Raw genomic sequence first — 84,386 nt, forward strand, 5'->3', positions numbered from 1 at the left:
GCCCTCGTACTGGACGTACTTGGGCTTGTGCCCGGTGCGGCGGTGGGGGCCCCTCCCGCTCGAGCGAAGTCGAGAGTGGGGGAGCGTGCCGGGCGCCGCGACGAGGCGAACGTTGCCTGCCGAGGCACCTAGGTGACTTCGATACCGCCGAGGCGGCCGTGGTCCAGATGCGGACCTACCCCGTCATGGGCCACCAGGCGGGTGAGGAGCGTCTGGGCGAGGCCTGGCTCCAAGCCGCCCGCGGACACCTGCCCCAAGCCCGGGACACACTGGCCACCGCGGCCGCGGACGCCCGTGACACCGGGCAACTCACCTCGGAGATGCTGCTGCTGACGGACATCGCCCGGCTGGGCGGCGCCAAGGAGGTCGCCGGACGTCTCCCCACCCGCACAACCTTCACGCTCGATGGAGCGCAAGGTAACAGGGGGCCGTCCTGCGCCGACCGGGAGGGCAGCCGGTCAGGCCCGACCGGTCCGCATGAGGGACCTCGGGCAGGAGGACTCGGCGAAAGCACAGCGGGGGCCGGGGCCTCGCACCGGGATGACGGCGCGTGCTTCCCGGCCTCGCCGAGGTGGTCGGCGCGCACTCCGGCGGCGCCGGTATCGGGATCGGTGAGGAGCGCGTCAGTGAGGTACGGCGGGCGCAGGCGGGAGTCGCCGCCCCGGTGCACGGACAGGTGCACGTCCTCGGGGAGTACGGGGAGTCGTTGGCCACGAAGTGCTTCAGGCAGGCGCCCACGCCCCGGCTCTGCAGACCGCGTACGAGGGCGGCGGTCAGGGTGCCGGTGAGCAGCGGGTCCTCGGAGAAGTACTCGAAGTGCCGCTCGACGAGCTCGGTGTCCCAGGTGGCCGCCACCGCGCGGGGAGCGGGGGCCGGCAGCCCGGTGGCGGCCGGGTCGTCACCGGTCCCGCTCACTCCCTGCGGGCCGTCGGAACGGGCCCCTGGGCAAGGGATGCGGTAGGTGCCGCCGACGGCCCGGAGGGGGCGCGGGAGGCGTGGGAGCGGTCGACCGGTCACGGGGGCCTGCAGCAGTGCGTGAGCATGGCAATCCGGGCCGTGGTCGAGCCGGACAGGCGCCGAGGGGCGGAAGGCGCCGTCGAAGGTCTCGCGGCCGGGGGGGCTGGCGGCGGTGGCCTGGGGACCGGCACGTCCAGGGGGAAGCCCTGAGTCTGGCGTAGCAGTATGGACGTACCAGGCCGGACCGGAAGCCCACCCGAGGCGGAGGAACCCAGCGTCGATCCGTGAGACACCGGCAGAGGCGGGACGATGACCGAGCAGCGACACACACATGGCGCCAGGCCGCATGACCTGTCCGGCAGCGTGATCGACGAAGCTCTCACGGCCAGGGCCGTCGTCGATGAGCACGGCATCGTCACCGAGTGGAGTGAGGGCGCCCGGCGCCTGCTGGGATACACGCCGCAGGAGATCGTCGGACTGTCGGCCGCCTGCCTGCTCGATGAAGAGGCCTCCGCAGAAGCACTCCATCGGATTCCTACCCTGCCGAGATGGAAGGGCAGAGTGGGGCTGCGGCATCGGGACGGGCACCGGGTGGAGGCCCGGCTGCTCGCCCACCACCAGTCGGGGAGAGCATCGGGTCCTCACTGGTTCATCGTCTCGGCCCTCACCGGGACGGCTCCCGCTCCGGAGGACGGCAGACTTGCCGCGCGGGGCTTCGAGCAGGCGGCCTGCTGCTCGATGGAGGTGTACGACACGCGTCTGCGCCTGCGCCTGGCCAACCACTTCGCGGAGCGTGCCCTGGATCTCACCGAGGCCGAGATGCGAGGGCTCCGGCACTCGGAGATCATGGCCCACCCGGAGTTCGAGCGGGTAGAGCGGCGCATGGAAGAAGTGCTGGCCACCGGTGAGCCGCAGTACGTGGACGCGCAGGTGCAGGTCACCGGTGAGACCCGCAAGCAGGCCTGGTCGCTCGTCCTCTCTCCGCTGCGCGACGAGCACGGCGAAGTGTGCGGCGTGGGTCTGTCCGCTCACGACATGACCGGGCAGTACTGGGCGCACAAACGACTGCAACTGCTCAACGACGCCAGCGCCCGCATCGGGAGCACCCTGGACGTGGTGCGTACGGCCCAGGAGCTGGCGGACGTGGCCGTCCCCGGATTCGCCGACTTCGCCACCGTGGACCTCCTTCCCGACGCACAGGCTCCCCAGGAGACGCGTCTGCCGGACACCAGCCCGAGACCGACCGCGGCAGCACTGCGCCGCGTCGCCCATCAGTCCGTGCTTCCGGGCGTCCCCGAGGCCGCGGTCTCCCCCGGCGAGATCGACAACTACGTCGTCGACTCCCCGACCGCCGAATGCCTGGACACAGGCCGCGCCGTACTGCACAACGAGAACGACCTGCACTCCGCCGACTGGTCGGTCGCGAACCCTCGGCGGGCGGAGGTGATCCGTGCCTTCGGCATCCACTCCGTCCTGGCCGTGCCGTTGCGGGCCCGCGGCACCACACTGGGCGTCGTCGTCTTCCTCCGCCACCGGCGGCCGGAGCCGTTCGGAGAGGACGACCTGGTGCTCGCCGAGGAGATCACGGCCCGCGCCGCGATCTCCATCGACAACGCGCGCCAGTACACCCGTGAGCGGGACATCGCGGTGGGGCTCCAGCGGACCCTGCTGCCGCAACGACTGCCTCGGCAGACCGCGGTGGAAGTGGCCTGCCGCTACCTGCCTGCGGGCACCCTGGCCAGGGTGGGCGGCGACTGGTTCGACGTGATCCCGCTGTCCGGCGCCCGGGTCGCCCTGGTCGTCGGCGACGTGGTCGGGCACGGCGTCCAGGCCTCGGCGTTCATGGGACGGCTGCGGACTGCCGTCCGCACCCTCGCCGACATCGACCTGCCGCCCGACGAACTGCTCACCCACCTCGACGACCTGGTCGCCCGCCTCTCAGCCGACGCGGACGCGGACGTGGACGCGAACGGAGCCGCGCCGCCCGACCAGGCCGCCGAGATCGTCGGCGGCCTGGGCGCCACCTGCCTGTACGCCGTCTACGACCCGGTTTCCCGGGCCTGCACGGTGGCCCGGGCCGGCCATCCCATGCCCGTGGTGGTCAGCCCGGGAGGCGCCGTGGACATCCTGGACGTACCTGCGGGCCCTCCGCTGGGTCTGGGCGGCCTGCCGTTCGAAGCAGCCCAGGTCATCCTTCCCGAAGGCAGTCTTCTGGCCCTCTACACCGACGGCCTGGTCGAGTCCCGTGACCGGGACATCGACGAAGGGATCGCTCGTCTGCGCAGGGCGCTCGACCATCCCGCCGCCTCCCTGGACGACGTCTGCGACACCGTGCTCGGCATCCTCCCCGCCGAACGTCCCGCCGACGACGTCGCGCTGCTCATCGCGCGCACCCGCACGCTCGGCACCCAGCACGTCTCCACCTGGGACCTGCCGGCCGACCCTGTCATCGTCGCCCAGGCCCGGGGGCTCGTCGCCACACAACTCGGCGCGTGGCACCTGGAGGAGGCGTGCTTCGTCACCGAGCTCGTGGTGAGTGAACTGGTCACCAATGCGATCCGCTACGCCGACGCGCCCATCCAGTTGCGCCTGATCCGCGACCGCCACCTCATCTGTGAGGTCTCCGACGCCAGCAGCACCGCTCCTCACCTACGCCGCGCCCGCACCTACGACGAGGGCGGCCGCGGTCTGCTCCTGGTGGCCCAGCTGACCCGCAGCTGGGGCACACGTCACATAGGTGACGGCAAGACGATCTGGGCGGAACTGGCGTTGGATACGGCCCACGCCGCTCACTGACGGGCGCCCGGGGGCCCAGGGCCCATGGGGTGGGCTGGGCTTCACCCCCCGGTTCGGGCGAGGACGTGTCGGGCGGTCTCCGCGGATCGGAGAAGCCGGAACCGGACGTTTCCGTCGGCATCGATGCGCACGCCGTGGACAGCCGGGTCGGGAAGGCTGTTGTAGTGGAAGGGTGTGGAGGCAGATAGGTCGGGTCGGTCGGTCCGCCGGCTCAGACGGCGTTGGTGTCGGACAGGCGCTCTCGGGCAGCACGACGGCCAGGACCAGCCCGACGGCGAAGAGCGGGACCATGTAGCGGAAGACCGGGGGCAGCGCGTGCTGGTAGGAGAGGACGACCGCGTCTTCGAGCTTGGCCGGCAGGGCGCGTGGACCGCGGCCGGGGTGAGGGAGTCGGTCTTGCCGACGGCCTTGGCGGCGGTGGCCGGGAGCCGGGCGGCGAGCTGGTCGGTGAGGCGGTGGGTGAAGATGGCGCCGGCCGCCGCGATGCCGAGTGTGGCGCGGCCGGACCGCCGTCCGCTCCGTGTCCGTCACGTCCGACGGACACCGCTCGGACTCACACACCAAAACACATAGTATGTCCGTTTCCTTGCGCTGCGGTCGGCCGGGCCGCACCGAGGCCGGCGCCTGGGACCGGCCGCCGAGCCCGGGCCGCCACCATGGCCGGCCGTACCGGCCCGGTGACAACCAGCCCCTCATGGGATGGCTGAGCCGGGTCACCGGCCTGCTGAGACGCAACGGTCCGGGCGACGAGCCAGCGTCGTCGCCTCCCGTCTCCGACGGGAAGCGACGGCTCGCCCTGTGAGATCCGTCCGTTCCGGCTCGCCGGCGCGGCGGTTACGACGATCACCGGGAGAGAATGATGTGCGAGGGGAATGTAAGGACAAGGGGGCAAATGTGGGAGCGGACGGGGTGGTTGGGGACGAGGGGAACAGGGCTCCGTTGCTGGGCCGCTCCGTCGAACTGGCCCGGTTCGACGCGCTGCTCGACCGTGCGGCGGACGGCACGCGCGGCACGGCGAGGGGCGAGGAGTTCCATGACAGCGGCCGTTCCCGGCTCGTCGACATCACCGGTGAGGCCGGCATGGGCAAGAGTCGGCTGCTCGGCGAGGTCTGCGCCCGGGCGAGCCGACGCGGAATGACGGTCCTGCGCGGCAGAGCCACGGAGTACGAGCGGCAGGTGCCGTTCCAGGTGTTCACCGACGCGCTCGCCCACCTCGACCCGCACGCCCTGGACGGCTTCCAGGAGACCGACGCGGTGGCGCCCCTCCTTCAGCGGGGCGGCACGGTCGACCGTTTCGGACTGCACCGGTCCACGGCCGTCATGCTCGCCCGGCTCGCCGCCCCGTCCGGGCTGCTGCTGGCCCTCGACGACCTGCACTGGGCGGACCCGGCGTCACTGGAGCTGCTGGACCATCTCGTACGCCATCCCGTGCACGCCCCCGTCGTCCTGGCCGTGACCCGCCGTGACCGCCAGAGTCCCGAGTCCCTCGCCGCCAGGCTCACCCGAGGACTCGACACCGGCACGGTCGTCAGACTCGGCCTGCGACCACTGAGCGCCCGCGACTGCGCCGAACTGGCCGGCCCCGGCCTGCCGCCCGCCGAGACCGCCGCGCTGTACGCCGCGAGCGAGGGCAACCCGTTCTACTTCCTGACCCTCCTTCAGGCCCACCGCGGCGGTACGACGCCCGAGTCCTCGGCGCCGCCCGGGCTCGGCACCCTGCTGCTGGACGAACTGACCGTGCTCGCCCCCTCCCGGCGCGGCATCGTCGAGGCCGTGGCGGTACTGGGCGAGCACGCCACCCCGGCGATGGTGAGCCGGGTGACCGGCCGCGCCGGCACCGCGTTCACCGCCGACGTCCACGCTCTCACCCGCCGCGACCTGCTGCGATTCGCCCCGCAGGGCCTGCTGACCCTGCGGCATCCGGTCGTGCGGACCCTCGTCCACGAAAGCACGCCCTTCTTGAGGCGCGTCGAGATCCACCGGCTCGCCGCGCAGGAACTGGCCCGCGCAGGCGCCTCCGCCGCCGAGCGGGCCCACCATGTGGAACAGTCGCTGACGGCCTGGGACCCAGCAGCGGTGGCCGTGCTCGACGAGGCCGCCGCACGGACCGCCCGAACGGCCCCGGCGAGCTGCGCCCACTGGCTCGATGTGGCACTCCGCCACCTTCCGCACACTCCCGAACACGCCGCCCGGCGGCGTGAGCTGGTTCTGCGACGGGCCCGCGCCCTGGCCGCGTGCGGTGGCCTGCGCGAGAGCCGCGACCTGCTCCAGGAGCTGATCGCCACCCCGCAGCGGTCACCCGATGGCCCGGCCACCGGCGAGGACCAAGGCCTCAGAGTGCGCGCGGTCGTCCTGTGCGCGCTGGTGGAGCGTCATCTGGGGCGCTGCACCGAGGCCGTCGCGCTGTTGCGCCGCGAGCTGGCCCGCGGCCCCGCACCGGCCGACGTCGTCCGGCTCGGCCTGGAGCTCGGCTCGGCCGCGCCCCAGGACAGCGCCACCTCGTACACCCAGGTGCGCGCCGAGGTCGAGGCGGCGCTCGCGGCGGCCCGGTCCACGAAGGACGAGATCGGGGAGGCGGGCGTCCTCGCCGTCGCCGCCCTGGGAGAGGCGTACGAGGGCGACATGACCGCGGCGCACGGACTCGCCCGGCAGGCCGCCGCCCTGGTCGACTCCCTGCCCGACAACGACCTCACCGCGCTGTGCGAACCCCTGGCCCGGCTCGGCTGGGCGGAGGCCTTCCTGGAGCACTACCCGGACGCGGAGCGGCACGCGGAGCGCGGCCTCGACATCGCCCGCCGCAGCGGCCAGCTCTATGTCGTGCCCCATCTGCTGCTGTGCCTGTCCCATGTCCGGGTCCAGACCTGCCGGATCTCCTCGGCGCTGGAACTCGCCGACCAGGCCGAGGACATCGCCCGCGGGATCGGCAGCGACCAGTTGCTCGCGTTCGTACTGGCGAGCAAGGCCTCGGCCCTCGTCGCCGCCTGCCCGCCGGACGATCCGCGTCCTCTCGCCGTCGCCGAGGAGGCGGTGGCCGCGGCCGGCACCGGGGTCGACTGGTGGGCCTCCACGGCCTGGTGCATCTTCGGCTGGGCGGCGCTCATGGCCGGCGACCCGGTCCGCGCCCGGGACGCGATGCTCCAGGCGGGCGGCCCCGAACTGCAGCGGATCCAGCCCTCGATGCGGCCGCTCTACCTGGAGATCCTGGTCACGTCCGCACTGGTGACGGGCAGGTTCGACGAGGCCCGCGGGTGGGCCGAACGGGCGCGAAAGGAGGCGGAACAACTGGGGCTGCCGATGCAGCGGGCGTCCGCGCTGCGCAGCACCGCCCATCTGCCGCTGGCGCAGGGGGACACGGCAGCGGCGGCGGACCTGTTCGCGGAGGCTGCGGCGGAGAGCGCCCGCTGCGGCGCGGTCTTCTGGGAGGCCCACTCCCTGCTGCTCGGCGCCCCGCTGGAAGCGGCGGCGGGCCGCGGCCGGGACGGCACGCACGCCTGGCTCAGGGGACGCCGGCTCGCCGAGGCGGGCGGCAGCGGAATGCTGGTCGGCCTCGCCGACGCCACCCGTCCGCCCGGCAGCGGCTCCGAGGCTCCGAACGGTTCCCCGGACCGCGCCGGACTCACCGAGCGGCTGGCCACCCTGACCGCCCGGGAGCTGGAGATAGCCGAGCTGGTGGCGCAGGGGCTCACCAGCCAGGCCATCGCCGACCGGCTCTACGTCAGCCGGCGTACCGTCGAGACCCATGTCTCCCGCACCTTCCGCAAGACCGGGGTCTCCTCGCGTACCGCCCTGGCCACGCTGATGGCCCGCCGCCGCACCGGGAGCCGTTACGGGAACGCCCGCGCGGAGCAGGACTGAGCGTGGTCCAGGTGCTCTCGGCGGTGACCGGTGAGCCTCTGCGAACCGGCCACCGCGGTCCCGGCCGGGAAGCCGCCTACCTGACGTCGACGAAGTCGCCGGGCGCCGTCGCGGAGCCGGTCGTGGCGGTGCCGGCGAAGACGAAGCGGTAGTAGCCGTCGGAGCCCGCCTTGGTGGTCGTGCTCACGGTGCCGGTGCTGCTGGTCTTGACCGTCTTGAGGGTGGTGTAGGTGCTGCTGCCCTTCTTGCGGAACTGCAACTGCACCGGCTGGGTCGCGTATCCCGCGTACTTGCCCGTGGTCCAGTTGGCGCGACTCAGCTTGCCGGTGACCGTGATGGTCCTGCCCTTCTTCACCGGCTCCGGGGAGGCGTTGGCGGTCAGCTTGGCGGCACGCTTGATCTTGGCCCTGGCGACGTCGTCGTCGTAACTGGCGTTCGCGTAGAGGTCGTAGGCGCCCAGGAAGAGTTTCCAGGTCCCCGCGGTGCCGTTGCCGTCCTTGAAGGCGACCGCGGGGTCGATGGTGAAGACCGTCTTGCAGCTGTAGCTGTAGCCGTTCTGGACCGTCGTCTCCGTGCAGGTGGGGTAGGCGTCCGACTCCAGGCCGCCCGTGATGGTGTCCGTGCTCGAACTGTCGGTGCCCTGCCACAGGAAGGCCTGGGTGATGGCTACGCCTTCCTCGTCGAAGGCGGTGAAGGTGACGGGAACGGCCTTCTTGCCCGTTACGCCGAGAACGATGTCCTTGCCGTTGTTGACGACGCCGTTCTTGAAGGTGGTGCCGCCCAGCGAGTCCCGCGGCTGGACGCTCTCCGAGGCGAAGGCTGTGAGATCCGTCGCCGTCCCAGGGTGCTCCGCGGCCTGGGCGGCACCCGGAAGAACGAGCGCCGAGAGGACGACGGCGCCGGAAAGGACGGTGGCCGCAGTGTGTATACGCATGCGATTCCCCCAAAGACGAGGTCGGGCGGTCCTGCCGAACTGTCCTTGTGGCAGGGCCGGAAAAAGTCGTTGATGTCGACGCTCTAGTCGGACGTCGGGCGTCGGCGTCGGACGTCGGGCAGAGGTCATCGGGCAGAGGTCATCGGCTGGGATCCGGGTGTGGCCAGATCGGCCGGGATTCCTCGGCCGTCCACCCCTCGTTGTCGTGGCAGCCTGCCGCCCCGGTCGGACACGGGGAGCAGGAGCGCCCCCGCGATCAGCAGCGACAACACCGCCACGAACCGGAGCAGCCCGGACCCCTCGTCCTGACCGTGGTCCGCCGCGTCGTTCACCACGGCCGGCAACAGGGCGCCGGCCGCCAGGTTCAGCACGGCTTGGACCCATACCCCCGCCATCGCCGGCCTGACATTCCTCGGCATCCGCGCCTTCACGCCCGGTGTCGTCATGAACGCAAGGAAACGGCAAAGGTGTCAGGGGCACGTCGGTAGGAGTACGTATTCCAGGTACGTATGTGCCATGGCCGCCTGCCCGCCGCGACCTCGTACGACCGTTGGCACAAGTCGCGCCCGAAGCCCGGACGTGGCCCGCCGGCACGAGCCCCGTGGCACCTTGTAGCACCAGATCATGGACGCCGTCCAGAGCGGCCGGCCCTTCACCGTCACCCGCACGGGTTTCCGACATCTGGTCCCGAGCAATGGGAGGGCATCGACCCCGACGGGGCACTGTCGGCCGTCGCCTGTCAGAGGGCCGACGGCCTTGTGCGGGCGGCAGACAACTCGTCGGGGTGTCAGGCGTGGAGCAGGTCGGTTGAGACCGCCCAGAGGTGACTGGCGGTGGCGGGGTCGAGGGCCCATTGCTTGACCCCGTGCGGGTGCTGCGCGAGGGCGGCGTCGTTCGGCACGGTGTAGGCCTCTTGTGCATCGTCGAGGTAGTGGCCTCCGGAGTGAGCGAACTCGGGGGCGACGGCGGCGACGATGCTGGTGGCAGCCCCCTGCTCGACCGTTTTGTACGTGAAGATTCCGGCGGCCTCGGCCGCGTCGAGCGACTCCTTCTGTTCCGGTGTGAAGTTCCGCTGCAGTCCGGTTGCGACACCGCCCGGGTTCACCGCGTTGGCGATGATGCCGTCGGACGCCCAGAGGCGGGTCGCCTCGACGGCGAAGAGGGAGTTCGCCGTCTTCGACTGGGCGTAGGCGATCTGCGGGTCGTAGCCGCGGCGTTCGAAGTGGAGGTCGTCGAAGTCGATGCCGGACCGCATGTGCGCCGTCGAACTGACCGAGACGATCCGTGCTCCGTCGCGGTCCGCCGCTCCCCGGGCCAGGGCGTGGTGAAGACCGGTGGCCAGCGCGAAGTGGCCGAGATGGTTCGTCGCGAATTGCAACTCCCAGCCCTCATGCGTTCGTTCGAGGCCACCGGTGACCACGCCCGCGTTGTTGATCAGCAGGTGAAGCGGACCGTCCCATGCGTCGACGAATCGTGTGACGGAGGTCCTGTCGGCAAGGTCGAGCCGGACGACTCGGGGTCGGATCCCTCCGGTCGACTTTGCGATCGCTTCGGCGACGGCGTTGCCCGCAGTCGTGCTCCGGACGGCGAGCGTCACTTCCGCCCCGGCGGCGGTCAGCGCACGAGCCGTCTCGGTCCCGAGTCCGGAGGAGGCTCCCGTCACGATCGCGCGGACGCCGGTGAGGTCGATGTCCTGCAGCACCTCGTCCGCGGTGCTGGAGGAGGTGAAGGGCGTGCGGATGAGTTCACGAGCATTCATGGCGCAACTATACGTACTAGACTTGATTTGTATAGTGCGGTTCTCGCTCATATGCTCCTTCCATGAGCAGTCCCGACGCCGGCCACCTGCCGTCGACAGTCGCCGACACCGACCGTCGGACCATGGTTCTGGAGTCCGCCATGGTCACGTTCGCGCGATTCGGCTACAGGAAGACCTCGATGGAGGAGGTGGCGCGGGCGGCGCACATCTCCCGGCCCGGGCTCTACTTCCTCTTCTCCTCGAAAGAGACTCTGTTCCGTGCCGCGGTCACCCAGGCTCTGGAGCGGGACATCGCAGCGGTCGAACACGTCCTGTCCGACACCGGCCGACCCCTTCGAGAGCGCCTCGTCGAAGCGTTCGACCAGTGGGCGGGCCGCTACATCGGTCCACTGGCGCGCGATGTCACGGCGGTCATCGAGGACAATCCCGACCTCCTCGGAGAGATCGTCGAGACCACACCCCGACGTTTCGAGGAACTGATCACAGACGCAATCGCCGTCGAGTCAGGACGAGAGACGGCCCTCGCTGTCGCCCGGACGATGATCAGCACATCGATCGGCCTCAAGTACCAAGCCGCGTCACGGGAGTTCTACCTCGAACGGATGGAGGTCGCCATCGGTCTCCTGGTGCGCTGAAGCGCTCACGGCCCCTACAGGACCGCCCGCATGGGGCCGCCCGCGGTCTCGGCCGGCGACGGGGCGGGCCGTGAGGGCGGGCGCCGCGACACGGGCGACGTCGAAGGTGTCGCCGCGACGGGTTGACACCCCGATTTCGCGCGCCCATCATCGGTGGAACTTTGGCGAGGCTCCTCGTACATCCAACTGTCCGATCGCTCACCAGGTGTCGTGGGCCATGATTTTGAATCGTTTCATACGTCACATTCCGGTCTTCCCTCACCCGCCCCGGGAGATTTCCATGCGTCGTCGTTCCCCACTGAGCAGATCGCCAGGTCGGTACCACCTGCTCAGCCTCGCCATGGTCGCGGCCGCCGTTCTGACGGCAGGTCCCGCGGCGTCGGCCGACCCCGCACCGACCGCAACGGACGCCCGCGAAGCGGCCCTTGACGCCCTGAACTACTCGCCGACCTCCCGCACCCTGAAGCCGGCCGCCGTGTACTCCACGTCCGGCAGCGTCGCGAACCCGCAGAACGTCCTCAGTGGACAGCCGACGCGGATCTCCGGCTCGCAGTCGGCCGTCACCCTCGACTTCGGCAAAGAGGTCGGTGGTCTGACAACGTTATCCTTCGGCAGCACCAGTGACAGCGGCCAGCGAGTCGGCCTGGCCTTCAGCGAGTCGTCCCTGTACGTGGGCAACAACAGCGACCGGAGCAGCGGCCGCGACGGCGAGGACGGGGCCCTCTACACCACGGCCTCCGCCAACGGCACCTACACGATGCCCACGGCCAGACTGCGGGGCGGCTTCCGCTACCTCACCGTCTTCCTCGGCACCTCGGGCTGGGTGGACCTCAAAGGCGTCAGCCTCGACTTCACCGCGGCTCCCGGGAAGAGCAACCCGGCCGACTACGCCAACTACTTCCACTCCAGCGACGACCTGCTCAACCGCATCTGGTACGCCGGGGCGTACACCGTGCAACTCAACACGATCGCCTCCGGCCAGGGCCGCGCCTGGCCCCCGCCCGCCTCGGAGTGGGACAACGGCGCCACCGTCGGCGTGGGCGACTCCGTCCTGGTCGACGGGGCCAAGCGCGACCGTACGGTGTGGCCCGGCGACCTGGGCATCGCCGTACCCACGCAGTACGCCTACTCGAGCGACCTCACCTCGACCCGCAACGCGCTCACCACGATGTACGACGCGCAGTCGACGGAGGGCGAAATCCCCTGGTCGGGCCCGCCGTTCAACCTCACCGGCTCGGACACCTACCACACCTGGACGCTGCTGGGCACGGCCACGTACTACACCTACACCGGCGACCGGGCGTGGCTGGACTCCGAATGGGCCGACTACAAGCGCGGGATGGCCTTCATCATCAACAAGATCGACGGCAACAACCTGCTCAACGTGACCCGCACCCAGGACTGGGCCCGGGTCGGCCAGGGTGGCGAGAACATCTCCGCCAACGCCCTGCTGTACGCCGCGCTGAGGGGCGGCGTCACCCTGGCCACGGTCGAGGGCGACAGCGCGCTCGCCGCGAGCTGGGCCGACAAGGCGACCGCAGTCAAAGCCGCGGCCAACTCCCGTCTGTGGGACGCCTCGAAGGGCATGTACAAAGACAACCCGACCAGCGGCCTGTACCCGCAGGACGGCAACTCGCTCGCGGTCTGGTACGGGCTCGCCGACTCCACCGCGAAGTCGCGCAGCATCGTCGGCCAACTCGCCACCCGGTGGGGCGCCTACGGCCCCACGACTCCCGAATGGGGCGGCAACGTCTCGCCCTTCGCCGGCGGAATGGAACTGAACGCCCACTTCGCCGCCAACGACGACTTCACCGCCCTGGCGCAGATCCGCCGCACCTGGGGCCACATGCTGAGCAGCGACATCGGCACCAAGAGCACCTTCTGGGAGGGCATCAAGGCGGACGGTGGCCTCGCCTATGGCGGTTCGTTCATGAGCCTGGCGCACGGCTGGTCCTCCGCGCCCACCTCCACGCTCACCTTCGACGTGCTCGGCACCGCACCGGAGTCGGCGGCCGGCGCGTACCGCTTCGTCCCGCACCCCGGCGACCTGACCAGCGCCGAGGGCAACATCACCATGCCCCAGGGCGCCATCAGCGCCTCCTGGTCCCGCGTCCCCGCCGCCGGCACGTACGCGGCGCAGCTCACCAGCCCGGCCGGGACCACCGGCCGTATCGGAATCCCGAAGTTCGGCGGCTCCGGCATCTCGGTGTCCGTGAACGGCAACGTCGTCTGGAGCAACGGAACCTTCACGCCCACCTCGGGAATCACCGGCGCAAGCCAGGACGACACCTACGTCTACCTGACCGGCGTCGCTCCGGGCAGCTACAGCGTGACCGCCACCGGGCTGGGCAATCCGCCGGCACCCGCCGAACCCGGTACCGGTGCGCTGAGGGCGGGCTTCACCCGGTGCGCCGGCGAGGGAGGTACGTGCTCCTTCAGCGGCACCCGCGCGGTGGCCTATGGGGCGGGGTCGTACACGTACAAGACGGCGACCGGCAGCACCGCCTGCACCAACGCCTCTTTCGGCGGCGACCCCGCGTCGGATCTCCTCAAGTCCTGCTACGTCGCCGACGCGGGCGGTCCGCCCGGATACACCGTCTGCGCCGCCGAAGCCGGTACCTGTGCCGTGCCCGGCTACAACCGTGACGTCGCCTACGGCGGCAACGGCAACTTCGCCCACCAGGTCACCAACGGGTCCGTCGCCTGCACCAACGCCCACTTCGGCGATCCCATCGACGGAGTCGCCAAGTCCTGCTACCTGCCGCCCGACGGAGCCCCGGCCGGCGGCTGGACCAAGTGCGCGTCCCAGAACGGCACTTGCCCGGCCGTTGCGGGGCAGCCGGTGATGTACGGCGCCTTCGGAGCGTTCACCACTCTCGAGGCCACCGGCGACACCCCGTGCACCGACGCCACCTTCGGCGACCCGATCCCCGGCGAGTCGAAGGCCTGCTACACCGCCACCGGCGGCCCGGCCGGCTATGCCACGGCCTGCTCGGACGAAGCCGGGACGTGCGCCTTCAGCGGACAGCGGACCGTCGCCTACGGCGCCCGGGGCAGCTTCCTGTACAGGTCGTTCACCGGCGGCACCGGCTGCACGACGGCGGCATTCGGCGGCACCGATCCGCTGCCGGGCGTACGGAAGAGCTGCTACCTCACCTCCTGAGGAGCGCCAGGACCACCGGCCTTCGCCTTGTGCGGTCAGGGCGAAGGCCGGCGGTGCCGTCATGGTGAAGTCCAGCGCGGGCTCCGCCCTCTGCCGGGCGCCCACTTCGCCCAACGGGTGCGCCGCAGCCGGGCCACGCCGGACGGACCGGAGGACGCCGCGCCTCGGCGACCGGCCCTTGACCGGCTTCACCCAGCCGGTGACCGACGCCGCGCACCGTCCCGGTCGGATCGGGCGGCCCGAGCCGCCGTCGCAGCCGGCCGATCAGGACGTCCACCACGTCGGACATCGGCTCGCTCGCCTCGCCCAGCAGTTCTCGATCAGTTCGGCGCGCGTCACTACCTCGCCCGCGCACAGCGCCAGGCGTTCTTCGGAACCGGAGAGAGCAGGAAGAGCGCACCCGGGGTGCGAACAGGTGCCACAGATCACAAACAGGCCGCGCCCTGCCGATCGTGAACTTCAGGTCCCCGTTGTCGGAGGCGGGGTTCGGGCGGCGATTCGGTGGTGTTCCTGATCGGCCAATTCGGACAGGGCGACGGCCCCGCAGCTGACGGAAAGGTCCTTCGCCTGTTCCAACTGAGCGAGTCCTTCGGCCTGACGGCCGGAGGCAGACAGTGCCACACCGGCTGTCAGCCGGGCCGTGGCCTCGTTGAGGGGCATTCGGGCCGCGCGAAACTCGGCAGCGGCCCGGCACGCGGTCGGACCCGCTGCCGGGTTCTGCCGGGCGAGTTGTGTCTCGGCACGGGCCAGCAACGCGAACCCGCGCCGACCGGGCGGCCCGTCAGGGGCTGCGCAGGCAGCGGCTGCGCGGTCGGCCCACATTTCGGCAGCTGTCACGTCGCCCAGGGCCAGTTCCGCGACAGTCAGCAGCCGGAACCACATCGGACGGACCGGGGCTTCGAACCCGAACAGGTGCGGACCGCCGCCCGCTTCGAGCACCTTGCCGACACAACCATGGGGATCGCCGTTGAGCAGCAGCGTCTGGCCGAGCATCCCGACGATCGCCGACCGGCGCGCGCCCGGTGCGGGGCCGGCCAGAGCGAGTGACTGCTCACAGATCTTCAGTGCTCCGGCGAAGTCTCCCCGCCACATCAAGACCGCCGCGCTCACCACCTCGGCCAACGAGCGCGGCTCGCTGCTGCCGACGAGCGATGCCGCCTCCAGGGCGTCATCGGCGTACATCGCCGCCTCGTCCAGGCGACCGAGCCACATGAAGGCGTAGGCGGAGGCGGCGAACAGATCGGCGAGCAAGAGGCTCTGGCCGGTGCGGCGGGACACTTCCAGGCCTCGGCCGAGATGGCGCAGAGCGGAGTCGTAGCGTTCGTGGAGCATTTCCGTCCAGCCGACCATGACAAGTGTGTCCATTTGACCGGCCAGTTGCCGGTCGTCGGCGTCGTCGAGTGCTTCCAGCACCAGGTCGAGGTAGTCGGTCGACCGGGCGTCGCCGGCGAAGGTATGCGCCAGTGCCAGGAGAGCGCGGACCGCGGTGGTCTGCAGCGGGTCGCCGATGTGTTCCGCCGAGCGCAACGCGCGTTCGCCCCAGTCGACGGCCGTGGAGAAGTCGTTCGTACGAAGCGCGACCACCGCGACCCCCAACTCCAGGGTGGCGGTTTCCGGCCTCACCTGGCCGTCGTGGTCCGCCAGCTCCCGCAGCAGCAGAGCCGTGGCCGCTTCGTACCGGCCGAGCGCCCACTCCATGGTGGCTCGGAGGGCGATCACCTGGGCCCGTCGGCCCTGTGCTCGCGCGGGCAGGAGGGATGCGGCCGTGCACAGGATGTCGCGGCTTTCCAGCAGTCGTCCTGCCATGCCCAGCGCATTGGCCTGCTGGAGCCACAGTTCGGGCCGCAGTCGGCTCTGCTCGCCGAGCAGTCGCAAGGCTTCCTGTGTCCAATGCGCGGCCGTGGCCGGTGCGATCGTCATCACCTGACGGGCGGCCCGTACCAGCACGTCGACGGCGTGCTCGTCTCCTACCCGCGCCGAACGCAGAACGTGCGACGCCTGAGCGGTCAGCGGCGCGCCGTGCAACGCCAGGCCGTCCGCGGCCCGGGTGTGCGCCTCGATCCGCCAACCGGCGCCGGCCCCCTGGTACACCGCTGCCCGCACCAGCGGATGGCGGAATCGGAATTGGCGCGTGGAGCCGATCTGGCGTACCAGGTCCCGCTCCGCGACCTCGTCCAGGGCGGCGAGAGCCTGTGCCTCACCGGTCTGGGCCACGACCGCCACCATGTCGGCTTCGAAAGAGTCGCCGAGCACCGCGGCCGCCTGTGTACAGACCCTCGCGGTGGCCGAGAGACCTCCGAACTCCTCCAGCAGTGCGGCACGCACCGATTGCGGCAGACCGTCGGCGACAGGCACCGAGCCGGCCGGGACCGCCTGGGCCACCGGGACCGCCAGGAGGTTTTCGTCTCCGGTGCTCCCGGTCAGCGCCTCCAGGTAGAACGGGTTGCCGCCGCTGGCCTCGTACAGCCGCCGGAAACGCCAGTGATCGGGCCTGGCCCCGCACAGCTCGGCTCCCTCGGCCGGGGACAGCGGACCCAGCTCGATCCTGGCGAGCCTTCCCTCCGTGCCCGCCCGGGCCAGTGCGGCGGCCAGTCGCTGCGGGGCCTGCCGGGGACGGTAGGCGAGGGCGAGGAGCAGCGGTGTCCTCGGCGGGTGCCGTACCAGATGGTCGATCAGCTCGGCTGTACCGTCGTCCGTCCACTGCAGGTCGTCCAGGCTGAGCACGAGCCCGCCGTCGGCACTCAGCGTCTCCAGCAGCATCCGCACCGCCCGGTGGAACCAGTACCGTTCGACCGTCACCGGCTCCGGCCCGGTCGGGAAGCGGTCGCAGAGCGCGGGAAAGACCGTACTCAGCAGGGTGAACGCGCCGGGCGGTGATCCATCATGCCGGAGCGGGAGGAGGTCCACAGTGCCGAGGTGGTCGTCCAGGGCGTCCACGAACGCACCGTAGGGAGCCCGGTCGAACTCCACGCTGCGGCCGGCCAAGGACAGGAAACCGCGCTGTCGCGCACGTTCGCCGAGTTCGCCGAGCAGCCGTGTCTTTCCGATACCCGGTTCCCCGATCACCTCGACCACCCCTGGCGCACCGGCCAGGGCATCCTCGATCGCGCCGTCGAGGAGCCTCAACTCCGCTGTCCGCCCGATCAGGTGACTTCCCGTCCGGGGGCGCTGCGGTGTCGCCGGGCCGGGCAGGTCGGCGCCCCGTGGGGTGCGCACCGGCGGGGGCGTGGGTAACGGGCGCGGCACGAGAGCGGGTGCGGATCCCGGAGCGCGCCCGGCGGCGAGGCCGGTGGCCGGGACGTTCAGTGCGGGGTCGGTGGTGAGGATCTGCTGGTGCAGTTGCCGCAGCGGGAGGCTGGGGTCACAGCCGAGTTCTTCGGCCAGCAGGAGCCGGGTTCGCTCGTAGTGGTTGAGGGCGTCGGCCGGGCGGCCGCAGCGGTACAGGGCGAGGATGTACTGGCCGACCAGTCGTTCGTCCAGTGGGTGCGCCTCGGCCCGGGCGGACAATTCGGCCAGCAGTCCGGCGTGGTGACCGCAGCGGAGCCGAACGTCGGTGTGGTCCAGTTCGGCGGCGGTGCGTTCCTGGTCCACGGCGTCACGGAGGGCGTTGATCCAAGGGGTGTCCAGACCCGCGAAGGCAACCCCCCGCCAGAGGCCGAGTGCCTGCCCGAACAAGGCCGCAGCCTGCTCGTCCTGCTCGTCGCGCGCGGCCGCGCGGGCCCGTGCGGCGAGGTCGTGGAATCGGTGCAGATCCACTGCGCCCGCCTCGACGTCGAGGACATAGCCACCGGATCGCCGGACGATGTCCACCCCCTCGGAGACGGCCAGGGCGCGCCGCAGACGGGAGAGGTAGCCGTAGAGCGTGTTGCGGACCCGCTGCGGCTGACGGTCGGCCCAGACGCGCTCGACGAGTTGGTCCACCGAAACCACCCGGTTGGCGTCCACGAGCAGCACGGCGAGGACACACCGCTGCCGGGCATGACCCAGATCGATGATCCGGCCGTCCACACGCGCCTCGACACTGCCGAGCAGATCGAACTCAACCGTCACAGCACGCCCCCGAGTCTCACGTCGCCACCCTGGCATAGCACCTTCGACCAGCGCATTCAACGTTTGTCCAAGGTTCACCGACGGTCGGCCGCGCACCTTGGTCCCGTCCACGCAACTGGGCCGACGAACCTAGGAGACACCATGCGCAATCGCACAGGAGCCGACGAAGTGACAAGCGCGAAAGCGACAAGCGCGAAGTGGGCCGTACGGACGGGCGCACTCATCTCCGGCGTGGCCCTGGCCGCCTCGCTGGGCGGCATCAGCCAGGCCCAGGCGGCAACGCCCAAGGCCTCCGCCGGCATCCAGTCCATCGACTACATCTCCGGCAAGGACGTCACGGTCGGAAGCTGCAAGGGCTGGATGAACCGCAGGTCCACCGACGGCTACGTCCAGGGACTCGTGCAGTCCTGGAACGGTGCGGACTGCGTCATGTGGCTGGAGCGCAAGGTCATCGGCTCGTACGACTTCACGGCCGTGTCCGACGGCTACGAGGTGGTCAACACCAGCGCCTCGACCGGCTTCCACTGGAACGGCACCAACGCGGGCTCGCGGGTCTGCGTCCACAACAACAGCACCGGGACCGGCGGCTGCGGCGAGACCGCCTGGTGAGCTCCCGTCACGTCGTCGCACACCACGGGGCGGTTTCTGCGGCGACGTGATCGCGAGCGGTGTCGGAGCCGGGCAGGCATCTGCGGCAGCCCGCCCGGCTCGCCGCCGAGCTCGGGTGCCGGGACCGGCACGCGATGCGGGCAGCACTGCACCTTGAGCTGAACCGTTCCGGGCGGGCCGGGGCCTCGAGCCTCCCGGAGATCCCGGAGCGGTTCGCAGAGATACACGTCGGCGGGCGGCGACGCCTTCCACCGTGTGCCGCGAGAGCCCCTGCGAGCCGTTCCCGGTGGTCGTGCGTCGCCGCCCGCTTCATGACGTCACATCGCTGCCGGCGTGCCGCCGTGACGGCGGTAGCGCAGATACACTAGTCCGCCGACGGCGCTGATGACCGCGGTGAAGACGATGGCGCCCCACTGGAAGTACCAGTGGTCGTCGCCGTAGACGGCGGCGCGCGGCCACGCCAGGTTGACGGTCATCGCCACGCCGTAGAGCACGGCCACCAGGTTCACCACGAAGCCCCAGCGGCCCAGGCTGAAGTACGGCCCGTGGTCCGGGCGCGGCCACTCGCCGCGCAGGCGGCGCAGCAGCATCGGGCCGGTGACCATCAGGTAGGGGATGTAGAAGAGGATGATGCCGACCGAGGTCAGGACGTAGAAGACCCGCTGGTTGCCGATGTTGACCAGCAGCAGGGCGATGGTCAGCGCGCCGGTGACGAGGGCGGGCAGGACCGGGGTGCCGGACTTGGGCGAGACCTTGGCCATGGCCGCGCCGAAGGGCAGGCGCCCGTCCCGTGCCATGGCGAAGATCAGCCGGATCGCCGCGGTCTGCACGGCGAGACAGCAGACCGTGACGGTGATCGCGGAGCAGATCAGGAAGGCGTCGCCCAGAGTGGTGCCGAGGGTGCTCTTGACGACGTAGGGCATGCCCAGCGTGCTGACCTCGGAGGCGCTGAGGTTGCCGACGGCCATCATGCCCACGAGCATGACGAGCCCGCCGGCGACGAAGGCGGCGAGCAGCGCGCGGAGGATGGCGCGAGGAGCGTGGCGGCGCGGTTCCTTGGTCTCCTCGGCCAGCGATCCGGCCGTGTCGAATCCGTAGAAGACGTACGCGCTCATGAAGGCGGCCACCAGGAAGGCACCGAAGTAGCCCCACGAGTGGCCGGCTCCGGTGCCGTGGGTCTGCATGACGACCTGGGGTCCGCGCTTGATGTGGATGGCCAGCATGACGATGAGCAGGACCACGCCCACCAGTTCGACCGCGACGCCGATGTTGTTGATCTTCGCCATCAGGCGTACGCCCGCGATGTTGACGATCGTGGTGAACAGGACGAGGCCGAGGGCGAGCAGGATCGCGTTCTTGGCACCGTTCGGCGTCGAGGTGAGACCGGCGTCCGAGGAGCCGCCGATGACCTGGAAGGCCAGCGACACCTGGGGAAGGATGATCTGGTAGGCGACGGCGACCGCGGCGGCGGTGACGATCGCGCCGATGGCCATGATCCATCCGGAGAGCCATGAGGTCGCCCGTCCGGCTATCTGCTTGGACCACTGGTAGACGGAGCCGGCCAGCGGGAACTGGCCCGCCATCTCCGCGAAGCAGAGGGCGACCGCGCCCTGGCCGATGAAGACCATCGGCCAGGTCCAGATGAAGGCGGGGCCGCCGGAGGCGAAGCCGAAGCCGAACAGCTGGAAGACGCCCGTCATGATCGACAGGTAGCTGAAGCCGGCGGCGAAGCTGGAGAAGGAGCCGAGCGAGCGTTCCAGCTCCTGCTTGTAGCCGAAGTGGGCGAGGTCGCTGGTGTCGTCGGCCGGCGGGGGCGCGGTGTCGGTTCTGACGGTTCCCGGGTTGCTCATGATCGCTCCAGGGGGCTGGCGAGGGAGTCGTGGAGATGCCGTGTGGACCCGTGCGGGTGAGGAAGAACGTGAAGGTCCTGAAGGGGACGACCGGTGTGGCGGTCGGGGCCAACGGCATGCGGCGGAGAGACAGGCGCGTCGGACTCGGATGTTCCGCAGTCCGAGATGAGGCGAAACGCTAAGTGACGAAACCTTTCGTCACAAGCGGTCGGCAGAATTGGTTCGCCACGCCGACGCCGCGGCACCCTCCCTCGGGCCGCCGCGGCGTTCGGTGTCGGTGGATCACGGCGTGAAGGGTCTGCCGCCGGGGTGTTCCGTGGGTTCGGGGACCCGGGTCGCGGAGAGCACCCTGCGCACCATGGGCTCGAAGAACTCCAGCGGCTCCCACTCGTAGTCCGGGTCGAAGCAGTTCTGGTCGTAGTCGGCGCAGAAGTCCACGGTGGCCTGGTAGTTGGGGTGGTCGCGGTACTCGTCGCGGGCGTGGGGGTCGCCCCCGATGTGATGGAAGTAGTAGACCCCCTGGAACAGTCCGTGGTGCCGGACGATCCAGTAGTTCTTCTCGGACACGTACGGCCGCAGCAGCGCGGCGGCCACCTCGGAGTGGTTGGCGGGAGCCAGCACGTCACCGATGTCGTGCAGGAGCGCGCACACGACCGTCTCCTCGTCCTGCCCCGCCCGGTGGGCGCGGGTGGCGGACTGGAGGCAGTGTTCCAGGCGGGTGATCCGGTAGCCGCTGTCCACGTCCATCGACCGCAGCCACCCGAGCACCTTCTCCGGGAACCGTTCCAGCTCGGCCGCCTCGATCTCGGAGAGCAGCGCGTAGTCCTCGGCCGTCCCGTCGGACATCCGGGTGAAACTCACCGTCCTCACGCGGACACCTCCAGGGCCGGCACGGCGGCGGACAGGGGCTTGTGCTCGCCGCGCAGGACGCGACGGCGGGCCATCAGGTCGTCCCACTCCATGTAGACGTCCTGGAGGTGGCGGGCGCCGCTCGCCGGATCGTAGGAGAGCCGGCCGTGCAGCACCCGGTGTCCGTGGACGGTGAGCAGATCGCCGTCCTCCGCCTTGAACGCCAGCTTGTAGCGGTCGCTGTCGATCATCCTGCCGAGCTTGCGGTAGGCCGCGTAGAAGGGCTCGACCTGGCCGAAGGGGATGTCCAGGGGCAGGGCGAGCTGGTTGGAGAACCGGAAGGTGCGGACCGTGCCCTCGGTGTCGAGCTGGATCATCGGCGCGACGGCCCGGGTGTCCTCGGTGTCGCTGAACAACTGGTACGGGACGGCCACCTGGGTCAGGACGCGGAACGCCTCGGGGTCCTCGGCGCGGAGGTCGGCGAGGACCTTCCAGCCGTCGACGAGGGTGCTCTCGCCGCCGGTCGCCTGGTTGACCAGGAAGTGCAGGAGCTGGATGCTCGGCGGCCAGGTGTAGCTGGGCAGGTCGGTGTGCGGCTTGAGCTCGCCGGGGGTGTGGGCGACGTTGTAGCCCTTCGGGTCGTGCCGCACATCGTGAATGCGGGCGAAGGCGACCTCGCGGACATGACCGAAGGCCTCCGCGAACCGCTCCACCTCTCCGTCGACACTCGGCACCCCGTGCACGATCGCCGCCCCGTAGTCGCGCAGCGCGTCGAGGTAGGCGAGCTGACCCTTCTCGTCCGCGCCCACCACGTCCTCGTAGACGAAGGACGGCAGCTCGCCGATTCCCGCGTCCCACAGCTTCGGGGCGTGCCGCCGACCGGCCCGCGCCTCCTCGGAGTAGTCGTGGTGCTTGAGCCAGTGCGTGGCGTAGGTGGCGTGGTGGCCGTCGTTCCATTCGATCCGCAGCCCCTCGACGGGATCGAACCAGGCGCTGACCGGCGCGATGTCCTCGGAGATGGCGGCGGTGAACAGCTGGCGCTCCCCGCTCTGGATCACCCGGGAGTCTCCGGACCAGCTGTTGTCGCGCAGCCATACGTAGTGGAAGTGGCTGGTACGGCCGTCCAGCGTGAGCGCCAGACTGCGCTCGCCGAGCTCGACCGGACCGGTGACCATCGGGCGTGTTCCGCTCATATCGACCTCCTGGTTGCGGTGCGCACCAGTGTCGAGGCCGCCCTGAGCCTCGGACAAACGACACTAACGGAGCCTGAGACCACAGGATTGTGTTGCTCGGGTTTTACGTATACGGTCCACGGCCATGCGCCAGCAGATCCCACCGCTGCCCGGCCTGCACGCCTTCGAGGCCGCCGCCCGTCTCGGCAGCTTCGCGGCGGCGGCCGACGAGCTGCACCTGTCTCCCGCGGCCGTCAGCCAGCGCATCCGCTCACTGGAGAACTGGCTGGGCGTCGCCCTCTTCGAGCGCCGTGCACGCAGTGTCGAGCTCACCGAGATGGGCGTGGCGTACGTGTCGACCGTCCGTGACCTGTTCGACGAGCTCTCGCTGACCACCGCGGGTCTGTTCGGCTCCACGAGTCGGCGGCGGCTGACCGTGCGCGTGCAGGTGTCCTACGCGACGACCTGGCTGATGCCCAGGCTGCAGGACTTCTGCGAATCCGTGCCGCACGTCGACCTGCGCGTCGTCTGCTCGATCTGGGCGGACGCGCTGCCCCCGGACGAGGTCGATCTGGAGATCCGGCAGGGCAACGGTTCGTGGGCGGGGTTCACCGCCGAGCTGCTCCACGAGGACAAGGCCGCCCTCGTGTGCAGCCCGCGGCATCTGGAGCGCTACGGCCCGGTGCTCAGTGCGGACGACCTGGTGGCGCGGCCACGGGTGCACGTCCTCGGATACGACGACATGTGGCCGCGGCTGTTCCGGGATCTGCCCGCCGACGACGAACGGGCGGAGCACACCGGCGGCGTCATCACCGTGGACACGTCGATCGCGGCCACCGAGTTCGCCGCCGCCGGCCTGCACTGCGCCCTGGTGCCGGAACGCTTCGCGCGTGCCGCGGTCCGCGGCGGACGGCTGGTCCTCGCGCATCACCGGCTCGCCCCGATGCGTCAGGCCCACTACCTCCTGCGCAGCGAGGACACACCTCAACTGTCCCCGGAAGCACGTGCGTTCACTCAATGGCTGATCAGGAAGGACATCGAAGACGGACCGCTCGGTCCCGCCTGAGCCGCGGCTTCACGGCCGACCGCACGCCTTCAGAATCCGCTCGGCGGCCGGCGTGGCCGTCAATTCGCCGTCCCTGATTCGCTGTTCGAGCCCGGGGGCGAGGGCTCGTACGGCCGGGTCGGGGTGCAGGCGGCCCAGGAGTCCGCGACGACCGTCGCGCAGCCCCTCTTCGAGGGGCGTGGACAGGGCTTTCTCGGCCGCCGTGCCCTCGACGTCCTTGCCCGCCTTGCGCAGTACGCCCGCAACGAGCCCTTGCCACTGCGGGGACCTCGGGTGGCGGCTCAGGGCTGCTGCCACCCGAGGTCGGTTCGGTGGGGGCGTGGTGGTGCTACTGCCTGCCGAGGCCGGGCTCGGCGGCGCCGACGAGGACCGACACGTTGCCGAACACGTCTTCGCCGCGGCCCATGGCGGCGTGGACCCGCCCGATCGCGTCGAACGGCTCGACCCGGCCGAGGCAGGGGTCGACCTTCCCGGCGACGACGAGGTCGTTGTAGGCGCGGGCCTGCTCGTCGTTGGTGCCGTGGGAGCCCTGCAGGCGCTTCTGCCGGGTCCAGTGGTAGCGCAGGTCGACCATCGCGTCGTAGCCGGTGGTGCCGGCGCAGACGACGACCATTCCGCCGGCCTCGCAGACGAAGATGCTGGTGGGGATGGTGGAGGCGCCGGGGTGCTCGAAGACGATCGCCGGGTCCTTGCGCTCCCCCACGATGTCCCAGATCCGCTTGCCGAAGGCCCGCGCGCTCTGCGTCCACGCCTTCTGTCCGGTGGCGTCGTCGACGAGCGGCGGGATGCCCCAGTGGTCGAAGTCGCGCCGGTTGATCCAGCCCACGGCCCCGTACTTCTCCGCGAACGCGCCCCGTTCGGGGTCGGAGACCACGGCGACGGGCAGTGCGCCCGCCAGCCGGGCCAGCTGGCAGGCCTGGGTGCCGAGACCGCCCGAGCCGCCCCAGACGAGGACGACGTCGCCCTCGGAGAGGGTGTTGCCCGACCAGCCGTGCAGCATGCGGTAGGCGGTGGTCCCGACGAGGGTCGGGGCGGCGGCCTGCTCCCAGGTCAGGTGGGGCGCCTTGGGCAGGACCTGGTGGGCCTGGACGCGGGTGAACTGGCCGAAGGAACCGTAGTTGGTGTCGTAGCCGTAGATGCGGGCCGACGGCGCGATCATCGGGTCCTTGCCACGCGCGATCCAGGGGTCGTCGGCGTTCCAGACACCGGGGTGGGTGATGACGTGGTCCCCGATGGTGATCCCGGTGACGTTCTCGCCGACCGCGTAGACGATGCCGGAGGCGTCGGATCCGCCGATGTGGAAGTCCTCGGTCTCGCCGCGCTTCTGCCGGACGGCGACCTGGTCCACCGGGTAGCCGCGGGCCGCCCACACGTTGTTGTAGTTGATGCCGGCGGCCATCACACCGATGAGTACCTCGTCCGGGCCCAGCTGCGGTGTGGGAACGGTCTCCGGCTGGAAGGCGGTCAGCGGGTCGCCGTATCGGCTCGGCCGGATGACCTGGGCCTGCATCGTGGCGGGGACCTGTCCGACCGGCGGCAGCTGGCCGATCGGCGTGGGCTCGGCGCCGGAGGTGACCACGGGGCGCCGTTCGTCGGCGGTGGGTGACATGGTTGTGTCCCTCTCTCGGGTGTCGGTGACGGGTTCTTGCGGAGTCAGCGGTGGGCGCCGTAGCGGGAATCGCGCCACTTCAGGGCCGCCTTGAGGCCCTCGACGGCGGCGATCCTGTCGAACTCCTGCTGTTCCGGGGTGTTGGCGCCGTTGATCAGCGCCGAGATGTCGACGTTGGCGTCGACCGCGGTACGCAGGCCCTTCGCCTCATAGGCCCGGTTGAGGGCCTGCTTGGTCAGGCGCAGGATCGGCAGCGGTGTCGGGGCGATGCGCAGCGCCAGGTCGCGTGCGGTGGAGCGGAGCTCGTCACCCGCGACGACCTTGTTGACCAGTCCGTGGGCGAGGGCCTGCTCGGCGTTGATCCGGTCGCCGGTGAAGAGCAGCTCGTTGGTCTTCTTCTGCCCGAGCAGGAAGGGCATGAGGAGGGTGACCGGTCCCGATCCGTACTGGATCTCGGGTTCGCCGAACCGGGCGTCCTCGGCGGCGATGATCATGTCGCAGGCCATGGCGAGTTCGCAGCCGCCGCCGAGGCAGTATCCCTGCACGACGGCGATGGTCGGCTTGGGGAACTCCCATATCCGCATGGTGAGTTCGTGATCCCGGCGCAGCACGGGGAGCCATTCGAGGGGCGTCTCGGTGCCTTCCTCGATCTCGTCGTTCATGTCGAAGCCTGCGCAGAAGGCACGCCCGTTCGCGGCCACCAGGAGGACCTTCACCGAGTCGTCGACGGCCGCTTGTGCGAGGCGCCGGTCGAGTTCGCCGATGACGTCGGCGTTGAGCGCGTTGAGCTTGTCGGGCCGGTTCAGGGTGATCGTGGCGATCGGCCCGTCGGTGTCGTAGAGCACCGGGTCTGACATCGGATGTCCCGCTCTCGTCAGGGATGGCTGGTCGATGGCTGGTGGAGGGCTGGTCGATGGCTGGCGGATTGCTGGTTCAGGAGCGCGGGGCGAGGATGATCCGGGCGTCCAGGGCGACGGCGGTGGTCGGGGTGACCGCGATGGGGTTGCACTCGATCTCGCCGATCTCGGGGTGCTCGGCGGCGAAGACCGACAGGGTCGCCACGAGGCGGGCGGCGGCGTCCACGTCGACGGGCGGCTTGCCACGGAAGCCGGTGAGCAGGGCCGATCCGCGCAGTGACAGCAGCAGGTCGCGTGCCTGGTCCGCGGAGACCGGGCCCAGGGCGCAGCGCGTGTCCTTCAGGAGTTCGGTGTAGACCCCGCCGATGCCGACGAGGGCGATCGGGCCGAAGGTCGGATCGCGGCGCACCCCGATGATCAGTTCGACGGAGTCCGTCAGGTCGGCCATCTCCTCGATCGAGCACACCGGCGGGGCCAGCCGTCGCTGTACGTCGTTCCAGGCGGAGATGAGTGTGTCGTGGTCGGCGATGTTCAGGACGACACCGCCGTTGTCGGACTTGTGCTCGTCGCCGAGGGCCTTGAGAACCAGGGGGTACCGCAGATCCGTGACCGCCGCCTCCAGCTCTTCGACGGTCGTCACCTCCGCCGCGGGGACGAAGGGGATGCCCGCCGCGAACAGGGCCCGACGGGCCGGCCAGTACCCGGTCTCGGCGAGCGGCGCCGCGGGGATGGGGAGGGCCGGCAACGGATGTGAGGCCGTGCGTGCCCTGCGCGCCAGTCGGCTGAGTGCCCAGGTGGCGTGCTCCACGTCGCGGTAGACGGCGACGCCGCTCTCGCGCAGCGCGGCAGCGGGCCTGGAGTCCGCGAACATGGTCTGGGCGACGAAGCTGGCCCCGGAGGCGGCCACCAGGGCGCCGATGTCGTGGCCCGCCTGGATCTCGCGGGGAGCGACGGCCGGGTCGTACTCGCCGTAGCCGCCGAAGTAGCCGGTCATCAGGACGGCGTCGGTCTCCGCGCTCTCGATCAGCCGCCGCGCTACCCGCTCGAAGGACGTGATGTCCTGTTCGCCGCCGCCGGCGAGGTCGATGGGGTTGGAGACGCCGGCGGTCGGCGGCAGTTCGGCGGCGACCCGGGACGACAGGTCGGCGGTGAACTCGTCGACGCGCAGGCCGGCTTCCTCCAGGCTGTCGCTGGCGAGCGAGGCGTGGCCGCCGCCGTCGGCGAGGACGGCGATCCGTGATCCGGCGGGCGGGCGGGTGCGTACCAGCGCCTGCAGCAGGTTGGCCATCTCGAAGGGGCTGGAGACGAGTTCGGTGCCGGTGGCCTCGCAGACGGCTTCGAGGACGACTCCGGAGGTGACGAGCGAGCCGGTGTGCGAGGCGGCACCCCGGGTCGACGCGGCACCACGGCCGACCGACAGCAGTACGACCGGCTTTCCGGCGTCCGCGGCGCGGGCGGCGGCACGGGCGAACTTGCGGCCGTCCTTGAAGCCCTCGCAGTACACCGCGATGGCGGAGGTGCCGTCGTGGTCGACGCAGCTGTCGATCAGGTCGGCGACGTCGAGGTCCGCGCAGTTGCCCAGGCTCGCGAAACGGGCGACGCCGAGGCCCTGCTCGGTGAAGTGCTCGGCGAGGTCGATGGCGACGTTGCCGCTCTGCGAGAGGACCGACACGCTGCCCGGACGGAACTCGTTGACCGTGGCGTCGAGTCCGGTGGTGTTGTCGAGGACACCGAGACAGTTCGGTCCGAGCATCGGGATACCCGCCTCCCGCAGCCGCGCCACCAGGGCGTTCTGCCGGGCCAGCCCATCGGCGCCGGTCTCGCCGAGTCCGGCGGTGATCGCGACGATCGCGCCCACCCGTGCGGCGATGGCGTCATCGACGGCGTCGTCGAATCCGGCGGCGGGTACGGCGATGACGGCCAGGTCGACCGGCTCGCCGAGGGCGCTGAGCGACGGAGCCGCGGGGTGGCCGAGGATCGTGGAGCGGGTCTTGTTGATCAGGTGGGCGGGTCGCCGGTGCCCGTCCCGCAGCGCCCGCACGGCGAGCCAGTTGCCGTACTTGGCAGGGTCGTTGCTCGCCCCGACGACGGCGATCGAGGAGGGGGCGAAGAGGGCGGAGAGGTCTCTGCGGGTGTCCGCCAGGGCGGAGAGGACGTACGTCATCGGGGGATCTCCAGATGAGAAGCGAGGAGTTGGGGAAGGCGCGGGCCGCCGCTCCGGTGGCCGCCTGCTCGTCAGGGGATCAGGACGATCTTCCCTTGGGCGTCGCCGTGGGCGAGTTTCTTCAGGCCCTCCCGGGCGTCGGCGAGCGGCATGGTCGAGTCGATCCGCGGACGCAGTCCGGTGGTGTCGAGCAGGGCCAGCAGCTGTTCGAGTTCGGCGCGGGTGCCCATCGAGGAGCCGCGCACGTTCAGTTCGCGGTAGAACACCCGCCTGAGGTCCGCGGGCGGGTGGGGGCCGGTGGTCGCGCCGCAGGTCACGAGGGTTCCGCCCGGCCGGAGCGACTTGAGCGAGTGAGCCCAGGTCGCCTGGCCGACGTCGTCGAGGACGACGTCGACACGTTCCGGCAGGCGCTCTCCGGCGGTGAAGACCCGGTCGGCTCCGAGGGTGAGTGCGGCCTCCCGGCCGGCGTCGCCGCGGCTGGTCACCCACACGCGCAGACCGGTCGCGGCGGCCAGGGCGACGGCGGCGGTGGCCACTCCTCCCCCGGCTCCCTGGACGAGGACCGTCGAACCCGGCAGGGGGTTCGCCTTGACGAACAGCATGCGGTACGCGGTCAGCCATGCCGTGGGCAGGCACGCGGCCTGCTCGAAGGACAACGACGTCGGCTTGGCCACCAGATTGCGGCGGGGCACGAGGACCCGCTCGGCGAGGGTGCCGTCGTGCACCTCGGAGAGCAGGGACCGGTCGGGGTCGAGCATGTCGTCCCCGGTCCAGCCGGGCGAGGTGACGACCGAGTGGACGACGACCTCGTTGCCGTCCTCGTCGACGCCTGCGGCGTCGCAGCCGAGGATCAGGGGCAGCCGCTCGGGGCGGATGCCGACGCCGCGCAGGGTCCACAGGTCGTGGTGGTTGAGCGCGGCAGCCCTGACCGTCACCACGGTCCACCCGTCACGGGGGCGGGGTTCGGGTCGGTCGTCGACGCCGAGTGCGGCGAGAGGGACGTCCGCGTCGATGGACTTGGCGAATGCCGCGAGCATGGCGAAACCTTTCGTGAGACGCGGTGGGGGCTGCCGGCCGTCAATGCCTCAAGCGGGTCAGGACAGGCCGCGATCCGCGCCGGAGAGGGTGCGGGCCGAAGTCGCCGCGGTGCCCTCCGGATCGAGTGCGGGAGCCATACCGTCGACACCGAACTCGTCTATGTCCGCGTCGAGTTGAGCGATCAGGCGGCGCTCCTCGGTGAGGTTCAGGTTGCGGCAGACCGCGAGATAGAACACCGAGGCGACGATCAGGCCGGGAAGCATCGCGATGTCGGCTCCGTCGAGCATCTCGGCGACCGGGCCGGTCCACCACACGGTGACGAAGAAGGGCGTCATCGCGAGGAAGCCGACGAAGTAGGCCGAGATGCCCCGCCAGTCCCAACGGCCGTACATTCCACGCGGGTTGAAGATCTCCCGGATCGAGTACCGGCTCTTGCGGACGAAGTAGAAGTCGACCAGGTTCACGGCCGTCCACGGCGTGAACAGGTACAGCATGATCGCCAGGAAGCTGCCGAACTCGGTCATGAAGTTGTCGTCGGCGTTCGCCGCGATGAACACGGCGACCACGCCGGCGACGACCAGCGCGACGAACCGCTTGGTCAGCGTGGCCTTGATCGGCCGTACGGAGTCGACGGCGCTGAGGATCGTCAGCGACGAGCCGTAGAAGTTCTGGGCCGCGCTGGTGATCAGGCCGATCACCGCCAGGACGGTGATCACGACGCCGAACCCGCCGAAGACCCGGTCGCCGGTCCTGAAGAGGGCCATGGCCACGTTGAGGTCGGGGAACAGGGCGGACGAGGCCGCGCCGATCAGCATCATCCACGCGCCGCCGATCGTGGCGCCGAGGTACGTCCACCAGAACGTGGCCCGGGTGTTGACCGTCTTCGGCAGGTAGCGCGAGTAGTCGGAGACGTAGATCGCCCAGCTCAGCTGGTAGGCGGCGGCGGTGAAGAACTGCGCGAGGAACGGGTTGAGCTGGAATCCGGCGAACGAGAGCTGCCCCTGGGGGAAGGTCTGGAAGAGCAGGACGTGCACGGTGAAGACGAGCATCGCCGCGATCAGGGCGTAGGACAGGTACCGCTGCAGCTTGTGGAACCACGAGTAGCCGAGGAAGGCCATCACCATCGCGAGCAGGGTGAAACAGATCTCGGTGCCCGAGGCGCTGACCCCGAGAGCGTCGTGGAAGGTCTGCCCGGCCAGGATCTGGTTGAAGGCGTTGTACCCGACGTACGTCGCGAGCGCGACGACGAAGACGAGCAGCGCGCCGACGTACCCGAACTGGGGCCGGGACTGGATGAGTTGCGGCAGGCCCATGTGCGGGCCCTGGGCGGAGTGCCCGGCCATGAAGAGCGTGCCGAACAGGCAGCCGCTGACGATGGCGACCGACGCCCACAGGAGGTTGGTGCCCATGCTGACGCCGATGACACCCACGGCCAGGGTCGTCAGGTGTGCGTCACCGCAGAACCAGACCGGCCACAGGTGCCAGGCCTTGCCGTGGCGTTCCGAGCCGGGGACGTAGTCGATCGACCGGCGCTCGATGCCGCCCGGAGTTCGGGAGGACGGGGGGTCCTCCGGGCCGGGGAGACTTGGGGACGTTGACACGGATTTTCCTCCGGGAGGGTCAGGACGGGGGCGTCCAGGTGCGCCTCCTCCCTGGTCGACGGCGTGGCGACACTGGAGGCGGGGCGGGTTGCGGGTGCCGACGGGGTGCGGGAGTGCCGCGGCCCGCGTCGCTGGAGGGGTGGCGTGCGGTGAAGCAAGCGTTAAGCACATGTTTCGGCCAGGGGAACTGTTACGTAGTCTGAATCGGAGGGCCGCGGCTGTGCTGTGGACGGAGAGACGACGATGCCGTGGTCCGTGCACGGCTCCGTGGGCGCCGAGCGGGCCCGCCTCCTCTGACCGGCCCTTGCGCGCGGACGGAAGGTATACGACCCTCACGACACCGCGATCCGCCGCGGCGGTCCCGCGTCCCGCGCCTCCTCGCCGGACACGGCGAAGCACATTGACGACAGCTGTCAGAACGGGAGACGCCCGTGTCCATCACCTTGCGTGAGCTGCTGCAGATTCCACAGATAGGCAACGACGTGGTCGCCGGGAAGAGCGGTCTGGACAAGCCCGTGGTCTGGGCGCACGCGTGCGAGATGGACGCCCCGTGGGACTGGCTGGGCCCCGACGAGCTGTTCATGACCATCGGTTACTGCGTGCCGAAGACCGCCGCCGCCCAGGTCCGGTTCGTCGAGCAGCTGGCGGCGGCCGGTATCGCCGGAATGGCGGTCGGCGACGAGCGTCCGGCGCCCCGGCTCTCGAAGGCCATGCTCAAGACCGCCGACGATCTGCGCTTCCCGATTCTCGTGACCGGCCACACCACACCGTTCTCCGTCATCGCGCGAGCGGTCGCGAGCGCCAACCAGCACGAGCAGCTCAGCCGTCTGACCAGGCTGTCCCGTCTGAGCACGGCTCTGGGCATGCCGGCCCGCCCCGACGAAGAGCCCGTGCTCGCCCGTATCGCCGCCGAGCTCGGGCACCGGATCCACGTGGTGGACGCGACGTACGGCACGGAGATCCTCGAAGCACCGCTCGCCCTGGACGCCCGGGTGGGGGAGGCGATCGTGGCGCAGGTCGGTGAGAACACCGGACGCCTTCCGGCGCGGCTCCACCTCGACCTGGGGGACCGCTCGGCGACCTGTTTCCCGGTGCCGAGCAGCCGCAGGCCGGCCCTGCTCGTCGTACCCGACAGCGCGGGGCATCGCATCGATCCGTTCGCCGTCCTGCACGTGGCCAACCTCATCGCCATCGAGCTGGAGCGGCGCGGTGCCGCCTACGAGGGCCGCAGGCACCGGGCGTCCGGTCTGCTGTGCCGGCTCGTCGACGGGCGCCTGGACAGTCACTCCGCCGCCGAACAGCTCCAGCAGTTCGACCTGTCCGGCAGATCGCTCATCGCGGTCGCGGTCGCCGAGGACTGCCGCGTTCCCGTCGACCTCCTCTTCGACCGGGGCGTGCCCCACCTGATGACCGACGAGCGGGGCGGGATCCTGCTCCTGACGCCCAGCGAGTGCGTCTCGGACCTGATCGGCGTCCTCCCGGACCCGGTTCCCGTCGGCACGTCCGACGTCATCCGTTCGCTCACCCGCGTCGGCGACGCTGTGCGCGAGGCGAGGTGGGCCTTTGAGACCGCCCAGTCCCAGGGTGGCGGTCACGTCGACTACGCGAGCGCCCATCCGCTCTTTCTTCCGCGCACGGTCACCGAAGCGATGAACGCCGCTCGCACGGTTCTCGGGGCCCTGCTCGACTACGACGCGGAGAACGGCACCGATCTCGTGCGGTCGCTGGAGGTCTATCTGGCCTGCGACCGGTCCTGGAAGCAGGCCGCGAACGTCCTGCAGATCCACAAACAGACCCTCGGATACCGGCTCGCGCAGGTCGAGCAGCTGACCGGCCGGCGAGTGAACCGCACCGGCGACGTCGCCGAGCTGTGGCTGGCCCTCCTCGCGGTGCGGGCGGTCAGCGAACCCGGCGGAATCCGCCACGGCCTGCGCCGCGGAGACCGCTGACCGACCGCCGAAAGAAAAAACTTCGCCGCGCACCCCTGTTGTGACGAAACGTTTCGGCACCTAGCGTTCCACTCCTCGGCGTCGCTCGACGCTTTGAGGCGTCGTACGTGTCTCACGACCTGCCACGGCACAAGCGATCACCAGGCCTCCGGGCTCCCTTCGTGACGCGCTCGCCACCGCCCCTCAGCCCCTGTGTGAGAGGAAAAGATGGTTACCTACGAGACGATCTTCATCGACGGCGAGTGGGTCCACCCCGTCGGAACCGACTCGGTCGACGTCGTCGATCCCGCCACCGACGAGATCTCCGGCCATGTCCCCAGCTGCAACGAGCAGGACGTCGACGCGGCCGTCGCGGCGGCGAAGAAGGCGTTCCCCGCCTGGTCGCGGACCCCGGTGTCCGACCGCGTCGAGTTCCTCCGTCGCCTCGCGGATCTGGTCCGCAAGGACGCGGACGAACTCGCCCGCCTGGTGTCCGTCGAGATGGGCGCCCCGCTGGACTTCGCCCTGTCCGAGCACGTCGGCACCCCCATCGCCATGATCGAGAGCTTCGCCGACGCGCTCGCGTCCGAGGAAGACGAAGTGCGCGTGGGCAACTCCCTGATCGTGCGGGAGCCGGTCGGTGTCGTCGCCGCCATCACACCGTGGAACTACCCGCTGTACCAGCTGGTCGCGAAGGCGGTTCCCGCGGTGGCGGCGGGCTGCACGGTCGTGGTGAAGCCCTCCGAACTGGCACCGCTGTCCACGTTCCGGTTCACCGAGCTCGTCGAGCAGGCGGGCCTGCCCGCCGGGGTGTACAACCTGGTGCCCGGCCGTGGAGCGGTCGTCGGCGACGCCATGTCCCGGCACGAGGACGTCGACATGGTGTCCTTCACCGGCTCGACCCGAGCGGGGCAGAGCGTCGCCGCCGCGGCGTCGCACACGATCAAGCGCGTGGCCCTGGAGCTCGGCGGAAAGTCGGCGAGCGTCGTCCTCGACGGGGCCGATCTCGGGCAGGCGGTGCCCTACTCCGTCGAGTACTGCATGGCCAACGCCGGTCAGTCCTGCAGCGCCTGGACCCGTCTCATCGTGCCTCGCACGGCCCTTGCGGAGGTCGAGGCCCTCGCCGTGACCGCCGCTGCCGCCGTCGAGGGCACTCTCGGGCCCGCCGTCTCGCGTTCCCAGTACGAACAGGTCCAGGAGTACATCCGGGTCGGCCTGGCCGAGGGCGCCCGCCTGATCGCCGGCGGACCCGGCAACCCCGGGGGCGGAGACGAGGGCAACTTCAACCGCGTCACGGTGTTCACCGACGTCACCCCCGACATGCGGATCGCGCAGGAGGAGATCTTCGGTCCGGTCCTGGTGATCCAGGCGTACGACGACGTCGACGAGGCCGCCGACATCGCGAACGGCACGCCGTACGGACTCCACGGCGGGGTGTGGGCCGGCACCGACGCCGAGGCCCTCGCCTTCGCCCGCCGCCTTCGTACCGGCCAGGTCGACGTCAACGGCGGGGCGTTCAACGTCCGCGCGCCCTTCGGCGGATACAAGCAGTCCGGCATCGGGCGGGAACTCGGCGGCTTCGGCCTCGAGGAGTTCTACGAGACCAAGTCCATCCAGCTGCCCGAGTAGACCGAGCGCCCCGGTAGGCCAAGGGCCGCAGCGGACCACTGGCCACCCCGCTCCCCCAGCGCTCCAGCTTCCCCGCACAAGAGGAGAAACCACCCATGAAGGTCACAGCCGCCGTCTTCGAAGAAGCCGCCAGGGATCTCGTCGTCCAGGAGCTCGAGCTCGACGACCCGAAGGAGGGCGAGGTCCTCGTCCGGCTCGCCGCCAGCGGCGTGTGTCACAGCGACTACCACGTCGTCAAGGGCGAGTGGGGCGCTCCGGCTCCGCTGGTGCTCGGCCACGAGGGTGCCGGCGTGGTCGAGGCCGTGGGCCCCGGGGTGAAAGGCGTCACCGTCGGCGACCACGTCGTGCTCTCGTGGGTGCCCTACTGCGGGCGCTGCAAGTACTGCCACACGGGCCGCCCGGCGCTGTGCCCGCAGGTCCAGGAGAGCGCGTACCAGAGCGTGATGCTGGACGGCACCAGCCGCCTCAGCCGCGACGGCGAGACGGTCTACAGCTACTGCGCGACCGGTTCCTTCGCCGACCGCGTCGTGGTTCCGGAGACCGGCGCGATCCCGATCCGCAAGGACGCGCCGCTGGAGAAGGTGGCGCTGATCGGCTGCGCCGTCGCGACCGGTGTCGGGGCCGTCATCAACACCGCGAAGGTGCAGGCAGGCGACAGCGTGCTCGTCATCGGCTGCGGCGGCGTCGGACTGTCCGTCGTCATGGGCGCGGCCCTCGTCTCGGCCGGCAAGATCATCGCGGTCGACATCAACGACGACTCGCTGGCCCGAGCCGAGTCGCTCGGCGCGACGACGACGATCAACTCTTCCACCACCGACCTCGCCGCCGCACTGCACGATCTGGTAGGGCCGGACGGTGTCGACTGGGCCTTCGAGGCGATCGGCCTCAAGCCCACCATCGAGACCGCCTTCCGCTCGATCCGTCCCGGCGGCACCGCGGTCATCGTCGGACAGGCCGCCGACGGCGTCACCGTCGAGATCGACCCCCTCGTGATGTCCGACCGCGAGAAGTCGATGATCGGCAGCAGCTACGGCACCTGCCACCCGGCCGTGGACTTCCCGCGCCTGGTGGATCTCTTCATGGAGGGCAAGCTGGACCTCGACGTCCTGATCGCCCGCACGGGCGGCATCCACGACATCAACGAGGCTTTCGCGGCCATGGGCCGCGGTGAGGCCGCACGCACGGTGATCGTGTACTGACCCGCCACCGGTCGGCGATCACGAAGGACACGCTGAAGTAGGGTGCGAAAATGGGCGGCGACGCTGAGTACTACCGGGAACAGTTCGCGGGCATTCTCGCGGCCCGCGGTGGGAGGCGTCGCCGTCCAGGCGTGAAGGACGTCGCGGCCATCGCCGACGTGGGAGTGGGTACCGCGTCCGACGCACTGAACGGCAAAGGCCGGATGAACCCCGCGACCCGCGACCGCATCAGGCAGGTCGCCGACGCGATCGGTTACTACCCCAGCGCCCTGGCGAGATCCCTCCAGAGCAACAAGAGCGGCATCATCGGCCTCTCCATCCGCCCCTTCGGGGGTGCACCACTGCAGTATCTCGAGGTCAGCTACTACGCCCGGTTCCTCAACGCCGCCACAGTGGCCGCTCTCGAACACGGATACGCCCTGGTGGTCCTCCCCCCGTCGGTTCCCACGCTGCTGCGCAACATCCCGATCGACGGCGTCATCGTGACGGACCCGCCGCCGGGCGACCCCCTCGTCACGGAGCTGAAAGCGCGCGGCCTCGCCCATGTGACCGACCTCGGAGAGGCCGACGACCCGAAGGCACTCTGCGTGGGCAACGACCAGGCGAAGGCCGTCATCGGCGTATGCGATCACTTCAAGCGGCAGGGCGCGACGACAGTCGGGCTCCTCGTCGCCGACGCGGACGAGGACTACACGGTGCGCAGCCTCGCCGGGTTCCGGCAGTGGGCCGAAGCCAACGGACAGATTCCACGCATCGAACGCACGAGCATCACCGATCCGGTATCCATGATGGCCGCCGCTCGTCGGCTCCTGGCAGCCCCGGGACGGCCCGACGCGGTCTACACGACCGAGGCACCCGCCGGGAGTTACCTCGTCAAGGCGGTCGGCGAGCAGAACCTCCGCATGCCGGAGGACGTACTGGTCGCCTACTGCGCGGAGCACGCGCCCGATGCGGGTCTCTCCGAGGTCACCAGGCTCAGCCTGAACGCCGAGCGGGTGGCCGAAGAAGCCGTCGACCTCCTCACCTCCGTTCTGTCCGGCAGCGACCCCACACCCCGGCACAGGATCGTGGACACCGAACTGCACGTGCACGCCTCCTCGCTCAGGAACAGGAACGCCGAGCCGCGGAAAGCACGTTGATGTCAACGCCGTTGGCCGGCGAGCCGCTGGTGCGGGGGCCGTTCGGACGCTGCCTGTGGGGGGCCTCAGCCGAGCTGCCGCACCTGCGTGATGAGAGACTCCAGGTCATCGACGGCCGGGACGCCGAGAGTGCCGGAATACTTGCGGACCATCTTGCCCAGCGCGTCGTACGCCTCGGTGTGGTCGCGGCCCACGGTCCTCACCGCGGCCAGTGCCATACGCCAGTACCCGTCGAGCACTCCGTCGAGGGGCATGCGGAATGTGGAGAGTACGTTCTTGACCCGCTCCAGGTCCCCGCTCGTGGGAGTGGCCCTGCGCAGCGCGTCCTCCACCAGCCGGGAGTAGAAGGCGAAGTGCCGGGCCTCGTCCCGGGAGAGCCGCCGCAGCAGGTCCGCGAGGAACGGCTCCTGTACCGCCTGCTCGTAGTGCCGGTAGAACAACTGCGTCGCCTTCTCCTGGAGGAAGGTGTAGATGAACAGCTCGAGCGGTTCCTCGTACGGCAGGACCACCGGCTTCCGCCCGGCCGCGGCCAACTCCTCGTCCAGGCCGCGGCGGTCGGAGATCTCCGCGGCCAGTTGGTAGCGGATCAGTACCGAGGCGTGCTTGTCCTCGTCGTTCGCCCATTGGATCAGGAACCGGAAGTACTCGCGGTTGCGCAGATACGTCTCGCGGTCCAGGTCACCGGTCGTCGGGAACCTCGAGAGCGTGAACCCCAGGTAGTCCGGTATGTGATCCTCCACCAGCGTGAGCAATTTGACGATCTGCCGATCGTCGTCGGTGAGCAGCTCGGGGCGAAGGTCGCCCCAACTCAGCTCATCCGGCGTCCAGTTCTGCCGGTCGGCGGCGCGGAGTGTCTGAGCCGTGGCCTGCCGGACGGTGTCAGCGGTCGGACCCGACCGGATCACTCGACGCCCTCCAGGCGCCCCATCCTGCTCTTCTCGGCCGCGAACGCGTAGTGTTTCGTCGTGAAACCGAAGCCGACGGAACCGATCTTGAAATAGCGCAGCAGCCTGTCGGCCGTGCCGGGAATGAGGGCGTCGATCTGGTTTCGCCGGTCGCGTACCCTTTCTTCCCAGTCGGCAAGCGTCCGCGGATAGTGGGTCGTGAGGTCGGTGAGTTTGACGATACTGAAGCCGGCCTCTTCGGCCGCTGCGATGAGATCGGAGAGCGGCACCATCTCACCGAACCCGAAGATCTCACCTCCGACGAACTCGAATCCCGGACTTCGCCGGTACGCATCGAAGATCTTCCGGTTCCGGAAGCAGCTCTCGGACAGGTAGAGGCGTCCTTTGGGGCCCAGCAACTCGTAGGCGCGCAGCAGCACTTCGGCTCGATCGGGCATGTGCACGATAGAGCCGATCATGGCCACGCCGTCGAAGCGCCGCCCGGAGAGGTCTGACTCGGTGAACCCGCCGAGGCGCACCTCGACCAGGTCCGCCACGCCCAACTCCGCGGCGCGGCGCAGGATGTGCTCGCGCTGGGGTCGGGAGGGAGTCACCCCGACCACCTCGATCCCGCGTCGCGCGGCGAACAGGACGAGGCTCCCCCAGCCACACCCCACGTCCAGCAGGCGCTGCCCCGGCCGCAGACGCAGGTTGGCGTCCACCACCCAGGCCAGCTTGGCCTCCTGGGCCTGGTCCAGCGTGCTCTCCGGCCCCGAGTAGAGCCCGCAGCTGTACTTCATGCTCGTGCCCAGGAAAGCCGCGAAGACCTCGGGCGGCAGCTCGTAGTGCGAGTTGGTCCTGGCCACGGCCTCGTTCGGCGTGACACTCGGCAGGACGCCGGGGGCAGACGCCGTCACCGTGCCTCCGCCTCCGCCAGCGCCTGCTCGACAAGATCGACGAGGTCGCCCACGGCCTTCGCCCCGAAGAGCAGTTGGTCGTTGAACTCGACGGCGAACTTCCGTTCCAACTGTGCGGCCACAGTGAGCAGATGCACCGAATCGGCGTTCGGCAGCGAGATGAGGGGATCCGATTCCTCCAGGTGGTGGTCGGCAAGCGGCAGTTCACCGCGGAGCTGCTCGAACACGGCCTCTCGGATGTCTTCTCGGTTCATCTCTCTCCTCCCCCGCCCAGGAAGGGGCGGATCAGCCGGTGCTCCTGGTCGTTCAGCGCGAGCAGAGACCGGACGTTGTCGTCCCGTATGGGCTTGTAGGTCCCCGTCACCAGGGCGTGCAGGTCGCCCGTCTCCCCCGTCACCTCGGCCTCGACGCCGAACATGCCGCCCAGGACGGACGTCGTACGGGCCGTGATCCGGTACGCGGCGCCCGCCCTGACCACGGACAGGAAACGGGTCCGCAGCGTCGTCGAGAATGTCAGCGTGTGATGACCGAGCAGTACTGCGTGGGCCATGACGTCGTCCGCGGCCGTGCTCACGATGCCGCCGTGCACGACTCCCGGATACGAGCACAGATCCTCGTCGAAGACGACGTCCGCGACCACCAGCCCATCGTCTGACCGGTGGATGGACAGCCCCAGTCCACGTGCGTTTCGGGGCGAACAGCCGAAGCAGTGAAACCAGGAGGCATCACGTATGGACGAAAGTCCCGACGGCATCCCCGACGGCAGTCCTTCGGCTCTCATATGGTTTGCTCAATCATTTTCCTCGCCGCGTTCCGCTGCCATTTCCCACTGGTCGTACGCGGTAGCGAGCCCGGAGGCATGACCCGCACCCGCACCGAACTCAGCCCGAATTCCCTGGCGATGCCCACCCTGATCCGCTCGGCGAACTCTTCCGTTGTGCCCGGCTTGGCCTCCACCAGCACCGTCACGTGCTCGTCCCGGTCCTCTACGGGCATGGAGAAGGCGACGCACCGTCGGCGATGCACGCCGGGAAGGTCGCGTACGGCGGCCTCGATGTCCTCGGGGAAGAAGTTCTGTCCGTTCACGATGACCATGTCCTTGGACCTCCCCGCCACGAACAGTTCGCCGTCGTGCAGGAAGCCGAGGTCGCCCGTGCGGAGCCACTCGCCCTGGAACGCGGCGCGCGTCGCCTCCGGATCCCGGTGGTACCGGCGGGTGACGGCAGCGCCCCGGATCTGTATCTCGCCCAGCGTCGGGCCGGTCGTCTCGTTCCCCGCCGCGTCGACCAGCCGCAGATCCAGCCCTTCCACGGGCCGGCCGACGCTCACAACCGCTTTGGCGTCGGCAGCCGCCCGGGCGACGGTCCGGATCTCGCCCGTGCTCGTCAGCGGACCCCGGTCGACGTGGTGGATCCTCGGCGGGTCGCCGGGCCTCGGGAACGCGACCGCGAGGGTGGCCTCGGCCATCCCGTACACCGGGTACATCACCTCCGGCCGCACCCCGGCCGGGGCGAACCGCTCGGCGAACGCGGACACGGTCGCGGCGGACACCGGTTCCGCTCCGTTGAACGCCAGGCGCCACCGGTGCAGGTCCAGTTCCGCCGACAGCGCGCCGTCGGCGGCGTCGATCATCAGGTCGTACCCGAAGTTGGGACCCGACGAGATGGTTCCGCCCTGCTCGGCGAAGTACCGCAGGAAAGCGGCCGGCCGGCGGATGAAGCCGAAGGGGCTGAACGTATGGGTGGGTACGCCCACGAGCAGGGTGGCCAGCCACCCGAAGAGTCCCATGTCGTGATACTGCGGAACCCAGTGGATGAGAACGTCGTCGGAGGTGATGGCGGCGGACGCGGAGATCGCGCGCAGCCCGGCCAGGAGGGAACGGTGGCTGAGCACGACTCCCTTGGGGCGCGAGACGCTCCCGGACGTGTACTGGATCACGGCGGTGTCATCGGGGTCGATGCGGGCAGGCTCGCCGGCCCGCGCCTTCCGCGCCGGGTCTTCCCCTGCCAGGTCGACATCGGACCAGTCCAGTACGGTCAGTTCGGGACACAGACCGCTCAGCAGCCGGCTGAGGCGCTGTTGGGACCCGTCGACGACGAGGAAGCGCATCCCGGCGGAATCGATCATGCGGGCGAGCCGGTGTGCGACGGATTCCAGGTCCTGCACCATCTGCTGGACCGGCAGGATGCTCACGGCGGCTCCGGTGGCGGTGCCGCCCACCGTGCCGACGAGGGTCTGCGGGCCGGTGGACATGAGCAGGCCGACGACGTCGCCCCGACCCGCTCCCGCGGCGTGCAGACCGGCCGCGAACCGGCACGAACGGTCGTACACGTCTCTGACCGTCGTACGCAGTCCCAGCTCCGGAAAGGCGACGAGGGTATCCGGACGGGATTGGGCGACCGCCGCAAAAGCAGCAGGCAGAGAACCGGCCAAGGGAAATTCCATGCGATTCCTCCAGCGCGGCCTACAAGGAGGCCTGCGCTCCCTCTTCTCTGATCAGGGCGGCGAGCGACTCGACGTCGCGGAAGAAATGGTCCTCGTGCGGAAGAAACCTGTGGCGGGCAGCGGGAATGAGCGCCTTCAGCAGATGTACGCTCTCGGTGTATCGCCGGTCACTCAGACCCGATTCGATCAACGCCACCGGAGGGTCGGGGGCGGAATCCAGCCAGGTATCGACTTTCAGGTCCCCGATCGTCATGCTCGTCACGCATTCCAGATCGGATATGAGTCCCGGTGCCAGCGCACGCATTTTCCAGGCGAGTTGTCTCGTGGCGGCCTCGCACTGCGCCGGAGACGCTCCGCCCAGGGCGAGGGACAGCCGCACGGCTTCCTCCGGCCGGCCCGCTTCGACCATGCTGCGGCATCTCTCCAGGAGGTCGACGAGTTCTCCGCCCAGCATCGCCACCGGGGGTTCGTACAGGACCAGGCTCTTCATCGCATGCCCGGCCGATGGCCTGGCGGCCAGTGCGACGACCCCGCCGAAGGAATGGCCGAAGACGATGGCCGTCTCGTCCAGCAACGCGAGAACCGCGACGAGGTCCTGAACCTGAAAATCCGTCCGGCATGGGCCGACACCCACGCAGCTCTTCCCGTAACCGCGGCGTTCGACCAAAACCACCTGATGATCGGCGGACAGAATCCGCGCCAGCGCCTCATACCGCACCGATGGGGCCAGCGTGCCCGGAACGACAACCAATGGTGGACCGGATCCGATGCGACGTAAGTTTATTCGCGTACCGTCAAAGGATTTCACGCACTGACTTTCCAAATGCGACACCCTCTGACTTCGGATTGAAAAGCCCAGGAACCGATCATGTGTCAGCCCAACATAGAATCAGCGAACATCGGCAGTCAATCCCTTGCGACGGCCGCCCCCGCGATGATAAAAGCACGTCGTTCGACCGGCCCTGCGGCCACGGGCGGTCGACCATCACGGCGGCCGCGCCGTTCAGCATCCCGGGCCCCCACCCGTGACGGAACGCAGACATGATCGCTGACGGCTCGTGACTCACTGCGCGATACAAATGAGCGCGCACCACAGCATCACCCAGACCACACAGACCACACCGCATCCCCGGGGGGAATCATGCTGCACACCCGCAAGGCCGTCGCCGCCGTCATCGGCCTCGTGGCCGCACTCTCGCTCACCGCCTGCAACGGCGACGACATCGCGTCGGGCGACGTGCAGTCCAGCCCCACCGCGTCGGCGGACAATGCGGGCGGCACCGGCGGGGCGGACCAGGCGGGCCAGAGCACCGCCACCGGGACCGGCGGGAGCGACCAGGGCACCGACACCGGCACCGGTGACAACAGCGGCGGCAAGGTCGGCATCTGCCGCACCGACGCGCTCGAGGTCGTCGCCGAGGACAACACCACGGACAAGAAGGAAGGCGTCGTCACCGTCTCCTTCAAGAACGGCGGCGGCACCGACTGCAGCATCAACGGCTTCGCGGGTGTCGACCTGACGACGTCCCAGGGCGACACCCTCTCCGTGTCCCGCAACGGCGAGCAGCCCCTGCCGGGCATCCTCAAGGACGGCGAGTCCGCCGCCTTCAACATCACGTTCCCGTACAACAACAGCGGCGGCTCCGGCGTGCAGCTGACCAAACTCGTGGTGACGCCCCCCAACGAGACCAAGAGCGTCACCCTGAAGTGGCCGGCAGGCACCCTCCCCGTCTCCGACGGCGGGAGCAGCGTGAAGCTGGAGATCAACCCGGTGGGCAAGGTCAGCGACTCCCCGGGACCGAACGGCTGACCCCCGCTCAGGAACCGCCGCGGGGCACCAGCAAGCCGGGCCGGTCTCGTTCGCAGCGATTCACCTTCCCATGGGCGCAAATGCGGCCCTGAGCCCGGGCCGGAAAGCCGGCCCGGGCTCAGGAGCACGACGTACGTGATCAGGCGTACGCGTTGAACTCTGCGATCGACCACCAGTTGCCGGCGCTACCGGTGTTGACCACCTTGACGTAGCGCGCCGTCTGCGTCGCGAACGAGGCCACTTCGACCGGGCGGCCCGACGCTATGGAAGCGACCTTTGTCCAGTCACTCCCGTCGGACGACACGTACACGTCCGCACTTCGCGCATAGTCGTCGACGCTGCTGCCCGCATCCAGCTCGACCGTGTCGAATTTCTCGGCTCGGCCCATGTCCACTTCCACCCACTGGCCGGATTCCTGCCCGGCACCCGAGGTGTAGCGGGTGTCGATGTCGCCGTCGAGCATGTGCGTGAGCACATCGTTGGGCCACGGGCTCGTGTTCGACGCCGTCGCCGTCCAGTCGGTTCTCGACAGTTGGGTGCCGGAGACGGGGCCCGCGTAGACGTTGAACTCGCCGATCGACCACCAGTTGCCGGCGCTGCCGGTGTTGACCACCTTGACGTAGCGCGCCGTCTGCGTCGCGAAGGTCACCGCCTCGACCGGTTGACCAGAGGCGATGGAGGCAACCTTCGTCCAGTCGCTTCCGTCGGACGACACATACACATCAGCGCTTCGCGCATAGTCGTTCACGCTGTTGCCCGCGTCCATCACGAGCGTGTCGAAGTTCTCGGCCTTCCCCATGTCCACTTCCACCCACTGGCCGGATTCCTGCCCGGCACCCGAGGTGTAGCGGGTGGTGAGGTCGCCGTCGAGCATGTGCGGGAGCACATCGTTGGGCCACGGGCTCGTGTTCGACGCGGTCGCCGTCCAGCCGGCCCTCGACAGCGGAATGCCGTAGACCGGGGTCGCGGATCCGCCTGCGTACACGTTGAACTCGGCGATGGACCACCAGTTGCCGGCGCTACCGGTGTTGACCACCTTGACGTAACGCGCCGTCTGCGTCGCGAAGGTCACGGCCTCGATCTGCTGGCCGTCCGAGCCGATGGCGGCAACCTTCTTCCAGTCGGTCCCATCGGATGACACGTATACGTCCGCGCCTCGCGCATAGTCACCGGTGCTGCTGCCCGCATCCAGGGCGATGGTGTCGAAGGTCTGCGCCTCGCCCATGTCCACTTCCACCCACTGGCCGGATTCCTGCCCTGCCCCGGAGCTGTAGCGGGTGTCGGTGTCATTGTCGATCATGTTGGCGAGCACGTCGGTGGCGTAAGGGCTCACCTTCGAGGCTTTCGCGGTCCAGCCGGTCTTCGAGAGCGCGGTGCCCAGGCCGTTGACGGTGAAGGTGGATCCGCCCGCGGGCTGTCCGCCGGCGCCGTTCACCGACACCTTGTAGGTCCCCGACGGGAGTCCGCCCGGAACATAGGCGCTGATGCTGGTGTCGGACCAGCTGGCGATGTCGGCGTGGGTACCTCCGAAGTACACGGTGCCCAGGCCCTGGGTCGCACCGAAGTGGGAGCCGGTGATCGTGAACTCGGAGCCCGGAATGCCGGTGGTGGGCGTCATGCTTCCGAAGTCGGGGGTCGCATAGCTCGTCAGGCTCTTGGTCGTGAACATCGCCGATGTCCCGCCGGGCAGCGTGTATGTGGATGTGCCGTCGAGGGATATCGGGAAGCTCTGGCCGCGCCCGGTTCCGTTGTAGACGACGGAGACGTTCGTTCCGTCCGGTGCGGTCCAGTTCTGCAGCTGAAGTCCGTGCGGCACCGCGGTCGGGGCTTGGATCGAGCCGGTTTCGCCAGGGGTGCCGTACACCTTGATCTCACCGATGGACCAGTGGAAGAAGAACGACGGTGCGGTGCTGACGATGCGGATGTACCGCGCCTTCTGCGGTGGCAGGGTGATGGTCGTCCTGCCGAGGGCGCCGTTTCCGTTGGCGACCGCGCTGCCCCAGTGCTCTCCGTCGTCCGATACGTACACCTGGTACTGGAAGACGGAGTCGAAGGCGTTCTTCGCCGTGTTGTCGAGCGTGATCTGGTCGAAGCTGGTCGGGCTGCCGAGGTCGACCTGGAACCAGTCGCCGCTCTTCATCTTGATGGCGGTGCGCCATCGTGTGCCGAGGTCGCCGTCGACGGCGTCCGCTGCCGGATCACCCGACCGGCTCGACGAGGACGTGACCTTCCATCCGCTGCGGTTGAGCGCCGTTCCCGGAGTCCTGATGGCCGCTCCGACCGGGAGGGAGTACGTGGTCAGCTTGGAGCCGGTGGTGACGGAGTTCTGAATGGGCAGCAGTTGCGGGTCGTACGTGATGGTCTGCTGACCGGTCGCCGACTTGAAGGTGAAGTCGTGCGTGGGGTCCCCGACGTCGCCGGCCGCGGGCGTGCTGCCGCTCTGCGTGGGTCCCGAGTAGGTGAAGGTGGCGGCATTGCCCGCGTTCAGTGTGTAGTTGAACGACTGCGTCCCGTCCGCGACGCTGATGGTCTTCGCGGCCTTCGAGTCGTTGTACGCGACGAGGACCTTCGATCCGTCGGGATTCTGGAAGGCGACGTCGTTGACGCTGCCGGCTCCGAAGGTGTTCGAGTAGATCCGGTGGGCTCCGGGCTTGACGAACTTGGTGACCTGGGCGAGTGCGTAGTAGTCCGGGTTGTACGTGACGTCGCCGCTCGCCGGGTCGATGGTCACCAGTCCGCGGCATTCGCCGATGCCGTTCGTGTCGCTGTTGAGCGGACCCATGGCGGGATCGAGTGCGATGTTCCAGAGCATCGCGCCGTTCGCGTAGTTGCGCGTGGTGTCGATCATCCAGGTGTCGAGGGCGTCATGGAAGGCCACCTGCTTGTCGGCCTGCCACACGCCGCCGGTGGCCTCCGTGAGGTACAGCTGTTTGCTCGGATAGTCGTTGTGGGCCAGCGTCTGGTAGATCGGGGTGCCGCTGTAGATGTGGAACCCGGCCCCCACGGCGTACTTGGCGGTCGTCGGATCGTTGTAGACCGACTCGGGGTACGAAGGCACATCCCAGTTGTGGTCCCACGCGAGGATCTTCGTGGACAGATCCTCGGCGGCGAACGCCTGGCCCATCTCCTGGACCAGTTTGGTCTCCTGACTGGGAGTCAGATAGGTGCCGGGCCAGGTCGGAGCGTTCAACGGCTCGTTCTGCGGCGTGACGTAGGAGATCGGCACCCCGGCCTTGCCGTAGGCCTGTACGTACTTGACGAAGTAGTTGGCGAGCGCCGAGTAGTCCGTGTCGAGGAGCGTTCCTCCGATCATGGAACCGGAGGTCTTCATCCAGCCCGGGGGGCTCCAGGGGGTCGATGTGACCTTGATGCCCGGGTTCAGGGCGAGTGCCTGCTTCAACTCCGGGATGATGTAGGCGGCATCGTGCTTGATGGAGAAGTGTGCCAGCGTCGGATCCGTCTGCCCCGCCGGCATGTCGTCGTAGGAGTAGTTCCCGGTCGCCGTGAAGTCCGTGGCGCCCATGGGTGAGCGGACCATGCTGAGGCCGATGCCCGCGGAGGGGCTGAAGAGCTTCTGCATCAGGGCGTTGCGGCCGCTCGTCGGCAGTTTGTCGATGAGGTAGGCCGAGGAGTCGGTGAGCGCCGCTCCGAAGCCGGTGATCTTCTGGTACTTGACGGTGTCGTCGACCTTGATCGTGAGCGGATTGGTCGTCTGCTGCGTCTGGAACGCCACGGCTTTCTGCTTGGCGACCCACTGGTTGGATCCGACGTCCGTGAGCCAGACCTGCACGGAACTGCCGCCCGCCGGCGTTGCCGCCTGTGCCGGTGGGAAGGCGGATCCGGCTGCGAGGCCCACACTCAACGCGGTGAGCCGTAGCAGCATGCGTTTGATTCTTCGCATGCTCATCCTCCGAAGGAGCTTGTGTGCGGGGATTTTGTTGTGCCGACGCGGTGGCACTCGCTTCGGGCAGCCGACGACGGATGACGGTTCACCCACGGGACTGACAGCGATTGCGCGACTCGATGCGGTGTCGGCCTGCCTGATCGACGCGACACAACGACGTCGCGACACAACGACGACGCGGCACAACGACGTTCCGGTCTCGACACGCGCTCCTGGCGGCTGACCCAGCGGCGGCAGTCACCGTCGCTCCGCTCCATGGCGTATCCAACCCGCCGAGACCTCAGGTACTAATTCGGGTTAGCGAGCAAACCGTAGGCTCGGCATGATCCCGCGTCAAGGGGATGATTCCGGGAAGTTCTCGGTGAATTCGGGGGGCGCCTGAGGCGTGGACCGGTTCAGGATCCGGTGCGACCGCGGTCCGCCGGGGCCGCCGTGGAGTCGCGCATGACGAGGGGGCAGTGCACCAAGGTGCGGCCCGTCGGGGCAGCGGGCCGGCCGTCGGCCAGCCGCTCCGCCGCCTGCCGTCCCATCGCGTCATAGGGCAGTCGTACGGTGCTCAGGGCCGGGCGGATCTCCGCCGCGAGCTGGAACTGGTCGTCGTAGCCCATCACCGACACATCCTCGGGCACACGGATGCCCGCCTCCAGCAGGCCCAGCAGCGCGCCGACGGCCATCCGGTCGTTTCCGCACATGATCGCGGTCGGCAGGGGGCCGCGCCGCAGCAGCGTACGCACCAGGTCGTGGCCGGAGTCGGCGTGGTAGTTGCCGGAGAGCACGGTGCGCTCGCGTGGGTCGAGTCCCGCGACGCGCAGCGCGTCGCGGAAGCCGCGGAGCCGTGCCTTGGTGGCCCACTGGCCGGGGTTGCCGGTGAGGTAGGCGATGTCGCGGTGCCCGAGGTCGAGCAGCGCCTGGGTGGCCTCCCGTCCGCCGCGTTCCTCGTCGGGCACGATCGCCGGGACGGGGTCGTGCGGTGCGAAGCAGTTCAGCAGGATCGTCGGAACCCGGGCGGCGGCGTCCGGGAGGATCACCGGCCTGGTGCCGACCGCGGCGAAGATCAAGGCGTCGACCTGCCGGTCGAGGAGGTCGGTGATCAGCTGTCGTGCCTGGCGGTTCGAACCGCCGGTGTTGACCAGGAGCAGCAGGTTGCCCTGGCGGGTGCACGCTTCGTGCGCGCCCTTGATCGCGGCGGCGGCGAACTCGCCGAAGTCGACGTCGTGGCTGACGAAGCCGACGGTCGCACTGCGCCCCTGCCGCAGCCCTTGGGCGGCACGGTTGGGGCGGTAGCCGAGCTCCGCGACCGCTTGCAGGACCCGTTGTCGGGTCTCGTCGCTGATGGTCTGCCCGGCCGTCCGGTTGAGCACGAAGGAGACCGTCGCGGGTGAGACGCCGGCCAGACGAGCGACGTCCACCCGTCGCGCTCGGCTCGCCGGTGGTTGGCCAGGTGCGTGGGCTGACACGCCCGTAAGGCTAACCCCGCACGGCACCGGACCTGGTCCGGCGGGATACGGGTGTCCCGCACGCGCATGTCCTCCGTGCCGCCCGCCAGGCGCTGCCCCGCCTTCAAGGAGCTCCGTCCCGGCGTCGTCCTCAGCCGTGAAGGTGACGCCGCACCGGCAAAGTGCCCTGCTCGGCGGGGCTTCGGGAACACCACCACCCGACCCGGTGACGGAATCTCCGATTCCTCCCGGTGGCGGACCAGGCCGTCGCACGCGGACATACCGGGGCCACGAGTCCGTAACGAGCCATTGACAGGAGCTGTGGCCGAAGGCACTCTCATCTCCACACGGATGGCAAAACGATTGGCCAACCGGAATCCACCAGTTTGAGCACCGGACTTAGGCAGGGGCGATGGCGCGCCGGATCGGGATCAAGGACGTGGCCGCGGCGGCAGGTGTGTCCGTCACGACCGTGTCGCACATCCTCAACGGCGTCCAGGGCAAGCGGGCCAGCGCCGAGACCCGGCAGCGCGTCCTGCGGATCGCCGAGGAGCTCGGATACGCGCCGAACGGCCTGGCCCGGGGGCTGCGGCTGCAGCGGTCGCAGACCATCGGTTTCATCAGCGACGAAATCGCCACCACCCCCCACGCGGGCGGGATGGTCCTCGGAGCCCAGGAGGCCGCGGCGGCTCACGGCATGCTGCTGCTCCTGGTCAACACGGGCGGCGATGCCGAGCTCGAACGTCGCAGCATCGAGATGCTGCTCCAGCGTCAGGTCGACGGCGTGCTGTACGCGGCCATGTTCCACCGGGTCGTGAGCCTGCCGGAGAGTCTGCGCGCCACGCCCACGGTCCTGCTGGACGCGCGCTGCGACGACCCCGCGATCCCCTATGTGGTGCCCGACGAGGTGCAGGGCGGCTACACGGCGGTGCGCGAGCTGATCGACCACGGGCACCGCCGGATCGGCATGGTCGTGCCGACCGAGGACATCCCCGCTCTGGGCCTGCGCATCGAGGGCTACCGCAAGGCGCTGGCCGATGCCGGGATCTCCTACGATCCCTCCCTGGTCGTCGCCGAGCCGACGGTGCCCACCGAGACCACCGCCGGTCACGCGGCCGCCGGCTACCGGGCGGCGCGGCGCCTGCTTGCGGCGGAGGAGCGGCCGACGGCGTTGTTCTGCTTCAACGACCGGATTTCCGCGGGCGCCTACCGGGCCGCCGCGGAGCTGGGACTGTCCGTCCCCGGCGACCTGTCGGTCATCGGGTTCGACAATCAGGAGCTGATCTGCGAGGCACTCCACCCCGCGCTGAGCACGGTCCAGCTCCCGCACTACGAGATGGGGGCAGCGGCGGTCACGAAGTTGCTCGCACTCACCGAAACGCCGGGTCCGCCACCGCGCCCGGTCACGCAGGAAATGCTGTCTTGCCCGCTGGTGGCGCGGGCATCGGTCGCTTCGCCGCCCCGACTCTGACCCCGGGACGGCGAAGCATTCGCACTACGACAGGCGACCGTTACGACCGGTCGTCATCCCTGTCAGTACTTGGTACACACAGTGAGGGTACACGCATGTCCTCTGGCCTTTTCAAGGAGCCGTTGAGCCGTCGCGGCCTGCTGAGAGCGGGCGCCGCCTCCGCCGCCCTGGCGGGCGTGGGCGGACTGGCCTCCGCCTGCTCGTCCGGCTCCTCCTCATCCGGTTCCTCCGGTTCGAAGGTGCTGAAGGTCGCCGTGTTCGCCGCCCAGACGCAGGCGGACAAGATGGCCGAGGCCGCCAAGGCGTTCGAGGCCGCCCACCCCGGCGTGAAGGTGAAGTTCACCGGCACCACGGGCACGGACTGGAACGACTTCTTCAGCAAGCTGCTCACCCAGATCGCGGCCGGCAACGCACCGGACATCGCGGCGGTGGCCACCGAGGGCCTGCAGCTGTTCGCGGCCAAGGGACTGGCCCAGCCGCTGGACGACTACGTCAAGCGCGACGCGGCCGCGCTCAAGCCCTACTTCGCCGACGTCCACCCGGCTCTCGTCGAGGCGATGATGTACCAGGGGCATCTGTACGAACTCCCGACCGACTTCAACGCCGGGAACATGTTCTACAGCACCTCCCTGTTCAGCAGCGTCGGCGTGGACCGCCCCGCCGACGACTGGACCAAGGACGACTTCTACGACATCGCCAAGAAGATCTCCGCCAAGGGCGGCAACACGGTCGGCTACGACTGGGTCGTACGGCTGTGGGGCAGCTGGACGTCCTGGATGTACGCCAACGGCGGCAACCTGCTCACCGAGAGCAAGTGGGACGGCGGCGACTGGCTGTGGAACACCTTCTACCCGAACAACCCCCTCGCGGCCGGCCGCAAGGGCGGCTGGCGCTGGGGCGACCCCACCGCCAACTCCACCCCGGTCGTCGAGGCCCTCGACTACATGGTCCAGCTGCACAAGGAGGGCCTGTCGCCCAGCCCTGACGTCGGCGGCGGCACCACACTGCAGGGCCTGTTCGCCGGCAACAAGATCGGCATGTCCGTCGGCGGCGGGTTCTGGGCGGGCGGCCTGCACAACGCCGGCATGCAGACCGGCTCGTTCGACGTGCAGTACTTCCCCAAGTGGAAGACCCAGCGCCACCTGTTCGGCACCGGCGGCTACGGCATCATGAAGTCGTCCAAGAACAAGGACCTGGCCTGGGAACTCCTGAAGACCCTGGTGACCCCCCAGAGCCTGGACCTGCTGTTCCCGGGCAATGTCACCACCTTCCCGCGCAAGTCGATGTCGACGGCCGCCCGGTACGCGACCACCGGCCCGAAGAACTGGCAGATCTTCTACGACACGCTCGACCTCGACAACACCGCTCCGATCCCGGCTCCGCCGTACTACAACGCCATGGCCATCGCGCTGAACAAGCGCACCACCCAGGCCATGTCCAGCGGCAACGCCAAGGCGGCCCTCGACGGCCTGCAGAGCGACCTCGAGACCGCAGCCAAGACGGGATGACGCGCTGATGTCGCAGCCAGTCCAGAGCCGTAGCCCCGCGTCCGCCCCGGCGGGCGCGCGGCCCGGCCGCCCCCCACGGCACCAGGCGGATCCGACGACGGCGCCGCGGCGCCGCGCTCAGGCCCGCCAAGCCCGCCGCGAAGCCCTCTTCGGATACGGGATGGTGGCGCTGTCGCTGGTGGTGGTGTTCGTCTTCACCGTGGCGCCGATCGCCGGGTCCTTCGTCCTCGCGCTGTTCAAGTGGGACGCCATCACCAGCCCCCAGTTCGTCGGCCTGCAGAACTTCGACACCCTGCTGCACGACAAGGCGGTCACCCACTCACTGCTGGTGACCTCCGGCCTCGCCGTCATGATCGTCTTTTTGCAGGTCGCCCTCGGTCTGGTCCTGGCGCTGCTGGTGGCCCAGCGCGCCTCGAAGATCGCGCAGAACCTGTTCCGTGCGGCTTTCTTCATGCCGATGCTGGCCTCGGCGGCGTCGATCTCGATCGTGATGTCGTACATCTTCGACGATCACTTCGGAGTGATCAACTACTATCTGGGCGCCCTCCACCTGCCCACGGTCCCCTGGCTGAGTTCGACCGCGGGAGCGACGGCCACCATCGCGCTGGTCGCCGTGTGGCAGCAACTCGGCTTCACGTTCATCCTCTTCGTCGCCGCCCTCGGCTCCGTACCGCCGGACGTCCTGGAGGCCGCGCAGATCGACGGCGCGTCGTCCGCCCGGGTGTTCTGGCGGATCAAGCTGCCCCTGATCAGCCCCACGGTGCTGTTCGCCTGCACCGTCGGCCTGATCAACACGATGCAGCTGTTCGACCAGCCCTACGTGATGACCAAGGGCGGTCCGGGCGACGCGACCTACACCACCGTCCTGCTCGTCTACCAGACGGCCTTCCAGAACCTCCAGTTCGGCTACGCCTCCGCCGTCTCCGTACTGCTCTTCGTCGTCCTGCTGGTCATCACGGCCATACAGTTCACGGTGAGCCGGAAGTGGGTGTTCTACTCATGACCGCCGTCCTCGACCGGCCCCCCGCCGCACCGCCCAGGCGCCGGCGCCCGCGGATCACCTCGCTGCTTTCGGTCACCGTCCTGACCGTGGCCGCCGCACTGGTCGTGGCGCCCCTCGTGTGGGCGCTGGCCACCTCGCTGCGCACCCCGGCCACCTCCTTCGACCAGCCCCCGCAGTGGATCCCCACCCATCCGATCTGGTCGAACTACCAGGCCGTCTTCCAGAAGGTCCCGCTGGGAACCTTCTTCCTCAACAGCACCCTGGTCACCGGGCTCATCGTGGCCGGCCAGCTGATCACCTCGACCATGAGCGGCTATGCCTTCGCCATGGTGCGCTTCCGCGGCAACAAGGCGCTGTTCGCCGTCATCCTGGCCACCATGATGGTGCCGCTCCAGACGACCATCATCCCGGTCTTCCTGATCATCAAGTACCTGGGCCTGACCGACACCAGCATGGCGCTCGTACTGCCCGCCGTGGGCGGCGCCTTCGGCACCTTCCTGATGCGCCAGTACTTCCTGCAGATGCCGCGGGAACTCGGCGAGGCGGCACGGGTGGACGGAGCCTCGCACTTCCAGGTCTTCGCCCGCGTCTACGCCCCCATGGCGCGCGCGCCGATGGCCACGCTGGCGGTGCTGACGTTCTCCGCCTACTGGAACGAGTTCTTCCGCCCGCTCATCTTCCTGCAGTCCACCGACAAGTTCACCCTGCCCCTGGGTCTGGTGAGCCTGCAGGGAACCCTGGGCACCGGCAGCATCTCCATCGTGCTCGCCGGAGTGGTCATCGCCCTGATCCCCAGCGTGCTGATCTTCATCGCCGCCCAGCGGTACTTCGTCGAGGGGATCGTGGCCGGCTCCTTCCGCTGACCGCCACTCCCCGCACGCTCTCCGACACCCCGAAAGGCACGCGTGTGTCCACCGCGCCCTTTGACCGCCCTGACCCGCACCGGCCGGTCGGGCATCTGCGCCCGCCCCGCAACTGGATCAACGACCCCAACGGACTGGCCTTCCACGACGGCCACTACCACGTCTGCTACCAGTACAACCCGTACGGCACCCGCCACGAGAACATGCACTGGGGCCACTTCCGCAGCCCCGACCTGCTCAGCTGGGAGCCACTGCCCATCGCCCTCTCCCCCACCGCGGGCGGCGAGGACGCCGACGGCTGCTTCTCCGGCAACGCCGTCTCCGACGGCGACCGGCTGATCGCCTTCTACTCCGCCTGCCGCGAAGACCGCTGGCACCAGCCGGTCACCGCCGCCACCTCCCGCGACGGCGGCCGCACCTTCCGCCCCCGCGGCGACCTCGTCATCCCCGAGCCCCCCGGCGGCTGCACCATGTACCGCGACCCGTACGTCTGGCGGGACGGTACGCGCTGGCGGATGCTGGTCGGCGCCGCACTCGCCGACGGCCGCGGCGCGGCCCTGCTCTACGAATCCCCCGACCTGGAGACCTGGACCTACCGAGGCCCCTTCTGCACCGGCACATCGCGGCCTCTCGGCTCCGACGACCGGTACACAGGCGAGGGCTGGGAGTGCCCCCAGTACCTCCCGGCGGCCGACGGCTCCGGGCGGGGTGCCCTCATCTACAGCGCATGGGACCCGCATGACGGTCCCAGATGTTCGGTGGCCCTGGTCGGCCACGAGACCGGCGGGGTCTTCGAAGCCGACGCCGCACCGGTCCTCCTCGACCACGGCCCGGACTGCTACGCGCCCGCGCTGCTGCGCGCACCGGGGGGCAGATGGCTGCTGTGGGGGTGGTCCTGGGAAGCCCGCGAGGAAGACTGGGCCGCCCAGGACGGCTGGGCCGGAACACTCACCCTCCCCCGCGAGATCTCCCTCGCGCAGGACGGCTCACTGCACCAGATGCCCGCCGCCGAACTGCTGGCTCTGCGCGGCGACCACACCGTCCACGCGCAGGGACGGGCCGTCGGGGCCGATCCGGTGGAACTGGGCGAAGTCGGCCGCAGCTTCGACCTCACGGCACGCCTGGAGACCTCCGGCGAGGCAGGTCTCCGCCTGATCACCTCCACCGACGGCTCCGAGTACCTCGACATCCGCCTCGACCCCGCCACAGGTCACCTGGTCGTCGACCGGGACCGTGCCTCCCTGGACGCCCGCGCCCGCGGCGGTTCCTACCGGATGCCCTGCCCCGCCGGCCGGCCGGTCGACCTGCGCGTGGTCGTCGACCACTCCATCGCCGAGATCTTCCTGACCTCCACCGGCCAGGTCCTCACCCTGCGCTTCTACCCGACCGGGCAGGGCCCGTGGCGCCTGCGGGCCCTCAGCGCGCCCGGGGAGAGTCTCGGCTACGCCGTCGACGCATGGGAGCTGCTGCCCCTCGTGATCAAGGATCCGAGCAGCGACGCCGAGCGGCTGGAAAGGCGGCCCGCATGACAGCGGTCGTCGTCGGGGAGGCCCTGGTCGACGCGGTGTGGCCCGCAGTCAGCACGCGCGCTCGGCCTCCGAGTCGAGAAGAGATCGTCGCAACGCTGGTCAGCAGCCCGGGATCCGTCTGACTGGTCTCCCGGCGAACAGACGTCCCGCCCACCTCCTGACGGCCGGCGGGACGAGCGGCCCGCGGGCGAACGGCTCGGCTCCAGCCCGCGGGTCGCTTGAACCAACCGAGCGATCCGCCAGCTGGTAGACGAGCCCCCGAGCCCCGACCGCACCGCCCAGTGGCAACGCCTTCTCACGCAGTGGGCAGACCTCCGCGACGACGAGGCCCGCGCCCGAGCCGCATCAGGCCCTCGAACGCCTCCTGCCAGTGGGCAGGGTTTACGCTGTGACCTGCGGCTACCGCGTGATCTTCAGTCTTCACACACCGATGATCAACGGGGGCCGCACCCGTCTCCACAGCGCGTCAGGCTCGCGCAGCGTCTGTCTGCCGTCCTGTGTCTGGAGGACTTGTGCAACGTGGCGAAGTCTGGTGGGTCCAGTTCGACGAGCGGAGGTTGGTCGTACTGCTGTCGGGAGACGACGCGTCCGGGATCCGGGTGATGCAGGTCGTCGCTCCGGCGGGCGTCGACATCAGCGGTCTGGGCATCGAAGTGATGGTGGGCGCCGGTGAAGGAGTTCCGTTCGAAGGCGTGCTGCGGCTCGCGTTCCCGCGTCCAGGCTTCACCCCTTGCACGTGGCTGACCACTGTGTCACGGGACGACCTGATAGAGCGGGCGGCCGTCCTGTCCTCGGCGAAGCTCAGCGAGATTGACGATGCCCTCCGACTCGCCGAACAAGCGCAGGAGCAGACCCCGGCGACGACCGCGAAGCTCAGCGAGATAAGGGACGCCCTCCGTCTCGGTGAACTCGGGTAGAGGGAGAAGGAGCCGACGGCGTGGGCGGTCTCGGCCAGATGGTCGACGCTGTCCGACTGTCGCCTCGGCGGCCCTCACCATCGAGATCACGATCTACGGCTGGAGTACTGGCCAGGGGTAGTCCGCCTTCTCGAACTGGAAGGTGCCGGGGTCGTTGGAGGGTGACGATCTGCCGCAAGCCCAGGCGCCCCGGGATCAGGCAGAGTTCACCGTCGTCGTTGACGGTGAAGCAGTCCGAGCACACGCACACTCACCAGCGGCTACAGCAAGGAGGGGTAACGACCCCCTGTGTGCCTCAACTTCCCGCACGTGACTCCCCGGGGCACGCGGAGGAGGCAACGGTGGGCATTGGGCCGGGGGGGCGGCCTAGTTGAATCCGATCGAGGGTGTGTGGTGACACCTGAAAGGTCCCTGGCCGAACTCGACCTCCGACTGTCCACCGCGCGTGCCGCTCAACCCGACCTCTCTTCCGTCAGCCGAAAAGAGCTTTCCAATCTACTGACGCGTCTGTTACGTGTCAGGAATGAGGACGAAATGCACTACCCGTTCCCTGTATGCCACCTGACACCCGGTTTGCGGCGCAGCAGCGCAGAGGCGCTCGGGCAGGTCAGCTCAGCAAGGAGAAAGCATGACGGCGACAGAGAGCACGCCCTCAAGACCGGCCTTGGTCTCGACGGAGCACTCACCCCGGCTCTACAACGACGACCTCGCCCCGGCCACCGAGCGCAAGTGGGGCGCCTTCAGCATCTTCAACGTCTGGACCTCGGACGTACACAGTCTCTACGGGTACTTCCTGGCCGCCAGCCTCTTTCTCGTGGCCGGCAACACCTTCAAGTTCGTCATCGGGATCGGCGTCGGCTCGTTGGTGATCTACTGGCTCATGACGCTCATCGGCAAAGCGGGGGTGAAGACCGGCGTACCTTACCCGGTGCTCGCCCGGGCGTCGTTCGGGACCTTCGGCGCGAACGTCCCCGCGCTGGTGCGGGCGGTGGTCGCCACCTTCTGGTACGGGGCGCAGACCAGTGCGGCAGCCGGCGCGATCGTCGCGTTCCTCATCCGCTACAGCGGCCCCAAACACTTCCACGAGACCACCCACCTGCTCGGACACAGCGGCTTGGAGGTCGTGTGCTACCTGGGAGTGTGGGCGGCCCAACTGCTGATCATCAGCAAGGGGATGGAGACGGTGCGCCGCTTCCAGGACTTCGCAGGCCCGGTCGTCTGGCTGATGATGCTGATCCTCGCCGTCGCGCTGTCCGTCAAGGCCGGCACTCTGTCCTTCTCGGTGGACATGCCGGCCAAGGATCTCGCCACGCTCGCCAAGAACTCGACGGGCCTGAGCGTTGCCCCCGGGTCGCTGGCCGCGATAGCGGCGATAGCGGCGACGTGGATCACGTACTTCGCGGCACTGGTCCTCAACTTCGGCGACTTTGCGCGCTTCGTGCCCGATGAGAAGACGCTGCGCAAGGGGAACATCTGGGGGCTGCCGGTCAACCTCATCCTCTTCTCCTTTGTTGCCGCCCTGACCACTGCGGCGGCCAGCAAGGTGTACGGACAGGTGATCTTGGAACCGGCGCAGATCTCGGCCAAGTTCGACAGCTTCTTCCTCGTCCTGCTGGCCGCCCTGACCTTCGCGGTCGCCACGCTGGGCATCAATGTCGTCGCCAACTTCGTCAGCCCGGCCTTCGACTTCGCGAATGTCGCTCCGAAGTACATCGACTTCCGGCGCGGTGGCCTCATCGCCGCTGGTATCGCGCTCCTGCTCTACCCGCTGCATCCCTGGGACAACGCACCGAGCTTCGTCAACGCCATTGGCTCCACCATGGGCCCGATCTTCGGCGTGATCATCGTGGACTACTACCTGATCCGGAAGGCCAAGGTCGACGTCGCGGCGCTCTATCAGGAGAATGGCGAGTTCCGCTTCCAGGGCGGCTGGAACATCCGCGCCTTCGCGGCAGCCGCCATCGGTGCGATCTTCTCCAGCCTCCTCCCGGTCTACGGGCCGGCCGGATACGGCGCGGCGCTCGGGCCGTACAGCTGGTTCATCGGCGTCATCGTGGCCGGATCGCTGTACTTCGGGGTGAGCGGCGGCAGAAGCCGGATCGTCACCACGACCGCGGCGGACGCCACAGCCTGACGCACTGCTGTGGCCCCCGGGCCTGGGGGCCACAGCAATCGAACGCATCCGCGACAGGCACGCTTCCGACCGGCCCTTCTCGGCCCTTGTCGGTCTTTTCCGATCCTTGTGTCCAACCTGCGTCCGGAACGCTGCCCGGATGGCCGCGCATACCTGGTTCAGGGACCCTCTCCCCAGCTGAGGAGAGGGGCTCGGAACCATGCGCAGCGGATTTCCTTTCCAACGAGATGATGGTCGAACACGAACTGCAACCGCACTTCCGTGCCCCTGCCGAGCCTCCCCGGCCTTGTTGGTTGTTCTGCTTCGACGACACCGAAGTTCTGGAACAGGTCGGCCAGGAAACCCTTTCCGTGCTGTCAGTGGTCTCTGTTAGCTTCGGGCGCTCGTGTGATCCACGAGCATCAAGCACTAACAGGGGAGGGCCACTTGACCAGGTTCAGAAGGACAGGCAGACGCAGACGCACGGTGGTGGGGAGCTGTGCGGCGGCGCTGTTGGCCACGGCTGCCGGGACGGCGTACGCGGTGGACAACCTGCCGCCGAATCAGCCGCTTGTCCAAGACCTCCAGTCGGGAGGCAAGGCATGCGCGACTGGTGACGACACGCCATACGTTTCGACGCCGCCCAGGCTCAGTGCAGTGCTGTACGACCCGGAGGAGGACAACCAGCCCTCCGAATCCAGCCCGGTCAGTGGCGAGTTCGAAGCCTGGTGGACGGACGCGGCCGGAGTGGAACAGCAGCGTACCTACACCACCATCAGTCTTTCCTCGGGGTCACGCCAGTACTGGACGATGCCGAACGACATCCCGGCGAACACCGTCATCTCCTGGCATGTCCGCGCGAACGACGGCAAGGCGACCTCCGCGTGGAGCGACGAGGGCGACGGCTCGGTCTGCTCGTTCGTGTACGACGACGTGAGCCCGGAGAAGGCGACGATCACCTCTCCCGAATACCCCAACCCGGAGGACGTGTTCTGGGTGGACGGAGTGGGCGTCTACGGCCACTTCACCATGGACTCGCCCTCCGACGACGTGGTGTCGTACACGTACGGCTTCCTGGGCGGCCCTTACGGAACCGTCTCCGCGGAGCGGCCGGGCGCGGCCGTGACCATTCCGTACCTGCCGCTCTCCGCGGGACCCAAGTCGCTGACGGTCCGCGCGATCGACCGGTCGGGCCGAAGCAGCGGGGAGTCCCGTTACGACTTCAACGTCAAGGCCGGCCGTGCTCCCGTCGCCCGCTGGAAGCTGGACGACCCGGCGGACTCCCGCTCGGCCGCCGCCGAGACCGGCACCCCCGCCCGTGCCGGGACCGGTGTGACCTTCGGCGGCCCGGTGCCCGCGGGCACCACCACCAGCGCCACAGTCAGTCTCGACGGCAGCGGCCAGGGCTTCCTCACCCCGGACGCCCCGGCGACCGACATCCGTAAGACCTTCGCGGTGAGTGCGTGGGTACGGCCCGCCGAAACCGACCGGAACATGACCGTCGTCAGCCAGGATGCCGACGAGGCACCCGGCTTCGACCTCGGGCTGCGCCACCAGGACTCCGGGCCCGCCTGGTCGTTCGCGATCGGCGGTGCGCAGGTGTCCGGCGGCGCCCCCGAGACCGGCGAGTGGGCCCATCTGCTGGGGCTGTACGACGCCGAGACCGGAAAGGCGCGGCTGTACGTCAACGGCCACGAGGCCGGGACCGCGGCCGACGCGACTCCCGCCGAGGCGGCCGGCGCTTTCCAGATCGGGCGCGCCCTCGGGGCCGACGGCTATCGGGACCCGTGGCACGGGGACATCGGCGACGTACAGGTTCACGACCGGGTCGTGGTGCCGGACGAGGTTGCCGAACTGTCGTACCGCAAGCCGAAGCTGCTCGACCACTGGTCTCTGGAGAACGCGACGGACGGCGTGAGCCCCGAGCAGTCGGACGGCGCGCCGCTGCGGCTCGGCACGGGGGCTTCGATCTACCGGGGCTCCGACAGTTCCTGTATCCCGGACATCGACCCGGACTGCACCTACGTACCGCCGGTACTCGTCGGCGACGGGCATCTGCTGCTGGACGGCGAGAGCGGGTACGCCGCCGCCGACGGGCCCGTCGTGGACACCGGGGACAGTTTCACTGTCGGCGTCGTCGTACGCCTCGCGGACTACGCGCCCGCCCACCCGATGACCGTGCTCTCGCAGGCCGGCGAGCACACCGACGCCTTCAAGGTGCGCTACGAGCCGTCCACGCACACCTGGCAACTGGTGATGCCGGAGAAGGACGAGGCCGGAGCCCCCGAGAAGGTGGTGTCCCAGATCGCGGGCGCGGACGGAGGCGAGGGCCTGGGCCATCGCCTCGCCGTGGTCTACGACGACGCCACCGACACGATCAAGCTCTACCTCGACGGCTACACCAACGCCCAGGCGACCGCGAGCCTCCCCAACGGCCGGCACAGCACCGGTGCCCTCCAGATCGGCAGAGCCAGGTCCGACGACGGCTGGGGCGAGTACCTGCATGGCGACGTGGACGAGGTGCAGGCCTACTCCGGCGCGCTGAGGGACGGCGACGTCTCCGGCCTGGGGCGGGGTACGGATCCTTGTCTGTGCTGAGACGTCATCCGCTTATCGATCACGGGGCTGGCCTGGTCGAACAGGGTTCCTGATCGAGTGATCGCATGAGGGCCGATGCATGACAGCAGGGCCTCTTGGTAGTTCGGGGTTGCGAACCAAACCGATCACCAGGAGGCCCTGTTGCCGCAGTCTTTCGCGTCCGCGTGTGTGGAGTCCAACTCGGCGTCCCTGTCGTGTGACTGCCTCGCGCACAGGTTCGGCAACGCGGCGGACGGGCCGGACCGCATCCCGAGGGCTCCGACATGACGGAGGCGGAGTGGCGGGTGGTGCGGCCGTTGCTGCCGGTTCCGGCCTGGCTGTTGGCCGGCATCGTCTCGTAGTCACGCACCAGGTGACGCAGCCCCTCCACCTAGCCGGGACGACCTCCAGCCCCAGGACTGCGGCCAGTTGCTGGCAGCGCATGCCCTCCCGGCCGGCTTCCAAACCAACGTCACGCCTGCCGCAGCAACGAGCTCGACGACCACGCGGGTGAAACAGCTGTTGTCAGAAGACCACGGCATCTGGGTGCTTCAGGCGACGTTGCCGCAGTACTCGGATGGGAAACGCCCATAGCCAGACGGCGCTGGCCAGCCCAGCAGCGATCACCCCGATGAGGTCGTGCCACCAGGCATCGCCCCCACCCAGCGGGTATACCTCGTCACCACCCGTGTCGACGGCGGGAGCGGCTTGACCGATCGCAAGGTCCGGGCTTCCGAACTTGCTGATCCGCGTACGCCTGTCGCTGCCGTCTGTAGACAGGAAGGTGCCGACTTCGTTGCATCCGTTGTGGCTGCAGAGGATGTCCGTCGCTGTCCAGCGACCATGTTGCCCGTGACCGTCGTGCGCGGACAGGGCCGGGATCATCAAGCCAATCAGGGCCACGAAGACCACTACTGCGCCTGGGCCGGCGATGTAACGCCACCAGAAGCTCCGCCAGCCCGGAAAGTACACGCCGCGCACTTTACGCGTTGGCCTGGGATATGTAACAGGGTCCCGTGGGACGAGGTAGGCAGCTCGCCGCAACAAGATCGTTCACGCAACTGTGGTCAGAGCCTTGGTGATGCCCAGGATGGGGAGTGCTCGTTTGGGCTCGTCGCGGATTGCCCGGGTGGCCTTGGCGATGTTGTCGGCTCCGAGTGCGGTCAGGCGTTCAGGCGGTGTCTGATGCGGGCCGACCCCATTTGGTCTCGGGTAAAGCGCCCGAACAGCCTCGGCGCGCCATCATGACAATTATGGAAATAGCCGATGACGAGGTCCGCCTTGCGCTCGTGATGAATGGGGGCGTCAGCCTCGCGGTCTGGATGGGCGGAGTCACGCACGAGATCGATCTGCTGCGGCGGGCCTCCGATCCAGCAGTGTCCCTCACTTCAGTCCGCGAAAAAGACCAGCCGGTCTTCAAAGCGTGGCGTGGTGCATGCGACGGTTCGTTGGGGGCGCGGCGCCGTGTCATTGTCGATGTGGTGTCAGGTACCAGCGCCGGCGGGCTGAATGGGACTCTGCTCGCCACAGCCGTCGCGCGAGGAACCGCATTGGATCCGGCCCCCGCCGACCCCGGCGCAGGCACGGCACTGCCCAGGCTCAAGAACATCTGGCGCGAAGACGCCGCTCTGGAGTTCGACAAGCTCCTGCCTCGGCCAGGTACGAGACCACGTCCGTCGATTCTCGATGGTGCATTCTTCGCCGAGGCTGTGAAGGAGGTCATGGAGAGCATTGAGCAGATGCCCGCCGACGGCGACCGGCCACCGATCACTTTGTTCGTCACGGCCACCTCACTGGGGCAAGCCGCACAGACTTACAAGGATGCGTTCGGCAACTCGATGGCCTGCCCTGATCACCGCCGCGTCTACCGCTTTGAGAAGCGAACCGGTCAGTACACCTACCGGGTCGATCTCGCGGGAAATGTGCCGTGGGAGAACGCGTTCGAGCTGAAGTCCCGTGATGACTTCAATCCGACCACCGGGTATTCGAACGCACTTGCTTCAGCTGCACGAGCCTCCGCTTCCTACCCCCTGGCATTCGCACCGGTCCCCGAGTCGCAGATTCCCGCCCCACTGCGGGTACAAGGGGTCGGCGAATCCTCGTGGGTCATGGACGGCGGCGTCTTGGACAACGCGCCCTTCGGGCCTGTCCTGGAGACTATCGCCAGTCGCGAGCTTTCCGGCCGCGTACGACGCCTGCTGGCATACGTAGTGCCCTCTCCCGGTGCCCTCAGCCACCCCTCAGAGGGGGATGCCCCACCCCTGTGGACCCAGGTCCTGGGCTCAGCGATCGGACTCCCGCCGGAAGCGGACCTGCGGGCAGACGTGGAGGCCATTCAGTCGCTGCTCAGCCAAGCGGACGGGCTCGCCGGCGACAGCACAGAGTTCTTCGCCTCCCTGCTCAGCAGCCCTGCCCTGGGCGAGCAGACTCGGACGACGGCCGAGTTGCTCCTGCCCACCTATCGAGGGGCGCGAATCATCGGTGCCATCTTCGAGGCTCGCCGACTGGTCACAACCGCGTCTCTGGGCCCCACACCAACCGCACAGATTGTCGAAGACCTAGGCAATACGGTTCCTCTATGGGTGCCGGAAGCAGGAGCGAGCGGCCTGGCAGAGGACGTGTGGCACTGGGGGGTGACCGGAGCTGAGCGGACAGTTCGCTTGTTCCTTCGCGACCTGCGGAAACGTCTGGATGAGGCGCCCGGAGAGACGAAGCCAGCCGCTGGCCTCGCGAATCTGACCACCGTTTGGCTCCCACGAATCGACGCTGTGAAGCGGGCTTTCATGGAACGCCTGCAGGCAGAACTCCAGGGGGACGGAGATGTTCCGGCTAAGGATATTACGGCCTTCATCAACAGCGTGCTCGAAGAGCTCCAGGTTCGTCAGGCACTGGCCTGGCTCGTAGGCCGCGCCACGGCTACCTATTGTGAGGCGGTCACACCCGGACTTGACCAAAGCGAGGTCCTGCAACGCGCTTTGAACGTCGAAGTGATCTCCCGAGCCTTCCAAGCTCGGTCGCCGTCACGCGCCATCGCGCCGTTCGAATTTCTTCGGCTCGGTCCTGATGTGGAGACACCTGTGCTCGGCAAGCCGCTGAGTGACCGGATTATGGAGCGGCCCGAACGCAAGCTCTACGGCACACAGCTGGCGCACTTCGCCGCCTTCGGGGATCCTGGCTGGCGGGATTGGGACTGGCTCGTCGGTCGTCTGGATGCCGTCGCCCACCTCGGCCGTGCGCTGGGCATGAACGAAGCCTGGGTACAGGAGACGCAAATGGCGGTTCTGGGGAGTGAGAACGTCAGCCTCAAGGACCTGTCGACAGGCATGGGAGCAATGCTGGACGTAACCTTGCCCGAACTCCTCGAGAAACTACGGAGCCTGCCCGCGAACCGCGGGCGGGACCTCGTTCGCAACCTCGTGGACTCGGCTGCGGACGGACTCGCCCACCTGAAGAACCCGCCTGCTCTGCGGGTGCCCGCCCGTATCCTTGCCCATGCCCGCAGACCGCTACGGTTGTGGCTACGGTTCAAGGGGTTCTGACGAATCAGTGCGTGATTTGAAGCTGCGCAGCTGAGGGGGTTCATTGGCTCACCATCGAGCTGGACCACAAAGGCAAGACCATCAACCCCACCGGCGTGCTCGGTGTAATGGGGTTGGGCGCCACCGCCGGAAACACCGTGACCGTACGGGCTACCGGCCCCGACGCACACGACGCCGTCGCGGCACTGGCCGACATCCTGGCGAACGCAGAATGACCTCTGCCGGTCAGGAGACACCGCGTGCAGCCTCTCGCCGAGCACGCTCCGATCCCCCCGCAGCGGATCACCCTTCCAACGCGCAGAGCTCCGCCCCGGAAGTGGGGACGGAGCCTCTATGGCCAGCATTGTTTTGTCCAAGACTCAGGCGGGCCGACCTTCACGGACACCCTGCGACCGCCCTAGTTCACGCGCCTGTCCGTGGCGGGCGATCTGCCTCATTGGGGGATGGGCGACGCGGTCGGCGATCTCGAAACGCTCCGCTGCGATGTTATGCGCCACACGCAGAACCCGTAAGCCCTCTGGCAGCCAGCTACGCGGCCGTACACCGACATCCCCGACCGTTCCCGAACCATCGGCATGACCTGGACCTTGGGACGCAATCCGTCCCCTGCACGTAGGACGTGCCCTCCGCCTGGACCGACAGAGCACCTCAGCCATCGTCCCAAGTCAGGAAGGCGCTTTCGCCTTTACGCCTCAACGGCCGGCGCACTTGAGCGAAACGGCGAGGTCAGAACCAACCCCCTCCAAGCCCGGGGGAAGACAACCCATCCCCTGCGTCCGCTACGGGTGAGCCCATCGCGTTCAAGTCCGCGGCCCCGTCCAGATGCGGCGCGTCCGATGTCGTCGCCACGCTCGCATCGTCGTCGAGCCGATCCATCTCCACCCTGACGACTCGACGCCCAATACGAGCGCGTTCGGCGGCAATCGACGGCATGCGGGGTAGCGGGTGGACTTCCTCGGAGCGGACCACGTGGTTTTCCCGGCCAAAAGCCATGCCCTCGGCGCCCGTCACGATGGTCGTGTTGGGTCCCTGGATCACCTTGCCGGGTTCGGTGAAATGAACGCCGTACGAGCGCAGGGCCAGCTCGACCTCCCTGTGCAGGGCGTCGCCCGGGCCGGGTTCCGCACGACCGATCATTATGTCCACGAGTGCGCCGGCGACGGCCGGGTTCTCCCTGAGCAACGTGGTCTCGCTGAGCTTCGGCCGCTTGCAGACATAGGCGAATTCGGCAGTCTGCCGCGAGTGGTCCCCGATCTGCACCCCCTCGCAATCCCGGACGACCACAATGCTTCCGGTGTCCGGTTCGCACAGCGAGTCCAAGACCCTTTCACCGGGGGTTATCCGCGCTCCTGCAGGGCCCTTCACACGCTCTACCCGCCTCAGTTCCAGCGCCTTCGATCCGAAGAACTCCCAGCGACGACACAGTTGACTCATCACCCGGTCGCGCAGTTCGCTGTTCTCCGGATCGAGCGCCAGCTCCTCGAGGGCCTGCTGAACGTCGGAACGTCGCAGCACGGGAGTGAAGTCCAGCTGAGCCTCCAGCTCGCACCGGAAATGCAGGAACTGCCAATTGTGGTCTCCGATTTGGACGGCACGGCAACCGATCACCAACACCGTCGGAAGTGGGGCCGAAGTCCCTTCCTCCTCGACCCGAGTGGGGACCTCTTCATGGGCCCTGACGGTCGAGGCGGCGATAACCTGCGCGGGGTGCCGGGAGGGACGCATGCCTGCTCCGAAGACGTCGTCTTCGGTTTGTGCCGACGAGCTGCGGCCCTCGTCCTCGACCATTGCCTCCGACCCACGACGGGCGGTCGTCCGGGACGTGAGCCGGAGCTGGCCCTGCGCCATCAGCGCCGGAACTCCGAGAACCGACCGTACGGCGGCGGCGGCGCGCCTCCGCACCTTCACACCGTCGACGCGCGCAGTTCGGCGCCGGACAACCATGTGCCGGACTGCCCGGGCTCCGCACTTCACAAGGACACCCGTGAAAAGTGACGCGACGACGCAGCCCACCACGACACCGATGTTCACGAGGCTCTCCGTCAGCGCGCCCAGCACGACATGCCGTACACGGTTGGTGACGACGAGAAGCCAAGCGCCGATGCACACCACCATGACCGTCTTCGATACCCGGCCCTCTATGCGCATGCCCGCACGTCAGCTCTGCGCAGTGCTCTGAACGGGCGCCGCATTGATCGTCCCGGAGGTGTGGTCACCGATCCCCAGTATGATGCTGTTGTCCACAGTCACCGCATACTTCCCCCCCGAGGACGCGAGCGGGTCCGTCCCGCCCACCGCATGTACGGAGCCGTCGACTTGCAGCACCGGCCCCGTTCCCTGAGCCGGCTCGCCGTCTGCCGGACCGCCCGCCTCGGGACCCTGCTGCTCGTCCGCATTCCGCTGGTCTCGCCGGAACCAGCCTGCGACCACCCCGCTCACCCCCGTCTGCATTCCTGCGGCCACCCCCGCAATGACCGCCGCTGCGACGATCGCCACCAGATCCACGGCTCTCCCCCATCGGTCGACCGGAGCCCAAGAGAGCCGTACCCAACTCATCGGCCCACCAAGAGTGGTGATGCTCATCAATCGGGCATCAGAGACTATTCCGGGCACCTTCCGCTGCCAGGATGCTCATCCGTCATGCGATGACGACGCCCGGCATCGGTTTTGCCCCGGACATCGCGGTCCCCGGCATCAGACGTGCCCCAGGGAGGCGAGCGACCGGCCAGAGCGATCCGCACAACGACAACCGACCGAAACGCGCAAATCGTTCCCACCCCGCACCGTCCAACCCCCTCCCCTCCGGGCCGCGCCGGCAGGACAGATCCGGAAAAGAGCCCGCATGACGGGGCGGGAGTCGGAATGATGAGAGCAAGCGTTCCGCCGATGGACGCACGCGCGCCGTCACGTCGGGCAACGCGGGGGAGGACGCACGTGACCCGGACACGGGGAAGAATGCTCTTGGCTGAGTACTTTCTGACGGAGAGTCATGCCGTTGTCGTGATCGCCGGTCCGGAGGACTCCGAGCCCGAGCTGGTCATGGTGCCGCACCCCCTGGCCCGGATACGGGCTCTCGTGGCCGAGCTCACCGAGATGCTCGAGTCGGCGCCCCGGCGGTCCGAGGCGCTGAAGGAGGCTTCGAGGCTGTTGGCCGATCCGCTGCTCTCCGACCTGGTCGAGCCCGTCGCGGACCGGCTGACGCCGGGCGACCGCGTGTGGCTGGTCCCGCACGACGCGCTGCACCGGGTCCCGCTGCACGCCGTCGGCTCTGCACTGGCCGAGCATTCCGTCGCCTACGCCCCAAGCGCCTCGGTGCTGCGGCACTGTCGGGACAACCGGGGCGGCGCGCGACGGCGGGCCCTGGTCGTCGCCGACCCGCCCGGCGGGCCGGCGTTGACGTTCGGTTCCGCGCAGGCGGAGCTGCTCACCGGTCTGTTCAAGACGGAGAACCTCACCGGCAAGGACGCCGTCAGCGGCGCGCTGGTCCGCCATGTCGGCCCGGCCGACATCCTGCACATCAGCGCGCACGGCGTTTTCGACGCGACCGCTCCGATGCGCTCGGGTGTGAAGCTTGCCGACGGACTGTTCACCGCCGAGCGTTTCCTCAAGCTCAAGCTGTCAGGCACCCTCGTCGTGCTGGCCGCGTGCCGGACAGGCGTCGCCGCGGTCCGGCCGGGCGACGAACTGCTCGGCCTTGTCTATTCCTTGCTGCACGCGGGTGCGCCCGCCGTCTTGGTCAGCCTCTGGACGGTCGACGAGCTGGCGACCACCGTCCTGTTCGGCCACTTCTACGACCGTCTGGCATCGGGTGAACACGCCATCGACGCCCTCCGATGGGCCCAGGACCGGCTTCGCGCGACGACTGCGGACGACGTCCTGGCCTACCTGGCGTCCCTCGCGCCGCTGGTGACCGGCCATGTCGAGGCTCGGCTGCTGGTCGCCGAGGCGCGGATCCGGCTGATGGCCAGCGACTTCGACGGAGCAATCGCCGCCTGCGACAGGGCCCTCAGGACGGTTACCGAACCGACTGCTCAGCGGAACGCCCAGGGGATCAGGGCGCGGGCGTTGACGCACCGCGGCCGGTCGGCGCCGAAGCTCGGCAAGCCTGTCTACGCGCACCCGTACTACTGGGCCGCTTTCGTACTCATCGGCGACTGGCACTAGGAAAGGAACGGCATGAGGACCGCCGCGGAGCTGATGGCGACCGTCTACCGGACGGCGACGATGGAGGACGCTCCGGACAGCGCACCCGACACGGTCATCGTGGTCGACGGCGCCGGGCGTCACCGCTGGGTGGTCGGTCCCGCCGGCTGTGGGCCCGCGGTGGAGATCGGCCCGGACGCCCCGGTCAACGCGCTCTCCGCGGTGCCCGGCGTGCTCGAACTCATCAACGACGGGCTGCCGGCCGTGCTCGTCGTCGACGAGGGACGGCTGATCGGGCTGCTGGACGCGCCACTGATCAAGACCGAACTCCTGCGGGCGCTGGAGGAGGACGGCGACGCCATCGGCACCGTCATGGACGGTGACTGGGAGCTGTACGGGGAGCCCGTGGCGCCCGTCGAGCCGGTCCGGGTCAGGTGCCAGGTCTGCGGAACGGTCGCCGAGGTGGACGAGATCCCGGTCTCCAAGATGCTGTGCCCCGGCGAACCGAGTCATCTGCTCATCGACTCCCGGACGGGATGACGGATGGGCGGGCTCCTCGACGGCTCCGTCGCCCTTCTCGACCGGCGGCAGCTCACCTCCGTATGGCTGCCCCTGACGGCGTTCCTCGCCGCACTCGGCACGGTCGCCGCGGTCGGAGCAGGCTGGGGGAAAACACTGGCCTGGTGGAACGGGCTCACCGGGGAGACCCTGGGGCTCGTCGTCCTCGGACTGGTGCTGCTCACGGTGCTGGCGGGCCAGCTCCTCACCGTCGTGCGGCCCGCCCTGGTCCGCTGTTACGCAGGCCACTGGCCAAACCTGCGCATGCTGAGCCCACTGTGTACGGCACTGCGCGCCCGGCATCTGGCGGCGCAACGTGCCCGGCCCGGGAACGAGGAGCTGTTCCTCACGTATCCGCGCACAGCGAAGGAGACCCTGCCGACCCGCCTGGGCAATGTCCTGCGCGCGGCGGAGGAGCACGGCGAACGGTACGGGCTGGACGCGAGGAGGGTGTGGCCGAGGCTCTACACCGTTCTGCCGGATCCCTTCCTGGTGTCATTCGCCCAGGCCGCGACCGCCATGCAGACGGGGGTGATGGTCAGTTTCCTCGGTGCGGTGTTCGCCGTCGTCGGCGGGGCCCTGGCCGTCGCGGTCCTGCCGGGCGCCGGTGCCGCGTACTGCGTCTGGGGCGGTGCCCTGGTCTCGGTCTTGGGCTACCGCTGGGCCGTCCGGGCCGCCCGGCCCTACGCGCAACTCGTCCGCGCCGCCTTCGACGTACACCGATTCCTGTTGATCGAGGCGATGCGGCTGCGCCTGCCGACCAGCCCCGCCGAGGAAAGCGCCCAATGGAAGCAGCTCACCAAACTCTGGTACAGGGGTGGCCCCGACTGGGACCGGATCCAGGACCTGCGCTATCCCACGGCCCAAGAGCCGTGGTCCGGGCCCGACCCGGACGGCGAGGTACGCGTCCCGCCGGCCGATCCGGTCACGGCCCCCCTCCCGGCGCCCGCCGCACCGCCCGCCACTCCCCCGCCGCCCGTCCCGTCCCGCCCCGAGTCCGGGCCGGTCGCCCCCGGCGCGGCGCATACGGGGCGGACGCTGCCCGTCCGGTCGCTGCTGACCGGTGTGGTCATCCTCGCCGGGGCGGCCGCGGCGGGTGTGGGGCCCGTACAGGGGACGGACGAGGCGGTCCACGCGGCGCGTGACCTTCCGGCGTTCCATGTGCTGGTCGCGGCCGACCTGTCGGGCGGACAGGCGGAACGGCTCAGCGGGCGCTACACGGTGAGACCGGTGGACAGGGGTGCGCCGCTACGGCCGTCCGAACTGGGCCCGAGACTCGGCAAGGCACTGACGGGCCGGGTGGCTCTGCTGGTGCCGGTCAGGGCGGTCGGTGTGCGGCGCGGGCAGGCGGTGAGCCTCCACACCGTGAAGGGCACCGTCAGCGGGCTGGCACTGGACGTACCGGACAGGAAATCCCTCATCGTCGCCGTTCCCTCCGCCGATCTCGACACGTTGTCACGAGGCCTCGACTCGGGGCCCGTCCGCCTCCTGCTGCCAGTGGGCTGACAGGGCATGCAGAACGTTGCGGAACCGGTGGTCCACCGCGTCCCACGCAGGTTCCGGCAACTGGGAGTCGATCCTCGCGCGTTGCCGCCGAGCGTCCTCGGTGCGGCCCAGCACCCCGGCCAGCAGGTGGGCCGCCCCGGCACGGCAGACGCCCTCCTCGGCACGCATGCCGAGCGCCTTGTACCGGTCGGCGGCCTCGCACCACTCGCGCAGGGCGTCCTCCCATTCCTCGGCGTAGGTCAGCACGATCGCCGTCGTGAGGACGAGCTCGGCCTCGACCACCTTTCGCTCCCGTCCCAGCGGTTCCTCGGGGACGCGCGGAGCGATCTCGTTGTCCACCAGCGCGAGTGCCTGGGTGGCCAGGGCGGTCCAGCGCAACGCCGCCCGACCGGTCAACGGCCTCATCAGCTCGGGATTCTTGTCCACGCACGTGCTCTGGCCCGGTACGAATCCACCGCGCGCCGCGTACACCGCTATGCCGAGGTACCGCCGGACCAGCCCGAAGTCCGTCATACCGGGATGGCGCACGAACCCGTCGTACAGCCACGAGCCGAGAAACGCCAGCCGGCGTTCCTCCCGCTGCTGGATCATCCACGCCGCGAACCGGTCGACGACCCGTGCCACCACCGGCGGCTCGACGCAGCAGGCGACGCCCGTCTCGGCCAGCAGCAGCGGCAGCAGAGCGGCCGCCGTTCCGGCCCCGGGATGGAACACCGCGACCGCCCAGAACGGGAAGAGCCAGACCACGGTCAACGCCCCCAGCCGCCACGGCCAGAGCGCGCGGATCCCGAACACCACACCGCAGATCAGTGCTCCGCCCTGCCAGCCCGTCAGGAACCCGGTCTGCGACCAGTGGGAGGCGAACCAGCCGCCCATGGGCCCGGCCGCCGCCACCACCGCCGCCAGGTTGCCGAACACCATGATCAACCGTTGGGTCCGACGGCCCCAACGATGCTCGTGTGCCACGGCCTTGTCGCGTATGAAGATTTGAGTGGACAGCGCCGCGGCGCACGCCGCGAGGAGCAAGCCGTCACGTTCCGGGGCGGCCACCCCCGCCATCGGCGCGGCGGCCGTGAACAGCGTGACAAGGCACCAGAATCGGTCTGCCAGCGATGGCGGCCGGATGTACAGGCCGTACTGAGAGATCCGGGCGAACTTCGCCACCGGGGACCGCCACCACTCGATCGGAAGATGCACCAGGCGTATCCCGTAACCGACGAGCACCGAGAGTGCGGCCCAGAGCAGTTGCTCCCGGCCCGATCCCAGGATCCCCGCGACCACCACTCCGCACGCCGCCTCCGGCCGGCCGGCCAGGCCGACGACCGCACCGGCCGTGACCGACACAGGCCAGGGCAGATCGCGCCCCAGCCAGGCAAGAGCGAACCCCGCGACGGCGAACAACAGGGAAACCACCGCCGACCGCATGTCAGGGGCAGCGGGTACGCCCGCGATCTCCTCGAACGCCGCCTGTACTCTGCCGCGTCTGCGCCGGCGAACGCTGCGTTCCGTCTTCACACAGAGGTACCCGAGCACGGCGATACCCAGGGCCGGCCAGCCCGTCGATGTCCGCACCCTCCCGATTCTGGCCCTGTACCCGTACGGGCGCGTCCTGTTGACCGAGTTTGACAATATCTCGCGCGCTGTGGCCGCATTCCTCCACGATGGCCCCATGGGTCTGTTACGCCTGCCGCTCTTGCTCTATCCCTGCTTCACCGGGCTCACCGTCCTCCTCGCCGTCACAGCGGTCGACAACGGCTCAGCCGTCCCTGCCCCACTCCTGATCGGCCCGGCGGTGATGATCGCCCTCATGATCCTGCTCGACCTCTCGTCGGCGCAGGTGCTGAGCCCCCTGGAGCGGGCCCGCAAGATCTTCTGGATGGACTTCTGGGGCATGTGCTGGGCCTTCGTGGCCGTGCCGCTAGCGTGCTCAAGCAGCCTCATGCCGTCGATCGTCGCCTTCTGGCACCGACACTCGTGGCTGGGAGAGTACGACGTCGTAGTGGCGCTGTGCCTGGTCGCCTGCCAATACCACCCACTCCCCGCCGCCGTATTCCGGATCAGGGGGCTCCAACGGCTCGCCGGCAGCCTCGACCAGACGCTCGTCCAGAAGGGCTCGGCGGTGTTCCTCACCGGGCTGTTCTCGGAAGACCGCGGCATCGCGGAGTTCGCGGCCTGGCTCGTGCTCTTCCAGCTCTGCTCCCAGCTCCACCACCTGTACATCAGTACGCACCAGCCGCTCTGGATCTTCCGCAGGTACGACGCGCACAGGTATGTCAACGGCACGCCCGACCACCGGCGCAGGGTCGCCGACCTGTGGATCGAGGAGGACGTGAGGGGGGAGACGAATCCGCGCCTCAACCTCGTGCACTCGCTCTGCGACGAGGCGATGACCGCGGCCCAGGGCCACGAACCACATCCCGGGCTGGCCCGCGCTCTCAAGGCCGAGAAACGTCCCGGGCAAGCGGCCAAGTCCTGGCTGAACGCGGCGTCGGGCCTGCTGGTGGAGGCGAAGCGCGCACTTTCCGACCCCACACCCGCCCAGCGACGCGCCCTGGACCTCGCCGAGGCCCACCTCATACGGTTCCGTCTCCACCTCGACTTCATCGTCGGCCGTCACGAACGGGCGTTGAAGGACCAGCGCAAGGTCCGTGACCTGTGGTCCCGGCACGGCCTGCACAACCTCAGCGCCAACAACCTGTGCGTGGAACTCATCGGCGCCCGCGCCGCGGGAACCAAACCGGCGGTCCCGGAACGGGCCCTGGCAGAGCTGAAGCAGCATCTCCAGCAGCCTGGGCTGGTGCCGTACGTGCGCAGCTCACTGCTCCTGCTGGCCGCCGAGTACGCCACGTTGACCGACAAATTCGAAGAGGCGGAGCAGATGCGCGCGGAGCGGCATCGGCTCGTCATCGGCTGGGCGGATTTCCGCATCCTCAACCGCGAGCAGCGGGCCGCCGGAATGCCCAGGTTCCCGGCCAGTCAGTACCGTATGACCTTCGCCGACCTGGAAGCCCTGGACGCCCGCACCCGGGGGCAGGGCCCGTTGCGGGACGATGCCACCCGGCCGCCGAGGATCATCCTGTCCAACCTGCCCGGCGGCCGGGCCGGACAGCAGGCCGCGACGGGGATGCGGCTGTGGCTCGACGGCAAGCCCACCGCGGCCGCCGATGCGCTGAACGAAGCCGCCGCCCTCCTCCAGCGCGACGGCTTCAACACCGACGCGTTCAACGTCCTCCTCCAACTCGCCACCGCTCAGCGCGCCATCGACCCGCCCGCCGCCTACGAGACCTACACCCGGGCCCTGCAGCTCCAGCAGCGCCTGCGCTCGGGCATCGTCAACGTCGACCTCCGCCTCGCCACCGGTGCCACCACCGAACACCTCGCCCGCACCCTGACCGATCTCCTCCTGCGCATCCACCCCGCTCCGGCCCCGCCGGCCCTCACGGCCTTCGAGCTCTCCGAACTCTCCCGCTCCCGCACCCTCCTCGACCAACTGGGCACCCGAACCACCCGCCCCATCGACTACCCGGCCCTCCGAAACCTCCTGGCCGAAGCCACCACGCAACTGACTGCCACCCCGCAGAAGTCGCGGTAGCGCCCGCGCAGGTGGGGCGGGCGGGACTCCCAAACGGCTTGTGACGCGGCGGCACTTCTGCCACTGACTGCGGAGGGTGTGTGACAGGCTCGACAGCTAGGCGGCGGCCTGTTCTTCGTAAGGTGCCCAGCTGTGGCCCTCACCGCCGTCCCATTCGCCGGAGGCGATGGTCAGCAGCGGGCGGCTGTTCGCCCTCGCCTTCGCCGCGACGCGAGCGGGATTCCGTCGCGCCGGTTCCTGACATCCCCGCCGCCCGCCAGGAACGGCTTCCCATGAGCAACAAGATCGCGCTGGTCACCGGGGCTTCATCGGGCATCGGTGAGAGCACCGACGGCCGATACGGCACCGCCATCGCCGCCTGCCCCGGAAGTACGCGCGGTGGTTTCGCCCTCGCCCAGGAGAACGACGCCTGGGCCCTCAGCATCAGTGGCTCGTTCGGTGCGGTCCCGTCGATGGACGACGACGGCATGGCCGCATGGGCGGCAGAGCTGGACTGCCAGGATGTCGCCACGCTCCTGCGCACCTCTGCCCCGCTCGGCGACCCGGTGAAGATGCGCTACCCGGCAAGCACCCGGTGGCGCTACGACCGGATGACTCGTTTCCCGGCCGGCTTCCTGGTCACCGGCGACGCGATGCGCTCGTTCAGTCCGATCTACGGCCAGGGCATGACCGTGGCCGCACTGGAGGCGACCATCCTCGGCCGCCTGCTGAAAGACGGCACCGAAGACGTGGCTGACCAGTTCTTCACCGAGTCGGCAGCTGTCCTCGACGTGCCGTGGGCCACGGTCGCTGTCAATGATCTGCGCTTCCCGGACGCCGTCGGCGACCGATCCGCACTCGACCCGGAACCGGGCGCCTACCTGGACCGCCTGCGCGCCGCCGCAGTCGCGGATCCGGTACTGGCCACCGCGTTTCTCCGGGTCACCCAACTGATGGACTCACCAGCGGCCCTCTTCAAGCCGGAAATCGCCGCGCGCGTCCCGGCCTGAGATTCGGAACTGACCACCAAGGAGTCGGAGGAGTGCTCGTGCGTGGTCAACTCGAAGATTTGGAAGGCTGGAGCTTCCGGTCCATGTGAGCCCGGGCGGAGCGGTCCGGGGCCGGTCGATCGCAGACCAGGCCGAGCGGATGGTCGGATGGCTGAAGACAGTGGCAGGAGAGTTCGCGATACCGGACCTGTATGTCGTGGACCGCGACGACTGGGATGCGGTGGCGTCCACCACGCTCAGCAGCTTCGCGGACCTGCTCGTTTCCCACGAGATCGGGCACTACCTCCACCCGGTGGGCGAGGGGGCGGACCCGACATCGTCTGGCTGCGGGAGATGCTCACGAATCTGGCGTTGCTGCCTGAAGGCGGCCCTCGACGCCCACCACGCCTGGTCCCCATGCCCGACGGCGTCTACCGACGCTCCCGCATCATCCAGGAACAGCTGACCGCCAAGGGAGAACACCGCAGCACGGGCCCCGTCGACCTGCTGGTGGCCGCAGCCTCGGAAGAGGCGGGACTCATCCTCCTCCACGACGACCGCGACTTCGAAACCATCGCCCGCACGACAGGCCAGCCGGTCCGCACGATCGACCTCAAGCAGTAGAGCTCGCGCGGCACCGACGAGCACCGAGTTTCTGACCGACCCGGGCCGCCTGGCGGTCGGTCCGCGGTGGCCTGGGCCGTCTCCCGACACCCGAGGTCACCGGGCAGCATTCCGGCTCCTCGTGTCCAGCCAGCGTCCAGAATGCGACGTCCAGACGCTTGCACAGCCCACCCACGACGCCGTCCTCCAGCCGTGAGCTGATACGTCTGCGCAGGTCAGAGTGACCTCAACTAACGCTGATGGCAGCGGAGTCGAACTCACGAGCAACGGATTCAGCCCCGCGGCCCAAACTCCTGAATCCACACGCCTGATGAGACGTTTCCGCAGGTCAAATGCCTGCACAGGTGGGGCGGGTGGGACTCGAACCCACGGCCGACGGATTATGAGTCCTTTGAGGATGTTGGCGGCCCTTGTCGATCAATGCTCATCCTGGCCGTTTTTCCCAGGTCAGACGCGTTTTGATGCCTCAGTCCTTCTCGGCGCTTGCTGGTCTTTGCCGATCCTTGTGTCCAACCTGCGTCCAGAACACGTCCCTGAAGGACGAGCCCAGCTGGGTGGCGAGACGATCGCCCCCGCTCGGGCGCAAGTCTTTGACTCGCACGCAGCGGATTCGCTTACCGCGTGCAGAGGCTTCACCCTCGCAGCGGCTCTTTCGATGGATTGCCGAGACGTAGGGCCACGCAGGCCCTGCATAGGGCAGCCGGCCGGCCACCGAAGCCGTCCGCCTCGCTCGAGTGCGAGCACCAGCCGTGGATCCACGGCAACCTCGATGGCGCGGATGCCGGCTACCCAGCAGGTACTCGTCGACACAAGGGGCGTCGGTGATCAACCACCCAGGTGGCGCAGTGCTCGTTCGGCGGCATGGGCGCCGCACATTCCGTGTGCGCCGGGGCCGGGTGGGGTGGCCGCGGAACACAGGTAGTGGCCGGGGACCCCGGTGTCGTAGGGCTGCAGCGTGGGGCGTGGGCCGAGTACGAGCTGGGGGATGTCTTTGGCACCGGTCATGATGTTGCCGCCGACGTAGTTGGGGTTGTACTCGGCGAAGCCGGGCGTGGTGCGTACTGCGGTGCCGATGATCCGGTCGCGGAAGCCGGGGGCGAATCGCTCGATCTGCGCGATGATCGCCGCGGTCGCGTCACCGGTGTAGCCGTTCGGGACATGGGCGTAGGACCACACGGGGTGGACGTCGCCGACGGACCGCGACGGGTCGGCCAGGTACTGCTGCCCGACCAGGACGAACGGTCTCTCGGGCATCCGTCCGGCATGGATATCCCGCTCGGTAGCCGCGATCTCGGCGTACGTGCCGCCGACGTGCACGGTCCCGGCCTGCCGCGCCGGCTCGGCCTGCCACGGGACTCCGCCCTCGACGGCGAAGTCGACCTTGAACGCGCCCGGGCCGTAGCGGTAGCGCCGGTAGGCGCGGGCGATCCGTGTCGGCAGCAGTTCGCCGAGGATGTCTGCCAGGGCCGTGGGCGCCACGTCCCATACGGTCGCGTCCGCGGGCGGAAGCTGGGCGACCGACCGCACGTGTACCCCCGTCTCGATCTTTCCGCCGAGGTCGAGCAGAAGTGCCGCCATGGCGTCGGTGATGCGTCGTGAGCCTCCCTCGGCCACCGCCCAGCCGTGGCGGTGGCCCGCGGTGAGGATGCCCAGCCCGATGCTCGCGCTGAGCGGTCGCTCCAGTGGGTGGAAGGCGTGCGCGGCGACTCCGCCCCACAGTGCTCTGGCCTCTTCGGTCCTGAAGGCCTTCGCCAGCAGCGACGCGGGGGCGAGTGCCGGTATGCCGAAGCGGGCGAGGCGGACAGGATGCCGGGGAAGGCGCATGAGGGGGCCCATGATGTCGTCGGCGATGGCGTCGTACGCCTCCGAGGGCCCCTCGAACAGTCGGCGCCAGACCCGTCCGTCGGCGCCGAGACCGGCCGCGGTCTCGGTCACCGAACGGTGCAGCACCCCGGCCGAGCCGCCGTCCTGGGGATGCACGCAGTCGATCTCCGGCCACGCCCACCGCAACCCGTAGCGGTCGAGGCCGAGTTCGTTCAGGAACGACGAGCCGACGGCCATGGGGTGGACGGCCGAACAGCGGTCGTGCAGCAGACCGGGCACGATCGCCTCACCGGAGCGGGTGCCGCCGCCGATCTGGTCGGCCGCCTCCAGCACCGTGACCTGTACGCCTGCCCGGGCCAGGACGACGGCCGCGGCCAGACCGTTGGGCCCGGCGCCCACCACGGTCGCTGTGCTCATGTGGCTCTGCCTTTCCGGAAGGTGTTCTGTCCGTGCCCTACGGTGCCAGTCCCTCCGCGACACGAGGGCATGCCGCCGATGCCGTGGGCGTCCCTTCGCGGGTGAAGGTGACGTTCAGCGGGATCGGGCCGTTCGGGAGCCATGGTTGTTCCTTCACCGCGTCGGCGACCTTCCATGTGCCCCGCTCGATCACACCGAGGGCGGCGTCGATCACCTGGTAGCTCTGAGTTCCGCGATGGATGGGCTGTGACTCGACCCAGACGACGATCCACTCTCCGGGAGCGAATCCGATCCGGGCCTGCACGGCGTCGATGAGGTCGATGTTGTGCAGATGGCCGTCGCCGAAGTTGAATCCGATCAGCGAGTTGCAGCCGAACTCCGCCTCGCGCACGGTCCGTCGGTCGAGATCGGGGAGGTTCTTCAGCAGCACCGAGAACAGGCCACGGCCCTGGCTGTGCATGGATCGCCAGGCGATCGTCTGCTGCATGGTGATCTCGGCGACTGCCGGCGGGTACCCCATCGCCTGGAGCTGGTCGACCTGGTTCTTCGTCGGGCGGTGCGGCAGCGAGTTCAGCTTCTCCTCCGCGCCGGGCGCGAATACCCACAGTGCGGAGGCCCAGTTGCCCGCGTACTGCCGCATCGAAGGCAGGAACGACACCAGGTCGGGGCGCAGGTTGCCGAGGACCGGGAAGAACAGCAGTCCGGCTGCGAGGGCGGCGGCCAGCCAAGGAGAGGACATGTCGCCGACGCCGTAGCCGTCCTGGGCCGGGAAACCGAGGAACAGGAAGACCGAGAGGTACGCGAACAACAGGTTCCACTCCAGCGGCACGGCCAGCGGAAACGTGGAGACGATGAAGAAGTGGAAGACGACCATCAGCACCACCGCTGCGAGCGTGAGTCGATGGTTCGTGGAGAACAGCAGCATCAGCGGGGTGACGATCTCCACGGTCGAACCGCCGACGTGTGCCATGAAGGTCGCGACCTTCGACGGGCGGATGTCGCGGGGGAAGTCGCGGTAGTGCAGCCGCTTGACCCATTTCGCCGGGACGCACGGACTGTTGGAGACCATCGGTGATACGACATGGGTGAAGTGCCGCCCGAACTTCGACACCCCGGCGCCGACCCAGACCACGCAGATCAGCAGCTTGGCCGCGATGATCATGTCGGTGAACGGCAGTACGGCGAAGAACAGCAACGCCGGCAGATACTGCTCACCCCTGGCAGCCAGGAAGATCGTCTTGTCCCGCAGGCCGTTCAGCACATACAGAACGATCGGCACCACCAGCAGAGCCGGGCGCACCAGCCCGGAGGTGTTGTGCGGCAGTGCCTCGGTGAGCGAGGCGCTCGGAGTGCCGGGCATCAGGACGGCCGACAGCAGGGACCCCAGGAAGGCCAGATAGAGAAGGACGTCGCCCACCGTGCGGCGGTCCCCGCGCGTGAACGGCACCCGCTTCCACGGCCGCAGCCGGATGGTGCCCGGCCTGGCCCAGAACAGGATCCCGCCGGTCATCGGCTTGAACTTGCCGGCGATCGGGCCCCAGGAGCCCGCGACACCGACGGCTTCCAGAAACACCGTCCAGAGCACCAGCTTCTGGTAGACGACCGGTTCGTCCCACCAGTGCGTGACGTCCCAGAAGGGGCCGGTGCCCGAGGTCCAGGTCGCCAAGGCCGTACCGCCGAGGACGTAGAGGACGAGGACCTTGACGACGTAGGTCGCCGGAATCATCTTCGGTGTGCCGAAGCCGTATTCCACCCAGTGCAGGGACAGCGCCTTCAGCCGCTCCCGAAGCGGTTTATCCAGAAATGTAACCTGCTCGACGGGAGGAAAGTCGCCCGTTTTGAAGCCCATTGCCGCCACCTTTCCCTACGGATTCTCATTCCCTGTTCTCAGGTGCTTTTCGGGCGCACCGGACCGCACCCGCGAGAATGCCCGGGTGAATTGAGGGGTGATTTCTACGAATTCGACGTCGACGCGCGGAGGCGTCGTTTGTCGATCTTCCCCACCGGATTCCTCGGCAGCGCATCGGTGACTGTGACCGCCACCGGCACCTTGATCCGGGCCAGCGAGCCGCGGCAGTGTTCGACGAGCTCGTCGGCGGTGAGCGCCGCTCCCGGCAGGAGTACGACGTGCGCGACCGGGACTTCGCCCAGCGTCGGATCGGGTGCCCCGACCACTGCCGCCTCCAGCACCGCCGGATGGGTGTGCAGGACGTTCTCGATCTCCTTGGGGTAGATGTTCTCCCCGCCTCGGATGATCATGTCCTTGATCCGGTCGACCAGGACGAGATAGCCGTCGCTGTCGAAGCGCCCGACGTCGCCGGTGTGCAGCCAGCCGTCGATGACGGTCCTGGCGGTCTCTTCCGGCAGCCCGAGGTAGCCGCGCATGACGTTCGGGCCCCGGACCACGACCTCGCCCTCCGCCCCTGGGTCCAGCAGGTTACGCTCGCCGTCCATCACCGCGACCGTCTGTCCGGGCAGTGACAGCCCGACCGTGCCGGGTTTGCGCAGGCCGGCCGGGGGGTTCAGCGTCGAGGCGCAGGTGCCCTCGGAGAGTCCGTACCCCTCGACGACCGGCACTCCGTACCGCTGCTCGAACCGGGCGATCAGCTCTGCGGGCATCGGTGCCGCCCCGCAGATGGCGCGGCGCAGCGAGGAGGTGTCGGGCCGCACGTCGTCGGCCAGCGCGACCAGCATCGCGTAGATCGCCGGCACTGCGGAGAAATAGGTGGGCCGGGCTCGTTCGACCGAGGCGAAGAAGGTCGAGGCGCTGAAGCGTCCGGCAATCGTCGTGCACCCGCCCGCCAGCAGCGGCGACAGCACGCTCACCACGATCCCGTTGACATGGAACAGCGGCAGGACCAGGAGACTGTGGTCGCTGTCGTTCAAACCGACACCGTCGATGATCATCCGGCACATCGCGGCGATGTTGGCGTGGTCGAGCATCACGCCCTTCGGGCGGCCCGTGGTCCCGCTCGTGTAGATGATCAGGGCGAGGGAGTCGGAGGTGAGCGGGACCGCGTCCGCCGGGTCCGCGTCGTCCCCGGGCTCCGCGTGCGGCACCTCGGACACGTCGAGCGTCCCGACAGGGCGGGAAGCGTTGTCGGTTATCACCGCCTTCGCTCCGGAATCCTCGATCTGATGGCGTGCCTCGGCGTCGGTAAGTCCCGGATTCACGGGTGTGACCGCGGCTCCGAGATTCCAGGCCGCGAACATGAGGACGACGAGCTCCAGGCGATTAGGCAGAATCAGCGCCACCACGTCGCCCGCACCGATTCCGCGTGTGCGCAGAAATTTCGTCGCGGCCCGCACGCGAGCGAGAAATGCCCGGTTGTCCAGCTGTTCATGATCGTCCGCAATGCAGGGCCCTGCGGGATTCCGCGCGGCCCTGACATCCGACAGTTCGGCGATGTGCTGCACGTTTCCTCACCATTGAGTCGACCGTGACGGAGGCAGTGAGGAAAAGGTAGGAACGGCGCACCCGGCCGACCATGGGCCGTCGTCCCAGCTTGGAAGGGCGGCTTTGTGCCGCCGTCACAAAGGCACAGGGTGCCGGGTACCGGGCGGGCGGGAACGACGAAGGGGAACATGGCGACGAGTCCTGTCGCGGACCCCGGGCTTCCGGTTACCGTCAGCCATGAGCACCGACATGGACGGGACCGTGCGGGATGTCGCCAAGTACATCCAGGACGATCTGGAGAGCCTCACCACCGAGATGACCTCGATGTTCGTCCACGTCATCCCCGAGTTCCGGCACGACGACGCGGTACGGCGGCTCATGGTCGCCAGCACCGCGTCGAACCTGGCGGCCATCCTCGACATGCTGAGGCTGAGCATCTCGCTCGACGACATCACCGTGCCGCCGGCCGCCGCGGAGTACGCACGCCGTTTCGCCCAGCACGACCTCTCGCTGGAGGCACTGCTGCGCGCCTACCGCCTCGGCGAACACATGTTCGTGCAGTGGGTCATGACCTATCTGCGCCGCCTGGAGCTTTCCACCGACGAGGCGCTGGCCACGACCAGCCGGATGGCGCTCCTGGTCAACAGCTACATCGACCAGGTCATCGAAGGCCTGATCGACATCTACGAGAACGAACGCAGACGGTGGGACACCCGCTCCGACGCCGCCCGCGCCGCCCAGGTCCGCGCCGTGCTCGACACGGAAGGGCTCGACCTGGTCTCGGCCGAGAAGATGCTCTCGACCTCGCTGCGCGGATGGCATCTGGCCGCCATCATCTGGGCCGAGCCCGGTACACCCGCCCCGGCCGCGGCCGGGCTCCGGGCAAGCGCGGCGATACTGGGCGCGGCAACCGGCAAGGCCCCACTGACGATCTCCACGGACGAACAGACCTGCTGGGCGTGGATCTCCTCCGCCGGAAAGCCGGTCCTCGACGTCCACCGGCTCGAAGAGGAACTGGGCAGGCACCCGGTCCTCCGCGTCGCCGTCGGTGACCCGTCTCCCGGACTCGACGGATTCCGGCAGACGTTCCGTGACGCGCAGCGTGCCCGTGACGTCGCCGCCACCGGGGCCGCCCCCGGTCGTGCGCTCTTCCTTCATGCCCAGGTCGGGCTGGCCGGCCTCCTCGTCGACCATCTCACCGATGTCAGAGCCTGGGCCGGACGCGTGCTCGGTGACCTCATGCGCGACGACGAGGCCACAGTCCGCCTGCGCGAAACCGTGCAGGTCTTCCTCGACGCACGAGGCAGCTTCACCGACGCCGCCGCAAGGATGCACGTCCACAAGAACACCGTCCACTACCGCGTGCGCAAGGCCGAGGAGATACTCGGCCACCCTCTCACCGAACACCGTCTGGACATCGAGGTGGCGCTCCTGGCCTGCGCGCAGCTCGGGCTCACCTACACGCGGGGCGCGTAACCGCATCGAGCGGGCAGCCGGATCAGGGGCTCGATCCAGCTACCCACAGCTACCCGACCGATGACACGGGACAGAGGTGATGGCGCGGGACGGCCCACCGACCGGCTACCGACCGCGCCCGCCGCATCCAGCTGGGCCATTCGCCACTTTGGCCGCCCAGCGCGGCATGCACTGGATCAGCCTGGGCCTGATGCCGGGCTGAGGATCCGCCACGGGCAGCGAGGACGACATCAACTGGCTGGGTTTCTTCACAGGTGCCGGCGCCCAGAGCAGCACCGCCCACCACCACGGTGTCGGGTAGGAGGAACCCCTTCCGATCCCCTGCGTCCTGCCAGCGTCCCGAATCAGGCGCCCAGCCACTCGCAGAGTCCCCCTGCAGCGCCTTCCCTGGCCACGCGCCAAGGCATCCGTGCAGGCCAGAACACGGGCGCGACACCAACGTGCGCTGGTGCACCTGGGCCGGCTACCGGGCCAACGCCACCCTGGCCGCCACACTCACCACGATCGCCGATCCCCTCCAGAGGCCAACGGACACGTGCATCCGCCTTCGCGAGGACGCGACATCCGGAGAATGGAGGAAGGCCGTTTCGGAGGCCGCCGGTCAGCTGTGCCTTCCCGCAGTGGATGCGCGTGCGCTGAACGGCCTCAAGTTCAGCGCGGCACTGCCGACCCGACTCGCGGAGTCGACCTTGCCGCACGACTCACGGCTTGGACGGTGCGGTGGCTGCGCTCAGAGGACAGACCAGGTTCCCAGCTCTGTTGCAATGGCTTGGGGCGTCGATCATCGAGAGGCCTGCAGACCGACAGCGTGAACTGGCTCCAGAAGATCAGACTCGTGCGTCTCGCTGCTGGACTTCCTTGAGAACTCCGGCCACCGTCGCGAAGTCGTTGTCCACGTGGAGAACAGTGTGCCCATGGTGCACAGCTGTCGCACACACCAACAGATCGATCGCCCCAGCCGCCCGATGCTGGCCTTGCTGGGTCAGTTTGTACTGGGCGGTGTCGACCCAACGCCAGGCGTTCTTCGGTACCGGAGAGAGCAAGCAGAGCGCGTCCAGTTCCTCTGCGAGCTCATCCCGATGGGACGGGCTGGTCGCCGAGTAGAGAAATTCGGCACGTGTCGGCTCGCAGAGGTGGAACACCCCGGCGGCAATGTGTCCTTCCCAGGGCCGCAATGCGCCTGGGGTGCGAAACAGGTGCCAGAGAGCCGAGGTGTCCACCAGATACGTGATCACTCGAAGGCCTCGCGTCGCGCACGCTTCTCCGCGTCATGCGCCGCCGCGGCCTGCTCGAACTCTCCACGCTCACCCCGCGCGACCAGCTTCTCCGCAGCCTCAAGCCGCTTGATCCGCGCCACGTAGTCCCGCAGGGCCGCGTTGACGGTCTCCTTCTTCGTCGTGGCACCCATGAGCCGCATGGCCTCGGCCAGCGCCTCGTCGTCGAGATCAATCTGCGTGACGGACATCGGACACCTCCAACATCCACGATGTATGTACCCAAGATACATCACCAACATTGGGTGGCCATCGATCACAAACAGCCCACACGAGGGAAGTGCGCTGGATGTCGGGGCGTTCCCATGGGCCACTTCCCGCCACGGGGCGAGCCGGCGGAGACCCGTTCGACGCCGACACGAAATACCGCATGGGCACTATGCCCGACTTGACCGGAATCGGCGTCCAGAATTTGTCCAGACGATCATGAAATCATGATCATCACGGGCGCCAGGACCCTCACACCATCGCCCCGACCAGGAAAGTACCTGGTCAGAAGGTTTCTCCTCGCGTAGCGAGTGGTGGGGCGGGTGGGACTCGAACCCACGGCCGACGGATTATGAGTCCGCTGCTCTAACCGGCTGAGCTACCGCCCCATAGCGGCGTGTCGCGTACACGTGTGCGCGCCGTCTGCCGCAGCATAGCCGCTCATACGATCTCACGCTTCGGCTGGTCGGCCTTGCATGACCATGGAGACCCCGCCGCGACCTGCGCGGTTCCCGTCGGCGTGACACCGACATGAAAAAGGACCCCTTAGGGGTCCTCGTTCACGATGCTCCCCCGACTGGACTCGAACCAGTAACCTGCCGGTTAACAGCCGGCTGCTCTGCCA

General features: G+C 69.0%; 59 protein-coding genes, 2 tRNA genes and 2 pseudogenes (1 of these 63 running past the window's edge). 30 read left to right on the forward strand and 33 right to left on the reverse strand.

From position 1 onward, the window contains the following. Positions 1–396: 396 nt before the first annotated feature. The gene (locus ABT057_RS49220) at positions 397–915 is read right to left on the reverse strand and encodes a hypothetical protein (protein ID WP_502973950.1); all 519 of its coding nucleotides are present in this window, start codon (positions 913–915) and stop codon (positions 397–399) included. Between the two features lie 351 nt (positions 916–1,266). On the opposite strand from ABT057_RS49220, the gene ABT057_RS22435 reads away from it, so the two are divergent. From ABT057_RS22435 to ABT057_RS22445, 3 genes are all read left to right on the forward strand, one after another. Continuing rightward, on the forward strand, positions 1,267–3,753 hold the full coding sequence (locus ABT057_RS22435) for an ATP-binding SpoIIE family protein phosphatase (RefSeq protein ID WP_352345098.1): 2,487 nt from the start codon (positions 1,267–1,269) through the stop codon (positions 3,751–3,753). Between the two features lie 574 nt (positions 3,754–4,327). Further along, entirely contained in the window at positions 4,328–4,555 is a 228-nt protein-coding gene (locus ABT057_RS22440; protein WP_352345100.1) for a hypothetical protein, read from the forward strand. 137 nt (positions 4,556–4,692) lie between these two features. After that, positions 4,693–7,608 carry a helix-turn-helix transcriptional regulator gene (locus ABT057_RS22445; RefSeq protein WP_352345370.1) on the forward strand — a complete coding sequence of 972 codons (2,916 nt, stop codon included), beginning with the start codon at positions 4,693–4,695 and terminating at the stop codon, positions 7,606–7,608. Between the two features lie 76 nt (positions 7,609–7,684). On the opposite strand, the gene ABT057_RS22450 is transcribed toward ABT057_RS22445, so the two are convergent. The 3 genes from ABT057_RS22450 to ABT057_RS22460 form a co-directional block, all read right to left on the reverse strand. Beyond that, complete coding sequence (locus tag ABT057_RS22450; protein ID WP_352345102.1) at positions 7,685–8,542, reverse strand: hypothetical protein; 858 nt, start codon at positions 8,540–8,542, stop codon at positions 7,685–7,687. 125 nt (positions 8,543–8,667) lie between these two features. After that, positions 8,668–8,988, reverse strand: a complete 321-nt coding sequence (locus tag ABT057_RS22455) for a hypothetical protein (RefSeq protein WP_352345104.1) — start codon at positions 8,986–8,988, stop codon at positions 8,668–8,670. A 341-nt stretch (positions 8,989–9,329) separates the two neighbouring features. Next, positions 9,330–10,301, reverse strand: coding sequence for an SDR family NAD(P)-dependent oxidoreductase (locus tag ABT057_RS22460; RefSeq protein ID WP_352345372.1), 972 nt, complete (start codon positions 10,299–10,301; stop codon positions 9,330–9,332). A 62-nt stretch (positions 10,302–10,363) separates the two neighbouring features. Here ABT057_RS22460 and ABT057_RS22465 point away from each other — a divergent pair, with 62 nt between their 5' ends. Continuing rightward, a complete protein-coding gene (locus ABT057_RS22465; protein WP_502973951.1) occupies positions 10,364–10,936 on the forward strand; it encodes a TetR/AcrR family transcriptional regulator in 573 nt (190 codons plus the stop codon). A gap of 280 nt (positions 10,937–11,216) precedes the next feature. After that, positions 11,217–14,099 carry an alpha-L-rhamnosidase-related protein gene (locus ABT057_RS22470; protein ID WP_352345106.1) on the forward strand — a complete coding sequence of 961 codons (2,883 nt, stop codon included), beginning with the start codon at positions 11,217–11,219 and terminating at the stop codon, positions 14,097–14,099. Positions 14,100–14,558: 459 nt separating this feature from the next. Here the strand turns inward: ABT057_RS22470 and ABT057_RS22475 are convergent, their stop codons facing one another. Next, positions 14,559–18,149 carry an ATP-binding protein gene (locus ABT057_RS22475; protein ID WP_352345108.1) on the reverse strand — a complete coding sequence of 1,197 codons (3,591 nt, stop codon included), beginning with the start codon at positions 18,147–18,149 and terminating at the stop codon, positions 14,559–14,561. 168 nt (positions 18,150–18,317) lie between these two features. On the opposite strand from ABT057_RS22475, the gene ABT057_RS22480 reads away from it, so the two are divergent. Next, entirely contained in the window at positions 18,318–18,758 is a 441-nt protein-coding gene (locus ABT057_RS22480) for a hypothetical protein (RefSeq protein WP_352345110.1), read from the forward strand. 317 nt (positions 18,759–19,075) lie between these two features. Here the strand turns inward: ABT057_RS22480 and ABT057_RS22485 are convergent, their stop codons facing one another. The 3 genes from ABT057_RS22485 to ABT057_RS22495 form a co-directional block, all read right to left on the reverse strand. Next, entirely contained in the window at positions 19,076–20,608 is a 1,533-nt protein-coding gene (locus tag ABT057_RS22485; RefSeq protein WP_352345112.1) for an amino acid permease, read from the reverse strand. A 282-nt stretch (positions 20,609–20,890) separates the two neighbouring features. Continuing rightward, positions 20,891–21,478, reverse strand: a complete 588-nt coding sequence (locus tag ABT057_RS22490) for an HD domain-containing protein (RefSeq protein ID WP_352345114.1) — start codon at positions 21,476–21,478, stop codon at positions 20,891–20,893. Beyond that, a complete protein-coding gene (locus tag ABT057_RS22495) occupies positions 21,475–22,650 on the reverse strand; it encodes a clavaminate synthase family protein (RefSeq protein WP_352345116.1) in 1,176 nt (391 codons plus the stop codon). The genes ABT057_RS22490 and ABT057_RS22495 overlap by 4 nt, the downstream gene beginning before the upstream one ends. Positions 22,651–22,774: 124 nt before the next feature. On the opposite strand from ABT057_RS22495, the gene ABT057_RS22500 reads away from it, so the two are divergent. Then, positions 22,775–23,695, forward strand: coding sequence for a LysR substrate-binding domain-containing protein (locus ABT057_RS22500; protein WP_352345118.1), 921 nt, complete (start codon positions 22,775–22,777; stop codon positions 23,693–23,695). A 9-nt stretch (positions 23,696–23,704) separates the two neighbouring features. Here the strand turns inward: ABT057_RS22500 and ABT057_RS22505 are convergent, their stop codons facing one another. The 6 genes from ABT057_RS22505 to ABT057_RS22530 form a co-directional block, all read right to left on the reverse strand. Further along, positions 23,705–23,992 carry a hypothetical protein gene (locus tag ABT057_RS22505; RefSeq protein ID WP_352345120.1) on the reverse strand — a complete coding sequence of 96 codons (288 nt, stop codon included), beginning with the start codon at positions 23,990–23,992 and terminating at the stop codon, positions 23,705–23,707. 31 nt (positions 23,993–24,023) lie between these two features. Further along, on the reverse strand, positions 24,024–25,304 hold the full coding sequence (ccrA, locus tag ABT057_RS22510; RefSeq protein WP_352345122.1) for a crotonyl-CoA carboxylase/reductase: 1,281 nt from the start codon (positions 25,302–25,304) through the stop codon (positions 24,024–24,026). Between the two features lie 44 nt (positions 25,305–25,348). Further along, positions 25,349–26,161 (reverse strand): enoyl-CoA hydratase/isomerase family protein, encoded by an 813-nt coding sequence (locus ABT057_RS22515; protein ID WP_352345124.1) that lies wholly within the window; start codon positions 26,159–26,161, stop codon positions 25,349–25,351. Positions 26,162–26,237: 76 nt separating this feature from the next. Continuing rightward, positions 26,238–28,325 carry an acetate--CoA ligase family protein gene (locus ABT057_RS22520; protein ID WP_352345126.1) on the reverse strand — a complete coding sequence of 696 codons (2,088 nt, stop codon included), beginning with the start codon at positions 28,323–28,325 and terminating at the stop codon, positions 26,238–26,240. Positions 28,326–28,396: 71 nt separating this feature from the next. Beyond that, complete coding sequence (locus ABT057_RS22525; RefSeq protein WP_352345128.1) at positions 28,397–29,362, reverse strand: zinc-binding dehydrogenase; 966 nt, start codon at positions 29,360–29,362, stop codon at positions 28,397–28,399. Between the two features lie 57 nt (positions 29,363–29,419). Beyond that, positions 29,420–30,964: a purine-cytosine permease family protein gene (locus tag ABT057_RS22530; protein ID WP_352345130.1), complete on the reverse strand. Its 1,545-nt coding sequence runs from the start codon at positions 30,962–30,964 to the stop codon at positions 29,420–29,422. 431 nt (positions 30,965–31,395) lie between these two features. Between ABT057_RS22530 and ABT057_RS22535 the strand changes: the two genes are divergently transcribed. The 4 genes from ABT057_RS22535 to ABT057_RS22550 all read left to right on the forward strand — a co-directional run bounded on the left by ABT057_RS22535 (position 31,396) and on the right by ABT057_RS22550 (position 36,859). Continuing rightward, positions 31,396–32,913 carry a PucR family transcriptional regulator gene (locus tag ABT057_RS22535; RefSeq protein WP_352345132.1) on the forward strand — a complete coding sequence of 506 codons (1,518 nt, stop codon included), beginning with the start codon at positions 31,396–31,398 and terminating at the stop codon, positions 32,911–32,913. Between the two features lie 207 nt (positions 32,914–33,120). After that, entirely contained in the window at positions 33,121–34,521 is a 1,401-nt protein-coding gene (locus ABT057_RS22540) for an aldehyde dehydrogenase family protein (protein WP_352345134.1), read from the forward strand. Positions 34,522–34,616: 95 nt separating this feature from the next. Next, entirely contained in the window at positions 34,617–35,720 is a 1,104-nt protein-coding gene (locus ABT057_RS22545) for a Zn-dependent alcohol dehydrogenase (protein ID WP_352345136.1), read from the forward strand. A 50-nt stretch (positions 35,721–35,770) separates the two neighbouring features. Further along, positions 35,771–36,859, forward strand: a complete 1,089-nt coding sequence (locus tag ABT057_RS22550) for a LacI family DNA-binding transcriptional regulator (RefSeq protein ID WP_352345138.1) — start codon at positions 35,771–35,773, stop codon at positions 36,857–36,859. A gap of 65 nt (positions 36,860–36,924) precedes the next feature. Here the strand turns inward: ABT057_RS22550 and ABT057_RS22555 are convergent, their stop codons facing one another. The 6 genes from ABT057_RS22555 to ABT057_RS22580 all read right to left on the reverse strand — a co-directional run bounded on the left by ABT057_RS22555 (position 36,925) and on the right by ABT057_RS22580 (position 41,913). Beyond that, the gene (locus ABT057_RS22555; RefSeq protein ID WP_352345140.1) at positions 36,925–37,764 is read right to left on the reverse strand and encodes an acyl-ACP desaturase; all 840 of its coding nucleotides are present in this window, start codon (positions 37,762–37,764) and stop codon (positions 36,925–36,927) included. After that, complete coding sequence (locus tag ABT057_RS22560) at positions 37,761–38,660, reverse strand: SAM-dependent methyltransferase (RefSeq protein WP_352345142.1); 900 nt, start codon at positions 38,658–38,660, stop codon at positions 37,761–37,763. The genes ABT057_RS22555 and ABT057_RS22560 overlap by 4 nt, the downstream gene beginning before the upstream one ends. Next, positions 38,657–38,914: an acyl carrier protein gene (locus tag ABT057_RS22565; protein ID WP_352345144.1), complete on the reverse strand. Its 258-nt coding sequence runs from the start codon at positions 38,912–38,914 to the stop codon at positions 38,657–38,659. The genes ABT057_RS22560 and ABT057_RS22565 overlap by 4 nt, the downstream gene beginning before the upstream one ends. Continuing rightward, positions 38,911–39,300, reverse strand: a complete 390-nt coding sequence (locus ABT057_RS22570; RefSeq protein ID WP_352345146.1) for a PaaI family thioesterase — start codon at positions 39,298–39,300, stop codon at positions 38,911–38,913. Before ABT057_RS22570 ends, ABT057_RS22565 begins: the two co-directional genes overlap by 4 nt. A 137-nt stretch (positions 39,301–39,437) precedes the next feature. After that, positions 39,438–41,105, reverse strand: a complete 1,668-nt coding sequence (locus ABT057_RS22575; RefSeq protein ID WP_352345148.1) for an AMP-binding protein — start codon at positions 41,103–41,105, stop codon at positions 39,438–39,440. 19 nt (positions 41,106–41,124) lie between these two features. After that, entirely contained in the window at positions 41,125–41,913 is a 789-nt protein-coding gene (locus ABT057_RS22580; protein ID WP_352345150.1) for an alpha/beta fold hydrolase, read from the reverse strand. A gap of 333 nt (positions 41,914–42,246) precedes the next feature. On the opposite strand from ABT057_RS22580, the gene ABT057_RS22585 reads away from it, so the two are divergent. Continuing rightward, entirely contained in the window at positions 42,247–42,915 is a 669-nt protein-coding gene (locus ABT057_RS22585; RefSeq protein WP_352345152.1) for a DUF4232 domain-containing protein, read from the forward strand. A gap of 139 nt (positions 42,916–43,054) precedes the next feature. Here ABT057_RS22585 and ABT057_RS22590 read toward each other — a convergent pair whose 3' ends face one another. Both ABT057_RS22590 and ABT057_RS22595 read right to left on the reverse strand, forming a co-directional pair. Continuing rightward, the gene (locus ABT057_RS22590) at positions 43,055–46,816 is read right to left on the reverse strand and encodes a discoidin domain-containing protein (protein ID WP_352345154.1); all 3,762 of its coding nucleotides are present in this window, start codon (positions 46,814–46,816) and stop codon (positions 43,055–43,057) included. A gap of 398 nt (positions 46,817–47,214) precedes the next feature. Further along, positions 47,215–48,228, reverse strand: coding sequence for a LacI family DNA-binding transcriptional regulator (locus tag ABT057_RS22595; protein WP_352345156.1), 1,014 nt, complete (start codon positions 48,226–48,228; stop codon positions 47,215–47,217). Between the two features lie 439 nt (positions 48,229–48,667). Here ABT057_RS22595 and ABT057_RS22600 point away from each other — a divergent pair, with 439 nt between their 5' ends. The 8 genes from ABT057_RS22600 to ABT057_RS22635 all read left to right on the forward strand — a co-directional run bounded on the left by ABT057_RS22600 (position 48,668) and on the right by ABT057_RS22635 (position 60,257). Next, complete coding sequence (locus tag ABT057_RS22600; protein ID WP_352345158.1) at positions 48,668–49,726, forward strand: LacI family DNA-binding transcriptional regulator; 1,059 nt, start codon at positions 48,668–48,670, stop codon at positions 49,724–49,726. Between the two features lie 95 nt (positions 49,727–49,821). Continuing rightward, positions 49,822–51,234, forward strand: a complete 1,413-nt coding sequence (locus ABT057_RS22605; RefSeq protein ID WP_352345160.1) for an ABC transporter substrate-binding protein — start codon at positions 49,822–49,824, stop codon at positions 51,232–51,234. 7 nt (positions 51,235–51,241) lie between these two features. Beyond that, positions 51,242–52,237 (forward strand): carbohydrate ABC transporter permease, encoded by a 996-nt coding sequence (locus ABT057_RS22610; protein WP_352345162.1) that lies wholly within the window; start codon positions 51,242–51,244, stop codon positions 52,235–52,237. Further along, the gene (locus ABT057_RS22615) at positions 52,234–53,100 is read left to right on the forward strand and encodes a carbohydrate ABC transporter permease (RefSeq protein ID WP_352345164.1); all 867 of its coding nucleotides are present in this window, start codon (positions 52,234–52,236) and stop codon (positions 53,098–53,100) included. Before ABT057_RS22610 ends, ABT057_RS22615 begins: the two co-directional genes overlap by 4 nt. Before the next feature lie 44 nt (positions 53,101–53,144). After that, positions 53,145–54,629: a glycoside hydrolase family 32 protein gene (locus ABT057_RS22620; protein ID WP_352345166.1), complete on the forward strand. Its 1,485-nt coding sequence runs from the start codon at positions 53,145–53,147 to the stop codon at positions 54,627–54,629. 512 nt (positions 54,630–55,141) lie between these two features. After that, positions 55,142–55,546 carry a type II toxin-antitoxin system PemK/MazF family toxin gene (locus ABT057_RS22625; RefSeq protein WP_283968348.1) on the forward strand — a complete coding sequence of 135 codons (405 nt, stop codon included), beginning with the start codon at positions 55,142–55,144 and terminating at the stop codon, positions 55,544–55,546. A 628-nt stretch (positions 55,547–56,174) separates the two neighbouring features. Beyond that, the gene (locus ABT057_RS22630) at positions 56,175–57,680 is read left to right on the forward strand and encodes an NCS1 family nucleobase:cation symporter-1 (protein WP_352345168.1); all 1,506 of its coding nucleotides are present in this window, start codon (positions 56,175–56,177) and stop codon (positions 57,678–57,680) included. Between the two features lie 465 nt (positions 57,681–58,145). Beyond that, positions 58,146–60,257, forward strand: coding sequence for a LamG domain-containing protein (locus ABT057_RS22635; protein WP_352345376.1), 2,112 nt, complete (start codon positions 58,146–58,148; stop codon positions 60,255–60,257). Positions 60,258–60,761: 504 nt separating this feature from the next. Here ABT057_RS22635 and ABT057_RS22640 read toward each other — a convergent pair. Then, positions 60,762–61,208 (reverse strand): hypothetical protein, encoded by a 447-nt coding sequence (locus tag ABT057_RS22640; protein ID WP_352345170.1) that lies wholly within the window; start codon positions 61,206–61,208, stop codon positions 60,762–60,764. A gap of 281 nt (positions 61,209–61,489) precedes the next feature. Here ABT057_RS22640 and ABT057_RS22645 point away from each other — a divergent pair, with 281 nt between their 5' ends. Beyond that, positions 61,490–63,775 carry a DUF3376 domain-containing protein gene (locus ABT057_RS22645; RefSeq protein WP_352345172.1) on the forward strand — a complete coding sequence of 762 codons (2,286 nt, stop codon included), beginning with the start codon at positions 61,490–61,492 and terminating at the stop codon, positions 63,773–63,775. Between the two features lie 59 nt (positions 63,776–63,834). Further along, positions 63,835–63,990, forward strand: coding sequence for an HPr family phosphocarrier protein (locus ABT057_RS22650; protein WP_352345378.1), 156 nt, complete (start codon positions 63,835–63,837; stop codon positions 63,988–63,990). Between the two features lie 511 nt (positions 63,991–64,501). On the opposite strand, the gene ABT057_RS22655 is transcribed toward ABT057_RS22650, so the two are convergent. After that, on the reverse strand, positions 64,502–65,923 hold the full coding sequence (locus ABT057_RS22655; RefSeq protein ID WP_352345174.1) for an RIP homotypic interaction motif-containing protein: 1,422 nt from the start codon (positions 65,921–65,923) through the stop codon (positions 64,502–64,504). 9 nt (positions 65,924–65,932) lie between these two features. Next, the gene (locus tag ABT057_RS22660) at positions 65,933–66,280 is read right to left on the reverse strand and encodes a hypothetical protein (protein WP_352345176.1); all 348 of its coding nucleotides are present in this window, start codon (positions 66,278–66,280) and stop codon (positions 65,933–65,935) included. 456 nt (positions 66,281–66,736) lie between these two features. Between ABT057_RS22660 and ABT057_RS22665 the strand changes: the two genes are divergently transcribed. The 3 genes from ABT057_RS22665 to ABT057_RS22675 are packed head-to-tail and all read left to right on the forward strand — an operon-like array spanning position 66,737 to position 69,982. After that, on the forward strand, positions 66,737–67,939 hold the full coding sequence (locus ABT057_RS22665; RefSeq protein WP_352345178.1) for a CHAT domain-containing protein: 1,203 nt from the start codon (positions 66,737–66,739) through the stop codon (positions 67,937–67,939). Positions 67,940–67,951: 12 nt separating this feature from the next. After that, positions 67,952–68,458, forward strand: coding sequence for a hypothetical protein (locus ABT057_RS22670; protein ID WP_352345180.1), 507 nt, complete (start codon positions 67,952–67,954; stop codon positions 68,456–68,458). 3 nt (positions 68,459–68,461) lie between these two features. After that, positions 68,462–69,982, forward strand: coding sequence for a hypothetical protein (locus ABT057_RS22675; RefSeq protein ID WP_352345182.1), 1,521 nt, complete (start codon positions 68,462–68,464; stop codon positions 69,980–69,982). Here ABT057_RS22675 and ABT057_RS22680 read toward each other — a convergent pair. Further along, entirely contained in the window at positions 69,932–71,554 is a 1,623-nt protein-coding gene (locus ABT057_RS22680) for a hypothetical protein (RefSeq protein ID WP_352345184.1), read from the reverse strand. The genes ABT057_RS22675 and ABT057_RS22680 overlap by 51 nt on opposite strands. Before the next feature lie 97 nt (positions 71,555–71,651). On the opposite strand from ABT057_RS22680, the gene ABT057_RS22685 reads away from it, so the two are divergent. The 3 genes and pseudogenes from ABT057_RS22685 to ABT057_RS22695 all read left to right on the forward strand — a co-directional run. After that, entirely contained in the window at positions 71,652–73,574 is a 1,923-nt protein-coding gene (locus ABT057_RS22685; RefSeq protein WP_352345186.1) for a hypothetical protein, read from the forward strand. Between the two features lie 272 nt (positions 73,575–73,846). Next, positions 73,847–74,563, forward strand: a complete 717-nt coding sequence (locus tag ABT057_RS22690; RefSeq protein ID WP_352345188.1) for a hypothetical protein — start codon at positions 73,847–73,849, stop codon at positions 74,561–74,563. Between the two features lie 393 nt (positions 74,564–74,956). Further along, a pseudogene (locus ABT057_RS22695) lies at positions 74,957–75,166 on the forward strand (PIN domain-containing protein); the annotation flags it as partial. An 825-nt stretch (positions 75,167–75,991) separates the two neighbouring features. On the opposite strand, the gene ABT057_RS22700 reads toward ABT057_RS22695, so the two are convergent. From ABT057_RS22700 to ABT057_RS22710, 3 genes are all read right to left on the reverse strand, one after another. Further along, positions 75,992–77,407 (reverse strand): phytoene desaturase family protein, encoded by a 1,416-nt coding sequence (locus ABT057_RS22700; RefSeq protein ID WP_352345192.1) that lies wholly within the window; start codon positions 77,405–77,407, stop codon positions 75,992–75,994. A gap of 37 nt (positions 77,408–77,444) precedes the next feature. Then, positions 77,445–79,256, reverse strand: coding sequence for a DUF3556 domain-containing protein (locus ABT057_RS22705; RefSeq protein WP_352345194.1), 1,812 nt, complete (start codon positions 79,254–79,256; stop codon positions 77,445–77,447). A gap of 104 nt (positions 79,257–79,360) precedes the next feature. Continuing rightward, entirely contained in the window at positions 79,361–80,824 is a 1,464-nt protein-coding gene (locus ABT057_RS22710) for a class I adenylate-forming enzyme family protein (RefSeq protein ID WP_352345196.1), read from the reverse strand. Positions 80,825–81,041: 217 nt separating this feature from the next. Between ABT057_RS22710 and ABT057_RS22715 the strand changes: the two genes are divergently transcribed. After that, on the forward strand, positions 81,042–82,280 hold the full coding sequence (locus ABT057_RS22715) for an RsbRD N-terminal domain-containing protein (RefSeq protein WP_352345198.1): 1,239 nt from the start codon (positions 81,042–81,044) through the stop codon (positions 82,278–82,280). 139 nt (positions 82,281–82,419) lie between these two features. Next, positions 82,420–82,554 (forward strand): annotated as a pseudogene (locus ABT057_RS22720) (NADPH-dependent FMN reductase); the annotation flags it as partial. A gap of 553 nt (positions 82,555–83,107) precedes the next feature. On the opposite strand, the gene ABT057_RS22725 reads toward ABT057_RS22720, so the two are convergent. From ABT057_RS22725 to ABT057_RS22740, 4 genes are all read right to left on the reverse strand, one after another. Next, positions 83,108–83,515 (reverse strand): PIN domain nuclease, encoded by a 408-nt coding sequence (locus ABT057_RS22725; RefSeq protein ID WP_352345200.1) that lies wholly within the window; start codon positions 83,513–83,515, stop codon positions 83,108–83,110. Beyond that, positions 83,512–83,745 (reverse strand): type II toxin-antitoxin system VapB family antitoxin, encoded by a 234-nt coding sequence (locus ABT057_RS22730; RefSeq protein ID WP_352345202.1) that lies wholly within the window; start codon positions 83,743–83,745, stop codon positions 83,512–83,514. The genes ABT057_RS22725 and ABT057_RS22730 overlap by 4 nt, the downstream gene beginning before the upstream one ends. A gap of 328 nt (positions 83,746–84,073) precedes the next feature. Next, positions 84,074–84,150, reverse strand: a tRNA-Ile gene (locus ABT057_RS22735). 179 nt (positions 84,151–84,329) lie between these two features. Beyond that, positions 84,330–84,386: transfer RNA gene (locus ABT057_RS22740), tRNA-Asn, on the reverse strand; it runs 116 nt beyond the window's last position.

It is taken from the genome of Streptomyces sp. NPDC002588, assembly GCF_040295925.1.
Lineage (GTDB): Bacteria > Actinomycetota > Actinomycetes > Streptomycetales > Streptomycetaceae > Streptomyces.

Bases quoted from the DNA above. Each gene is read 5' to 3' on its own strand.
- ABT057_RS22590 (WP_352345154.1), bottom strand. From the start codon at position 46,816: ATGCGAAGAATCAAACGCATGCTGCTACGGCTCACCGCGTTGAGTGTG.
- ABT057_RS22645 (WP_352345172.1), top strand. From the start codon at position 61,490: ATGGAAATAGCCGATGACGAGGTCCGCCTTGCGCTCGTGATGAATGGG.
- ABT057_RS22685 (WP_352345186.1), top strand. From the start codon at position 71,652: ATGGGTCTGTTACGCCTGCCGCTCTTGCTCTATCCCTGCTTCACCGGG.
- ABT057_RS22575 (WP_352345148.1), bottom strand. From the start codon at position 41,105: ATGGAATTTCCCTTGGCCGGTTCTCTGCCTGCTGCTTTTGCGGCGGTC.
- ccrA (WP_352345122.1), bottom strand. From the start codon at position 25,304: ATGTCACCCACCGCCGACGAACGGCGCCCCGTGGTCACCTCCGGCGCC.
- ABT057_RS22485 (WP_352345112.1), bottom strand. From the start codon at position 20,608: ATGAGCAACCCGGGAACCGTCAGAACCGACACCGCGCCCCCGCCGGCC.
- ABT057_RS22460 (WP_352345372.1), bottom strand. From the start codon at position 10,301: ATGAATGCTCGTGAACTCATCCGCACGCCCTTCACCTCCTCCAGCACC.
- ABT057_RS22610 (WP_352345162.1), top strand. From the start codon at position 51,242: ATGTCGCAGCCAGTCCAGAGCCGTAGCCCCGCGTCCGCCCCGGCGGGC.
- ABT057_RS22715 (WP_352345198.1), top strand. From the start codon at position 81,042: ATGAGCACCGACATGGACGGGACCGTGCGGGATGTCGCCAAGTACATC.
- ABT057_RS22470 (WP_352345106.1), top strand. From the start codon at position 11,217: ATGCGTCGTCGTTCCCCACTGAGCAGATCGCCAGGTCGGTACCACCTG.
- ABT057_RS22615 (WP_352345164.1), top strand. From the start codon at position 52,234: ATGACCGCCGTCCTCGACCGGCCCCCCGCCGCACCGCCCAGGCGCCGG.
- ABT057_RS22455 (WP_352345104.1), bottom strand. From the start codon at position 8,988: ATGACGACACCGGGCGTGAAGGCGCGGATGCCGAGGAATGTCAGGCCG.
- ABT057_RS22670 (WP_352345180.1), top strand. From the start codon at position 67,952: ATGAGGACCGCCGCGGAGCTGATGGCGACCGTCTACCGGACGGCGACG.
- ABT057_RS22730 (WP_352345202.1), bottom strand. From the start codon at position 83,745: ATGTCCGTCACGCAGATTGATCTCGACGACGAGGCGCTGGCCGAGGCC.
- ABT057_RS22450 (WP_352345102.1), bottom strand. From the start codon at position 8,542: ATGCGTATACACACTGCGGCCACCGTCCTTTCCGGCGCCGTCGTCCTC.
- ABT057_RS22675 (WP_352345182.1), top strand. From the start codon at position 68,462: ATGGGCGGGCTCCTCGACGGCTCCGTCGCCCTTCTCGACCGGCGGCAG.
- ABT057_RS22605 (WP_352345160.1), top strand. From the start codon at position 49,822: ATGTCCTCTGGCCTTTTCAAGGAGCCGTTGAGCCGTCGCGGCCTGCTG.
- ABT057_RS22440 (WP_352345100.1), top strand. From the start codon at position 4,328: ATGTCCGTTTCCTTGCGCTGCGGTCGGCCGGGCCGCACCGAGGCCGGC.
- ABT057_RS22495 (WP_352345116.1), bottom strand. From the start codon at position 22,650: ATGAGCGGAACACGCCCGATGGTCACCGGTCCGGTCGAGCTCGGCGAG.
- ABT057_RS22500 (WP_352345118.1), top strand. From the start codon at position 22,775: ATGCGCCAGCAGATCCCACCGCTGCCCGGCCTGCACGCCTTCGAGGCC.
- ABT057_RS22465 (WP_502973951.1), top strand. From the start codon at position 10,364: ATGAGCAGTCCCGACGCCGGCCACCTGCCGTCGACAGTCGCCGACACC.
- ABT057_RS22520 (WP_352345126.1), bottom strand. From the start codon at position 28,325: ATGACGTACGTCCTCTCCGCCCTGGCGGACACCCGCAGAGACCTCTCC.
- ABT057_RS22630 (WP_352345168.1), top strand. From the start codon at position 56,175: ATGACGGCGACAGAGAGCACGCCCTCAAGACCGGCCTTGGTCTCGACG.
- ABT057_RS22705 (WP_352345194.1), bottom strand. From the start codon at position 79,256: ATGGGCTTCAAAACGGGCGACTTTCCTCCCGTCGAGCAGGTTACATTT.
- ABT057_RS22565 (WP_352345144.1), bottom strand. From the start codon at position 38,914: ATGAACCGAGAAGACATCCGAGAGGCCGTGTTCGAGCAGCTCCGCGGT.
- ABT057_RS22525 (WP_352345128.1), bottom strand. From the start codon at position 29,362: ATGCTCGCGGCATTCGCCAAGTCCATCGACGCGGACGTCCCTCTCGCC.
- ABT057_RS22435 (WP_352345098.1), top strand. From the start codon at position 1,267: ATGACCGAGCAGCGACACACACATGGCGCCAGGCCGCATGACCTGTCC.
- ABT057_RS22600 (WP_352345158.1), top strand. From the start codon at position 48,668: ATGGCGCGCCGGATCGGGATCAAGGACGTGGCCGCGGCGGCAGGTGTG.
- ABT057_RS22550 (WP_352345138.1), top strand. From the start codon at position 35,771: ATGGGCGGCGACGCTGAGTACTACCGGGAACAGTTCGCGGGCATTCTC.
- ABT057_RS22545 (WP_352345136.1), top strand. From the start codon at position 34,617: ATGAAGGTCACAGCCGCCGTCTTCGAAGAAGCCGCCAGGGATCTCGTC.
- ABT057_RS22655 (WP_352345174.1), bottom strand. From the start codon at position 65,923: ATGCGCATAGAGGGCCGGGTATCGAAGACGGTCATGGTGGTGTGCATC.
- ABT057_RS22540 (WP_352345134.1), top strand. From the start codon at position 33,121: ATGGTTACCTACGAGACGATCTTCATCGACGGCGAGTGGGTCCACCCC.
- ABT057_RS22585 (WP_352345152.1), top strand. From the start codon at position 42,247: ATGCTGCACACCCGCAAGGCCGTCGCCGCCGTCATCGGCCTCGTGGCC.
- ABT057_RS22700 (WP_352345192.1), bottom strand. From the start codon at position 77,407: ATGAGCACAGCGACCGTGGTGGGCGCCGGGCCCAACGGTCTGGCCGCG.
- ABT057_RS22690 (WP_352345188.1), top strand. From the start codon at position 73,847: ATGAGCAACAAGATCGCGCTGGTCACCGGGGCTTCATCGGGCATCGGT.
- ABT057_RS22515 (WP_352345124.1), bottom strand. From the start codon at position 26,161: ATGTCAGACCCGGTGCTCTACGACACCGACGGGCCGATCGCCACGATC.